Origin of the sequence: Streptomyces sp. NPDC059695, assembly GCF_042733785.1 — a bacterium.
In the GTDB taxonomy this organism is placed as follows: Bacteria; Actinomycetota; Actinomycetes; order Streptomycetales; family Streptomycetaceae; genus Streptomyces.
In genome coordinates this window covers 77681-171500 of record NZ_JBHWFF010000012.1, presented here as the reverse complement: position 1 = coordinate 171500, position 93820 = coordinate 77681, and the positions used below count along the sequence as shown (strand labels likewise).

93 protein-coding genes and 1 riboswitch are annotated in these 93820 nt (G+C 72.8%); of the genes, 53 read left to right on the top strand and 40 right to left on the bottom strand.

The features are described from left to right. Nucleotides 1-442, bottom strand: a 442-nt coding sequence (locus ACFV2S_RS17490; protein WP_385559491.1) for an SWIM zinc finger family protein, incomplete at its 3' end; no start/stop codon positions are given. Between the two features lie 147 nt (nt 443-589). On the opposite strand from ACFV2S_RS17490, the gene ACFV2S_RS17485 reads away from it, so the two are divergent. The 6 genes from ACFV2S_RS17485 (at nt 590) to sucD (ending at nt 8422) form a co-directional block, all read left to right on the top strand. Continuing rightward, entirely contained in the window at nt 590-1003 is a 414-nt protein-coding gene (locus ACFV2S_RS17485) for a hypothetical protein (RefSeq protein WP_385559346.1), read from the top strand. Between the two features lie 107 nt (nt 1004-1110). Then, nucleotides 1111-2268, top strand: a complete 1158-nt coding sequence (locus ACFV2S_RS17480; protein WP_385559343.1) for an AAA family ATPase — start codon at nt 1111-1113, stop codon at nt 2266-2268. Next, a complete protein-coding gene (locus ACFV2S_RS17475) occupies nt 2265-4715 on the top strand; it encodes a DUF5682 family protein (protein WP_385559340.1) in 2451 nt (816 codons plus the stop codon). The genes ACFV2S_RS17480 and ACFV2S_RS17475 overlap by 4 nt, the downstream gene beginning before the upstream one ends. Continuing rightward, nucleotides 4712-5860 (top strand): VWA domain-containing protein, encoded by a 1149-nt coding sequence (locus ACFV2S_RS17470; RefSeq protein ID WP_385559337.1) that lies wholly within the window; start codon nt 4712-4714, stop codon nt 5858-5860. The genes ACFV2S_RS17475 and ACFV2S_RS17470 overlap by 4 nt, the downstream gene beginning before the upstream one ends. 479 nt (nt 5861-6339) lie before the next feature. After that, a complete protein-coding gene (sucC, locus tag ACFV2S_RS17465; protein WP_383799203.1) occupies nt 6340-7518 on the top strand; it encodes an ADP-forming succinate--CoA ligase subunit beta in 1179 nt (392 codons plus the stop codon). A 19-nt stretch (nt 7519-7537) separates the two neighbouring features. Then, complete coding sequence (sucD, locus tag ACFV2S_RS17460) at nt 7538-8422, top strand: succinate--CoA ligase subunit alpha (protein ID WP_148005828.1); 885 nt, start codon at nt 7538-7540, stop codon at nt 8420-8422. A gap of 176 nt (nt 8423-8598) precedes the next feature. Here sucD and ACFV2S_RS17455 read toward each other — a convergent pair whose 3' ends face one another. Continuing rightward, nucleotides 8599-9960 (bottom strand): helix-turn-helix domain-containing protein, encoded by a 1362-nt coding sequence (locus ACFV2S_RS17455; RefSeq protein WP_385559334.1) that lies wholly within the window; start codon nt 9958-9960, stop codon nt 8599-8601. A 119-nt stretch (nt 9961-10079) separates the two neighbouring features. Between ACFV2S_RS17455 and ACFV2S_RS17450 the strand changes: the two genes are divergently transcribed. Beyond that, nucleotides 10080-11636 carry a DUF6350 family protein gene (locus ACFV2S_RS17450; RefSeq protein WP_385559331.1) on the top strand — a complete coding sequence of 519 codons (1557 nt, stop codon included), beginning with the start codon at nt 10080-10082 and terminating at the stop codon, nt 11634-11636. 10 nt (nt 11637-11646) lie between these two features. Here ACFV2S_RS17450 and ACFV2S_RS17445 read toward each other — a convergent pair whose 3' ends face one another. Continuing rightward, on the bottom strand, nt 11647-12399 hold the full coding sequence (locus ACFV2S_RS17445; protein ID WP_385559328.1) for a hypothetical protein: 753 nt from the start codon (nt 12397-12399) through the stop codon (nt 11647-11649). Between the two features lie 312 nt (nt 12400-12711). Here ACFV2S_RS17445 and purN point away from each other — a divergent pair, with 312 nt between their 5' ends. From purN to ACFV2S_RS17430, 3 genes are all read left to right on the top strand, one after another. Continuing rightward, complete coding sequence (gene purN / locus ACFV2S_RS17440) at nt 12712-13341, top strand: phosphoribosylglycinamide formyltransferase (protein ID WP_385559325.1); 630 nt, start codon at nt 12712-12714, stop codon at nt 13339-13341. Beyond that, entirely contained in the window at nt 13316-14881 is a 1566-nt protein-coding gene (gene purH / locus ACFV2S_RS17435; protein WP_385559322.1) for a bifunctional phosphoribosylaminoimidazolecarboxamide formyltransferase/IMP cyclohydrolase, read from the top strand. Before purN ends, purH begins: the two co-directional genes overlap by 26 nt. A gap of 120 nt (nt 14882-15001) precedes the next feature. Continuing rightward, complete coding sequence (locus ACFV2S_RS17430; protein ID WP_385559319.1) at nt 15002-16435, top strand: DUF2079 domain-containing protein; 1434 nt, start codon at nt 15002-15004, stop codon at nt 16433-16435. Between the two features lie 55 nt (nt 16436-16490). Here the strand turns inward: ACFV2S_RS17430 and ACFV2S_RS17425 are convergent, their stop codons facing one another. Further along, a complete protein-coding gene (locus tag ACFV2S_RS17425) occupies nt 16491-17096 on the bottom strand; it encodes a hypothetical protein (RefSeq protein ID WP_385559316.1) in 606 nt (201 codons plus the stop codon). 250 nt (nt 17097-17346) lie between these two features. Between ACFV2S_RS17425 and ACFV2S_RS17420 the strand changes: the two genes are divergently transcribed. The 3 genes from ACFV2S_RS17420 to ACFV2S_RS17410 all read left to right on the top strand — a co-directional run bounded on the left by ACFV2S_RS17420 (nt 17347) and on the right by ACFV2S_RS17410 (nt 20003). Further along, nucleotides 17347-18207, top strand: a complete 861-nt coding sequence (locus ACFV2S_RS17420) for a bifunctional methylenetetrahydrofolate dehydrogenase/methenyltetrahydrofolate cyclohydrolase (protein ID WP_385559314.1) — start codon at nt 17347-17349, stop codon at nt 18205-18207. A 1-nt stretch (nt 18208) separates the two neighbouring features. After that, on the top strand, nt 18209-18679 hold the full coding sequence (locus ACFV2S_RS17415; protein WP_385559312.1) for a DUF3017 domain-containing protein: 471 nt from the start codon (nt 18209-18211) through the stop codon (nt 18677-18679). 334 nt (nt 18680-19013) lie between these two features. Next, nucleotides 19014-20003, top strand: coding sequence for a malate dehydrogenase (locus ACFV2S_RS17410; RefSeq protein WP_385559309.1), 990 nt, complete (start codon nt 19014-19016; stop codon nt 20001-20003). Nucleotides 20004-20079: 76 nt separating this feature from the next. Here ACFV2S_RS17410 and ACFV2S_RS17405 read toward each other — a convergent pair whose 3' ends face one another. Beyond that, nucleotides 20080-20832, bottom strand: coding sequence for an isocitrate lyase/phosphoenolpyruvate mutase family protein (locus ACFV2S_RS17405; protein WP_385559306.1), 753 nt, complete (start codon nt 20830-20832; stop codon nt 20080-20082). Next, the gene (locus tag ACFV2S_RS17400) at nt 20829-21347 is read right to left on the bottom strand and encodes a carboxymuconolactone decarboxylase family protein (protein WP_385559303.1); all 519 of its coding nucleotides are present in this window, start codon (nt 21345-21347) and stop codon (nt 20829-20831) included. The genes ACFV2S_RS17405 and ACFV2S_RS17400 overlap by 4 nt, the downstream gene beginning before the upstream one ends. 46 nt (nt 21348-21393) lie before the next feature. Between ACFV2S_RS17400 and ACFV2S_RS17395 the strand changes: the two genes are divergently transcribed. Then, nucleotides 21394-22815, top strand: coding sequence for a PLP-dependent aminotransferase family protein (locus tag ACFV2S_RS17395; protein WP_385559301.1), 1422 nt, complete (start codon nt 21394-21396; stop codon nt 22813-22815). Between the two features lie 44 nt (nt 22816-22859). Here ACFV2S_RS17395 and ACFV2S_RS17390 read toward each other — a convergent pair whose 3' ends face one another. After that, nucleotides 22860-23705 carry a hypothetical protein gene (locus ACFV2S_RS17390; RefSeq protein ID WP_385559299.1) on the bottom strand — a complete coding sequence of 282 codons (846 nt, stop codon included), beginning with the start codon at nt 23703-23705 and terminating at the stop codon, nt 22860-22862. Nucleotides 23706-23828: 123 nt separating this feature from the next. Between ACFV2S_RS17390 and ACFV2S_RS17385 the strand changes: the two genes are divergently transcribed. Beyond that, nucleotides 23829-24125, top strand: a complete 297-nt coding sequence (locus ACFV2S_RS17385) for a hypothetical protein (RefSeq protein WP_385559296.1) — start codon at nt 23829-23831, stop codon at nt 24123-24125. A 15-nt stretch (nt 24126-24140) separates the two neighbouring features. Continuing rightward, the gene (locus ACFV2S_RS17380) at nt 24141-25325 is read left to right on the top strand and encodes a glutathionylspermidine synthase family protein (RefSeq protein ID WP_385559293.1); all 1185 of its coding nucleotides are present in this window, start codon (nt 24141-24143) and stop codon (nt 25323-25325) included. A 30-nt stretch (nt 25326-25355) separates the two neighbouring features. On the opposite strand, the gene ACFV2S_RS17375 is transcribed toward ACFV2S_RS17380, so the two are convergent. Next, nucleotides 25356-26048, bottom strand: a complete 693-nt coding sequence (locus tag ACFV2S_RS17375) for a polysaccharide deacetylase family protein (protein WP_385559290.1) — start codon at nt 26046-26048, stop codon at nt 25356-25358. A gap of 247 nt (nt 26049-26295) precedes the next feature. Next, on the bottom strand, nt 26296-27501 hold the full coding sequence (rocD, locus tag ACFV2S_RS17370; protein WP_385559287.1) for an ornithine--oxo-acid transaminase: 1206 nt from the start codon (nt 27499-27501) through the stop codon (nt 26296-26298). A gap of 107 nt (nt 27502-27608) precedes the next feature. Further along, nucleotides 27609-27699: riboswitch (ZMP/ZTP riboswitch) on the top strand. 64 nt (nt 27700-27763) lie between these two features. Here rocD and glyA point away from each other — a divergent pair. From glyA to ACFV2S_RS17355, 3 genes are all read left to right on the top strand, one after another. Further along, entirely contained in the window at nt 27764-29032 is a 1269-nt protein-coding gene (glyA, locus tag ACFV2S_RS17365) for a serine hydroxymethyltransferase (protein WP_385559284.1), read from the top strand. A gap of 394 nt (nt 29033-29426) precedes the next feature. After that, nucleotides 29427-30440, top strand: coding sequence for a tryptophan--tRNA ligase (trpS, locus tag ACFV2S_RS17360; protein ID WP_385559280.1), 1014 nt, complete (start codon nt 29427-29429; stop codon nt 30438-30440). A 95-nt stretch (nt 30441-30535) separates the two neighbouring features. Beyond that, complete coding sequence (locus tag ACFV2S_RS17355; RefSeq protein WP_385559277.1) at nt 30536-31126, top strand: 2'-5' RNA ligase family protein; 591 nt, start codon at nt 30536-30538, stop codon at nt 31124-31126. 20 nt (nt 31127-31146) lie between these two features. Here ACFV2S_RS17355 and ACFV2S_RS17350 read toward each other — a convergent pair whose 3' ends face one another. After that, a complete protein-coding gene (locus tag ACFV2S_RS17350; RefSeq protein ID WP_385559274.1) occupies nt 31147-31902 on the bottom strand; it encodes a decaprenylphospho-beta-D-erythro-pentofuranosid-2-ulose 2-reductase in 756 nt (251 codons plus the stop codon). Beyond that, nucleotides 31899-32201 (bottom strand): hypothetical protein, encoded by a 303-nt coding sequence (locus ACFV2S_RS17345; protein ID WP_385559271.1) that lies wholly within the window; start codon nt 32199-32201, stop codon nt 31899-31901. The genes ACFV2S_RS17350 and ACFV2S_RS17345 overlap by 4 nt, the downstream gene beginning before the upstream one ends. A 258-nt stretch (nt 32202-32459) precedes the next feature. Between ACFV2S_RS17345 and ACFV2S_RS17340 the strand changes: the two genes are divergently transcribed. After that, nucleotides 32460-33398, top strand: coding sequence for a YihY/virulence factor BrkB family protein (locus ACFV2S_RS17340; RefSeq protein ID WP_385559268.1), 939 nt, complete (start codon nt 32460-32462; stop codon nt 33396-33398). Here the strand turns inward: ACFV2S_RS17340 and ACFV2S_RS17335 are convergent. Beyond that, a complete protein-coding gene (locus ACFV2S_RS17335; RefSeq protein WP_385559265.1) occupies nt 33292-34593 on the bottom strand; it encodes a D-alanyl-D-alanine carboxypeptidase family protein in 1302 nt (433 codons plus the stop codon). The genes ACFV2S_RS17340 and ACFV2S_RS17335 overlap by 107 nt on opposite strands. Nucleotides 34594-34702: 109 nt before the next feature. On the opposite strand from ACFV2S_RS17335, the gene ACFV2S_RS17330 reads away from it, so the two are divergent. The 3 genes from ACFV2S_RS17330 (at nt 34703) to ACFV2S_RS17320 (ending at nt 37952) form a co-directional block, all read left to right on the top strand. Continuing rightward, nucleotides 34703-34948: an SCO4848 family membrane protein gene (locus ACFV2S_RS17330; protein ID WP_383793101.1), complete on the top strand. Its 246-nt coding sequence runs from the start codon at nt 34703-34705 to the stop codon at nt 34946-34948. Nucleotides 34949-34966: 18 nt separating this feature from the next. Beyond that, nucleotides 34967-36205: a metallophosphoesterase gene (locus ACFV2S_RS17325; RefSeq protein WP_385559262.1), complete on the top strand. Its 1239-nt coding sequence runs from the start codon at nt 34967-34969 to the stop codon at nt 36203-36205. A gap of 193 nt (nt 36206-36398) precedes the next feature. Next, nucleotides 36399-37952, top strand: a complete 1554-nt coding sequence (locus tag ACFV2S_RS17320; RefSeq protein ID WP_385559259.1) for an ABC transporter substrate-binding protein — start codon at nt 36399-36401, stop codon at nt 37950-37952. 13 nt (nt 37953-37965) lie between these two features. On the opposite strand, the gene ACFV2S_RS17315 is transcribed toward ACFV2S_RS17320, so the two are convergent. From ACFV2S_RS17315 to ACFV2S_RS17305, 3 genes are read right to left on the bottom strand one after another with little or no spacing between them, the layout of a single operon-like run. After that, entirely contained in the window at nt 37966-38697 is a 732-nt protein-coding gene (locus tag ACFV2S_RS17315) for a TetR/AcrR family transcriptional regulator (RefSeq protein WP_383793109.1), read from the bottom strand. Between the two features lie 10 nt (nt 38698-38707). Then, complete coding sequence (locus tag ACFV2S_RS17310; protein WP_385559255.1) at nt 38708-39154, bottom strand: thiol-disulfide oxidoreductase DCC family protein; 447 nt, start codon at nt 39152-39154, stop codon at nt 38708-38710. Further along, nucleotides 39151-39585 carry a hypothetical protein gene (locus ACFV2S_RS17305; protein ID WP_385559252.1) on the bottom strand — a complete coding sequence of 145 codons (435 nt, stop codon included), beginning with the start codon at nt 39583-39585 and terminating at the stop codon, nt 39151-39153. The genes ACFV2S_RS17310 and ACFV2S_RS17305 overlap by 4 nt, the downstream gene beginning before the upstream one ends. A gap of 124 nt (nt 39586-39709) precedes the next feature. Here ACFV2S_RS17305 and ACFV2S_RS17300 point away from each other — a divergent pair, with 124 nt between their 5' ends. Next, complete coding sequence (locus ACFV2S_RS17300) at nt 39710-40474, top strand: alpha/beta fold hydrolase (protein ID WP_385559249.1); 765 nt, start codon at nt 39710-39712, stop codon at nt 40472-40474. A gap of 66 nt (nt 40475-40540) precedes the next feature. On the opposite strand, the gene ACFV2S_RS17295 is transcribed toward ACFV2S_RS17300, so the two are convergent. Further along, nucleotides 40541-41764 carry an MFS transporter gene (locus tag ACFV2S_RS17295; protein WP_385559246.1) on the bottom strand — a complete coding sequence of 408 codons (1224 nt, stop codon included), beginning with the start codon at nt 41762-41764 and terminating at the stop codon, nt 40541-40543. A gap of 86 nt (nt 41765-41850) precedes the next feature. On the opposite strand from ACFV2S_RS17295, the gene ACFV2S_RS17290 reads away from it, so the two are divergent. Next, nucleotides 41851-42396 carry a MarR family winged helix-turn-helix transcriptional regulator gene (locus ACFV2S_RS17290; protein WP_383793120.1) on the top strand — a complete coding sequence of 182 codons (546 nt, stop codon included), beginning with the start codon at nt 41851-41853 and terminating at the stop codon, nt 42394-42396. A 15-nt stretch (nt 42397-42411) separates the two neighbouring features. Here ACFV2S_RS17290 and ACFV2S_RS17285 read toward each other — a convergent pair whose 3' ends face one another. The 6 genes from ACFV2S_RS17285 to ACFV2S_RS17260 form a co-directional block, all read right to left on the bottom strand. Beyond that, nucleotides 42412-42954 carry a hypothetical protein gene (locus ACFV2S_RS17285; RefSeq protein WP_385559243.1) on the bottom strand — a complete coding sequence of 181 codons (543 nt, stop codon included), beginning with the start codon at nt 42952-42954 and terminating at the stop codon, nt 42412-42414. A 143-nt stretch (nt 42955-43097) separates the two neighbouring features. After that, nucleotides 43098-43856, bottom strand: a complete 759-nt coding sequence (locus ACFV2S_RS17280) for a succinate dehydrogenase iron-sulfur subunit (protein WP_383793126.1) — start codon at nt 43854-43856, stop codon at nt 43098-43100. Beyond that, nucleotides 43856-45610 (bottom strand): succinate dehydrogenase flavoprotein subunit, encoded by a 1755-nt coding sequence (gene sdhA / locus ACFV2S_RS17275; protein WP_385559239.1) that lies wholly within the window; start codon nt 45608-45610, stop codon nt 43856-43858. Before sdhA ends, ACFV2S_RS17280 begins: the two co-directional genes overlap by 1 nt. A 25-nt stretch (nt 45611-45635) precedes the next feature. Continuing rightward, nucleotides 45636-46115 carry a succinate dehydrogenase hydrophobic membrane anchor subunit gene (locus tag ACFV2S_RS17270; protein ID WP_189800273.1) on the bottom strand — a complete coding sequence of 160 codons (480 nt, stop codon included), beginning with the start codon at nt 46113-46115 and terminating at the stop codon, nt 45636-45638. 8 nt (nt 46116-46123) lie between these two features. Beyond that, entirely contained in the window at nt 46124-46504 is a 381-nt protein-coding gene (gene sdhC, locus ACFV2S_RS17265; protein WP_015035721.1) for a succinate dehydrogenase, cytochrome b556 subunit, read from the bottom strand. A 192-nt stretch (nt 46505-46696) separates the two neighbouring features. Continuing rightward, complete coding sequence (locus tag ACFV2S_RS17260; RefSeq protein WP_385559488.1) at nt 46697-47245, bottom strand: 2-oxo-4-hydroxy-4-carboxy-5-ureidoimidazoline decarboxylase; 549 nt, start codon at nt 47243-47245, stop codon at nt 46697-46699. A gap of 207 nt (nt 47246-47452) precedes the next feature. On the opposite strand from ACFV2S_RS17260, the gene ACFV2S_RS17255 reads away from it, so the two are divergent. The 4 genes from ACFV2S_RS17255 to ACFV2S_RS17240 all read left to right on the top strand — a co-directional run bounded on the left by ACFV2S_RS17255 (nt 47453) and on the right by ACFV2S_RS17240 (nt 50469). After that, nucleotides 47453-49084, top strand: a complete 1632-nt coding sequence (locus ACFV2S_RS17255) for a glycoside hydrolase family 20 protein (RefSeq protein ID WP_385559235.1) — start codon at nt 47453-47455, stop codon at nt 49082-49084. Nucleotides 49085-49129: 45 nt separating this feature from the next. Continuing rightward, on the top strand, nt 49130-49360 hold the full coding sequence (locus tag ACFV2S_RS17250) for an antitoxin (protein ID WP_383793134.1): 231 nt from the start codon (nt 49130-49132) through the stop codon (nt 49358-49360). Next, nucleotides 49357-49779 carry a type II toxin-antitoxin system VapC family toxin gene (locus ACFV2S_RS17245; protein ID WP_385559232.1) on the top strand — a complete coding sequence of 141 codons (423 nt, stop codon included), beginning with the start codon at nt 49357-49359 and terminating at the stop codon, nt 49777-49779. Before ACFV2S_RS17250 ends, ACFV2S_RS17245 begins: the two co-directional genes overlap by 4 nt. 129 nt (nt 49780-49908) lie before the next feature. Next, nucleotides 49909-50469 (top strand): hypothetical protein, encoded by a 561-nt coding sequence (locus ACFV2S_RS17240; protein WP_385559229.1) that lies wholly within the window; start codon nt 49909-49911, stop codon nt 50467-50469. A gap of 67 nt (nt 50470-50536) precedes the next feature. Here the strand turns inward: ACFV2S_RS17240 and ACFV2S_RS17235 are convergent, their stop codons facing one another. Then, entirely contained in the window at nt 50537-51277 is a 741-nt protein-coding gene (locus ACFV2S_RS17235; protein ID WP_385559226.1) for a Clp protease N-terminal domain-containing protein, read from the bottom strand. A 393-nt stretch (nt 51278-51670) separates the two neighbouring features. Between ACFV2S_RS17235 and ACFV2S_RS17230 the strand changes: the two genes are divergently transcribed. Together ACFV2S_RS17230 and ACFV2S_RS17225 are read left to right on the top strand one after the other, a co-directional pair. After that, entirely contained in the window at nt 51671-52360 is a 690-nt protein-coding gene (locus tag ACFV2S_RS17230; RefSeq protein WP_385559223.1) for an RNA polymerase sigma factor, read from the top strand. After that, nucleotides 52360-53466 (top strand): hypothetical protein, encoded by a 1107-nt coding sequence (locus tag ACFV2S_RS17225; protein ID WP_385559220.1) that lies wholly within the window; start codon nt 52360-52362, stop codon nt 53464-53466. The genes ACFV2S_RS17230 and ACFV2S_RS17225 overlap by 1 nt, the downstream gene beginning before the upstream one ends. 153 nt (nt 53467-53619) lie before the next feature. Here the strand turns inward: ACFV2S_RS17225 and ACFV2S_RS17220 are convergent, their stop codons facing one another. Next, on the bottom strand, nt 53620-54495 hold the full coding sequence (locus ACFV2S_RS17220; protein ID WP_385559217.1) for a peptidoglycan-binding protein: 876 nt from the start codon (nt 54493-54495) through the stop codon (nt 53620-53622). A gap of 119 nt (nt 54496-54614) precedes the next feature. Here ACFV2S_RS17220 and ACFV2S_RS17215 point away from each other — a divergent pair, with 119 nt between their 5' ends. The 3 genes from ACFV2S_RS17215 to ACFV2S_RS17205 all read left to right on the top strand — a co-directional run bounded on the left by ACFV2S_RS17215 (nt 54615) and on the right by ACFV2S_RS17205 (nt 57805). Continuing rightward, nucleotides 54615-56195, top strand: coding sequence for a methylmalonyl-CoA mutase (locus ACFV2S_RS17215; RefSeq protein WP_385559214.1), 1581 nt, complete (start codon nt 54615-54617; stop codon nt 56193-56195). Between the two features lie 94 nt (nt 56196-56289). Further along, nucleotides 56290-56946, top strand: coding sequence for a leucine efflux protein LeuE (gene leuE, locus ACFV2S_RS17210; RefSeq protein WP_385559211.1), 657 nt, complete (start codon nt 56290-56292; stop codon nt 56944-56946). 37 nt (nt 56947-56983) lie between these two features. Further along, nucleotides 56984-57805, top strand: a complete 822-nt coding sequence (locus ACFV2S_RS17205; RefSeq protein WP_385559208.1) for a MerR family transcriptional regulator — start codon at nt 56984-56986, stop codon at nt 57803-57805. A gap of 64 nt (nt 57806-57869) precedes the next feature. On the opposite strand, the gene ACFV2S_RS17200 is transcribed toward ACFV2S_RS17205, so the two are convergent. Then, nucleotides 57870-59186, bottom strand: coding sequence for a polysialyltransferase family glycosyltransferase (locus ACFV2S_RS17200; RefSeq protein ID WP_385559205.1), 1317 nt, complete (start codon nt 59184-59186; stop codon nt 57870-57872). After that, complete coding sequence (locus tag ACFV2S_RS17195) at nt 59183-60199, bottom strand: glycosyltransferase family 2 protein (protein ID WP_385559202.1); 1017 nt, start codon at nt 60197-60199, stop codon at nt 59183-59185. The genes ACFV2S_RS17200 and ACFV2S_RS17195 overlap by 4 nt, the downstream gene beginning before the upstream one ends. Before the next feature lie 219 nt (nt 60200-60418). Here ACFV2S_RS17195 and ACFV2S_RS17190 point away from each other — a divergent pair, with 219 nt between their 5' ends. The 13 genes from ACFV2S_RS17190 (at nt 60419) to ACFV2S_RS17130 (ending at nt 74657) form a co-directional block, all read left to right on the top strand. After that, nucleotides 60419-61738: a DUF6716 putative glycosyltransferase gene (locus tag ACFV2S_RS17190; RefSeq protein WP_385559199.1), complete on the top strand. Its 1320-nt coding sequence runs from the start codon at nt 60419-60421 to the stop codon at nt 61736-61738. After that, nucleotides 61738-62922: a cytidylyltransferase domain-containing protein gene (locus tag ACFV2S_RS17185; RefSeq protein WP_385559196.1), complete on the top strand. Its 1185-nt coding sequence runs from the start codon at nt 61738-61740 to the stop codon at nt 62920-62922. The genes ACFV2S_RS17190 and ACFV2S_RS17185 overlap by 1 nt, the downstream gene beginning before the upstream one ends. Before the next feature lie 9 nt (nt 62923-62931). Beyond that, nucleotides 62932-63825: an N-acetylneuraminate synthase family protein gene (locus ACFV2S_RS17180; RefSeq protein ID WP_385559193.1), complete on the top strand. Its 894-nt coding sequence runs from the start codon at nt 62932-62934 to the stop codon at nt 63823-63825. Further along, nucleotides 63822-64991, top strand: a complete 1170-nt coding sequence (locus ACFV2S_RS17175; RefSeq protein ID WP_385559190.1) for a hypothetical protein — start codon at nt 63822-63824, stop codon at nt 64989-64991. The genes ACFV2S_RS17180 and ACFV2S_RS17175 overlap by 4 nt, the downstream gene beginning before the upstream one ends. A gap of 116 nt (nt 64992-65107) precedes the next feature. Beyond that, nucleotides 65108-66328, top strand: coding sequence for an amidohydrolase (locus ACFV2S_RS17170; protein WP_385559187.1), 1221 nt, complete (start codon nt 65108-65110; stop codon nt 66326-66328). Nucleotides 66329-66633: 305 nt separating this feature from the next. Continuing rightward, on the top strand, nt 66634-67698 hold the full coding sequence (locus ACFV2S_RS17165; protein WP_385559184.1) for a BMP family protein: 1065 nt from the start codon (nt 66634-66636) through the stop codon (nt 67696-67698). Between the two features lie 118 nt (nt 67699-67816). Continuing rightward, entirely contained in the window at nt 67817-69529 is a 1713-nt protein-coding gene (locus ACFV2S_RS17160; protein WP_385559181.1) for an ABC transporter ATP-binding protein, read from the top strand. Next, nucleotides 69526-70641 (top strand): ABC transporter permease, encoded by a 1116-nt coding sequence (locus ACFV2S_RS17155; RefSeq protein ID WP_383786512.1) that lies wholly within the window; start codon nt 69526-69528, stop codon nt 70639-70641. Before ACFV2S_RS17160 ends, ACFV2S_RS17155 begins: the two co-directional genes overlap by 4 nt. Then, nucleotides 70638-71900 carry an ABC transporter permease gene (locus ACFV2S_RS17150; RefSeq protein ID WP_385559176.1) on the top strand — a complete coding sequence of 421 codons (1263 nt, stop codon included), beginning with the start codon at nt 70638-70640 and terminating at the stop codon, nt 71898-71900. Before ACFV2S_RS17155 ends, ACFV2S_RS17150 begins: the two co-directional genes overlap by 4 nt. Next, nucleotides 71897-72292, top strand: a complete 396-nt coding sequence (locus tag ACFV2S_RS17145) for a cytidine deaminase (protein WP_383786517.1) — start codon at nt 71897-71899, stop codon at nt 72290-72292. Before ACFV2S_RS17150 ends, ACFV2S_RS17145 begins: the two co-directional genes overlap by 4 nt. Nucleotides 72293-72373: 81 nt before the next feature. Then, complete coding sequence (locus ACFV2S_RS17140) at nt 72374-73651, top strand: thymidine phosphorylase (protein ID WP_385559173.1); 1278 nt, start codon at nt 72374-72376, stop codon at nt 73649-73651. 99 nt (nt 73652-73750) lie between these two features. Beyond that, nucleotides 73751-74329: a Uma2 family endonuclease gene (locus tag ACFV2S_RS17135; RefSeq protein WP_383665827.1), complete on the top strand. Its 579-nt coding sequence runs from the start codon at nt 73751-73753 to the stop codon at nt 74327-74329. A 52-nt stretch (nt 74330-74381) separates the two neighbouring features. Next, a complete protein-coding gene (locus ACFV2S_RS17130; RefSeq protein ID WP_385559169.1) occupies nt 74382-74657 on the top strand; it encodes an STAS domain-containing protein in 276 nt (91 codons plus the stop codon). On the opposite strand, the gene ACFV2S_RS17125 is transcribed toward ACFV2S_RS17130, so the two are convergent. From ACFV2S_RS17125 to ACFV2S_RS17115, 3 genes are all read right to left on the bottom strand, one after another. Then, nucleotides 74654-75625, bottom strand: a complete 972-nt coding sequence (locus ACFV2S_RS17125; protein WP_385559166.1) for a sigma-70 family RNA polymerase sigma factor — start codon at nt 75623-75625, stop codon at nt 74654-74656. The genes ACFV2S_RS17130 and ACFV2S_RS17125 overlap by 4 nt on opposite strands. Before the next feature lie 84 nt (nt 75626-75709). Beyond that, complete coding sequence (locus tag ACFV2S_RS17120; RefSeq protein ID WP_385559163.1) at nt 75710-76417, bottom strand: L,D-transpeptidase family protein; 708 nt, start codon at nt 76415-76417, stop codon at nt 75710-75712. Nucleotides 76418-76513: 96 nt separating this feature from the next. Further along, nucleotides 76514-77773 (bottom strand): MFS transporter, encoded by a 1260-nt coding sequence (locus ACFV2S_RS17115; protein ID WP_383786533.1) that lies wholly within the window; start codon nt 77771-77773, stop codon nt 76514-76516. A 62-nt stretch (nt 77774-77835) separates the two neighbouring features. Between ACFV2S_RS17115 and ACFV2S_RS17110 the strand changes: the two genes are divergently transcribed. Further along, nucleotides 77836-78807 (top strand): LysR family transcriptional regulator, encoded by a 972-nt coding sequence (locus ACFV2S_RS17110; RefSeq protein ID WP_385559160.1) that lies wholly within the window; start codon nt 77836-77838, stop codon nt 78805-78807. Here the strand turns inward: ACFV2S_RS17110 and ACFV2S_RS17105 are convergent. Beyond that, on the bottom strand, nt 78793-79566 hold the full coding sequence (locus tag ACFV2S_RS17105; RefSeq protein WP_385559157.1) for a serine aminopeptidase domain-containing protein: 774 nt from the start codon (nt 79564-79566) through the stop codon (nt 78793-78795). The genes ACFV2S_RS17110 and ACFV2S_RS17105 overlap by 15 nt on opposite strands. 88 nt (nt 79567-79654) lie before the next feature. Then, a complete protein-coding gene (locus tag ACFV2S_RS17100) occupies nt 79655-80422 on the bottom strand; it encodes a GNAT family N-acetyltransferase (RefSeq protein WP_385559154.1) in 768 nt (255 codons plus the stop codon). Between the two features lie 146 nt (nt 80423-80568). Here ACFV2S_RS17100 and ACFV2S_RS17095 point away from each other — a divergent pair, with 146 nt between their 5' ends. Both ACFV2S_RS17095 and ACFV2S_RS17090 read left to right on the top strand, forming a co-directional pair. Beyond that, entirely contained in the window at nt 80569-81723 is a 1155-nt protein-coding gene (locus ACFV2S_RS17095; RefSeq protein WP_385559151.1) for an adenosine deaminase, read from the top strand. A gap of 172 nt (nt 81724-81895) precedes the next feature. Beyond that, nucleotides 81896-82267: a hypothetical protein gene (locus ACFV2S_RS17090; protein ID WP_385559148.1), complete on the top strand. Its 372-nt coding sequence runs from the start codon at nt 81896-81898 to the stop codon at nt 82265-82267. Nucleotides 82268-82344: 77 nt separating this feature from the next. On the opposite strand, the gene ACFV2S_RS17085 is transcribed toward ACFV2S_RS17090, so the two are convergent. From ACFV2S_RS17085 to afsQ1, 5 genes are all read right to left on the bottom strand, one after another. Continuing rightward, the gene (locus ACFV2S_RS17085; RefSeq protein WP_383802582.1) at nt 82345-82545 is read right to left on the bottom strand and encodes a PspC domain-containing protein; all 201 of its coding nucleotides are present in this window, start codon (nt 82543-82545) and stop codon (nt 82345-82347) included. Nucleotides 82546-82636: 91 nt separating this feature from the next. Continuing rightward, nucleotides 82637-83197, bottom strand: coding sequence for a VanZ family protein (locus ACFV2S_RS17080; protein WP_385559144.1), 561 nt, complete (start codon nt 83195-83197; stop codon nt 82637-82639). Nucleotides 83198-83604: 407 nt separating this feature from the next. Further along, nucleotides 83605-84213, bottom strand: a complete 609-nt coding sequence (locus tag ACFV2S_RS17075; RefSeq protein WP_385559141.1) for a hypothetical protein — start codon at nt 84211-84213, stop codon at nt 83605-83607. Next, complete coding sequence (locus ACFV2S_RS17070; RefSeq protein WP_385559138.1) at nt 84210-85742, bottom strand: ATP-binding protein; 1533 nt, start codon at nt 85740-85742, stop codon at nt 84210-84212. Before ACFV2S_RS17070 ends, ACFV2S_RS17075 begins: the two co-directional genes overlap by 4 nt. Beyond that, nucleotides 85739-86416, bottom strand: coding sequence for a two-component system response regulator AfsQ1 (gene afsQ1 / locus ACFV2S_RS17065; protein WP_017239746.1), 678 nt, complete (start codon nt 86414-86416; stop codon nt 85739-85741). Before afsQ1 ends, ACFV2S_RS17070 begins: the two co-directional genes overlap by 4 nt. A gap of 169 nt (nt 86417-86585) precedes the next feature. Here afsQ1 and ACFV2S_RS17060 point away from each other — a divergent pair, with 169 nt between their 5' ends. Continuing rightward, on the top strand, nt 86586-87305 hold the full coding sequence (locus ACFV2S_RS17060; RefSeq protein ID WP_329854227.1) for a SigE family RNA polymerase sigma factor: 720 nt from the start codon (nt 86586-86588) through the stop codon (nt 87303-87305). Between the two features lie 161 nt (nt 87306-87466). Here the strand turns inward: ACFV2S_RS17060 and ACFV2S_RS17055 are convergent, their stop codons facing one another. Next, nucleotides 87467-88162, bottom strand: a complete 696-nt coding sequence (locus ACFV2S_RS17055; protein ID WP_383787176.1) for an ATP-binding protein — start codon at nt 88160-88162, stop codon at nt 87467-87469. A 52-nt stretch (nt 88163-88214) separates the two neighbouring features. Between ACFV2S_RS17055 and ACFV2S_RS17050 the strand changes: the two genes are divergently transcribed. Beyond that, nucleotides 88215-88613 carry a hypothetical protein gene (locus tag ACFV2S_RS17050; protein WP_385559135.1) on the top strand — a complete coding sequence of 133 codons (399 nt, stop codon included), beginning with the start codon at nt 88215-88217 and terminating at the stop codon, nt 88611-88613. Between the two features lie 132 nt (nt 88614-88745). Here ACFV2S_RS17050 and ACFV2S_RS17045 read toward each other — a convergent pair whose 3' ends face one another. From ACFV2S_RS17045 to deoC, 3 genes are read right to left on the bottom strand one after another with little or no spacing between them, the layout of a single operon-like run. Then, entirely contained in the window at nt 88746-89639 is an 894-nt protein-coding gene (locus ACFV2S_RS17045; RefSeq protein WP_385559132.1) for an aldehyde dehydrogenase family protein, read from the bottom strand. After that, nucleotides 89632-91068, bottom strand: coding sequence for an aldehyde dehydrogenase family protein (locus tag ACFV2S_RS17040; protein ID WP_385559127.1), 1437 nt, complete (start codon nt 91066-91068; stop codon nt 89632-89634). The genes ACFV2S_RS17045 and ACFV2S_RS17040 overlap by 8 nt, the downstream gene beginning before the upstream one ends. A 5-nt stretch (nt 91069-91073) precedes the next feature. Then, nucleotides 91074-92033, bottom strand: coding sequence for a deoxyribose-phosphate aldolase (gene deoC, locus ACFV2S_RS17035; RefSeq protein ID WP_383668588.1), 960 nt, complete (start codon nt 92031-92033; stop codon nt 91074-91076). A 251-nt stretch (nt 92034-92284) separates the two neighbouring features. Here deoC and ACFV2S_RS17030 point away from each other — a divergent pair, with 251 nt between their 5' ends. Then, the gene (locus ACFV2S_RS17030) at nt 92285-93625 is read left to right on the top strand and encodes a hypothetical protein (protein WP_385559124.1); all 1341 of its coding nucleotides are present in this window, start codon (nt 92285-92287) and stop codon (nt 93623-93625) included. The last annotated feature ends 195 nt before the right edge of the window (nt 93626-93820 follow it).

The window sequence follows — 93820 nt, the reverse complement described above, 5'->3', positions numbered from 1 at the left end:
GCGGGCGAGGCGTCTGGGTCTCGGGGGGCGGGGGGGGTGGGGGGGCGGCGGGGGGGGGGGGCGCGGGCGGCCGGGGGGGGGGGGGGGGGGCGCGCCCCCCCCCGCGCCGCTCGGTGAGCCATCGCGCGGCCCAGTCGGGCGCGGGGGAGTCCTCGGCGGCGATCCCGTCCGCCGCCCGGAGGAGCAGCAGGCCCAGTGCGTGCTTGCAGGGGAACTTCCGGCTGGGGCAACCGCAGGAGTACGCGGGGCCCGTGGTGTCGACGACCGTCCGGTACGGCGTGCTCCCGCTGCCCTTGCACAGGCCCCAGACCGCGCCGTCCCCGCAGCCCGTCTCCGACCAGGGCCCGGCCGTGCCGAGCTTGCTCCCCGCTCTGCGCGACGCGTCGTCAGGAGCCAGTGCCAGCACCTGTTCCGACGTCCAGCGCACCCCCATGGCATTCATGTCCTCGACGGTAGAGGCCCCCACTGACAACGCCGCCGACCCGGCGGTCCCGCCGGCCGGAACGGCGCGGAGGTGATTTGACTTTACCTTCTCTTTACGATTCTCTGCGGCGACCGACGAATCGCACCACGCCGTCCAGGGGATCCCATGAAGCGCACCGTCCGCACCGCCGTCTCGGCCCTCGCCGTCACCGGCCTCGCCTTGGGCCTCGGGGCCTGCTCCGAGGTCGCCGAGAAGGCCGCCGGCCAGGTCGACAAGTCCGTGAACGAGACCTACGAGGTCACGTACGAGGTCAGCGGCAAGGGCATCGAGTCGATCGACTACCACGCCGGCGGCGGCACCGCGATGGAGCCGAAGGTCGAGTCGGAGAAGAAGCCGGCCGCGCCGTGGAAGAAGACCGTGACGCTGAAGGGCGTCATGCCGCCGGCCGTCATGCCGATCTCGCTCGACCCCTCCGACCTCACCTGCAAGGTCGTCTACCAGGGCAAGGTCATCAAGGAGGCCAAGGCCGAGCAGGCGATGGCCGGCGGCTGCGTCGCCGTCTCGCCGATCGTGGGCTGACGCCCCCTCACCTCTCCAACCGGCCCTGACCTGCGGCGACATCCAATTGTCAGTGGCATGGTGCACGGTGGATCGCACAGCAGGTCGAACGATCTGGAGGGGGATCCATGCCCGTGCCCGAAACCATCGCGAAGCCCGGTTCCGGTGTCGAGACGGACACCGGACCGGGACGGCCGCAGGCCGCCGCCGAGGCCCTGCGGCCGCACGCGGAGCACGCCTTCGCCCATGAGCTCGCGGCCCTCGCCGCCGCCGACGACCGGCCCCGGCCCGCCCGCTGGCGCCTCTCGCCGTGGGCCGTCGCCACCTACCTCCTCGGCGGCACGCTCCCCGACGGGACCGTCGTCACGCCGAAGTACGTCGGACCCCGCCGCATCGTCGAGGTCGCCGTCACCACCCTCGCCACCGACCGCGCGCTGCTCCTGCTCGGCGTCCCCGGCACCGCCAAGACCTGGGTCTCCGAGCACCTCGCCGCCGCCGTCAGCGGCGACTCCACCCTCCTCGTGCAGGGCACCGCCGGCACCCCCGAGGAAGCCATCCGGTACGGCTGGAACTACGCCCGGCTCCTCGCCCACGGCCCCAGCGGGGACGCGCTCGTCCCCAGCCCCGTGATGCGCGCGATGTCCCAGGGCATGACCGCCCGGGTCGAGGAGCTCACCCGCATCCCCGCCGACGTGCAGGACACCCTCATCACGATCCTGTCCGAGAAGACCCTGCCCGTCCCCGAGCTGGGACAGGAGGTCCAGGCCGTCCCCGGCTTCAACCTGATCGCCACCGCCAACGACCGCGACCGCGGCGTCAACGAGCTCTCCAGCGCCCTGCGCCGCCGCTTCAACACCGTCGTGCTCCCGCTGCCCGCGACCCCCGAGGCCGAGGTCGACATCGTCACCCGCCGGGTCGAGCAGCTCGGCCGCTCCCTGGAACTGCCCGCGCTGCCCGACGGCGCGGACGAGATCCGCAGGGTCGTCACCGTCTTCCGCGAGCTGCGCGACGGGGTGACCACCGACGGCCGGACACGGGTCAAGTCCCCCTCGGGGACGCTCTCCACGGCCGAGGCGATCTCCGTGGTCACCGGCGGACTCGCCCTCGCCGCCCACTTCGGCGACGGCGTCCTGCGCCCCGCCGACATCGCCGCCGGCATCCTCGGCGCGGTCGTCCGCGACCCGGCGGCCGACCGGGTCGTCTGGCAGGAGTACCTGGAGACCGTCGTCCGGGAGAGAGACGACTGGAAGGACTTCTACCGCGCCTGCCGCGAGGTGAGCGCATGACACCCACCGCCACGGAGCGGGACGCGCCCGACGACCGCCGCGCGCCGGACCCGGACGCCCGCCCGGCCGCCGGCGGGCGCGCGCACCCCCGGCCGCCGGGCAGCCCCCTGCTGCTCGGGGTGCGGCACCACGGCCCCGGGTCCGCCCGTGGGGTGCGGGCCGCTCTGGACGCGGCACGGCCCGCCGCGGTGCTCGTCGAGGGCCCCGCCGAGGCCGACGCCCTCGTCGCCCTCGCCGCCGACCCGGACATGCGGCCCCCCGTCGCGCTGCTCGCCCACGCCGTGGACGACCCCGGGCGCGCCGCGTTCTGGCCGATGGCCGCCTTCTCGCCCGAGTGGGTCGCGATCCGCTGGGCCCTGGACCACGGCGCCGCCGTCCGCTTCATCGACCTGCCCGCCGCCCACACCCTCGCCGCCGCCGACCCCACGTGGAGCGACGGGGACGACACGGACGACGAGGAGGCGGTCAGCGGGAGCGGCCTGCGGATCGACCCCGTCGCCGAACTCGCCCGGGCCGCCGGGTACGAGGACGCCGAGCGCTGGTGGGAGGACGTCGTCGAGCTCCGCGGCGACGGCGACCCCACGGCCCCCTTCGACGCCCTCGCCGAGGCCATGGGCGCCCTGCGCGAGACGTACGGGCACGGCGGACACCCCCGCGACCTGGTCCGCGAGGCGTACATGCGGCTCCGGCTGCGCGCCGCCCGCAAGGAGTTCGGGGACGCCGTCGCCGTCGTCTGCGGCGCCTGGCACGTGCCCGCGCTCACCCGCAGGACGACCGTCACCGCCGACAGGGCCCTCCTCAAGGGCCTGCCCCGTGCGAAGACCGAGCTGACCTGGGTCCCCTGGACCCACCGCAGGCTCGCCCGCCGCTCGGGCTACGGCGCCGGAATCGACGCGCCCGGCTGGTACGCCCATCTCTTCGCCGCTCCCGACCGGCCCGTCGAGCGCTGGATGACCGCGGTCGCCGGCCTCCTCAGGGCCGAGGACCTCCCCGTCTCCTCCGCCCACGTCATCGAGGCCGTCCGCCTCGCCGAGACCCTCGCCGCCCTGCGCGGCCGGCCGTCCCCCGGGCTCGACGAGACGACCGACGCCGTCCGCGCCGTGCTCTGCGAGGGCTCCGACGTGCCGCTCGACCTCGTCCGCGACCGGCTCGTCGTCGGCGACGTCCTGGGCGAGGTCCCGGCCGCCGCCCCCGCCGTCCCGCTCCAGCGGGACCTGACCCGCCGCCAGCGCACCCTGCGCCTCAAGCCCGAGGCGCAGGAGCGCGAGCTCGGGCTCGACCTCCGCAAGGACACCGACGCCGGACGCAGCCGCCTGCTGCACCGCCTGCGCCTCCTCGGCGTCCACTGGGGCGAGCCCGCCACCGGCCGCGCCGGCACCGGCACCTTCCGGGAGACCTGGCGCCTGCGCTGGCAGCCCGAGCTGCACGTCCAGGTCGCCGAGGCCGGCGTCTGGGGCACCACCGTCGAGGCCGCCGCCACCGCGAAGGCCGAGTCCCGGGCCCTCGCCGCGACCTCGCTGGCCGACATCACCGCCCTCGCCGAGCAGTGCCTCCTCGCCGGGCTGACCGAAGCGCTGCCCGTCGTCATGCGGGCGCTCGCCGACCGGGCCGCGCTCGACACCGACGTCGCCCACCTCGCCGACGCCCTCCCGGCCCTGGCCCGCTCCCTGCGCTACGGCGACGTCCGCGGCACCGGCACGGCCGCGCTCGGCGAGGTCGCCGCGGGGCTCGCCGAGCGCGTCTGCGTCGGCCTGCCGCCCGCCTGCGCCGGACTCGACACGGACGCCGCCGCACAGATGCGGGACCGGCTGGACGCCGTCCACACCGCGATCGGCCTCCTCGACGACCGCCCCGCTCCGGGGCACGACGGCGACGTCCCGGACCGCCCCGACCTCCCCGACCGCCCCAACCTCCCCAACGTCCCCGACCTCTCCGGTCTCGCCGGCCGTTGGGGTGCGGTGCTGCGGCGGCTCGCCGAGCGGGACCGGATACCCGGGGTCCTCCGGGGGCGGGCCGCGCGGCTGCTGCTCGACGAGGGCCGGATCGCAGAGGGGGACGCCGCGACGCTCATGAGCCGCGCCCTGTCGCCCGGCACCCCGCCGGCCGACGCCGCCGCCTGGATCGACGGCTTCGTCGGCGGGGCCTCCGGCGGCGGTCTGCTCCTCGTGCACGACGAGCGGCTCCTCGGCCTCGTCGACGCCTGGCTGACGTCCGTGCCGGACCAGGCCTTCGGCGACGTCCTGCCGCTGCTGCGCCGCACCTTCTCCGCGTACGAGCCGGGCGTGCGCCGCACCCTCGGGGAGCTGGTCGCCCGGGGACCGCGTTCCGGCGGGCCGGGGCCCTCCGATCCCGGCACACCCGGCTTCGCCCCCGGCGCCGACCCCGCGCGCGCCGACGGCGTCCTGCCCCTGCTCCACCTCATCCTCGGAACGGAGGCCCTCGCATGACCACCACGCCCACCGACGACGAGCGGCTGCGGCGCTGGCGGCTGGTCCTGGGAGGCGGCGACGCCGACGGCACCGGCCGGGCCCTCGCCGGCACGGACGCCGCCATGGACGGCGCCCTCACCGCGCTCTACGACCGCAGGGGCCGGGACGGCGGCGAGCGCTCGGCCGGGCTCGGCGCCTCCGCGCCCTCCGTCGCCCGCTGGCTCGGCGACATCCGCACCTACTTCCCCAGCTCCGTCGTCCAGGTGATGCAGCGCGACGCGATCGACCGGCTCGGGCTCGCCACCCTCCTCCTGGAGCCGGAGATGCTGGAGGCCGTCGAGCCCGACGTGCACCTCGTCGGCACCCTCCTCTCCCTCGGCCGGGCCATGCCCGAGACGACCCGGGAGACCGCCCGCGCCGTCGTCCGCAAGGTCGTCGACGACCTGGAGAAGCGCCTCTCCGCCCGCACCCGCGCCACGCTCACCGGCGCGCTCGACCGCTCCGCCCGGATCAGCCGCCCCCGGCACCGCGACATCGACTGGGACCGCACGATCCGCGCCAACCTCAAGCACTACCTGCCCGAGCACCGCACCGTCGTCCCCGAGCGGCTCGTCGGCCACGGGCGCGCCTCCCGGGCGCTCAGGAAGGAGGTGGTGCTGTGCGTCGACCAGTCGGGCTCCATGGCCGCCTCCGTCGTCCACGCCGCCGTCTTCGGCGCGGTGCTCGCCTCCATGCGGTCGCTCGCCACCCGCCTCGTCGTCTTCGACACCTCCGTCGTCGACCTCACCGAGCAGCTCGACGACCCGGTCGACGTCCTCTTCGGCACCCGGCTCGGCGGCGGCACCGACATCAACCGCGCCCTCGCCTACTGCCAGTCCCGGATCACCCGACCCGCCGACACCGTCGTCGTCCTCGTCAGCGATCTGTACGAGGGGGGCATCCGCGACGAGATGCTGAAGCGGGTCGCGGCGATGAAGGCGTCCGGCGTCCAGTTCGTGGCCCTCCTGGCGCTCTCCGACGAGGGCGCCCCCGCCTACGACCGGGACCACGCGGCGGCGCTCGCCGCGCTCGGCGCCCCGGCCTTCGCCTGCACCCCCGACCTGTTCCCGGAGGTCATGGCGGCCGCCCTGGAGCGGCGCCCCCTTCCGATACCCGAGGCCTGAGGCCCGAGGCCCGAAGCTCGAGGCCCGAGGCCCGAGGCCCGAGGCCCGAGGCCTCAGGTCCGAGGGCCGGGCGGGACGGCCCGAGGGGTGCGGAATCCGTCGCCGCCGGACCACCCGCACGGGTGCCCGCGACCCGACTGAGGCTCATATCACACTCGTGCCGGAAGGGCCCCCACCCCGGCGCCCGGCGCGTCGCGAGAGCCCCGGAGGCCAGGCCCCGCCTGCCACGAGGGCCGCCCGGGCCCACCCCGTCACCCCTACGGACAGCCCCCCGGCCCGCACGGTCTGTGACCCGTATCACCGCTCTGCGGGTATCTGCGATTTAGGGTCCCACGGCCCTCGGGGATAACCTGCGAGACGGACATGCCGCGTCCACGGACTCCGTGCACGCCTCCCTTGTGACAGCGCAGTCACGTTGCCCTTCGCGGCACGCCCACGCAGACAACGAACCGCGATCATCAGAAAAGGGACGGACGCGCGTGGACCTGTTCGAGTACCAGGCGAGGGACCTCTTCGCCAAGCACGGTGTACCGGTGCTGGCCGGTGAAGTCATCGACACGCCTGAGGCGGCGCGCGAGGCCACCGAGCGTCTTGGCGGCAAGTCGGTCGTCAAGGCGCAGGTGAAGGTCGGTGGCCGCGGCAAGGCCGGCGGCGTGAAGCTGGCGGCGAACCCGGACGAGGCCGTCGCCCGCGCGACGGACATCCTCGGGATGGACATCAAGGGCCACACGGTCCACAAGGTGATGATCGCCGAGCTGTCCCCGGAGATCGAGGCGGAGTACTACGTCTCGTACCTCCTCGACCGCACCAACCGCACCTTCCTCGCCATGGCGTCGGTGCAGGGCGGCATGGACATCGAGGAGGTCGCGGAGAAGACCCCCGAGGCCCTCGCGAAGGTCCCGGTCAACGCCGTCGACGGCGTGAGCATCGAGAAGGCCCGCGAGATCGTGGCCCTGGCGAAGTTCCCGGCCGACGTGGCCGAGGGTGTCGCCGAGGCCCTGGTCACCCTGTGGAAGACCTTCGTCGCCGAGGACGCGCTCCTCGTCGAGGTCAACCCGCTGGTGAAGACCAAGGACGGCCGCATCCTGGCCCTCGACGGCAAGGTGTCTCTCGACGAGAACGCCGACTTCCGTCAGCCCGACCACGAGGCGCTCGAGGACAAGGCCGCAGCCAACCCGCTCGAGGCTGCTGCCAAGGCCAAGAACCTCAACTACGTCAAGCTCGACGGCGAGGTCGGCATCATCGGCAACGGCGCCGGCCTGGTCATGTCGACCCTGGACGTCGTCGCGTACGCCGGTGAGAACCACGGCGGCGTGAAGCCGGCCAACTTCCTCGACATCGGCGGCGGCGCCTCCGCCGAGGTCATGGCGAACGGCCTGGAGATCATCCTGGGCGACCCGGACGTCAAGTCCGTGTTCGTCAACGTCTTCGGTGGCATCACCGCCTGTGACGAGGTCGCCAACGGCATCGTCCAGGCCCTGGAGCTCCTCGCCTCGAAGGGCGAAGAGGTCTCCAAGCCGCTGGTCGTGCGCCTCGACGGCAACAACGCGGAGCTGGGTCGCAAGATCCTGTCGGACGCGAACCACCCGCTCGTGCAGCGCGTGGACACCATGGACGGCGCGGCCGACAAGGCCGCCGAGCTCGCGGCTGCGAAGTAAGGGACGAGGTCAGAACACCATGGCTATCTTCCTGACCAAGGACAGCAAGGTCATCGTCCAGGGCATGACCGGTGCCACGGGCATGAAGCACACCAAGCTCATGCTCGGTGACGGCACCAACATCGTCGGTGGCGTGAACCCGCGCAAGGCCGGCACGACCGTCGACTTCGACGGCACCGAGGTCCCGGTCTTCGGCTCCGTCGCCGAGGCGATGAAGGAGACCGGCGCCGACGTCTCGGTCCTGTTCGTCCCGCCGGCCTTCGCGAAGGCCGCCGTGGTCGAGGCGATCGACGCCGAGATCCCGCTGGCCGTCGTCATCACCGAGGGCATCGCGGTCCACGACTCCGCCGCCTTCTGGGCGTACGCGCAGGCGAAGGGCAACAAGACCCGCATCATCGGCCCGAACTGCCCCGGTCTCATCACCCCGGGCCAGTCCAACGCCGGCATCATCCCGGGCGACATCACGAAGCCGGGCCGCATCGGCCTGGTCTCGAAGTCCGGCACGCTGACGTACCAGATGATGTACGAGCTCCGTGACATCGGCTTCTCGTCCGCCGTCGGCATCGGTGGCGACCCGGTCATCGGCACCACGCACATCGACGCCCTCGCGGCGTTCGAGGCGGACCCCGAGACCGACCTGATCGTCATGATCGGTGAGATCGGCGGCGACGCCGAGGAGCGCGCGGCCGACTTCATCAAGGCCAACGTCACCAAGCCGGTCGTCGGCTACGTCGCGGGCTTCACCGCGCCCGAGGGCAAGACCATGGGCCACGCCGGCGCCATCGTCTCCGGCTCCTCCGGCACCGCCCAGGCGAAGAAGGAGGCCCTCGAGGCCGCCGGCGTCAAGGTCGGCAAGACGCCGACCGAGACCGCCAAGCTGGCGCGCGCCATCCTCGCGGGCTGAACGGGCTGAAACGCACAGCAGCCTGACAGGCGGTACGACGAGTGGGCCCCGCCCCCTCCCGGGAGACCGGGTGGGGGCGGGGCCCACTCGCGTACGGGGCCGTGCGGCGGAAGCCCTCACGAAGCCCTCATACGGACGGCGGTCGGCGGTCGGCGGACGGCGGACGGTGCGGCGGCCTACCCGACCGCCGGGACCAGGCGTTCCGGGCCCGGGTTGGGTTCGGAGCGGAGCCGGTCGCGGAGCTCCAGGTCCTCCGGGCCGAGTTTCTGCGGGCCACCGCGCACCGGCACCCCGTTGACCGTCTCGCCGGGGGCGTTCACCGGGATGTAGCGGGTCGGCGCGGTCGCCACCGTGAACCCGGTGACCACGATCAGGGCCGCCGTCACCCCGAGCACCGCCCGCGTCCAGGTGCGGGCCCGGTGCTCACTGCCCGCCCGGACCGTACGGGCCGCCGGCAGGGTCGCCGCCGGTGCCTCCGCGACCAGTGTGCTCAGCCGCCGGTGCAGGGCCTCCGGCTCGGCGAGCTCGGGGATCCGCTCCCCGAGGACCGTCCGGGCGTGCAGCAGCCGGTTGGCGGCGGCGGGGGTGCTCGCCTCCGTCTCGGCGGCCGTGTCCGGCAGGTCCAGGCCGAGGCCGTCGTAGAGCAGGACGGTCCTGCGGTACGCCGGCGGCAGGTCGAGGAGCGCGCCGAGCAGCGCCCGCCGGTTCGCCTCGGCCGGCGGGGCGTCGGGGTGCTTGTGGGCGCGGCGCAGCCGGTGCCAGGGGGAGAGGGCGTACTCGTAGGCCACCGCCCGCACCCAGCCCACCGGGTCCGCGTCCTGGGCCACCTCGGGCCAGTGCTCCCAGGCGTGGTGGAAGGCCCGCTCCACGGACTCGTGGGAGAGCCCGCGGCGCGAGGTGAGCAGGTACGTCTGGTGGACGAGGCCCGGCGCGGCGTGCGCGTACAGCGCGTCGAAGGCCTCCTCGGGGGTGAGGGACGGACCGGCCCCGTCGGGGGCCGGTTCCGCGGGGGCCCCGTCCGCCGCCACCGGTTTCAGCCGCTCCGGCGGCTTCGGGGGGACCTTGCGGGCGGGACCCGGCGCGATGGCCGGGGCGGGGGAGGGGGCCCGCGGCGGCTTGGCGGCCCGCTTGACGGCGGCCTTGGGCCGGACGTGGGCGGACGCGGAGGCCTGGGCCTGCGGCTGCGGTGGGGAGGCCTGCGGCTGCGGCGGGGAGGCCTCCGGACGGGCCTGGGCCCGGCCCTGCGGCTCCCGGCCCCGCGGGTCCTGGGCGGGCCGCTCCGGAGCGGGCGGCGCCGGGGCCTCGGCCGGGCGCGGGGCCTCCGGCTCCTGGGCGCCGAGCAGCCTCGCGTAGGCCTCGCGCTTGCGGCCCCGGGGGGCCGAGCGGCCGGTCTCCCACGACCTGACCGTCGCCTTCGTGACGCCCATGGCCTCGGCGACCTGCTCCTCGCTCAGGGCGAGGGCCTCACGCAACCTGCGCCGCTCCTTCGGAGTCGGCAGGGTGTCCGAGCGTGCGGAATCCGCGGTGCTCCGGCTCATCGGCGTCGACCTCCCGCAGAGCTGCTCTGGGCGGAAAAGTACATAAACGTATCTTGAGCGACACAACGGAGGTTTGCCTGTTACGCGGCGAAAGCGCGTGTCGTTGGCAGCATGACCCCGTGACCCATGTGACCGAGCACCCCCTGGTCCAGGGCGGCCGTTCCGCCGCGCTCGCCACCGCCTGCGTCCGGGGCGTGGTCGCCGCCGGACTCGGGCTCGGCGCCCTCGCGGTCCTGGTGATCGCGGCCTGGATCAGCTCCCCGTACCCCGACAGCGGCCCCGTCGGCGCCCTGCACGTCGCCGCCGGGCTCTGGCTGCTCGCGCACGGCTGCGACCTGGTCCGTACGGACACGCTGTCCGGCCTGCCCGCCCCCGTCGGGATCGTCCCGCTGCTCCTCGTCGCCCTGCCGGTCTGGCTCGTCCACCGGGCGGCCCGCGACACCCTCGACCCGGGGGGCGACACCAGCCGGCCGCGCCCCTCCCCGGGTGGCGCCGTCGCCGCCGTGGCCGGGGGATACCTGCTGGTCGCGGCCGCCGTCGTGGTCTACGGCGCGGGCGGCCCGCTCCCCGCCGACCCGGTCACGGCGGGGATCTGGCTTCCGGCCGTCGTCACCGGCGCGGCCGGAGCGGGCGTCTGGACGGCGCTCGGCCGCCCGCTGCCCGGCCGGCGGCTGCCCGGCCGGCGGCAGGCCGCCGTGGCCCTACGCGCCGCGGGGCTCGGGACCCTGACGCTGCTCGGCGGCGGTGCGGTCGCCGCGGCGGTCTCGCTGGCCTGGCACGCGGGCCGGGCACAGGCCTCGTTCGAGGGGCTCGCCGGGGAGTGGTCCGGTCGGGTGACGGTCCTGCTCCTCGTCCTGGCGCTGCTGCCGAACATGGCCGTCTGGGGAGCGGCGTACGGCCTGGGGCCCGGTTTCACCCTCGGTACGGGCGCGCTCGCGACCCCGCTGGGTCTCGTCGGCGACCCGACGGTGCCGCCCTTCCCGCTCCTGGCCGCGCTGCCCTCCGAAGGGCGCGGCACCTGGGTCCACTGGGCGACCGCCGCGGTCCCGCTGACCGCCGCCGCGGTCCAGGGCCTGTGCGTGGGACGTGCGGCGCGGACCTGGACGGCCCGGGACGCGGCCCTGACGGCCCTCGGCGCGGCCTGGGGATGCGGGGCGGCCGTCGCCGTCCTGGCGGGTGCGGCGGGCGGACCGCTGGGCACCGGCCGGCTCTCGGCCCTGGGCCCGGTGTGGTGGCAGGCGGGCGCCGCCGCGGTGCTGTGGGGGGCGTGCGTGGCGCTCCCGGTGGCCCTGGGGGTGCGGGCCTGGGGCCGCCGGATCCCGCGCTCCCTGCGGCCACGGCGCGTGGCGGTGCCCGCGCCGGGCCCCGTGGCGGCGGTGGTGGCGGCCGTCGGGGCGGCGGTCGGCGTGTCCACCGCGGCCCCGTCCGGGGCGGCGGAGGGCCGTCCGGAGGCCACCACGCCCCAGGCCCCGGCGTCCCACGGGCCCGGCGGCGACAGCGGCCCGGACAGCGGCACGGACCCGGCTGCGGGCCCGGGCGTCCCCGGGGCTGCCGGTACCGGCGCAGGCTCCGGCGCCGACCCGCTCGCCGACCCCTTCGACGACCCCGGCTACGAGCCGTACGACTACCTCCCGGCGGCCTGGGAGCCCGCCGCGCCGCCGCCCCCCGCCGAGTGACGCCGGGCGGCTACTCCCGCACCCCGAAGCCCGCGCGCAGCGGCTTCGGCAGGAGGTCGTTGCAGGCCAGCTCGCCGGCGTGGGTCAGGGCGTCGTCGCGGCACTCGTAGAAGTCGCGGTAGACGATCTGCATCGTGAAGCCCACCGCGACGATCATCAGGGCCAGGCTCGCCGCGACGAGACCGCTGATCGCCGCCGTCCGCATCGAGCGGAGCGGAGCGATCGCGGCGGACGCCCCCTGACCCGAGGGCCGGCCCTGCGGCGTGGCCGGCTGCGCGGCCGGCGTGGCCGCGGACTGTGATGTCGGCGACAGTTCCCCGGCCGGCTTCGGCTTGGCGCGCAGCGCGCTGATCCCCCAGTACAGACCGAGGGCGCCGAGCAGCAGCGCCAGCTCCGGGATCTCGAAGATCGCGAAGAAGAAGCCCCACATGCCCGCGAGGATCGCGTACCGGGCGCGTCGCTGCGCGGGGTCCGTCGGGTCCCAGCGGAGCCCCGGGCCGCTCCCGGGACCGCCCTGTCCCGGACCGCCCTCCGGCCCGCCCTGGCCGCCGCCCCGGCGCTCCGGGCCCCGGCCGAAGCCGTCCTGGGACGGGCCCGGCTGGCGCGGGCTCCAGCGGCCGTCGGACGGCCCCGACGGGTCGGGGGTGCCGGACGGGTCGTCGTCCGAGCCCTCCGGGCGCCGCGGCTGCCACGGCTGATCCGGCCGGCCCTCGGGCGGCGGAGCGAACGGGTTGTTGTCGTCCGTGGACTGGCGTTCCGGCATCTGCTGAACGTCTTCCCTCTGTCGTCTCGACCACGGCCGCACCCGTGGTCTCCGCTGCTGTCTCGTGCTGTCACGTCTGCTGCTCGTCCGCCGGGCCGTCCGCCGTCCGGGACCGGGCCTGCTCCCCGCCCGGTCCGGTGCGTGACCGGCGTAGGACCCTGACGCTACCGCCCTGCTCCGCCCCCGTCCCGTGGGGGCCGTCCCGGTGTGCCGGTATCGTTGCTGACGGTCGAGCCATTCGTAGGGTTCCCCGTATCGAGGGGCACGATTCGTTCGTACGACCGCACAAACACCACGGAAAGAGTGACCCCTGTGGCTGCCGCCCGCCTCGTCGTCCTGGTCTCCGGGTCCGGTACCAATCTGCAGGCCCTCCTCGACGTCATCGCCGACGACCCCGAGGGGTACGGCGCGGAGATCGTCGCCGTCGGCGCGGACCGCGACTCCATCGTCGGTCTGGAGCGCGCGGAGCGCGCCGGACTGCCCACCTTCGTGTGCCGGGTCAAGGACCACGCGAGCCGCGAGGAGTGGGACCGCGCGCTGACCGAGGCCACCGCGGCGTACGAACCGGACCTCGTCGTCTCGGCCGGGTTCATGAAGATCGTCGGCAAGGAGTTCCTCGCCCGCTTCGGCGGCCGGGTCGTCAACACCCACCCGGCGCTCCTCCCCAGTTTTCCCGGTGCCCACGGGGTGCGTGACGCCCTCGCCTACGGCGCGAAGGTCACCGGGTGCACCGTCCACTTCGTCGACGACGGTGTCGACACCGGCCCGATCATCGCCCAGGGCGTGGTCGAGGTGCGGGACGAGGACGATGAAGCCGCTCTGCACGAGCGCATCAAGGAAGTCGAGCGCTCGCTGCTCGTCGACGTCGTGGGGCGTCTCGCCCGGCACGGCTACCGCATTGAGGGACGAAAGGTTCATGTCGGTGAACACGGACACCGTTAAGCCCATCCGCCGCGCGCTGGTCAGCGTCTATGACAAGACGGGGCTCGAAGAGCTGGCCCGCGGTCTGCACGAGGCCGGTGTCGAGCTCGTCTCCACCGGTTCCACCGCCGGGAAGATCGCCGCCGCGGGCGTGCCGGTCACCAAGGTCGAGGAGCTGACGGGCTTCCCCGAGTGCCTCGACGGGCGGGTCAAGACCCTCCACCCGCGCGTGCACGCCGGCATCCTCGCCGACCTGCGCCTGGAGTCGCACCGCGCGCAGCTCGCCGAGCTCGGTGTGGAGCCCTTCGACCTGGTCGTCGTGAACCTCTACCCGTTCCGCGAGACGGTCGCCTCCGGCGCCACCCCGGACGAGTGCGTCGAGCAGATCGACATCGGCGGCCCGTCGATGGTCCGCGCCGCGGCCAAGAACCACCCGTCGGTCGCGATCGTCACCAGCCCCGGGCGGTACGCCGACGTGCTCGCCGCCGTCCAGGCCGGCGGGTTCGACCTGACCGCCCGCAAGCGGCTCGCGGCCGAGGCATTCCAGCACACCGCCGCGTACGACGTGGCCGTGGCCTCCTGGTTCGCCGACGACTACGCGGCGGCCGACGACAGCGGCTTCCCCGACTTCCTGGGCGCCACCTACGCGCGCCAGAACGTCCTGCGCTACGGCGAGAACCCGCACCAGGGCGCCGCGCTCTACGTCGACGGCACGGGCGGCCTCGCCGAGGCGGAGCAGCTGCACGGCAAGGAGATGTCGTACAACAACTTCACGGACACCGACGCCGCGCGCCGGGCCGCGTACGACCACACCGAGCCCTGCGTCGCGATCATCAAGCACGCCAACCCGTGCGGCATCGCGGTCGGCGCCGACGTCGCCGAGGCCCACCGCAAGGCGCACGCCTGCGACCCGCTGTCCGCGTTCGGCGGCGTCATCGCCGTCAACCGCCCCGTCTCGGTCGCGATGGCCGAGCAGGTCGCGGAGATCTTCACCGAGGTCATCGTCGCCCCCGGCTACGAGGACGGCGCGGTCGAGATCCTCGCCAAGAAGAAGAACATCCGCGTCCTGAAGGCCGAGGGTGCCCCGGCCAACCCGGTCGAGGTCAAGCCGATCGACGGCGGCGCCCTCCTCCAGGTCACCGACCGGCTCCAGGCCGAGGGCGACGACCCGGCGCACTGGACCCTCGCGACCGGCGAGGCGCTCTCCGCCGAGGAGCTCGCCGAGCTCGCCTTCGCCTGGAAGGCCTGCCGCGCGGTCAAGTCCAACGCGATCCTGCTCGCCAAGGACGGCGCCTCGGTCGGCGTCGGCATGGGCCAGGTCAACCGCGTCGACTCCGCGAAGCTCGCGGTCGAGCGGGCGGGCGAGGAGCGGGCGCGCGGCTCCTACGCGGCCTCCGACGCCTTCTTCCCCTTCCCCGACGGCCTGGAGATCCTCACGGCCGCCGGCGTGAAGGCGGTCGTCCAGCCGGGCGGCTCGGTGCGCGACGAGCTCGTCGTCGAGGCGGCGCAGAAGGCCGGCGTGACGATGTACTTCACGGGCACGCGCCACTTCTTCCACTGATCCGCGCCGTCACCTGACGCGCGAGCCCTGAGCGGGGCGGGTGAGCGGCGGATCCGCCGATCGGGTGGACTCTGGTCTAATGGGTTGCTCTTTTGTCGGCCGCCGGTTGTGGGGGACGTGGTGTTGGACGTACTGAACAGGCCCGCTGCGGAGTCCACCGAAGCGGAGCCGTCCGACGGTCTCTCCCCGGCTCCGATACGCCCGTACCTGATCCTCGCCGGCGTCCTGTGCGCCCTCTACTTCCTGTACTCCTGGGTCCAGTACGCGCACTTCCGCACGCCCTCCTGGGACCTCGGGATCTTCGGGCAGTCGGTCCGGGCGTACGCCGAGTTCCGGGCCCCCGTCGTCGACATCAAGGGCCCCGGCTTCCCCATACTCGGCGACCACTTCAGCCCCGTCACCGCGCTGCTGGCGCCGCTCTACTGGATCTGGCCCTCGCCGGTCTCCCTGCTCTTCGGGCAGGCCGCGCTCTTCGCCGCCTCGGCCGTCGTCGTCGGCCGCACCACCCAGCAGATCCTGGGCAGCCGGGCCGCCGGCATCGGACTGACCGTCGCGTACGGGCTGTCCTGGGGGCTCCAGGAGGCCGTCAAGTCCGACTTCCACGAGATCGCCTTCGCCGTCCCGCTGCTCGCCCTGACCTGCCGGGCCCTGCTCCTGGGGCGCTGGACCGCGGCCGCCGCCTGGTCCGCCCCGCTCGTCCTCGTGAAGGAGGACATGGGCCTCACCGTCGCCATGGTCGGCGCGGTCCTCTTCCTGAAGGGACGGAAGCGGCTGGGCGCGGCCCTCGCGGGCTTCGGCGTGGCGGCCTTCGCGCTGACGGTCCTCGTCCTGATCCCGGCGGCGAGCGCGCTCGGCCAGTACGACTACTGGTCCAAGATCGAGAAGACCGGCCAGGGCGCCGACACCTCCTTCGGCCAGGTCGTCGCCGACGCCCTCGGCTCCGGCGAGCGCTGGGAGATGGTGTTCTACCTGCTCGCGATCACCGGCTTCCTCGCCCTGCGCTCCCCGCTGGTCCTGCTCGTCCTGCCGACCCTGGGCTGGCGCTTCCTCTCCCAGGACCCCAACCACTGGGGCATGCACTGGCACTACAGCGCGATCCTGATGCCGGTCGTCTTCCTGGCCCTCGTGGACGGCGCCCGCTCGGTCCGGACCTCGCCGCGCGCCTGGCTCGTCTCGTACGGGAAGGTCGTGATCCCGGTGGCCACGGCGGTCGGGCTCGTCCTCGCGGCGAACCTGCCGCTGCGGGAGCTGACGAAGGCGGAGACGTACCGGACGGACACCCGGACCCAGGAGGCGCGGGCGGCGGTCGACGCGGTGCCGGAGGGGGCGAGCGTCGAGGCGGACGTCTCGCTCCTGGCCCACCTCACGGCGGACCACCGGGTCTACTGGGTGGGCACGTCGAAGGGCGCCACTCCGGACTATCTCGCCTTCGACCTGCGCGGATGGGGGCAGCAGGTGTCGGATCCGGCACAGCTGGCTTCGCAACTGCACCCGGAGGCGCGGTACGAGATCACGCACCGCTCGGACGGCTTCGCGGTCCTGAAGCGGCGGTGAACACGCGTGAGGGGCGGGATCCGGCCGGATCCCGCCCCTCAGCACGTCACGCGGTTCAGTACTGCTGCTTGTTCCGGTTGAACCAGGCCGAGCCGTCCGACTTCGCCACGAAGACGATGATCAGGACGCCGAGGACGAGGCTCACGATGCCGAGCGGCAGGGAGAAGATGCTGAAGAGCACCGCGAGCGAGGACCAGACGATGGCCCCGATGCGGACGCCGTTGCCGCCGCTGCTGAACTTGACGGCGAGCATGATGCCGAAGGCGGCGAAGATCAGCGAGATGACGCCGGCGGCGATCATGATGCCCTGGCCCAGGTTCGCGAAGGCCTCGGCGTCGGCGGACGAGGTGCCCGACGTGTCGAGGTCGCTGCTGTCGAACGCGAAGGACATGCCGATCGCGGCGAGGCCGCCGATCACGTTGAAGGCGCTCATGATCCACAGCATCACGCGCGCGCCCTTGACGCTGCCGGGCATCACCATGGCGGCGCCGGGGTAGCCGCCGCCGTACGGGGAGACCGGCGGGGCCGCCGGGTAGCCGTAGCCCTGCTGCGGCACGCCCTGCGGGGCCTGCTGCGGGTACCCGTAGCCGGGCTGCTGGCCGGGCTGCTGTCCCTGTCCCTGCGGCTGGCCGTAGGGGTTGTTCGGGTCGCCGAAGCTCATCGCGGGATTCCTCCGTGAATTTCTCTGTGCGGGGACGACGCGGCCCGCGCGGAGGACTTTCACGGCATTTGAGCGGATTTCCCCCCGGCACTTTCCGCGGTACTACGCGGATCATCGTCGTCGCAATGGCGAGTTCTTGTCCAGTCGATAGGTCGTGGAGTTGTGCAGATGCAACCTGTCGTTCCGTAGCGCCGGCCGTGCGACGGGAGCGAATTGGAAGAAGGCGGGGGTCATCCGGGAGGATGTCTCCATGAGCGCCCAGATTCTCGATGGCAAGGCCACCGCAGCCGCGATCAAGTCCGATCTGACCGTCCGTGTGGCGGCCCTCAGGGAGAAGGGCGTCACGCCCGGCCTCGGCACGGTCCTGGTCGGTGACGACCCGGCCAGCCAGAAGTACGTCGCCGGAAAGCACCGCGACTGCGCGCAGGTCGGCATCGCCTCCCTCCAGCGCACCCTGCCGGGCACCGCCACCCAGGAGGAGATCGAGGCGGTCGTACGGGAGCTCAACGAGGACCCGGAGTGCACCGGCTACATCGTCCAGCTGCCGCTGCCCAAGGGGATCGACGAGAACCGCATCCTGGAGCTGATGGACCCGGCCAAGGACGCGGACGGTCTGCACCCGACCAACCTCGGCCGTCTCGTCCTGAACGAGCCCGCCCCGCTGCCCTGCACGCCGAACGGCGTCATCACCCTGCTCCGCGCTCACGGCGTGGAGATCAATGGCGCAGAGGTCGTGGTCGTCGGCCGCGGCGTCACCATCGGGCGCCCGATGCCGCTGCTGCTGACCCGCCGCTCCGAGAACGCCACCGTGACCCAGTGCCACACCGGCACCCGGGACCTCGCGGCCCACCTGCGCAACGCCGACATCATCGTCGCGGCGGCCGGCGTGCCGCACCTCGTCCGGCCCGAGGACGTGAAGCCGGGCGCGGCCGTCCTCGACGTCGGCGTCTCGCGCAACGGCGAGGGCAAGATCGTCGGCGACGTCCACCCCGGCGTCGCCGAGGTGGCCGGCTGGATCTCCCCGAACCCCGGCGGCGTCGGCCCGATGACCCGTGCCCAGCTCCTCGTCAACGTCGTCGAGGCCGCCGAGCGCGCGGCCGCGGCGCTCTGACGTGACCTCCGGGACCCCGGACGGGGCGGTGCCCGCGGACGGCGGGGCCGCCGCGGAGACCGGGCCGAAGGGCGGACCGCGGCGGCGGCCGCCCACCGTCACCACCGCCACCGTGCGCCCCGAGGGCGGCGGCCGGGCGGCCCCCGGCGACGCCCCCGCGCCCGCGCGCCAGTGGCCGCTGCTCACCGTCCTCGTGCTCGCCGGGCTCGGCCTGCTCGTGGTGGGGACGGATCCGTTCCCGCAGGCCTTCCGGGTGGGGGCGATCCTGGTGGGGGCGGCGCTCCTGGCGGGTGCGGCGATGCGCCGGGTGCTGCCGTCCGTCGGCATGCTGGCCGTCCGCTCCCGCTTCACGGACGTGATCACGTACGGGGTGATGGGTGGCCTGATCGTGCTGCTCGCGCTCATGGTCCAGCCGCAACCCTGGCTGCGGATCCCGTTCCTGGAGGACGTACTCCACCTGACGGTGACCTGACCGGTGCGTGAGGCACGGCGCCCGCCCTCTCCCCCGTGGGAGGGCGGGCGCCGTCCTGATCAAGGGTCATGGACGCGCCAAGGCCGATTCAAGCCCCGTCGGCGCGCTGTGGCACGGAAGTGACCATTCCGCTACGTCGCCCCCGCACACCCCCGGGGGGCTCCCCGGACGGGTGGCAGTGAGCCGGACCACAAGGGGGTGGGGATTGGCGGGGGTCCGGGTCGGATAGCCTGACCGCTGGATATCTCTTCATGTCGAGACACCGATCGATCAAGAGAGCTATCCCGCACCAGGGGCAGGGACCCCCACCGCCAGCTGTCTTACGGAGATCGCCATGACCCGCACTCCCGTGAATGTCACCGTGACCGGCGCGGCCGGCCAGATCGGCTACGCGCTGCTCTTCCGCATCGCCTCCGGCCACCTGCTCGGCGCGGACGTGCCGGTCAAGCTGCGCCTCCTCGAGATCCCCCAGGGCGTGAAGGCCGCCGAGGGCACCGCCATGGAGCTCGACGACTGCGCGTTCCCGCTGCTCAAGGGCATCGACATCTTCGACGACCCGAACAAGGGCTTCGAGGGCGCGAACATCGGCCTGCTCGTCGGCGCCCGTCCGCGCGGCCCGGGCATGGAGCGCGGCGACCTGCTCGCCGCCAACGGCGGCATCTTCAAGCCGCAGGGCGAGGCCATCGCCGCGCACGCCGCGGACGACGTCAAGGTCCTGGTCGTCGGCAACCCGGCCAACACCAACGCCCTGATCGCCCAGTCCGCCGCCAAGGGCGTCCCGGCCGAGCGCTTCACCGCGATGACCCGCCTGGACCACAACCGCGCGCTGACGCAGCTGGCCCAGAAGACCGGCTCCTCGGTCACGGACATCAAGCGCCTCACCATCTGGGGCAACCACTCCGCGACCCAGTACCCGGACATCTTCCACGCGGAGATCGCCGGCAAGAACGCCGCCGAGGTCGTGGGCGACGAGGCGTGGCTGGCCGACACCTTCATCCCGACCGTCGCCAAGCGCGGCGCCGCGATCATCGACGCCCGTGGCGCGTCCTCCGCGGCCTCCGCCGCCAACGCCGCCATCGACCACGTGTACACCTGGGTCAACGGCACCGCCGAGGGCGACTGGACCTCCATGGGCGTCCCGTCCGACGGCTCCTACGGCGTCCCGGAGGGCCTGATCTCCTCCTTCCCCGTCACCTGCAAGGACGGCAAGTACGAGATCGTCCAGGGCCTGGAGATCAACGACTTCTCCCGCGCCCGCATCGACGCGTCGGTCAACGAGCTCTCCGAGGAGCGCGACGCGGTCCGCGAGCTCGGCCTCATCTGAAGCTGATCCCGGCTCCACAGACCCCGGCGCCCCCGGACCGTACGACCGACCGTACGGCCCGGGGGCGTCGGCCTTCCTACACCTGGGCGGGGACGCGGAGGGCGGACGCGGCCAGGAGCTCCGCGGCCGTCGCCGACACCCCGGTCAGCGCCCTCCTCAGGAGCCCGTCCCCGAAGGTGATCCTCGTCGCCCCGAGGCCCCCGAGCTCAGGGAACGACGGGCCGCCCGGCAGGGCCAGCGCGTTGAGCGGGAGGTCGCCGAGGGCGCCGCGGAGGGCCGGCAGGTCGGCGGGCGGGGCCATGATCGGGTAGACGCAGTCCGCGCCGGCCTCCGCGTACAGCCGGGCCCGGGCGAGCGCCGCCTCCAGCGGTTCGGGCGTCCCGCGCACGTACACGTCCACGCGCGCGTTCAGGAAGAGATCGGCGCCCGCCGCGGCCCGCACCTCCGCCAGCCACTGCGCCTGCGCCTCCGGGTCCTTGAGCGTCCCGCCGGGACCGCCGTCCTCCAGGTTGACCCCGACCGCCCCGGACTCCCGTACGCGCTCGACCAGTTCGGCCGCCGCGAGGCCGTACCCGTCCTCCAGATCCGCCGTGACCGGTACGGAGACGGACCGGGCGATCCTCGCCACGGCCGCGAACATCTCCGCCGGCGGGGTCGCCCCGTCCTCGTACCCGAGGGAGGCGGCGATCCCCGCGCTCGGCGTGGCGAGCGCCGGATACCCGGCCTCCTCGAACGCGCGGGCGCTCGCCGCGTCCCACGGGCCGGGCAGCACCAGCGGGCCGTCCGCGGGCCGCCCCCGGTGGAGGGCCCGCAGCTCCGCGGCGGTCACGCCGGGCGCGGCGAGTAATGGCCGGGCACCATCCGGGTGGTGACGCCGATCCGGTTCCACGCGTTGATCGTGACGATCGCGGCGATGACCCGGGCGAGCTCGGTCTCGTCGAAGTGCGCGGCGGCCTTCGCGTACACCTCGTCGGGCACGAAGCCGTCGGTGAGGACGGTGACGGCCTCGGTCAGCGCGAGCGCCGCGAGCTCCCGCTCGGTGTAGAAGTGCCGGGACTCCTCCCAGGCGCTGAGCTGCACGATCCGCTCGATGCTCTCGCCCTCGGCCAGCGCGTCCTTGCTGTGCATGTCGACGCAGAACGCACAGCGGTTGATCTGCGAGGCCCGCAGCTTGATCAGGTGGTACAGGGTCGGGTCGATGTCCTTCGCGGCCGCCGTCTCCAGCCGGATCATGGCCCGGTAGAACTCGGGGAGGCGCTCGGCGAGGGGCAGGCGGGGCGCGTGCTCGTGCGCGTACCCGGTCTGCTCGGTCGGTTCCGTCGTCGTCAGGTCCGTGGTCGTCATGCGTCCACCGTACGAAGCCGATGGCGCAGCGGTATGGTCCATTTCCATGGCGAACGACTGGGCCACTTTCGGGGCCGACCTCCATCTGGAACTCCGCGGCACCCGCCTCCGCGCCGGCCTCATGGACGCCCTGCGGGAGGCGGTCCGCAGCGGGCGCCTGGCCCCCGGCACCCGCCTGCCGTCCTCACGCTCCCTCGCCGCCGACCTCGGCATGGCCCGCAACACCGTCGCCGACGCCTACGCCGAGCTGGTCGCCGAGGGCTGGCTCACCGCCCGGCAGGGCTCCGGGACCCGCGTCGCCCGCCGGACCGCGCCCCGCCCCCCGGCACCCACGGCCCCGCCCCACCCGGCGCCGGCCGGCACCGGCAGGCGCCGGCCCGCCGCACCCGTGCACAACCTCAACTCGGGCACCCCCGACCTCGCCTCCTTCCCGCGCGCCGACTGGCTCAAGGCCTACCGCCGGGCGCTCACGGACGCCCCCCACGAGGCCTTCGGCTACGGCGATCCGCACGGCCGCGCCGAACTGCGCACCGCGCTCGCCGAGTACCTCGCCCGCGCCCGGGGCGTGCACGCCCGGCCCGAGCGGATCGTGATCTGCGCGGGCTTCGTGCACGGCCTGATGCTGATCGGCCAGGTGCTGCGGGCCCGGGGCGTGCGGGACGTGGCCGTCGAGTCGTACGGGCTCGACCTCCACGACGGCCTCCTGCGCCGGGCCGGGCTCGGCACGCCGGCCCTCGGCTTCGACGCCAGGGGCACGAGGACCGAGGAGCTGGCCGGCCTCGGAGGCTGCGGGGCCGTCCTCATGACGGCCGCCCACCAGTACCCGCTGGGCGGCGCCCTGCCCCCGGACCGGCGGGCGGCGGTCGTCGACTGGGCGCGCGCCTCCGGCGGCTTCGTCCTGGAGGACGACTACGACGGGGAGTTCCGCTACGACCGGCAGCCGGTGGGGGCCCTCCAGGGCCTCGACCCCGAGCGCGTCGTCTACCTGGGCACCGCGAGCAAGTCCCTCGCCCCCGGGCTGCGCCTCGCCTGGATGGTCCTGCCGCGGGACCTCGCGGTGGAGGTGGCGGAGGCGAAGGGGGCCGTGGACTGGTCGTCGAGCGCGCCGGACCAGCTGGCGTTCGCCGAGTTCCTGCGCTCGGGGGCGTACGACCGGCACGTGCGGGCGATGCGGCTGCGCTACCGCCGCCGCCGCGACCAGCTGGTGGCGGCCGTCGCCGCGCACTCGCCGGAGACCCGGGTCAGCGGCATCGCGGCCGGCCTCCACGCCGTCCTCGCCCTGCCGCCCGGCACCGAACAGGCCACCCTGCGGGCCGCCGCCTGGCGCGGCCTCGCCGTCCAGGGCGTCAACCAGTTCCGCCGTCCCACGGTGCCGCCCACCCTCGACGGCCTCGTCGTCGGCTACGCCACACCCCCGGACAGCGGCTGGCAGGGCGCCCTCGGGGCGCTGTGCGGGGTGCTTCCCTGAGGCCTCGGACCGACGCCCGAGGCCTCAGGCCGACGCCCGAGGCCTCAGGCCGACGTCTCCGCCGCCGCGTCCCGGCGGGGCTCCGGGGCCGGGGCCTCGCCGAAGCGGGCCAGCGTCAGCGAACCCGCCACCGCGACGGCGAAGCCGGTGATCGCCAGCCAGCCGAACCCTTCCCGGGTGGTGTCGCCCAGCCAGGTCACGCCGACGATCGCGGGGCCGACCGTCTCGCCGAGCACCGCGCCCGCCGTCGCCGTGGTCACCGAACCGCGCTGGAGCGCCGAGGTCAGCAGCAGGAACGCGGCCCCGCCGCCGACGAGCAGCGCGTACCAGACGGGGTCGGCGAAGTCGATGCCGTCGATCAGCCGGACCGCCACCTCCACCACCCCGAAACCGATGCCCGCCCCGAGGCCGAGGACCAGTGCCCGGGACTTCGCCGGCAGCCGGCCCGCGGCCGCACCGACCAGCAGGACCCCGAAGGAGATCCCCAGGAGCGCCCAGTCCAGAGCCTCGGAGGGCTCCCGGTGCCCCTCCTTGCCGGAGGCGAGCGCCAGCATCGCCAGTCCCAGGCAGACGACGGCCACGGCGGCCCACTCCACCCGGCTCAGCCGCACCCGCAGCACACGGGACGCGATGACCGCGGTGACCGCCAGACTCGCGGCCAGGGCCGCGCCCACCACGTAGATGGGCAGCGTCCGCAGGGCCACGACCTGCAGGACGAAGCCGAGACCGTCCATCCCGAGACCGGCGAGATAGCGCCACTGCCGCAGCGCCCGCCACATCAGCGCGACGTCGACCCCGCTGCCCGTCCCCGGCTCGGCGGCCCGGGCCGCCATCGCCTGGAGGACCGAGGCCGCGCCGAAGCAGACGGACGAGGCGAGCGCGCAAATCATCCCAAGGAGCACGAAGCGACTCTAGGGCCCCTCCTGGGCGTGAGGCCGGAAATCACCGGCCTACACTGTGCGGTCGCGACGCGGTCGCGAGGTGGTCGTGACGGTGATGGGGAGGCGAGGGGCATGCGCAGACTGAGGTCGAGCACGGTCGTGCTCGGCGGGATGGGTGTGCTCGCGGCGACGATCACCGCGTGCGGTTCCGAGCCGGACAAGCGGTGCGTGGACCCCCTGACCCGCGAGGAGCTCCCGAGCTACGAGTGCCGGAGCGGCGGCGGCAGCGACGACGACAACGGCTCCAGCCACCGCGGCTCGTACTACTACGGCGGTTCCGTCCGCGACAAGCGCGTCAGCGGCGGCAGCTTCGACCGGACCGCCGTCGACACCGGCGGCTTCGGGTGCTCCGGCACCGGCGGCGGCTGAGGCGGGCCCGGCACCGTGGAACGCCACACCATCGAACCCCGCCCCGGCTGGCAGGAGACGGTCGAGGAGCAGGGGCTCGTCTACCCGCTGACCCGCCACCCGGACGGTTCGCTGCGCCCGTACTGGGACGAGAGCGCGTACTACTCCTTCTCGCTGCCCGAGGTCGAGGCCCTGGAGGAGGTCGTCGAGGAGCTGCACGCGCTGTGCCTCGCGGCGGCCGCGCACATCGTCGAGCGGAACCGTTTCGCCGAGCTCGGGATCACCGATCCGAAGCTGGCCGGCCTCGTCGCCGAGTCCTGGCGCCGACGGGACGAACTCCCCTCCCTGTACGGCCGCTTCGACCTCCGCTACGACGGCACCGGCCCGGCGAAGATGCTGGAGTACAACGCCGACACCCCGACCTCGCTCGTGGAGGCCGCGAGCCCGCAGTGGTTCTGGATGGAGGAACGGTTCCCCGGCGCCGACCAGTGGAACTCCCTCCACGAGCGGCTCGTCGAGGCCTGGAGGCGGCAGGCCCCGCTCCTTCCGCCCGGCCCCGTGCACTTCGCCCACTCGGACGGCGACGAGCTCGGCGAGGACCTGATGACGGTCGCGTACCTGCGCGAGACCGCCCAGCAGGCCGGGCTCGACACCGAGGCGCTGTCCGTCGAACGGATCGGCTGGGACCGGCTCTCCCGGCGCTTCGTGGACGACCGGCTCCGTTTCGTCCGCAGCTGCTTCAAGCTCTACCCGTGGGAGTGGCTGACCACCGACCGGTTCGGGCCGCACGTCCTGGACACCCTCGACAACGGCGGCGGCACCGGCACCACCTGCTGGATCGAGCCCGCCTGGAAGATGCTCCTCTCCAACAAGGCGCTCCTCGCCGTCCTGTGGGAGCTGAACCCGGGCCACCCCAACCTGCTCCCCGCCTACCTCGACGGGCCGCGCGAACTCGCCTCCACCACCGGCTGGGTCGCGAAGCCCCTGCTCGGCCGCGAGGGCGCGGGCGTCACCCTGCACGAGGCCGGCACGGAGCCCTTCGTCCGGGACGGGGAGGCCTGCTGCTACCAGGAGCTGGCCCCGCTGCCCGACTTCGACGGCAACCGGGTGGTGCTCGGCGCGTGGGTCGTCGAGGACGAGGCGGCGGGGCTCGGCATCCGGGAGTCGGCGGGTCTCGTCACCGACGAGTACGCCCGCTTCCTCCCGCACGTGATCCTCTGAGGAGCGCCGGTCGGGGCCTCCCCCCCGGGACTACTCCGGCACGTAGTCGCGCAGCGGCGCGGGCGTCAGGCCCGCCGCCGCGGCCGCGTCCAGGGCCCGCTGCAGGTCCTGCGTCACCGTCTCGTTGAAGTGCAGCAGGATGATGTCGCCGGGCTTCAGGGACGGGGTCGGCGGGGACCACTCGCCCCAGGTGGTGAGGTCGTACGTCCAGGTCACCACGGCCTTCGCCCCGCAGGCGCGGGCGGTGGTCCGGGTGGTCGCGTCGTACGTGCCGTACGGCGGGCGCAGCAGCCGGGGCCCGTCGCCGAACTGCGCGAGGTGCCGGTCGCGGGCCCCGCACACCTGCGCCTTCTGGCCCGCCGCGTCCAGCGTGGTCAGGTCGGGGTGGTCGACGGTGTGGTTCTCGACGCGGGAGCGGCCCTGGTCGAGCAGGGTGCGGAAGTAGCCGGAGTCGTACGAGTAGGCCCCGGGGAGCAGGAACAGCGAGGCGGGCACCCGGCGGTCGAGCAGCAGCCTCGCCGCGGCGGGGTCGTGGTTCCAGCCGTCGTCGACGGTGATGAAGACGACCGGGTCGGTGGTCTCCACGCGGGAGACCAGCGGGACGGGCTCGGGCCAGGCCGCCGGGGCGGCGTGCGCGGGTCCGGCGACCGCGCCGAGGAGCGCGAGCGGGACGAGGGCGGCGAGCGCGGCACGCGGGGCGTGACGCAGACGGAGTCTCGGCATGGCGGCATCATTGGCCTAGACCAAGTCGCGTGTCAATGAGCCGAGTTGACCCCGCTCCGGCCTCCCACCGCCCTCCCCGAAACGGATCCCGTCACTCCGACAGGACGCCCGCGCCGGACCCTCACTCCGACAGGAGGCCCCGCGCCGGACCCTCACTCCGGCAGGACGGGCGCGCCGGACCCTCACTCCGACGGGACGCCCCGCGCCGGACCCTCACTCCGGCAGGACGGGCGCGCGACGGATCCCGTCACTCCGACAGGACGCCCCTCAACTGCTCCAGGCCCCAGTCCAGATCCTCCTTCGAGATCACCAGCGGCGGAGCGATCCGGATCGTCGACCCGTGCGTGTCCTTCACCAGGACGCCCCGCTCCATGAGCCGCTCCGAGATCTCCCGGCCCGTCCCCTTCGCGGGCGCGATGTCGACGCCAGCCCAGAGCCCGCGCCCGCGCACCGCCTCCACCGCGCCGCCGCCCACGAGCAGACCCAGCTCCGCGTGGAGGTGCTCGCCCAGCTCCGCCGCCCGCTCCTGGAACTCGCCCGTCCGCAGCATCGCGATCACCTCCAGGGCCACCGCGCACGCCAGCGGGTTCCCGCCGAACGTCGACCCGTGCTCACCCGGCCGGAACACCCCGAGCACGTCACGGTCGGCCACCACCGCCGACACCGGCACCACCCCGCCGCCCAGCGCCTTCCCCAGGACGTACACGTCCGGCACCACCCCCTCGTGCTCGCACGCGAACGTCCGCCCCGTCCGGCCCAGGCCCGACTGGATCTCGTCCGCCATGAACAGCACGTTCCGCCGGCGCGTCAGCTCCCGGACCCCCGCCAGATAGCCGGCCGGCGGCACCAGGACCCCGGCCTCCCCCTGGATCGGCTCCAGCAGCACCGCCACCGTGTTCTCGGTGACCGCCGCCTCCATCGCCGTCAGATCCCCGTACGGCACGATCTCGAACCCCGGCGTGTACGGCCCGAAGTGGTCCCGCGCCTCGTGGTCCGTCGAGAAGCTCACGATCGTCGTCGTCCGGCCGTGGAAGTTGTTCGCCGCGACCACGATCTTCGCGTGCCCGTCCGGCACGCCCTTCACCTCGTACCCCCACTTCCGGGCGGTCTTCACGGCCGTCTCGACCGCCTCCGCCCCCGTGTTCATCGGCAGCACCGCCTCCTTGCCGCACAGCTCCGCGAGCCGCGTACAGAACTCGGCGAACCTGTCGTGGTGGAAGGCGCGCGAGGTCAGCGTCACCCGCTCCAGCTGCGCCTTCGCGGCGTCGATCAGACGCCGGTTGCCGTGCCCGAAGTTGAGCGCCGAGTACCCGGCGAGCATGTCGAGGTAGCGACGGCCCTCGACATCGGTCATCCAGGCGCCGTCCGCCGAGGCGACGACGACCGGAAGGGGGTGGTAGTTGTGCGCGCTGTGCGCGTCCGCGGAAGTGATCGCGTCTTCTGTCCTCGACACGGGATCTCCGTTCGTCCTGCGGCTCGGGGGTGCGTATGGCCCCTTTCTTATCGTCGCTCGGATGCCGGACAGGGAAACCTCGGCGACGGCACGCCCGCTACCCTGGAATCACGCACGGCGACTGGCGTACGGGGAAGCGACCCCGGGGGAGCCGCGCGCGCTCCACCACACGAGGTGCCGCTCGCCTGGGCATCACGGGCCCCAGGTCCCGTGCGCACCTCAGCCCCGGGACCGTTCCGCCGAACGCCCGGAGGACACCAGCATGAACACCCCGCCGCAGCACCCCGCGCTCACCGCGGCCGACCCCGAGCTCGCCGCCCTCGTCGGCGCCGAGGAACGCCTCCAGGCCGAGACCCTGCGCCTCATCCCCAGCGAGAACTACGTCTCCGCCGCCGTGCTCGAAGCCTCCGGCACGGTCCTCCAGAACAAGTACAGCGAGGGCTACCCCGGCCGCCGCTACTACGAGGGCCAGCAGAACATCGACCAGGTCGAGACCCTCGCGGTCGAGCGCGCCAAGGCCCTCTTCGGCGTCGACCACGCCAACGTCCAGCCCTACTCCGGCTCCCCGGCCAACCTCGCCGTCTACCTCGCCTTCGCGCAGCCCGGCGACACCGTCATGGGCATGGCCCTGCCCATGGGCGGCCACCTCACCCACGGCTGGGGCGTCTCCGCCACCGGCAGCTGGTTCCGCGGCGTCCAGTACGGAGTCCGCCAGGACACGGGCCTGATCGACTTCGACCAGGTCCGCGAGCTTGCCCTCAAGGAGCGCCCGAAGGTCATCTTCTGCGGCGGCACCGCGCTGCCCCGCACCATCGACTTCGCCGCCTTCGGCGAGATCGCCCGCGAGTCCGGTGCCGTTCTCGTCGCCGACGTCGCCCACATCGCCGGCCTCGTCGCGGGCGGCGCCCACCCGTCCCCCGTCGGGCACGTCGACGTCGTCTCCACGACCACCCACAAGACCCTCCGCGGCCCGCGCGGCGCCATGCTCATGTCCCGCCAGGAGCACGCCAAGGCCCTCGACAAGGCCGTCTTCCCCGGCCTCCAGGGCGGCCCGCACAACCAGACCACCGCCGCCATCGCCGTCGCCCTCCGCGAGGCCTCCCAGCCGTCCTTCCGCGCCTACGCCCACGCCGTCGTCGCCAACGCCCGGGCCCTCGCCGAGGCGCTCCTCGCCCGCGGCTTCGACCTGGTCTCCGGCGGCACCGACAACCACCTGATCCTGATCGACCTCACCCCGAAGCAGGTCCCCGGCAAGATCGCCGCGAAGGCCCTCGACCGGGCCGGGATCGTCGTCAACTACAACACCGTCCCCTACGACCCCCGGAAGCCCTTCGACCCCTCCGGCATCCGCATCGGCACCCCCTCCCTCACCTCCCGCGGCCTCACCACGGACCACATGGACCAGGTCGCCGCGTGGATCGACCGCGCCGTCACCGCCGCCGGAGCCGGTGACGAGGACGCCCTCCGCACCGTCCGCGCCGAGGTCGCCGAGCTCATGGCCGCCCACCCGGCCCCGGGCCTGCCCGTCTGACGGCCGCCCCGCGCCGGTGCCGCCGCACGCGGGGCGGCACCGGGGGCCCGCCCCCCCCCCCGGGGGCGGGCGGGGGGGGGTGGGGGGGGGGCCGGGGGGGGGGCGCGGCCGCGGCGGGGGCGGCCCCCGGGGCGCCCCGCGCCGGCGGCGCGGGGGCGCCCCCGCCCGCCGCGCCCCCCCCCCCCCGCGCGCGCGCGCGGGGGGCGCCCCCCCCCGGGGGCGCCCCCCCCGCCGGGGGGCCCCCCCCCCCCCCCCGGCACCTCACCGAGGGGCCGGGCGCGGTGTGTTCCTGGTCTCATCGGCGGCGGTCCGCGGCAGCTCCGGGCGCAGCACCGGAGCCGCCCGGCGCACCGGCAGTCGGGGATCGGTTCCCACACCTGAGAGAATGATGTGCATGGCCTCTGACAGTCCCCGTGTGCTCTCCGGAATCCAGCCCACCGCAGGCTCGTTCCACCTCGGCAACTACCTCGGCGCCGTCCGCCAGTGGGTCGCCCTGCAGGAGACCCACGACGCCTTCTACATGGTCGTCGACCTGCACGCGATCACGGTCCCGCAGGACCCCGCCGAGCTGCGCGCCAACACCCGGCTCGCCGCCGCCCAGCTGCTCGCCGCCGGTCTCGACCCGGAGCGCTGCACCCTCTTCATCCAGAGCCACGTCCCCGAGCACGCCCAGCTCGGCTGGGTCATGAACTGCCTCACCGGCTTCGGCGAGGCCTCCCGCATGACCCAGTTCAAGGACAAGTCCGCCAAGCAGGGCGCCGACCGCGCCACCGTCGGCCTCTTCACGTACCCGATCCTCCAGGTCGCGGACATCCTGCTCTACCAGGCCAACGAGGTCCCGGTCGGCGAGGACCAGCGCCAGCACATCGAGCTGACCCGCGACCTCGCGGAGCGCTTCAACGGCCGCTTCGGCGAGACGTTCACGATCCCGAAGCCGTACATCCTCAAGGAGACGGCGAAGATCTTCGACCTCCAGGACCCGACGATCAAGATGAGCAAGTCGGCGTCCTCGCCGAAGGGCCTGATCAACCTCCTGGACGACCCGAAGGCCACCGCGAAGAAGGTCAAGAGCGCGGTCACCGACACCGACACGGTGATCCGCTTCGACCCGGAGAACAAGGCCGGCGTCTCCAACCTCCTCACCATCATGTCCACGCTCACCGCCACGTCCGTCGAGGACCTGGTGAAGAGCTACGAGGGCAAGATGTACGGCGCGCTGAAGACGGATCTCGCCGAGGTCATGGTGGACTTCGTCACGCCGTTCCGGGCTCGCACCCAGGAATACCTGGACGACCCGGAGACGCTGGACTCGGTCCTGGCCAAGGGAGCGGAGAAGGCCCGCGCCGTCGCCGCGGAGACGCTGGCCCAGACGTACGAGCGGATGGGCTTCCTGCCCGCCAAGCACTGAGTCCGGGGACCCTGGCCACGAGGGTGGTGCAGGCCGCACACTGGCGGCTGCACCACCACACACCGACTCGACGAAGGACGACGGAGGAGAACGACGTGGGGACCGTAACGCTCGGCGTTTCGATCGCGGTCCCGGAGCCCTACGGCAGCCTGCTCCAGGAGCGGCGCGCCGGCTTCGGGGACCCGGCCGCGTACGGCATCCCCACGCACGTCACCCTGGTCCCGCCGACCGAGGTCGCCGAGGAGCGGCTGCCGGAGATCCAGGCGCACCTCGCGGATGTCGCCGCCGGCCACCAGCCGTTCCCGGTGCGCCTGAGGGGCACCGGGACCTTCCGCCCGCTCTCCCCGGTCGTCTTCGTGAAGCTCGCGGAGGGCGTGCCCCCCTGCAACCGGCTCCAGCACCTGATCCGGGACGAGGCCGGCCCCCTGGTGCGCGAGCTCCAGTTCCCGTACCACCCGCACGTCACCGTGGCGCACGGCATCTCCGAGGAGGGGATGGACCGGGCGTTCGAGGAGCTCGCCGGGTACGAGGCGGCCTGGACCTGCCGCTCCTTCGCGCTGTACGAGCAGGGCCCGGACGGGGTCTGGCGCAAGCTGTACGACTACGAGTTCGGCAGCGGCCGCCCGATCTCGGCGGTCCCCGCGCAGGGCGGCAGCCCGGTGGACGCGCCGGCGCCGACGGCGTAGCCCGGGTCCGGAGGGCCGCTTCACATCGGCAGGCGCCGGAAGAGCGGCCTCGGCACGTGCCGCACCGCCGCCATCACCATCCGCAGCGCCCCCGGCACCCACACCGTCTCCGAGCGCCGCCGCAGCCCCAGCTCGATCGCGCCCGCGACCGCCTCCGGGGTCGTCGCGAGCGGCTCCCGGGCGAGCCCGGCCGTCATCCTCGACCGCACGGACCCGGGCCGTACGACCATGACGTGCACGCCCGTGCCGTGCAGCGCGTCCCCGAGGCCCTGGGCGAAGGCGTCGAGCCCCGCCTTCGACGAGCCGTAGATGAAGTCCGCGCGACGGGCCCGCTCACCCGCCACCGAGGAGAGCACCACCAGGGAACCGTGCCCCTGCGCCTGGAGCGCGCCCGCGCACACCAGGCCGGCCGAGACGGCTCCCGTGTAGTTGGTCTGCGCGACCCGGACCGCCGCGACCGGGTCGGACTCGTCCCGCGCCTGGTCGCCGGGGACACCGAAGGCGAGCAGCACCATGTCGATGTCGCCCTCGGTGAAGACCTTCCCGAGCCGTTCCTCGTGCGACTCGGGGTCGAGCGCGTCGAACGGCACCGTGCGGACCTCCGCGCCCAGCGCGCGCAGCGAGTCGGCGGCGGCCGTCAGCGCGGGGGAGGGGCGGCCGGCCAGCCAGACCGTGCGGGTGCGGCGTGCGATCAGCCGGCGGGCGGTGGCGAGCCCGATCTCGGAGGTGCCGCCGAGGACGAGCAGGGACTGCGGGGCACCGAAGGCGTCCTTCAACGGGAGCTCCTGGAGGTCTGGAGACGGAGACGGCGGGCTAGGTCCGAGGTGAGGACGGACCGGGGATCGAGCGCGGCAGGCAGCGCCCGGAACTCGTCGAGCCGGGGATGCACCGCGGCCAGGGCCTCCGGCCGGAACCGGGAGTCCTCGGCGCGGCAGACCCGGCCGCAGGCGAGGACGGCCTCGACGGCCTCCGCGTGCCCGCGGGAGCGCCTGACGCGCGCGAGGGTGGGGGCGGTGAGGCCCCAGCCGGTGATCGCCTCGCAGTCGTCGTCCAGGACGTGGGTCTCGACAGCCATGAGGGTGACCGTATCGCCGGGTCTGCGGCTTATGCCGGTATTGGCGGGCGGTTCGTCGAAAGGGGTGATCAAAGGAGTGTCGGTAAAGAGACCTCGCGCCACCGGCGGCGGCTCGCGCGAGCGCCACGCCGAGCGACCGCTCGTCGTCATCGGCCTCGCGGGGGCCGTGATGTGCGGAATGTCGGTCGCGGGCATCCGGGCCCCGACGGGGGATTCTCGTAGGGGGTTGATCCGACGGCGGAGGAGTAGACGTACGACATGGACTGGCTGACCAAGCTCCCCGTCATCGGCCCGTGGGTGACCCGCTTCATGCGGACCCACGCGTGGCGCTCGTACGAGACCCTCGACGAGGCCCACTGGACCCGCCTCGCCGCCGCGATCACCTTCATCTCCTTCCTCGCCCTCTTCCCGCTGATCACGGTCGCCGCCGCGATCGGCGCCGCGCTCCTCAGCCACGACCAGCTCGACAAGATCGAGCAGAAGCTCGCCGACCAGGTGCCCGGCATCTCCGACCAGCTCGACATCGGCGGGCTCGTCGCCAACGCCGGCACCGTCGGACTCGTCGCCGGCGCCCTGCTGCTCCTCACCGGCATCAGCTGGGTCGGATCGATGCGGGAGTGCCTGCGCGCGGTCTGGGGGCTCGAAGCCGTCGAGGGCAACCCGATCCTGTTGAAGGGCAAGGACGCGCTGGTCCTCGTCGGCCTCGGCGGCGTCGCCCTCGCCTCGCTCGCCGCCTCCTGGCTCGGCTCCACCGCCGTCGGCTGGAGCGCCGACCACCTCGGCATCTCCGGCGAGGGCGCGGGCGGCTACCTGCTCCAGGCGGCCGCCGTCCTGGTCGGCGTCGTCGCCGACTTCCTCATCCTGCTGTACGTGCTGACGCTGCTGCCCGGCGTCGAACCGCGCCGCCGGGACCTGGTCGTGGCGGCGCTCATGGGCGCGGTCGGCTTCGAGCTGCTGAAGCTGCTGCTGGGCGGCTACATGAAGGGGGTCGCGGCGAAGTCGATGTACGGGGCGTTCGGCGTGCCCATCGCCCTGCTCCTCTGGATCAACTTCACCGCGAAGCTCCTGCTGTTCTGCGCGGCCTGGACGGCTACGGAGTCTCGTCGGAGGAGGAGTCCCGCTGCTCCGGATTCTCCGGCTCCCGCTCCGGACGGCGGCGACGCGCCGCCGACCCGGCCACCGGCCAGCGCCGGTTGACCAGGAAGACGCCCGCGGCCAGGAGGACGAGGACACCTCCCGCCACGGCCAGCGCGATCCCGACCCCGCCGGACCTCCCGGCGGCGGCCGCGTGGGCCGGCTCCTTCGGGGCGTCCTTGCCGGCCGCCGGGACCGTGCCCCCGTCGCGGGCGGGAGGCGCCGTGCCGACCGAGCGCGGCGCCACCAGCTCGCCGACCGGCGTCACCTTCCCGGACGCGGCGAAGCCCCAGTCGAGCAGCCGGGCGGCCTCCCGGTAGACCGCGTGCTGCTCCTTCGAGGACGGGTTCATGACGGTGACGAGCAGGACCCGGCCGTTGCGCTCGGCGACGCCGGTGAAGGTGGCACCCGCGTGCGTGGTGTTGCCGTTCTTGACCCCGGCGATGCCCGGGTACGGGGCGACGCCGATGTCACCGGTCAGGAGCCGGTTGGTGTTCTGGATCTCGAAGGTCTCGCGCTTCTTGCCCGGCTTGGCCTCGCCGGGGAAGGCGGCGCGGGGGGTGGCGGCGTACTCGCGGAAGTCCTGCTTCTGCATGCCGCTGCGGGCGATGAGCGTCAGGTCGTACGCGGAGGAGACCTGGCGCGGGGCGTCGTAGCCGTCCGGCGAGACCACGAAGGTGTCGAGGGCCTGGAGGTCGGCCGCGTGGTCGTTCATGTCGCCGACCGTCTTGGTGAGACCGCCGTTCATGCTGGTCAGCACGTGCACGGCGTCGTTGCCGGAACGGAGGAAGACGCCGAGCCACAGGTCGCGGACGCTGTAGGTCTGCTTCTCCTTGATGCCGACCAGGCTGGACCCGGCCCCGATCCCGGCCAGGTCCTGGCCGGTGACCAGGTGGTTCTGCGTCCTGGTGGGGAACTTCGGCAGCAGGGTGTCCGCGAAGAGCATCTTCAGCGTGGAGGCCGGGGCGAGCCGCCAGTGCGCGTTGTGCGCGGCGAGGATCTGTCCGCTCTCGGCGTCCGCGACCATCCAGGAACGGCCGGACAGCTCCTTCGGGAGCACCGGGGCGCCGGGCAGGAGCTGCACCTGCGTCCCGGGCCTGCTGAGCAGGGCCCCGCCGACCGTGGACATCACGGCGGGCGGCTTGGGCTGCTTGTCCTTCCCGTCCTTCCCGTCGGCGTGGGCCGCGGGCGCGGCGGCGACGAGCGGCAGGAACACAGCAGCGGCGACCGCCCAAGCGGTCTTCTTCGAAGCAGACACGGTCGAGAACGTACAGGTACGCACAACGGATCCGAACCCCGGCAGGCGCTTCGCCCGCGCCCGTCCACCCGGAAGCGGGGGCCGCGGGACCGACGGTGATACTGGGGTCATGAAGCTCAGCCGCCGTGTCTCCTGGTTCCTGCTCGCGTTCGGGGTGTGGTCCTGGTTCATCTGGGTCACCTTCGTCAAGAACCTCTGGAACGACGGGAGCGGCCTCGCCTTCGACGACGCCGGCGACCCGACGGCCTACTTCTGGGTTCATCTGCTGCTTGCCGTCACGTCCTTTGTCCTGGGGACGGTGATCGGCGTGATCGGGTTGCGTGGGGTGCGTGCCGCGCGTCGCGCGGACGTGTAGACGAGGGGTTCCGGGGGCGTGGTCGTGTTTCTGCTGGTCCTGGTCGTGGTGCTCGCGCTGCTCGGCGCGGTCCACTGGTACGTGTGGCGGCGTCTGGTGCGGGACGTGACCGCGCCCGGAGGCCTGCCGCGGCGTCTGGGCACGGCCGCCGTCGTGGTCCTGCCGCTGCTCTCGCTCGCCGCCCTGGTCTCCTCGCGGGCGGGCGCCCCCTTCCCGGTCCAGCAGGCGGTCGCCTGGCCCGGCTTCCTGTGGCTCGCCGTGCTCCTGTACCTGGTCCTGGCCCTGCTGGTCGGCGAGGCCGTCCGGCCCCTGCTGCTCGCCCGGACGCGCCGCCGTGCGGCGGAGCCCGTGGCCGTGTCCGTACCGGCGGAGGCCGCTCCCGCGGAGGCCGTACCGGCGGAGGCCGTTTCCGCGTCCGGTGCCGGTGACGTCTCCCGGCGGCTGTTCGTCGCCCGGGCCGTCGGGGGGTCCGCCGCCGCCGTCGCCCTCGGGACCGTCGGGTACGGGACGTACGGCGTGCTGCGCGGTCCCCGGGTCAAGCGGGTCACCGTCCCGCTCGCCAAGATCCCGCGCGCCGCGCACGGGTACCGGATCGCCGTCGTGTCCGACATCCACCTCGGTCCGATCCTGGGCCGTGCCCACACCCAGCGGATCGTGGACACGATCAACTCCGCCCAGCCCGACCTGATCGCGGTCGTCGGCGACCTCGTCGACGGGACCGTCGAGAACCTGGGCCCGGCCGCCGAGCCGCTGGCCCGGCTGCGCGCCCGGCACGGCTCGTTCTTCGTGACCGGCAACCACGAGTACTTCTCGGGCGCCGACGCCTGGGTCGACCACGTCCGCGAACTCGGCCTGCACCCGCTGCGCAACGCGCGCGTGGAGGTCCCGGCCGGCTTCGACCTCGCGGGCGTCGACGACGTCGCCGGGGAGAGCGAGGGCCACGGCCCCGACTTCGTACGGGCCCTCGGAGACCGCGACCGGGCCCGTGCCGCCGTGCTCCTCGCGCACCAGCCGATCGTCGTCCACGACGCCGTGCGCCACGGCGTGGACCTCCAGCTCTCCGGCCACACCCACGGCGGTCAGCTCTGGCCCGGCAACCACCTCGCCGAACTGGCCAACCCGACCGTCGCGGGCCTGGAGCGGTACGGGGACACCCAGCTGTACGTCTCGCGGGGCGCCGGCGCCTGGGGACCGCCGGTCCGGGTGGGCGCGCCGTCCGACATCACGATCGTCGAACTCGCCTCGAAACAGGCCTGATCGGGCATTGTCACTCCGAGCGCCGAGAGCGATACGGGCTGCTCATCGACTTAAATTCGCATATCCCGGACATATACATGTGGTGTGAAAGTTTTTCCTTCCGCTTGTGAAATCCGTGTGATGGGATGCAGCCATCGCGACGTTTCCGGGGGCCGTCGCATCAGGGGTGGTACCAAAAAAAGGAAGCACGGCAATGCGGTCGACGGTCCGTCTGCGGATCCTCATCACTTGTGGAGTACTGGTGGCCGCCGGAGTGGGGGGCTGGCAACTCCTGCCCTCCGACGGCGTCCGGACCGATCCGATCACCGTCGGCACGACCGACGAGGTGACTTCACTCGACCCGGCCGGCGCCTATGACGCCGGGTCCTGGGCCATGTACAGCAACGTCTTCCAGTCGTTGCTGACGTTCAAGCCGGGCCTGAGCCAGCCGGTTCCCGACGCCGCCGAGAGCTGCAAGTTCGTGGGCACCAGGCTCACCACGTACCAGTGCACGCTCCGCGACGACCTCACCTTCGCGAACGGGCGCAAGATCACCGGCGAGGACGTCAAGTACTCCTTCGAGCGGATGCTGCGCATCAAGGCGGACGTCGGTCCGCAGCCGCTCTTCCCGACTCTGAAGAGCGTCTCGGCCGAGGGCCGGACCGTCACCTTCCACCTGAGCGGCCGTGACGCCACGTTCCCGCTGAAGGTGGCCACGGGCGCGGGCTCGATCGTGGACAAGGACCTGTACCCGCCGAACCGGCTGCGCGGCGGCTACGCGGTCGACGGGTCGGGGCCGTACGTCCTCAAGGAGTACAAGGAGGGCGAGTCCGCGCTCCTGGAGCCCAACCCGGCGTACAAGGGCGCCGTCACGAAGAGCGGTCACACGGTCCTCGTGAAGTACTACGGCCAGTCCGAGGAGCTCGCGAACGCCTGGAAGGCGAAGGACGTCCAGGTGACGCACCGCCAGCTCCCGCCGGACTTCCTCTCGAAGCTGGACACCAACGACGGCACCCGGGTCACCGAGGCGGAGAGCGCCGAGATCCGCAACCTCAACTTCAACGTCCGGTCCGGCGCGGTCATGGCGGACAAGGCCGTGCGCCAGGCGATCGCCGCGGTCCTGGACCGCCCGGAGATCACCGAGGGCGCCTACAAGGACACGGTGGAGCCGCTCTACTCCCTGATCCCGCAGGGCTTCGTCGGCCACAGCACCGCCTTCTTCGACGTCTACCCGGAGCCGAGCAGGAAGAAGGCCAAGTCCCTTCTGAAGGACGCCGGGATCGCGACGCCGGTGAAGTTCACGTACGGCTACCGCAAGGACGCCACCTACGCCGCCGAGGCCGCCGAGATCAAGCGGCAGCTGGAGGAGACCGGCCTCTTCGAGGTCAAGGTCGTCGAGGCCGACTGGCAGAACTTCCAGAAGGGGTACGCGAAGGGCGCCTACGACGTCTACCCCGTCGGCTGGCTCCCCGACTTCCCCGACTCCGACAGCTTCACCGCTCCGCTCGTCGGCACCGAGAACACCCTGCACAACGGGTTCTCCAGCAAGCGGATCGACAGTCTGATCTCCTCGACGCAGCAGTACAGCGACCGCGGCCGGGCGACGACCGACTTCAGGGAGATCCAGAGCGAGGTCGCCGCCGACGTCCCGCTCCTGCCGCTCTGGCAGAAGAAGGACTACGTCCTGTCCACGGAGGCCGTGGCCGGCTCCCAGTACCTGTCGGACGGCACGGGCATCTGGCGCCTCTGGGAGCTGAGCTGGATCTAGCCCCGCACCCCGGCTAGGGCTTCGGGCCGGCCTTCTTCTTGGGCTTGCCCGAGGCCGCCATCCCGGCCGCCGTCGGCATGAAGTCGGAGAGCAGCTCGTGCGTCTCCTTGACCAGCGGGCGCAGGATCCGGAAGCGGGAGAGGGAGATCGCGCGGGCGGTGACCGGCGCGAGGCGCTCCACCAGGCGGCGGCTGTTCTCCGCGCCCTCCGAGCGGTCGTACACCCAGAACAGCACCAGTCCCATCTGCTGGAGCCACAGCAGCTGCGGGAGGGCCTCCTTCAGTTCCGGGTCGACCTTGACCGAGGCGCCGGAGATGACCCGCCGGTGCACCTCGATCGCCGCCTCGCGCGGTCCCTCGGACTCGGGGGAGAAGGGGCTGAGCGGGCTGTCCGGGTCGGCGGCGTTCTTGAAGAACTGTGCCGCGAACTCGTGGTACGGCTCCGCGATGTCGAGCCAGCCGAGGTAGACCCCGCGGATCCGTGCGGTCAGTTCCTTCTCGGGTCCGGTCAGGATGGGCTCGACGGCGGCCTGGTGCTCCTCGGCGATCCGGTCGTAGAAGCCCTGGACCAGGTGCTCCTTGGACGAGAAGTAGTAGTACGCGTTGCCGACGGAGACCCCGGCCTCCTGGGCGATGGCCCGCATGGTCGTCTTGTCGTAACCGCGCTCCTTGAACAGCCGGAGCGCGGTTTCGAGGATGAGCGTGCGGGTCTGCTCGCTCTTGGGGGCCTTCTTCTCTTCCGTCACGGGGCCGAGCCTAACGGGGCGGACCGGGCGCTTCGCAGCGCCCGCCCCCGCAGGACCGGTCGTCCGGGCCGGGCCCCTTGAGGGCCTCGCGCCACTTCGAGGCCGCGAGGACGGTCATCCGGACGAAGGGCTGTCCGGCGGGGGTGGCCAGCCAGTGGGCCCGGGGCCGGTGCTCGGCCAGGGCCCAGAGGCAGACGATCCAGGCGGAGGTGTCCCGGTAGACCTGGCCCCGGTCCCCGATGACGGTGATCTCCCGCAGGGTGGCGGCGTGGTCGAGGGCCGGGAAGAGGCGTCGTGCCTGATCCGAGCCGGCCGGTACGAGGTGGAGCGGGACGAGCTGCCGCTGGCGCAGCAGCCAGTGCCTGAGGTGCACGCAGAGCGGGCAGTCGGCGTCGTACAGCACGGTCAGGCGTCCCACGGGGGTCGTGGGGTGGGCCGGGGCCGGCACGGTGCTCATCCCTGGGGGGCGGGCGGGGTCCAGGGGCCGGCCTTGGGGGCCGCGGTCCAGCCGTGCGGGCGGACGGGCGGCACCTGTTCGCGTTCCATGACCCCGCGGCGGCGGATCTTGTTGAGCACGTAGACGTTGGCGAGGTGCATCACGCCGAGGACGAGCAGGACCACGCCGAGCTTGACCGAGAGGGCCTCGAAGAGGGCCCGGGTGTCGACGACGGCGGAGTCCTGGCTCAGGTAGAGGGCGACGAAGCCGAAGTTGACGAGGTAGAAGCCGACCACCAGGAGGTGGTTGACGGCGTCCGCGAGCTTCTCGTTCCCGTGCAGGACGTCGGCGAGGAAGATCCTTCCGTTGCGGCTGAGCGTGCGGGCGACCCAGACGGTGAGGGCCACGGCGATCAGCAGGTAGACGATGTACGCGACGACAGTGAGGTTCATGCCCCACCCTCCCTTGAACGCGTTCAAAAGCTGGCAGGCATGACTGTAGACCTGTTCTTGAACGTGTTCAAGTGGGCGGGAAAAGCGCTGGGCGGACCGTGTGCCGGCCCGTAGGGTCGGTCGGGTGACGCTCTCTCATGACCTGGCCGGCACCGGCCCCTCGACCGTCGTCCTGCTGCACTCCGGGGTCTGCGACCGCCGGATGTGGGACGGGCAGTTCCACGCGCTGGCCCGGGCGGGACACCGTGTCGTCCGCTGCGACCTCCGCGGCTTCGGGGACACCCCCGTCGACGCCCCGCACACCCACGCCGAGGACGTGCGTGAGCTCCTCGACCACCTCGGCGCCGACCGGGCCGCCGTCGTCGGCTCCTCCTTCGGCGGCCGCGTCGCCCTCGAACTCGCCGCCCTGCACCCCGGACGCGTCTCCGCGCTCGCCCTGCTGGGCACCGCGAAACCCGGCATGGACCCGAGCGAGGACCTGCGCGCCTGGGGCGCCCGCGAGGACGCGCTCATCGAGGCGGGCGACCTCGACGCCGCCGTCGAGCTCAACGTCGACACCTGGCTCGGGCCCGGGGCCTCGGACGCCGCCCGCGCCCTCGTGCGGGACGGGCAGCGGCGCGCCTTCGACCTCCAGCTCGCCGCCGCCGAGGAGCACCACCCCGTCACGCCCGAGGTCACCCGCGACGACCTCGCCCGGATCCGGGTCCCCGCCCTCGTGGCCGTCGGCGCCCACGACCTGCCCGACTTCCGGGCGATCGCCGACGAGCTCGGCGGCCTGCTGCCCGCCGCCCGCCGTGTGGACCTCGACTGGGCCGGCCACCTCCCCGCCCTGGAGCGCCCGGACGAGACCGCCCGGCTGCTCCTCGCCTTCCTCGCCGGGCTCTCCTAGGCGGGTGTCCTGCCGATCGGGCCGGGCTCGCGGCCTGATCGGCGAGGCGCCCCCTGGGGAGCGGCCCTACCGGAACCGCCTCACCCCCGGTACCAGCGCCGTGCCCAGGCAGCAGCCGCCGACCACCACCGCGGCCGCGAGCAGCGGCACTTCGGGTCCCCATGCCGCGGCGGCGACGGGCGCGAGGACGTACCCCAGGGGCATGGCCGCCAGCGAGAGCAGCCAGTCGTACGAGGTGACCCGGGCGAGCGCGTGGGCGGGCACCGCGCGCTGGACGGCGGTCTGCCACACGGGGGAGAGGAAGCCGAGCCCCGCCTGCGCGATCCCGTAGGACGCGATCGTCACCGGCGCGGGTGCGGCGAGGGCGAGCAGCACCAGCGGCAGCGCGTACGTGGCGAGGCCGAGGTTCGCGGTCAGGACCGGGCGCCGGGGGCTGACGCGGTCGGCGAGCAGCGCCCCGAGGAGGAATCCGACGGCGCCGACCTGGAGGAGGACGACCCAGGTGGTGCCGCCGCCGAGCTGCCCCACGGCGATCGCCGGGCCGAGGGTCATCAGGACGGCGGCGGCGCCGTTCCAGGCGCTGTGGCCGATGAGGCTGGTCCAGTACCAGTCCCGGGAGCGGACCTCCTGCCAGCCCTCGGCGAGGTCGGCGCGCAGGGAGCGGCGCGGGATCGGGATCCGCCGCACCCGGACGGCGGTCAGGAGCAGGGCGCTGACGGCGAAGGTGGCCGCGTCGAGGACGAACGCCCAGCCGGCGCCCACGGTCAGGACCAGGGTGCCCGCGAGCGCGGGTCCGGCGAGGCGGGTGGCGCTCTGGGCGACGCCCATCGCCGCGTTGGCCCGGTGCAGCGCGTCCGCCTCCACCGTGCCCTTCACCAGCGGTGAGACGGTCGGCATGGCGAAGGCCCCGGCCGCGCCGCCGACGGCCTCGGAGACCGCGAGGACGGCGAGGCTGGGGGAGCCGCCGAGCAGCTGGACGCCGACGAGGAGCTGGGTGGCGCAGCGGACGAGGTCCGTGGTGAGCGCGACCGTACGGGCGTCGAAGCGGTCGCCGACCACTCCGCCCACCGGCAGCAGGAGCAGCTTGGGGACCATCGCGCAGCCGAGGACGAGGGCGAGCGCCGAGGTGGAGCCGGTGGTTTCGAGGACGGCGAGGGCGAGGGCGGCGGGGATGGCGGCGTCGCCTAGGAGGGAGAGGGCGCGGCCGGTGAACAGGAGGCGGAAGGAGCGGCTGCGCAGGGGGTGGCGGACGGGCGTGGTCGTGACGGGGTGCACGGGGGCCGTAGGCATGACAAGCAGAGTATTTCGGCGTCGAATAATTCGTCAACGAAATACTTCGGGAGGGAAGAGTGCCCGTACCCACGTACGATCAGCCCATGGCGTCCCCCGAGGAACCGCGTGCCCCGCGCGAACCGCGCGACTGGACCGATGACCACGTCGCCCGCTGGCAGCCCGTCCTGCCCGGCCTCGACCCCGTCGTCGAGGGCGCGGTCACCCGCATGAAGAAACTCTCGGTCCACCTGCGCCGGGTCCGGGAGCAGTCGCTCGTCGACTTCGACCTGGAACGCCACGAGTTCGACACGCTCCACAAGCTCGCGGGGCGCGGCGGCAGCGCCGCCCCCTCCGAACTCGCCCAGGACCTCGACCTGGCCCCCGCCTCGGTCTCCGGGCGCCTCGACGTCCTGGAGAAGCGCGGCTTCGTCCGACGCACCCAGTCCACGACCGACCGGCGCCGGGTCGTCGTGGAGCTGACCGCCTCCGGCCGCGAGACCTGGCTGGGCGCGATGGACGTCCTCGGCCACGAGGAGTACCGGCTGCTCGGTGTCCTCGGCCCCGAGGAGCGCGCGCAGCTCAACGACATGCTGCGCCGGATCATGGTCGAGGCCGAGTCGGGCGGCCCCACCGCGTCCTGGCACGCCTGACGCGCGCGCCGTCCGTCACATGCTCAGCGAGCGCGCGTAGTTGAGCTGTCCCATGACCCAGTGGATGGTGTCCGGGCCGGTCGCCGGGATCATCGTCGAGTGGTGCCGGCCGCCGCTGGTCACCGTGACCTGGATGAAGCCGGTCGTGGACTTCTCCTTCATCAGCAGGAACAGCAGGCCGAGCAGGCAGAAGATGAAGAAGACGACGGCGAGGACGATCGCGACCGTCGGCATCTTCTCCTCGGTCCGCGACATGTCCATCGCGTTCCACACCGCGCCCTTGAGGGGCATGGCCCCGGCCGGTGTGATGATCTGGTCGCCGACCACGGTGATGTCACCGAGGCTCAGCACCGGCGCCCCGCCACCCGCCGGCCCGTGCTGCGGCGGCAGCTGCACGCCACCCGGCAGGGTCGGCTGGTAGGGCGGCGGCGACTGCGGGTACCCGTACCCGGGCGTCGCGTCCTGCGGGTATCCGTACGCCGGCTGCCCGGGAGTCCCGCCCTGCTGCCCCGGCCCCCACTTGTACTCACCGTCCGCGTAAGGGTTCGGCTCGCTCATCAGTCCCCGTCCTTCCTTGCCCGTCAACGCTGCCCCAGATCCTGGCACATGCGCGCACCGCCCGGAGCCCCGGTGGCCCGGCGGACATGCGAAGGGCCCCGCTCCCCAGGGGGGAGACGGGGCCCGGTCACGCGCGGGGAAGGCTAGAAACGGCGCGTGATGAGCGCGCGCTTGACTTCCTGGATGGCCTTCGTGACCTCGATGCCACGCGGGCACGCGTCCGTGCAGTTGAACGTCGTGCGGCAGCGCCACACGCCGTCCTTGTCGTTCAGGATCTCCAGGCGCTGCTCGCCCGCCTCGTCACGCGAGTCGAAGATGAAGCGGTGCGCGTTGACGATCGCGGCCGGACCGAAGTACTGGCCGTCGTTCCAGAAGACCGGGCAGGACGACGTGCACGCGGCGCACAGGATGCACTTGGTGGTGTCGTCGAAGCGCTCGCGGTCCTCGGCGGACTGCAGGCGCTCGCGCGTCGGCTCGTTGCCCTTGGTGACCAGGAACGGCATGACGTCCCGGTACGCCTGGAAGAACGGCTCCATGTCGACCACGAGGTCCTTGAGGACCGTGAGGCCCTTGATGGCCTCGACCGTGATCGGCTTCTCGGGGTTGATGTCCTTGATCAGCGTCTTGCAGGCGAGCCTGTTCTTGCCGTTGATCCGCATCGCGTCCGAGCCGCAGATGCCGTGCGCGCAGGACCGGCGGAAGGTCAGCGTGCCGTCGATGTCCCACTTGATCTTGTGAAGGGCGTCGAGCACGCGCTCCTTCGGGTCGATCTCGATCTGGAAGTCCTCCCAGACCGCGGCGTCCGACACCTCGGGGTTGAAGCGGCGGACACGCATCGTGACCGTGATGTACGGGGAGGCGGCGGACTCCGCCTCGACCTTGTCCAGTACGGGGGTAGCCATCAGTACTTACGCTCCATCGGCTGGTAGCGGGTCGTCACGACCGGCTTGTAGTCGAGACGGACGGTCTCGGAGCCGTCCTCGCCGACCTCGCGGTACGCCATGGTGTGGCGCATGAAGTTGACGTCGTCGCGGTTCGGGTAGTCCTCGCGGTAGTGACCGCCGCGGGACTCCTTGCGCGCCAGGGCCGAGACGGCCATGACCTCGGCCAGTTCGAGCAGGTTGCCCAGCTCGATGGCCTCCAGGAGGTCCGTGTTGAAGCGCTTGCCCTTGTCCTGGATGGACACGTTCTCGTAGCGCTCGCGCAGCTCGGCGATCTTCTCGACGGCCGTCTTGATGGTCTGCTCCGTACGGAACACCATCACGTTGGCGTCCATCGTCTCCTGGAGCTCGCGGCGCAGGTCGGCGACCCGCTCGCTGCCCGTGGAGTTGCGCAGCTTCTCGATCGTCGCGACGACGAGCGCCTCCGGGTTCTCCGGCAGCTCGACGTAGTCGTGCTTGGCGGAGTACTCGGCCGCGGCGATGCCGGAGCGCTTGCCGAAGACGTTGATGTCGAGCAGCGAGTTCGTGCCGAGGCGGTTGGCGCCGTGCACGGAGACACAGGCGACCTCGCCGGCCGCGTACAGGCCCGGGACGACGGTGGTGTTGTCCGAGAGGACCTCACCCTCGACGTTCGTCGGGATGCCGCCCATGGCGTAGTGCGCGGTGGGCTGGATCGGGATCGGGTCCGTGTAGGGCTCGATGCCGAGGTAGGTGCGCGCGAACTCGGTGATGTCGGGCAGCTTGGCGTCCAGCTGCTCCGGCGGGAGGTGCGTCAGGTCCAGGTAGACGTGGTCGCCCTCGGGACCGCAGCCGCGGCCCTCGCGGATCTCCGTGTAGATGGAGCGGGAGACGACGTCACGGGACGCGAGGTCCTTCATGACCGGCGCGTACTTCTCCATGAAGCGCTCGCCGTCCTTGTTGCGGAGGATGCCGCCCTCACCGCGGGCGCCCTCCGTCAGCAGGATGCCCATGCGCCAGATGCCCGTCGGGTGGAACTGGAAGAACTCCATGTCCTCCAGGGGCAGACCGCGGCGGTAGCACGCGGCCTGGCCGTCACCGGTCAGGGTGTGGGCGTTGGAGGTCACCTTGAAGAACTTGCCCGTGCCGCCGGAGGCGTAGATGACGGCCTTGGCCTGGAAGATGTGGATCTCGCCGGTGGCCAGCTCGTAGGCGACGACGCCCGCGGAGTGCTTCACACCGTCGATCTCGGTGATCAGCTGGTCCAGGACGTAGAACTCGTTGAAGAACTCCACGCCCTCCTTGACGCAGTTCTGGTACAGCGTCTGGAGGATCATGTGGCCGGTGCGGTCCGCGGCGTAGCAGGACCGGCGGACCGGGGCCTCGCCGTGGTTGCGGGAGTGACCGCCGAAGCGGCGCTGGTCGATGGTGCCGTTCGGGGTGCGGTTGAACGGCAGGCCCATCTTCTCCAGGTCGAGGACGGCGTCGATGGCCTCCTTCGCCAGGATCTCGGCGGCGTCCTGGTCGACCAGGTAGTCACCGCCCTTGACCGTGTCGAAGGTGTGCCACTCCCAGTTGTCCTCCTCCACGTTCGCCAGCGCGGCGGCCATGCCGCCCTGCGCGGCGCCCGTGTGGGAGCGGGTGGGGTAGAGCTTCGTCAGCACGGCGGTGCGGCTGCGCTTCGTCGACTCGATCGCGGCGCGCATGCCCGCGCCACCGGCGCCGACGATGACGGTGTCGTACTTGTGGATCTTCATGACGTGGATTACCTCAGCCCCGTGCCTAGCGGATGTTCGGGTCGAAGGTGAAGATCACCAGCGTGCCCAGAAGGATGGTGAACACCGTGGCGGTGTACAGCAGGCCCTTGAGCCACAGGCGCGTGTTGGCCCGCTCCGCGTAGTCGTTGATGACCGTACGGAGACCGTTGGCGCCGTGCAACATGGCGAGCCAGAGCATCAGCAGGTCCCAGACCTGCCAGAACGGGGACGCCCAGCGGCCGGCCACGAAGGCGAAGCCGATCTTGGAGACGCCGCCGTCCAGGAAGAGCTGGATCAGCAGGTGGCCGAGGACCAGGACGACGAGGACCACGCCGGAGAGGCGCATGAAGAGCCACGCGGCCATCTCGAAGTTGCCGCGGGTCGCGCGCGGGGTCTTGCCCGTGCGCTTGCGGGGGGCCTCGATGTACGGCGCGGGGTTGTCCACGTCGTAGTGCGCGCCGCCCTCGACGGGGCCGATCGCTGCGGAGGTCGTGTCAGCAGACATGAGTGGCGTCAGCTCCCGAACAGTTCACGTGCGGCGTGGCCGAGGACGGGGTACAGCGAGCCCGCCATCAGCACGACCCAGATGCCCACGACGGTCCAGAGCATCTGCTTCTGGTAGCGCGGGCCCTTGGACCAGAAGTCCACGGCGATGACCCGGAGGCCGTTCAGCGCGTGGAAGAGGATGGCGGCGACCAGGCCGTACTCCAGCAGAGCGACGATCGGCGTCTTGTAGGTCGCGACGACCTCGTCGTACGCCTCGGGGGAGACGCGGACGAGAGCGGTGTCCAGCACGTGTACGAACAGGAAGAAGAAGATGAGGACGCCGGTGACTCGATGAGCCACCCAGCTCCACATTCCTTCCCGGCCGCGGTACAGCGTTCCAGCCGGCACGGAAAAACCCTCCGGGAGCGGGGATCAGGGTCGGCCGGCTTCTCTGTCGGTCTGACCCGGCCGGGTACGGTCCACCGGCCCCGGTCATCGTAGCGACGACTCGTCGGTTCGCTCGCGCGGGGTCCGTCAGTGTGATCAAACAGGCACGGACGGGCTATCGCACAGCTCCGAATCGCCGCATTACGGATGAATTCAGGGTCCGGTGACGCCGAACGCGAGGCGCGACCGGGCCAGCCGGCGCAGCTCGTCGGCGGCCACCACGCGCTCCTCCTCCGGTTCGTTGCCGAGACGTGACCGGATACCGGCCAGTACGCGGTCGAGGCGCTCCCCGGGCCGGACGCCGTCCAGGCTGATCACGAACGCGTGCCCGAAGCGGCTCTCGTACGCGGCGTGGGCCGCGCCGAGCGCCATGAGGGCCGCCGGCGGGGCGTCGGGGTGCGGGGCGACGGCGGACTCGGCGGCGAGCGCCTCGTCCAGCTCGGCCCGGGACAGGTCGTAGCAGGCCTCGTCCGCCGCGGCGAGCAGCGCGTCGAGCGTCGGGTACGGGCGGTGGGCACTCACCCGTTCGGCCCAGCGGCGGCTGGCGCAGCAGTCGAACAGGAGCGTCTCCGCCGCCCCGGCCGGTGCGGCGTTGAAGCGGACGAGCCCGGAGAGGTGCCGGGCGGTGCCCTGCTGGGCAGGTATGGCAGGCGTGTCCGTGGAGCCCGGCTTCCGGCAGGGGGCATGGGTGTCGCTGGTCAGCGTGGGCTCCGGTGCTCCGGGACGGGTGGGGTGCAGTGGGGTGGGTGTGACGCAACGTTATCGACGGGATGAGGGAAGTGTCCGACGGATGCGCGAATTTCACCCGGAAGGGAGAGTTTCGGAACAGGTGATGGACGATCGGGTTCCGGTCCTCCCGGGATTCCCCCGATTGGCCGGACCGCCGCCCGTGCGGGAGGATTCCGGGTGATGCGGTACTCCATCCGGGGGCCCCGCCGGGGCCCCGCACTTCTGGCGACCGCGGTGACACTGGCCACCGTGGCGGCCTGCTCGAACGGTTCTCCGTCAGGTCCGTCGGGTCCGTCCGCGCCGACCACCACGGGCGCGTCCGCGCCCGCGACCGCCACGAGCGCCCCGCCGCCGAGCCCGACGCCGACGCCGACGCCGTCCAAGGAGTACCCGCTCTCCAGCGCGCCGCGCACGATCCCCTCCGTCCGCGCCCACGAGGCCGCCCGCGGCCCCGGCTGGAAGCCGGCGCCCACCGGCGGGGTCGTCCTCGCCGCGCACAGCGAGGGACTGGCCGACGAGGGCCGGCTGATCGCCGGGGAGCTCGGCATCCCGTACCGCGGCGCCGCCGCGGCCGGACCCGGGGACGTCGAACTGGCCCTGGGCGGGACGGGCGCCCCCGAGTCGTACACCCTGACGGTCCGCGATGGCCGCGTCCGGATCGCCGGCCCCGACGAGGCCGGGGTCTTCTACGGCACCCGCACGCTGAAGCAGTCCGTGAAGGCCGCCGGGGCGATGCCCGAGGGCACCGTCCGCGACCGGCCGGCGAAGCCGCAGCGCGGGCTCAACGTCGACATCGCCCGCAAGCCGTTCACCGCCGCGTGGCTGGAGGACCGGATACGCGAGATGGGCGACCTCAAGCTCAACCAGCTCGGACTGCACTTCTCCGACGACCAGGGCTTCCGGATCGAGTCCTCGAGCCACCCCGAGGTGGTGTCGGCGGAGCACCTCACCAAGGCCGAGGTCCGCCGGATCCTCGCCCTCGCGGCGAGCCGCCACGTCACCGTCGTCCCCGAGATCGACTCGCCCGGACACCTCGGCGCGGTCATCGCCGCCCACCCGGACCTCCAGCTCGTGAGCGGGAGCGGGCGGACCCCGCGCGGGGCCGTGGACATCTCCGACCCCGACGCGGCGCGGATCGTCGACGATCTGCTGCGCGAGTACACCCAGCTCTTCCCCGGCGCGTACTGGCACCTCGGCGCCGACGAGTACGTCGCCCTCATGGCGAAGAACCCCGAGGCGAGCTACCCGCGCCTCGCGGCGGCCGCGCGCGCGAAGTACGGGCCCTCCGGCCGCGTCCAGGACCTCGCCACCGGCTGGCTCAACGACCGCGCGGCCGTCGTCCGGCCCACCGGCAAGACCCTCAAGGCGTGGAACGACGGCTTCTTCACGGGCGGGGTGGTGAACGCGGCCCCGGACCTCGAGGTGGAGTACTGGACGGGCAAGGAGATCGGCGCCCGGCAGCCCGTCTCGTACCTGAGCGCGGGCCGGAAGCTGGTGAACCTCAACGACGAGTACCTGTACTACGTCCTCGGCCAGCCCAACGACTTCACCTACCCCACCGGCCGACGGATCTACGAGCAGTGGACGCCGCTCGTCGTCCGCGGCACCACCCCCGTGCCCGCGCGGTACGACTCCCAGATCCTCGGCGCCCGCTTCGCGGTCTGGGGCGACCTGCCGCGGGCCCAGACGCAGGCGCAGGTGGCGAACGGCATCCGGCTGCCGCTCACGGCCCTCGCGCAGAAGCTCTGGGACCCGGCGAAACCGTCGCTGACCTGGGCGCAGTTCACGGCCCTCGCGGCCAAGGTGCGCTGAGTCCCACTGCTAGCAGAATGCTGGCTGTGCGACTAAAGTTGTCGCATGGCCACTCTCTACGTGCGAGACCTGTCCGAGGAAGCGCTGACCGAGCTGAAGATAAGGGCCGCCCGGAACCGGCAGTCCCTGCAGGCGTACGCGCGCACCCTGCTGGAGCAGGAGGCCGCGACGCCGTCCCTCGAGACCGTGATCGCCCGCATCGGGGAGCGGGCGACGGCGCGGCTCCTCGCCGAAGACGTGGTCGCGGAGATCGACCGCGGAAGGCGGCGCGAGTGATCGTCGTGGATGCCGGAGCGCTCGTCATGCTCCTCGCCGACGCGGGGCCCGTCGGCGCGGCGCTGCGGGCGCGGGTGGAGGGGGAGCGCCTGCTGGCCCCGTACCTGGTGGACGTCGAGGTGACGTCCGCGCTCCTGGGCCGGCACCGTGGCGGAAAGCTGACCGACCGGGAGCTGGACGACGCCTGCGCGGCGTTCGCGGAACTCCCGCTCCGCAGGTCGGAACACGTGTTCCTGCTGTCACGGGTGCGCGAGCTGTATGCGAACCTCTCCGCGTACGACGCCGTGTACGTGGCACTCGCCGAGGGGTATGACGTGCCGCTGGTGACGAGCGACGGCCGGATCAAGGGCGGCGCGCGGGCCACCCGCGCGAAATGCGCGGTCGAGGTGTTCAACGACAGGACCCACGGTGCGTCGTGAGGGTGTCGTCCGACCTCTATGCAGCACGCCAAGGCCACTGGCATGATTCCGGCCGCGCAGTGACGAAAAAGCGCCCCTCGGCGCAGTAGGGGACGTACTGCGTCCGCATCGGGTGGCGAGGAGGCGTCCATGACGTCGGGGAACGGCCGGAGCCTGCTGGAACTGATCGACGGGGCCGACGAGCGAGGGCTGGCCGCGGCCGGACTCGCCTGCCTCGACCGCTGTCTGCCGCTGCTCGCCCCCGACGGGGCCGACGCCCTGCGCCCCGTGTGGGCGGCCGTCGCGCGCGGCGACGGGAACGCCTGGGGCGAGGCCGTCGCCAAGGCCCGCGTCGCACTCGACGCCGACGGCACCGAGGACGCCGAGGCCGTCCGCGTCATGCTCACCCGGGCCCCGGCGGACTGGACCGCCGAGGCCCTGCGGGCCTGGGCCGGCGACTGCTCCGTCGCCGCCCTCGCCCTGCACGGGCGGTACGACGCGGCCGGGGCGCCCGACGGCCTCGTCGAGCGCTGCCGGGCCGGGGACGCGGACGGCGCGGGCCCGCTGCTCGCCGGGGAGCTCCGCCGCCAGCAGGCCGTCCTCGAATCGGCCGCACACGGCCCGACCGGACTGCGCCGGGCGCGCGAGCTCTCCGTCGAGGGCGGCCGGGTGCTGCGCGCGGTCGTCTCCCGCCGGGCCCGCACCGCGTAGGGGTGCCGCCGGCCGGGCCGGGCCCGCGACTCCGGCCCGATCGACGGGACACCCCGCGGGAACCGCGCTACTCGGACTCGGGCGCCTCGATCACGACGGAGGCGACCGCCTCCGCGATCTCCCGCTCCGCCGTGGCCTTGTCCAGGCCGAGCCCGCTCAGCACGCCCCGCCCGTCCTCCTGCTCCAGCAGGGCCAGCAGGATGTGCTCGGTGCCGACGTAGTCGTGGCCGAGGCGCAGGGCCTCGCGGAACGTCAGCTCCAGGACCTTCTTCGAGTCCGCGTCGAACGGGATCAGCGCCGGGACCGTCTCGGCCCGCGGCGGCAGCGTCGCGGTCACCGCCTCGCGCACCGCCTCCTCCGTCACGTCGTGCCCGGCCAGCCACCGCATGGCGAGCGACTCGGGGTCGGCGAGCAGGCCGAGGACGAGGTGACCGGGCACGATCTCGGCGTGGTCGCCCTTCCGGGCCTCCTCCTGCGAGACCACGACGACCGATCGGGCGCGCGGGGTGAAGCGGCCGAACCCGGCGCTCGGGTCCATCTGGGCGCCGTCGGGGCCCTTCGGCACGAAGCGCTTCTGGGCCGCCTGGCGGGTGACGCCCATGCTGCGTCCGATTTCGGTCCAGGAGGCGCCGGAGCGCCGCGCCTGGTCCACGAAGTGGCCGATGAGGTGGTCGGCGACGTCGCCGAGGTGGTCCGCGGCGATGACCGCGCCGGAGAGCTGCTCCAGGGCGTCCGGATGGACCTTCTTGATGGCTTCGATGAGTTCGTCGAGACGGACGGGGATCTTCGGGCCGACTGGATTCGTCATGAGGCAACCCTAGGTTGACACCCCTTCACTGTCAACGGCCGGTTGACACTCGAAGGGTGGAATCCGCCCCGGGAGACGCGGGATCGCGCGAACGGGTGAGAAACGGAGGGGGAAAGGGGAGACGACCGGGGCCGCCACCCCCCACAGGAGAGGCCCCGGTCGTCATCCACGGAGCCGCAGCACGGCTCCGTACTCCTATCAGCGCCAGGGGTGCGGTTTCTGTCACACTCACGCGGGCCGCCCGAAGGTTGCAAGTTGTACAAAGACCCCGGACCGCGTGGACGTGACGCCGCGACACGACGTAGCGTGCAGGTGCGCGAGGCCGCAGGGCGGTGATGACCAGCCGCGATGACGCGGGGCGCGACCACGTCGCCGACGAACAGGGTTTGGGGAGTGCTGGGGGACGACGCGGAGCTGACGGCCGCGGTGCTCGCTGCGCAGGACGGGGACGAGGACGCCTTCCGTACTGTGTATCGCGCCGTGCAACCCCGGCTGCTCGGCTACATACGCACGCTGGTCGGCGAAGCGGACGCCGAGGACGTCGCCTCCGAGTCCTGGCTCCAGATAGCCCGCGACCTCGACCGCTTCGACGGCGACGCGGACCGGTTCCGTGGCTGGGCGGCCCGGATCGCCCGCAACCGCGCCCTCGACCACATCCGGATGCGCGGCCGCAGACCCGCCGTGGGCGCCGACGAGACCGAACTGACCGACAAGCCCGCCGACTCCGACACGGCCGGCGAAGCCCTGGAGGCCCTCGCCACCGGCGACACCATGCACCTGATCGCCCAGCTCCCGCAGGACCAGGCCGAGGCCGTCGTCCTGCGCGTCGTCGTCGGCCTCGACGCCAAGAGCGCCGCCGACACCCTGGGCAAGCGCCCCGGCGCCGTGCGCACCGCCGCCCACCGGGGGCTCAAGAAGCTCGCCGAACTCCTCGGGGCCGACGGCGGGCCGGACGGGCCGGACGGCCCCGGCGAGGCCCTCGTCCCCCTGGACGGTGTCCCTCCGCAACGCGGCCGCGCGCCGGGGGCCGTGTCCCCCGGCGGTGTGACGCAATCGCGTCCGCGTACGCAGAAGGACATGTGATGGCCGACGAGCGCTACCAGTGGCTCGACCAGGAGGCCGCGGAGCGGCTGCTCCGGGGCGAGCCGGTCGAGGCCGTCGGCGACGGGGCGCGCCACCAGGCCGAGCGCCTCGCCCGGGCCCTCGGCACGGCCCGTGTCCCCGCGACCCCGCCGGCCCCGGACACCGAGCTCCCGGGCGAGGCGGCGGCGCTCGCCGCCTTCCGCGAGGCCACCGCCGGGCGGGCCGCGGCCCGGGCGCCCTCCGCCGTGCCCGTCCCCGCGGGCCGCGGCCGCGACCTCGGCCAGGTGCGGCTCGCGCCCGCCGCCCCGGCGCGCCGCTGGGGACGCTCCGTGCGGTACGGCCTCGCCGCCGCGTTCGCCGCCGTCACGGTCGGCGGCGTCGCCGTCGCCGCCGGTACGGGCGTGCTGCCGCTGGTCGGCCCGGCGCCCGCCAGCTCCGTCACGGCGGGGGAGACGGCGGACCCGCTCGTCTCGAAGGAGCCCGGCATACGCCAGGACCCCGAGGCACCCCCGACGGACCCGGGCGGCGACCCCACGCCCGGCTCGTCCCCCTCGGCCGACGGGTCCACCGCACCGACCCCCCGCGCCCCGGACGGGCGCGGTTCGACCACCCCCGCACCGCGCACGCCGGAAGCGGGCAGCACGACCGGGAGCACCGGCACGGGCGACTCCGGCTCCGCGGACCTCCGGGAGAAGGCCCTCAAGGCCTGCCGGCAGTACCGCACGGGCACGCTCGACGCCACCGGCCGCCGGCAGCTCACGAGGACCCTGCGCGGCGGCGAGACCCTGCGCCTCTACTGCGACCGGATCCTCTCGGGCGACACCGGTACGCCGAAGGACGACGGCCAGGACGGGTCCAAGGACTCCAAGGACGGGTCCAAGGACGACTCCAAGGACGACGGCAAGGGCGACCAGGACGGCGACGGCGGCCGCAGGGGCGGCTCCAAGGGCGGCGCCCCCGGCGGGAACACCGGGAACACCGGCACGGTCGGCGGCATCCGGGACCGGGCCGGAAGCACCCTTCCCGACGCCCGGCTCCAGGCCGGAGTCACCGCCGCGCCGCCCGCCGGAATCACCGCCGAGGTACGCGTCCCGCTCGGGGTGTAACACTTCTCGGCCCGTCGGCGCAGTAAGAAATGCCGACTGGTCATCGGCCGCGCAGCGAGCCGGGGTTCCCCCCGTACCTACGGCTCCGCGCACCCGGCGCGGGTGGGACACGTTCCCCCGGTCCCACCCGCGCCCCTTCTTCCTCCCGCGCCGCTACCAGTGGACGACGACCTTGTCGCCGGGCTTCACCTGGTCGAAGAGGGCCGAGAGCTTGGCCCGGTCCCGGACGTTGACGCAGCCGTGCGAGGCACCGGCGTAGCCGCGCGCCGCGAAGTCCGCCGAGTAGTGCACCGCCTGGCCGCGGCTGAAGAACATCGCGTACGGCATGGGGGTGTGGTAGATCGTCGACGTCCAGTCGCGCGCCTTCCACTCGACCTTGAAGAGACCCTCACGGGTCGGCGTGTTCTCCGAGCCGAAGCGGACGTCCATCGACGAGACGACGCGGCCGTCGATCATCCAGGCGAGCGTCCGGCTCTCCTTGCTGATGCAGAGCACCCGGCCGGTCATGCACCGCGGGTCCGGGGTGTCCAGCTGGTTCGTGGTCGCGGGCTTCAGCTCGTCGGCGGTCGGCTTCCGGCTCGCCGACAGCAGCTGCCGCCAGGTCGTCTCGTCGACCGTGCCGGTCTCCGGCAGCCCCCGGCGCGCCTGGAACTTCTTGACCGCGCCCGCCGTCATCGTCCCGTAGAAACCGGTGGGGGCCCGGTCGAAGAAGTCGAGCTGCCGCAGCCGCGCCTGGAGCTCGCGCACCTGCTCGTTCTCGTCCCCGTCGCCCAGGAGCGGCTTCGGCGCCGTCGCCCCGGTGGACGGGCTGCCGGAGGGCGACCCGGTGGGGAAGGTGGCGGACGGGGACGGCGGCTTGCCGTCCGACGTCGGGGCGTCGGTCGGCGTGGCGCCGGGCGTCCCCGCCGAGGCCGAGGGCGGCGCGGCGGGCGTACCCGTACCCGTCCCGTCCGGCGTACAGCCGGCGGCCAGCGCCAGCGCCGCCGCTGCCAGAACCACTCTGCGTATGACGGCCGAAGACCGCTTCATCGTTGCCCCCCGTGGTGCGTCGTGTGTACGTAGGGATGCTTCCCGCGCGCGTGCGGTTGCGCACGCGGGGCACGGACCGCGCATCCTGTGAGGAAGCAGGTCTATCGGGAGGCACACGCATGGCGCGCGAGTCGGAGTCGGGGCTGCCCGTCGAGCCGGTGTACGGGCCGGACACCCTGGACGGCTGGGATCCCGCGGAGAAGCTGGGCGAGCCGGGCTCGTACCCCTTCACGCGAGGGGTGTACCCCTCGATGTACACCGGACGGCCCTGGACCATGCGGCAGTACGCCGGCTTCGGCACCGCCGTCGAGTCCAACGCCCGCTACCAGCAGCTCATCGCCAACGGCACCACGGGCCTGTCGGTCGCCTTCGACCTGCCGACCCAGATGGGCCACGACTCCGACGCCCCGATCGCGCACGGCGAGGTCGGCAAGGTCGGCGTCGCCGTCGACTCGCTCGACGACATGCGCGTCCTGTTCGACGGGATCCCGCTGGACCGGGTCTCCACGTCGATGACCATCAACGCCCCCGCCGCGCTGCTCCTCCTCCTCTACCAGCTCGTCGCCGAGGAGCAGGGCGTCCCGGCGGACCGGCTGACCGGCACGATCCAGAACGACGTGCTCAAGGAGTACATCGCGCGGGGCACGTACATCTTCCCGCCGAAGCCCTCGCTGCGGCTGACCGCCGACATCTTCAAGTACTGCCGGGCCGAGATCCCGAAGTGGAACACCATCTCGATCTCCGGCTACCACATGGCCGAGGCCGGCGCCTCGCCCGCGCAGGAGATCGCGTTCACCCTCGCCGACGGGATCGAGTACGTCCGGACGGCCGTCGCCGCCGGCATGGACGTCGACGACTTCGCGCCCCGCCTCTCGTTCTTCTTCGTGGCCCGTACGACGCTCCTGGAGGAGGTCGCCAAGTTCCGGGCGGCCCGCCGGATCTGGGCCCGGGTGATGAAGGAGGAGTTCGGCGCCGAGAACCCCAGGTCGCAGATGCTCCGCTTCCACACCCAGACCGCCGGCGTGCAGCTCACCGCGCAGCAGCCCGAGGTCAACCTCGTCCGGGTCGCCGTCCAGGGCCTGGCCGCCGTCCTCGGCGGCACCCAGTCCCTCCACACCAACTCCTTCGACGAGGCCATCGCCCTGCCGACGGACAAGTCCGCCCGCCTCGCCCTGCGCACCCAGCAGGTCCTCGCCTACGAGACGGACGTCACCGCGACCGTCGACCCGTTCGCCGGCTCGTACGTCGTCGAGCGCATGACGGACGACGTCGAGGCGGCCGCCCTGGAGCTGATGGGCCGCGTCGAGGAGATGGGCGGCGCCGTCAGCGCGATCGAGCGGGGCTTCCAGAAGGGCGAGATCGAACGCTCCGCCTACCGGATCGCGCAGGAGACGGACTCCGGCGAGCGGGTCGTCGTCGGGGTCAACCGCTACGCGATCGACGTCGAGGAGCCCTACGAGCCGCTCCGCGTCGACCCCGCCATCGAGGCCCGGCAGGCCGAGCGCCTCGCGCGGCTGCGCGCCGAGCGCGACCGGCCGGCCGTGGACGCGGCGCTCGCCGCGCTCCGGAGGGCCGCGGAGGGCACGGACAACGTCCTCTACCCGATGAAGGAGGCGCTCAGGGCCCGGGCCACCGTCGGCGAGGTCTGCGACGCCCTGCGCGCCGTCTGGGGCACGTACGTCCCGACCGACGCGTTCTGACCGGCCGCTCCGACGGCCCGGCTTCACCTTCTGGTCGATTTCGCCTGTTGAAACTTAAAGCGGAAGGTCGTACCGGTGTGCGACACTCCGCTTCATGCTGGGTGTCACCGATCTTCCGACCTATCTCGCCGGGCTCGTCCTCATCATCCTCCTCCCGGGGCCGAACTCGCTGTACGTGCTGTCCGTCGCCGCCCGCAAGGGCACCCGCACCGGATACAAGGCCGCCGCCGGGGTCTTCACCGGCGACGCCGTCCTGATGACGCTCGCCGCGCTCGGCGCCGCGTCCCTGCTCCAGACCACCCCGCTCCTCTTCACGATCGTGAAGTACGCGGGCGCGGGCTATCTGACCTGGATGGCGATCGGCATGCTGCGGGCCGCCCTGGCCATGTGGCGCACCCGGCACGAGGCCGCCGCCGAGGCCGTGACCGAGGAGGACGCCGGACCGTCCGAGCACCCGTACCGCCGGGCGCTGATCATCAGCCTCTTCAACCCGAAGGCGATCCTCTTCCTGATCTCCTTCTTCGTGCAGTTCGTGGACCCGTCCTACGCCTACCCGGCGCTCTCCTTCCTGGTCCTCGGCACCCTGCTCCAGCTCGGCAGCTTCCTCTACCTGACGACCCTGATCTTCGGCGGCACCCGGCTCGCCGCCGCCTTCCGCCGCCGCAAGCGCCTCTCCGCCGGAGCGACCTCCGCCGCCGGCGCCCTCTTCCTCGGCTTCGCCGCGAAGCTCTCCCTCAGCAGCGCCGCTTGACCCTCACACCGTGTGAGGCCGTTCCGTAGGGGGCGTCATGTTCACCATCGGAGACTTCGCCCGGCACGGGCGGGTGTCGGTCCGGATGCTGCGCCATTACGACGCCATCGGACTGCTGCGCCCGGCCCACGTCGACCCGTACAGCGGCTACCGCTTCTACTCGGCGGACCAGCTCGCCCTGCTCAACCGCGTCATCGCGCTCAAGGACCTCGGCTTCACCCTCGAACAGGTGGGGGCGATCCTCAGGGACGAGATCGGTGCGGAGGAGCTGCGGGGGATGCTGCGTCTGCGCCAGGCCGAGCTGGAGGCGGCCCTGGAGGCGGCGCGGGCCCGGCTCGCCCAGGTCGGTGCGAGGCTCCACGCCATCGAGAGTGAGGGACGCATGTCCACCCAGGACGTCGTCGTCAAGAAGGTCCCCGCCGTCCGCGTCGCCGAGCTGAGCGGGATCGCCGCGAGCTTCGGGCCCGAGGACATCACCCCGGTCATCGGACCGCTGTACGAGGAGCTGTGCGGCCGCCTGGAGGCCGCGGGCGTCACCGGCTTCGGTCCGGCCGTCGCGTACTACGAGGACGCCGGCGAGGGCGACGGTTCGGTCCGCGTGCACGCGGCGACGACCGTGCCCGAGGGGGCCGTCGCCGAGGGCGTCGAGGTGCACGTCCTGCCCGGCATCGAGGAGGCGGCCACCATCGTCCACCGCGGTTCCATGGACGAGATCCTGCCGACCGTGCAGACGCTGGCCGCCTGGATCGACACCAACGGCTACCGGTCCGCCGGCTACGCCCGTGAGCTGTACCTGGAGTGCCCGGAGGACCCGGCCGGCTGGGTCGCCGAGATCCAGGAGCCGATCGTCCGCGCCTGAGCGCACCCCTGCGGGCCCGGGACCCCCGCACGGGTTCCCGGGCCCGCCGTCCGTGGCGGGTCCGCTACCTCTTCAGCGCCCTGCGCAGCCGCAGCGCGCGGCGCGCGAGCCGGCGGACCTTCGGGTGGCGGGGGATCGGCAGTCCGCCCGGCAGGTTCAGGACGGTGAGCCGGCGCCGGGTGAAGTGGTGCCGGGTGCGCTCGGCGAGCGGGCCCGACAGGTGCCGTACGGCGGGCTCCCGCAGCTCCGGGCGGATCTTCGGCTGCATCGCGAAGCCGACCGCCGCGACCAGGTCGTTCAGCTCCTCCGTACCGATCCCGGTGCCGGCGCCCTCGTCCTCCAGGGGCGGGACGACCGCGTCGACGACCGTGAGCGGGATCCGGTTGCTGTTCTGGAAGGGCGTGAGCCGCTCCAGGAGGGCGCGCGTGCCGACCCGGGCGACCGGCAGCCCGTAGAAGGTCGCCGCCGTGAGCAGCGCCGTCGAGAAGCAGCCGACGACGAGCGCCGGCCGCAGCTCGCGGTAGAGCACCTCCGCGAGGACCGGCCGGTCCTCGACGGTCAGTTCGGCGCCGAGCTCCGCCGCCGCGTCCACGAGCGTCCGCGTCCAGGCGTCCGGGGCCGTCGGGTGCGGCTTGAAGACGAGCCGCCGGTGGCCGCGGGCGACCGCGCCCCGGACCATCCGCAGGTGCAGCTCCTCCTCCTCGGCGGCGGTCAGCAGGTTCAGCGCCGCCAGGTACTGGCCGAGGAGCAGCACGGGGCCCTCCCCGGCGGTTCCGGCGGCCGGTCCGGCCAGCTCCTCGACGACCTTCGTGAAGGCCTCCGTCGGTACCGCCTCGGGCACCGCGCCGAATTCGGCGAGCAGCAGCGGCGCGAGCCCGGGGACGAGGTCCAGGTGGAGCAGCCGGTCCACGCGCCCGCCGATCAGGGGGTCGATCTTGTTGCGGGTCGGCCCGTAGCTCATGAGGCCGTCCGCGTACACGGTGACCGGCGCGTCGGGCAGGAGCTGGGCGATGGCGAGCGCGGGCGTCACCTGGAGGGACTCCAGGGCGATCTCGACGCGGTCGTCGCCCAGGTCCCAGAGCTTGCGCAGATGCCGCTGGAGGAGCGGCAGGTCGCTCGGGCGCGGGCTCCAGCCGGCCGGGTGGAGCGGGGAGATCGTCTCGTTCCAGGACAGGACGGCGTCGAAGCGGCCGCGCAGCCGCTCGAAGCCCTCGGCCTCGTCGAGGGCGGGGGTCGTCTCCGGCACGGCCGCGTTGTTGGTGACCAGCAGGATGCGGCGGCCGGCGGGTGCGAAGGCGCCGCTGTCGAGCGCGGCGGCGAGCGTCACGGCGCCGTAGAGGGTGGAGGCGCAGAAGATCTGGGTGGTCCGGCGGGCGCTCACGCGGCCACCTCCGGGGAGCCGGCGCGGTCCCGGACCGGTGCCGCCGGCGGGGGTGCGGGGCGGCGCCTGCGCAGGCGCCGCAGCACCGATGCGCGGTCCCCGCCCATCGCCGTCAGGACCTCGTCGAGGACCCCCTGCGGCATCCGCCGCAGCGCGCCCGCGCTCATCGCCTTCAGCCGGCGCGCCACCTCGGGTTCGAACTTCTCGATCGAACCGACATGGTGGGAAATCACGGCGCAATATGTTCGGACGGCTTTGGGGAGAAGGAGATCGGCGTCCTTGTCCTGCGCCGTTTCCTCGATCACCTGGTCGAAGGCGCGGATGAAATCCAATTGCCGGACATCGCCGATCTGGGTGAGCGAGGTGGCCACCCCGCGCCGGTAGAACACGCCGAGTTCCCCGATGGCGGCGAACGATTCCGCCTCGCGGTGGAGTTTCCAGATCCACGGCCGGTCCTCCGCGGTCCGCAGGCCGTGCGGGAAGTGCAGCAGGCCGCGGTCGAGGAGCCGCCGGTGGTAGATCCCGGCCCAGGCGTACGGGTAGTCGACCGAGGTCGTCCGGTGCGACGGCAGGATCGCGTCCCGCGGCCGCAGCACCTCGCCGCGCCGGGGGACCGGCACGCGGCGCACCGCGCGGTTGCGGCCGGTCACCGTGACGTGGTCGGTGCGCAGGAAGTCGCTGCGCAGCTCCTCGGCGGCGGTGACGAGCCGGTCGTAGTAGCCGGGGGCGAGCCAGTCGTCCCCGTCGAGGAAGGCGAGGTACTCGCCGCGGGCGGCGTCGAGGCCGGTGTTCCGGGCCGTGGCGAGGCCCTCGTTGTGCTCGTGCCTGATCAGGACGGCACCCGGGATCTCGCGCGCGGCCCGTTCGAGGAGCTCGGGAGTCCCGTCGGACGAGCAGTCGTCGACGAGGAGGAACTCGAAGTCCTCGCGGGCGTTGGCCCGCAGGCTCGTGAGGGTGTCGGGGGCGTATGTCTGCACGTTGAAGAACGGCACGACGACGGAGAGCTTGACCACGCGGCCGACGCTAGGCGCCGCCCCGGCATTACCGCCGACCGCCGGGCAGCCTTTCGGTGAACACCAAGCGGCGGGCCGATTAACCGCCTTTACCCGCGGGGGAAATCAGCCGCCGCGCGTCCGGATAGCGACCCACTTCAGCGGGCGGAGAGGCTCTGTTCACCGTTTGTTGTGGCTCAGTTGGGCCGAAAAGCGGAATGCCCTTCTAGCGTCCTCGACGTGCCAGCAAGTACCAGAGAAGCGGTACGGGTCGCCGTACTCGCCGACTCCGACACCCGGTGGAAATGGGGCGCCCTCACCGCGCGCCGCATCACCACGGCGACCGCCGAACCCACCGGTTTCGTCCTGCGGGGACGGGCCACGCCCACCGCGCGCCAGCTCGCCGAGACCGGGGTGTCCACGACCACCCCGCGCGAGGTGACGGGCGCGGAGTTCCTGCGCGCGATACGGGACGCGGAGGCGCGCGGCGAGGGATACGACGTGCTCGTGCTCGCCCTGGTCGGCGGTACCGTCCGGGCCGTCCTCCAGGGGCTGGCCGACCTCGCCCCGGAGCGGCGCCCGGTGGTCGTCACCGGCTACGTCGGCGTCGTCTACGAGAAGCTCACCGACGGTCTCCTGCTGCGCCACGGAGCCGACGTGGTCCTCGCCAACTCGCGCCACGACGCCGAGCGTTTCCGCGCCGTGTACGAGGGCGTGGGCGCCGGCGCCGGCTCGGTCGTCGAGGCCGCGCTGCCCTTCCTCGGCGGCGCCCCGTACGCTCCCGTGGCCGGCCGCGACACCCTGGTCTTCGCCGCCCAGCCCTCCGTGCCCGCCACCCGCGCCGAACGCGCCTACGTGCTGCGGCGGCTGATCGGACACGCCCGCCTCCACCCGGGCCGCGAGGTGCTCCTCAAGCTCCGCTCCAAGCCGGGCGAACACACCACGCACCTGGAGGAGTTCCCCTTCCAGAAGCTGGTCCGCGAGCTCGATCCGCCGGACAACTTCCGTCTCGTGTACGGGCACATGGGCGAGGTCCTCGACCGCACCGACCTCCTGGTCACGGTCTCCTCGACGGCCGCCCTCGAAGCGCTGCACCGCCGGATCCCCACCGCGATCCTCACCGACCTCGGCGTCCGCGAGGCGCTCGGCAACCACCACTTCGTCGGCTCGGGCCTGCTGACCTCCTTCGACCGCCTCGACAAGGGGGACGTGCCGGCGGCCGACGAGACCTGGCTCGCCCGGCAGGGCGTCGCGGCTGGGGGTCCCCCCACGTCGCAGGGCGTAGGGGGAGGCTCGTACGAGGGGGCCTTCGACGCCGCCCGCGACCGGGTCGCCGAGCTCCTCGCGCTCCCGGCGCTGCCCCCGATCAGCCCCTACTACACCGCGGAGACGGCCCCCGGCTACCTGCCCGGGATCCTCGCCCGCCACCGCCTGGACGTCACCGCGCCCGAGCCCCGCGAGAGCGGGCTGCGCCGGGTCGTCCGGGAGGCCGCGCGGGGCGCGTACCGCCACGGCGTGCAGCGCGTCGCCCCCGTCATCCGCCGCCTGGGAGAACTGTGATGTCGTCCCCGATCGTGCTCGCCGTCGTCCCCGCCCGGGGCGGCTCGAAGGGCGTGCCCGCCAAGAACCTCGCCCCGGTGGCCGGGATCCCCCTGGTCGCCCGCGCCGTCCACGCCTGCCTCGGCGCCCGCACCGTCACCCACGTCGTGGTCTCCACCGACGACGCGGCCATCGCCGCGGCCGCCCGCACCGCCGGGGCCGAGGCCGTCCGGCGGCCCGCCGCGCTCGCGGGCGACACGGCGACCAGCGAGGCCGCCGTCCTGCACGCGATGGACGCCTTCGAGGCCACCCACGGGCGCCCGGCCGACGTGGTCCTCCTCGTGCAGTGCACCAGCCCCTTCCTGACCTCCGACGAGGTCGCCGAGACCGCCGGGCGGATCGTCTCGGGCGCCGCCGACACCGCGTTCACGGCCGCCCCGGCCCACGGCTTCCTCTGGCGCGAGGGCCCCGAAGGGGCCACCGGCGTCAACCACGACAAGGCCTTCCGCCCGCGCCGCCAGGACCGGGAGCCCGAGTACCTGGAGACCGGCGCCGTCTACGCGATGGACGCGGCCGGCTTCCGTACCCACAAGCACCGCTTCTTCGGCCGCACCGCGCTCGTCGTCACCGACCCCGCCCGGGTCCTGGAGATCGACGACCCGCACGACCTCGCCCGCGCCAAGGCCCTCGCGCCGCTCCTCGACGAGCCCGTCACACCCGGCTTCGCCGACGTCGACGCCGTCGTCCTCGACTTCGACGGCACCCAGACCGACGACCGGGTCCACCTCGACGCCGAGGGCCGCGAGTTCGTCTCCGCGCACCGCGGCGACGGCCTCGGCATCGCGGCCCTGCGCCGCGCCGGGCTGCCCGTCCTCATCCTCTCCACCGAGCAGAACGCCGTGGTCGCCGCCCGCGCCCGCAAGCTCAAGATCCCCGTCCTGCACGGCATCGACCGCAAGGACCGCGCCCTCAAGGAATGGTGCGAGGCCGAGGGCATCGACCCGCAGCGCGTCCTCTACGCCGGCAACGACGTCAACGACCTGCCCTGCTTCCACCTCGTCGGCTGGCCCGTCGCGGTGAGCAGCGCCCACGACTCCGTACGGGCCGCCGCCCGCGCGGTCACCGTCACCCCGGGCGGCTCCGGAGCGATCCGCGAGATCGCCGCCTGGCTCCTCGGACCCGAGCTGAACACCCCCAACCCGTAAGGAACCACCATGAGCACCCGTCTGCGCACCCTCGGCACCAAGACCGCCGGCCCGGGCCACTCCGTCTACGTCTGCGGCGAGATCGGCATCAACCACAACGGCGACCTCGACAACGCCTTCAAGCTGATCGACGTGGCCGCCGAGGCCGGCTGTGACGCCGTCAAGTTCCAGAAGCGCACCCCGGAGATCTGCACCCCGCGCGACCAGTGGGACATCGAGCGCGACACCCCCTGGGGCCGGATGACGTACATCGAATACCGCCACCGCGTGGAGTTCGGCGAGGACGAGTACCGCGCCATCGACGAGCACTGCAAGGAGCGCGGCATCGACTGGTTCGCCTCCCCGTGGGACACCGAGGCCGTCGCCTTCCTGGAGAAGTTCGACGTCCCCGCCCACAAGGTGGCCTCCGCCTCGCTCACCGACGACGAGCTGCTGCGCGAGCTGCGCGCCACCGGCCGCACGGTGATCCTCTCCACGGGCATGTCGACGCCGAAGCAGATCCGCCACGCGGTCGAGGTCCTGGGCAGCGACAACATCCTGCTCTGCCACGCCACCTCCACCTACCCGGCGAAGGCCGAGGAGCTCAACCTCCGCGTCATCCAGACGCTCCAGGAGGAGTACCCGAACGTCCCGATCGGCTACTCCGGCCACGAGACCGGCCTCCAGACCACGCTGGCCGCCGTCGCCCTCGGCGCCACCTTCGTCGAGCGCCACATCACCCTCGACCGCGCCATGTGGGGCTCCGACCAGGCCGCCTCGGTCGAGCCGCAGGGCCTCCAGCGCCTCGTCCGCGACATCCGCACCATCGAGACGGCGCTCGGCGACGGCGTCAAGAAGGTGTACGAGTCGGAGCTCGGCCCGATGAAGAAGCTCCGCCGGGTCCAGGGCGCCGTCGCCGCATGACCGGGCAGCTGGCGTTCGTCGAGAGCCCGGTCCAGCTGCTCAACGTCCTGGAATGGGCACACACGCAGAACCCCGTCGCGGGCACACGCTCCGCGGGGGTCCCCACGGCGCCCTCGACCGGTGACCCGGCCGACGCCGCTCGTGCCGACGCCGGGCCCGTGGACGCCGCTCCCGTGGACGCCACCCCGCCCCTCACCGTCGTCGTCCTCTCGCCGACCGACCCCATGTCGCGGGGCCAGCTGCGCCGGATGGCCCAGCTGGCCCGCGACCAGGGGCTCACCGTGCGCTGGCAGGAGGCCCGCGGCGGCCGGGGTGCGCTCGTCCGCACCCTGCGCGAGCTCTCCCGGCCGCTGCGCTCGGCGGAGCGGGTGATCATCGGGGACCCGTTCTCCCGGTACGTCCAGCTCCTCCTGACGCTCTTCGCCCCCCGGCACCTGACGGTCGTCGACGACGGCACCGCGACGATGGAGTTCGCCGCCCAGCTCGGCCGCGGCGAGCGCCTGGTGCGCTGGCACCGCAAGGGCAGCCTCGGCCCCCGTGAGCTGGTCCTCGCGCCGGTCACGAGCCTCGCCCGGCGCAAGCTGGCCCCCACCCGGGGCCGTACCGTCGAGATCTTCACCTCGCTGCCCGTCGAGGCCCCGCCGGGCGTCACGGTCACCGAGAACGCGTACGCCTGGACCCGGGACACCTTCGGTCCGCCGAAGCTCACCGGCGGCGCCGACCTGGTCGGCACCTCGCTCGTCGAGACCGGTGTCGTCGACGCCGACCACTACGCGCGCGTGGTGAGCGAGCTCGCCCGCGCCCACGGCGCCACCCGCTACTTCGCGCACCGCCGGGAGAGCGCCGAGAAACTGCACCGGATCGCGGTCGAGACGGGCCTCCAGGTGGTCCGGCCCGATCTGCCCCTGGAGCTGATCGCCCGGCGCGGCCCCATCGGGCGCACCGTCGTCAGCTTCCCGTCCACGGTCGTGCACACCCTGCCACTGGCCCTCGCCGGCACCGGGGTGAAGGTCGCCGTCATCGAGATAGCGCCCGAGTGGCTGCGGGCGACCGCCTCGCCCCGTGCGCAGGGCTTCCTGTCCGGGGTGGCGGGCACCGCGGCCCACGAGGTCGACCGTCTCACCGCCCGGGCGTCCTCTCCGGCCGACCGGCTCGAATTCGGCTGAGGGTACCCACAAGGAGTGAGCTTCATGCCTGTGAAACCGAGATTCTTTCCCCTAAGGGGCTGAAATTCTCGTGATCAACGGGCAGTTGACCTCTCGACGGGCCTACCCTTCAAAGGGTGAACCAGTTGAAGTCCCGTGAGCCAGGCTCCGTCACCCTGCCCGGAACGCTGTCCGACTCCCTGCGCGACGAACTCGTCGCCTTCCGCAGGGACTTGCACATGCACCCCGAGCTCGGGAACCAGGAGTTCCGTACGACCGCCGCGCTCAAGGCCCGCCTGGAGGCGGCCGGCCTCGCGCCGGAGGTCCTCCCGGCCGGCACCGGGCTCATCTGTGACATCGGCACCCGGGACCCGGGCCGGGGCATGCTGGCGATCCGCGCCGACCTCGACGCGCTCCCCATCCCCGACGTGAAGACCGTCGCGTACCGCTCCACCGTGGCCAACCGCGCCCACGCCTGCGGACACGACGTCCACACCACGACCGTCCTCGGTGCCGGGCTCGTCCTCGCCGAGCTCGACCGCCGGGGCCTGCTGCCGAACGCCGTGCGGCTGATCTTCCAGCCCGCCGAGGAGGTCCTGCCCGGCGGCGCCGCCGACGCCGTGGAGGCCGGGGTCCTGGACGGCGTCGGCCGGATCATCGCCGTCCACTGTGACCCCCGCGTCGACGCGGGGAGGATCGGGCTCCGGGTCGGCCCCATCACCTCCGCCTGCGACCGCCTGGAGATCACCCTCGACGGCCCCGGCGGCCACACCGCGCGCCCGCACCTCACCACCGACCTCGTGACCGCCGCCGCCCGGGTCGCCACCGACGTCCCGGCCGTCCTCGCCCGCCGCGTCGACGCCCGCTCGGGCCTCTCGGTGACCTGGGGCCGCATCGAGGCCGGCCACGCCCCCAACGTCATCCCGCAGCACGCCGAGCTCTCCGGCACCGTCCGCTGCCTCGACCTGCCCTCCTGGCGGGACGCTCCCGACCTGGTCCACGCGGCGATCGACGAGGTCGCCACCCTGCACCGGGCCAAGTCGACCGTCACCTACGTCCGCGGCGTCCCCCCGGTGGTCAACGACCCGGTCGTCACCGAACTGCTCCGCGACGCCATGACGGCCCGCCGCGGACCGCAGTCGATCGAGGACACCGAGCAGAGCCTCGGCGGCGAGGACTTCTCCTGGTACCTGGAGCACGTCCCCGGCGCCATGGCCCGCCTCGGCGTCCGTGCCCCCGGCGACACCCGGGTCAGGGACCTCCACGCCGGCGACTTCGACGTGGACGAGCGGTGCATCGAGGCCGGCGTGGAGCTCTTCACGGCCGCGGCCCTGCTCGACGCCACGCCCCAGCGCTGATTTCCGGCCGGACGGACGGCCGGAAGGACCCCTCGGGGCCCGGTCGCCCGTCCGGCCCAGCACCGCCTCCCCCGACCGGCCCAGCGCCCGGCGCGTCGGCTCCCGGGCCCCGTCGGGCCGCCCCTCCCGGGCGATATAACCGGCGGTACCGGGCCGAACGCCCCCGGTCGCCTCGGCTGGCCGGTTCGCGACGATCCGATAACGACTCATGAACGGGTCTTTAACTGACATCTACGCGCGTTACGATCGCCGCGAAACCAGCGCCGGAAGAGGCGCTTTCGGTCAGTCTTGAAGGGACCCTCCTCTTGCGCCGGATCACCAGGATCACGACCGTGGGCATCGCCACCGCGGCGCTCGCGCTCTCCGCCACCGCCTGCGGCAAGTCGTCCACCGACTCGGGTGCGAGCTCCAGCTCGACCTCGGGCTCGAAGGCGACCAAGGTCGCCATCGCGTACGACATCGGCGGCCGCGGCGACCAGTCCTTCAACGACGCCGCCTACGCGGGTCTGAAGAAGGCCGAGGACGAGCTCGGCGTCAAGGGCTCCGAGGCCGAGCCGTCGCAGGGCGAGAGCGACGCCGACAAGGTCGCGCGCCTCACCTCGCTGGCCCGCGCCGGCAACAACCCGGTCATCGGCGTCGGCTTCTCCTACGCCCCGGCCATCGCGAAGGTCGCCAAGGCCTTCCCGAAGACCACGTTCGGCCTCATCGACGACACCTCGGTGACCGCCCCGAACATCGCCAACCTGGTCTTCAACGAGGAGCAGGGCTCCTACCTGGCCGGCGTCGCCGCCGCCAAGGCCTCCAAGTCCGGCACGGTCGGCTTCATCGGCGGTGTCGAGGTCCCGCTGATCAAGAAGTTCGAGGCGGGCTTCACCCAGGGCGTCAAGGACACCAACCCCAAGGCGAAGGTGCTCACCCAGTACCTGACCCAGCCGCCGAACTTCGACGGCTTCTCGAAGCCCGACCTCGGCAAGGCCGCCGCCCAGGGCCAGCTCGACAAGGGCGCCGACGTGATCTACGCCGCCGCCGGTCTCGCCGGCTCCGGTGCCATCGAGGCCGCCTCGGCCGCGGGCAAGTGGGCCATCGGCGTCGACTCCGACCAGTACAAGCAGGCGGGTCTGGCCTCGTACAAGGACCAGATCCTGACCTCGGTCACCAAGGACGTCCAGGGCTCGGTCTTCAACGTGATCAAGTCGGTCAAGGACGGCAAGCCGCAGACCGGTGAGATCCGCTACGGCCTCGCCGCCAACGGCGTCGGCCTGGCCGACTCCAACCCGGCGTACGTCAAGATGACCGACGTCACCGCCGCCGTGGAGAAGGCCAAGCAGGCCATCGTCGACGGCAAGATCACGGTCAAGACCGCTCCGTAAGGACACCCAGGTCACGACCTGCAGCCCGGGCCCGGCGTCCGGTGGCACCCCCACCGGACCCGGGCCTCGGCCCCATTCCCGTACGGGTTTTCAGTTTTCGGCAGCGCTACGCGTGTAGATGTCTCCCTGGCACGATAACTTCGCCCCGCCCTGCCCTCCCGCTCCCACTCCTTCCGGCCAAGGAGAGTGCGTCATCAACGCGTCCAGCCCCCCTGCCGTAGAACTGCACGGCATCACCAAGCGATTCCCCGGCGTCGTCGCCAACAAGGACATCGCCATCACGGTCCGCAAGGGCACCGTGCACGCCCTCATCGGCGAGAACGGTGCCGGCAAGTCGACCCTCATGAAGATCCTCTACGGCATGCAGAAGCCGGACGAGGGCACCATCGCGGTCGACGGCGAGCAGGTCACCTTCTCCAGCCCCGGTGACGCCATCGCGCGCGGCATCGGCATGGTGCACCAGCACTTCATGCTCGCCGACAACCTCACCGTCCTGGAGAACGTCGTCCTCGGCGGCGAGAAGCTCTACGGCATCGGCGCCAAGGCGCGGAAGAAGATCAAGGAGATCTCCGACGCGTACGGCCTCGGGGTCCGTCCCGACGTCCTCCTGGAGGACCTCGGCGTCGCCGACCGGCAGCGCGTGGAGATCCTCAAGGTCCTCTACCGCGGCGCCAAGATCCTCATCCTCGACGAGCCGACCGCCGTCCTCGTCCCGCAGGAGGTCGACGCGCTCTTCGACAACCTGCGCGAGCTCAAGGCCGAGGGCCTCACGGTCATCTTCATCTCGCACAAGCTGGGCGAGGTCCTGAAGGTCGCCGACGACATCACCGTCATCCGCCGGGGCACCACGGTCGGCACCGCCGACCCGAAGACCGCCACCACCAAGCAGCTCGCCGAGCTGATGGTGGGCAGCGAGCTGCCCTCGCCGGAGACCCGCGAGTCGACGGTCACCGACGTCGCCATGCTCAAGGTCGAGGGCCTGACGCTGCTGGAGAGCGGCGCCTCCGGCGCCCCGCTGACCACCGCCGCCCCGGCCGACCCGTCCGCGACGGTCACCGTGCACGAGGAGGTCGCCTCCGGCCGCAAGCTCCTCGACGACGTCTCGCTCACCATCCACAAGGGCGAGATCCTCGGCATCGCCGGTGTCGAGGGCAACGGCCAGACCGAGCTCATCGAGGCCCTGATGGGCATCGCCACCCCCGACGCGGGTGCGGTGATCCTCGACGGCGAGGACATCTCCAAGGTCTCGGTGCGCAAGCGCCGCGAGGGCGGCATCGGCTACATCCCCGAGGACCGCCACCGCCACGGCCTGCTCCTGGAGGCGCCCCTCTGGGAGAACCGGATCCTCGGCCACGTCACCGAGGCCCCCAACTCCAGGCGCGGCATCCTCGACCCGAAGGCCGCCCGCAAGGACACCGAGCGGATCGTGCGCGAGTACGACGTCCGCACGCCCGGCATCGACGTCACCGCGTCGTCCCTCTCCGGCGGCAACCAGCAGAAGCTGATCGTCGGCCGCGAGATGAGCCACAACCCCAAGTTCCTGATCGCCGCCCACCCCACCCGCGGTGTGGACGTCGGCGCGCAGGCGCAGATCTGGGACGCGATCCGGGACGCCCGCCGCGAGGGCCTCGCGGTGCTGCTGATCTCGGCCGACCTCGACGAGCTGATCGGCCTCTCCGACACCCTCCGTGTCATGTACCGCGGCAAGCTGGTCGCCGACGCCGACCCCGCCACCATCACGCCCGAGCAGCTGGGATCCGCCATGACCGGCGCAGCCACCGGCCGCCTCGAAGGCACCGAAGAGCAGCCCGAAGACGGTGACGCCCGATGATGAAGATCGACAAGGACAAGCTGATCATCGGGGCCGCCGGCCCCGTGCTCGCTCTGGTCACGTCCTTCGTGCTCACCGTCCTGGTGCTGCTCGCGACGGGCCTCGACCCGATCGAGCCGATCCGGCTGATGATCGAGAACGCCGGGTACTCCGACGTCCAGGTCCTCATCGTCAACCAGACGGGGATCTACTACCTGGCGGCCCTGGCCGTGGCCATCGGCTTCCGGATGAACCTCTTCAACATCGGTGTCGAGGGCCAGTACCGCCTCGCCGCGATGGTCTCGGCGCTGGTCGGCGCCGCCGTCGAGCTGCCCGGTCCGCTGCACATCCTGCTCATCGTGATCGTCGCCATCGCGACCGGTGCGATCTGGGCCGGCATCGCGGGCATCCTGAAGACCACCCGGGGCGTCTCCGAGGTCGTCTCCACGATCATGCTGAACGCCATCACCACCTCCCTGGTGGCCTGGCTCATCCTGCCGAAGAACTTCGGCGTCCAGCCCGCCGGCTCCAACGACCTCACCACCGGTCAGATCGCCGAGTCCGGCTGGTTCCCCGGCATCGACATGGGCGACGGCGGCCAGATCTACGGCTTCACCTTCGTCGCGCTCGCGCTCGGCGTCGTCTACTGGTTCGTCATCAACCGCACCCGGTTCGGCTTCGACCTGCGCGCCACCGGTGAGAGCGAGTCCGCGGCCCAGGCCAGCGGCGTCGACGCCAAGAAGATGATCCTCACCGCGATGCTGATCTCGGGCGGCCTCGCCGGTCTGGCCGGCATGCCGATCCTGCTCGGCGAGTCGCACACGTACAGCCTGGCCTTCCCGGTCAACGTCGGCTTCACCGCCATCACCGTCGCCCTGCTCGGCCGCAACCACCCGGTCGGCATCCTCTTCTCGGCTCTCCTCTTCGCGTTCCTCGACAAGGCGTCCTCGAACCTCGACGTCTCGGGTTACCCGAAGGAGATCACCCAGATCATGCAGGGCATCATCGTGATCGCCGTGGTCGTCTCCTACGAGCTCGTCCGCCGTTACGGCACCCGTCGCCAGCAGCAGAAGGTCGGCGAGGAGCTCGCCGCCGGCGGCGCCATCAAGACCGACAAGGAGGTCTCGGCATGAGCACCGGCACTGTCGCCAAGCCGAGCGCCGCGCCCAAGAAGGCCGGACGCCGCAAGCTGACCTGGCCCTGGATCCTGCTGATCGTCGCGGCCGGTCTCGTCCTCTTCTCGCTCGTCCGCGTCGTCTCCGGCGCCGACGACCTCACCTCCGTCGGCCAGATCTCGGGCGCGCTCCAGCTCGCCGTGCCGATCGCCATGGCCGGTCTCGGCGGCCTGTGGGCCGAGCGCGCGGGCGTCGTCAACATCGGCCTCGAAGGCATGATGGTGCTCGGCACCTGGTTCGGCGCCTGGGCCGGCTACCAGTGGGGCCCGTGGACCGGCGTCGTCGTCGGCATCCTCGGCGGCGCGCTCGGCGGCCTCCTGCACGCGATCATCACCGTCACGTTCAACGTGAACCACATCGTCTCCGGTGTGGCGATCAACATCCTGGCGGTCGGCTTCACCCAGTACCTGTCGAACTTCACCTTCGACAAGGCCGAGGGCGGCTCCTCCAAGCAGTCCCCGCGCATCGATCCGATCACCGACATCACCATCCCAGGGCTCTCGGACTGGCTGATGGACCTCCAGCAGAAGCACTGGTTCCTGATCTCGGACATCGCCGGCATCCTCGGCGGCCTGGTCACCAACCTGTCGCTGCTGACGATCGTGGCCGCCCTGCTCATCCCGGCCACCTGGTGGATCCTCTGGCGCACGGCCTTCGGCCTGCGGCTGCGCTCCTGCGGTGAGAACCCGGTCGCGGCCGAGTCCCTGGGCGTCAACGTCTACAAGTACAAGTACATCGCCGTCGTCGTCTCCGGCGGCCTCGCCGGCCTCGGCGGCGCGTTCCTCGCGATCGTCTCCACCGGCATCTACCAGGAGGGCCAGACCGGCGGCCGCGGCTACATCGGTCTCGCCGCGATGATCTTCGGCAACTGGATGCCCGGCGGCATGGCACTCGGCGCGGGCCTCTTCGGCTTCACCGACAGCCTCAAGCTGCGCGGCGGCGCCGAGAACGTCCACGCGCTGCTGCTGCTCGTCGCGCTGCTCCTCGTGATCGCCGCGCTCTGGCAGCTGTACCGGAAGAAGTACGTGGTCGCGGCCGTCTCCGGCGGCTTCTCCGCCGCCTTCTTCCTCTGGTACTTCCTGACCGACGAGGTCCCGAGCCAGTTCGTCGACGCCGCCCCGTACATCACCACCCTGCTCGTGCTCGCCCTCTCGGCACAGCGCCTGCGGATGCCGAAGGCGGACGGCCTGCCGTACCGCAAGGGCGAGGGCAAGTGACGACGGCGCCCGACTGGGACCTGCTCCGGGAGACCGCCCGCGAGGCGATGTCCCGCGCGTACGCCCCGTACTCGGGCTACCCGGTCGGCGCGGCGGCCCTCGTGGACGACGGGCGGGTGGTCTCCGGCTGCAACGTGGAGAACGCCTCCTTCGGCCTCGGCCTGTGCGCGGAGTGCGGGCTCGTCTCGCAGCTCCAGGCCACCGGCGGCGGCCGGCTCACGCACTTCGTGTGCGTGGACGGCCGGGGCGAGTCCCTGGTCCCGTGCGGGCGCTGCCGTCAGCTGCTCTACGAGTTCGGGGGCCCCGAGCTCGTCCTGGAGACCCCGGCCGGTCTCCTGACCCTGGCCGAGATGCTCCCGCAGGCCTTCGGCCCGGACCACCTCGCCAAGTAGTTCCTCGGAGCGGCCCTTCCGGCACGATGGGAAGGGTCGCTCCCCCTTTCCCCCTCTATGCGCGTAGAAAGAGGCACCACCATGGACGTCATCTCCGTCATCCGCACGAAGCGGGACAAGGGCGAGCTGAGCCCCGAGCAGATCGACTGGGTCATCGACGCGTACACCCGCGGTGTGGTCGCCGACGAGCAGATGTCCGCCCTGGCCATGGCCATCCTGCTGAACGGCATGAACCGCGCGGAGATCGCCCGCTGGACCGCCGCGATGATCGCGTCCGGCGAGCGCATGAACTTCGACGCCCTCTCCCGTCCGACCGCCGACAAGCACTCGACCGGCGGCGTCGGCGACAAGATCACCCTCCCGCTCGCCCCGCTCGTCGCCGCCTGCGGCGCGGCCGTCCCGCAGCTCTCCGGCCGGGGCCTCGGCCACACCGGAGGCACGCTCGACAAGCTGGAGTCCATCCCGGGCTGGCGGGCGCTGCTCTCCAACGAGGAGATGCTGCACGTCCTCGACACCACCGGCGCGGTCATCTGCGCGGCGGGCGACGGCCTGGCCCCCGCCGACAAGAAGCTGTACGCGCTCCGCGACGTGACCGGCACGGTCGAGGCGATCCCGCTCATCGCCAGCTCGATCATGTCCAAGAAGATCGCCGAGGGCACCGGCTCCCTGGTCCTGGACGTCAAGGTCGGCACCGGCGCCTTCATGAAGAACATCGAGGACGCGCGCGAGCTGGCGCGGACGATGGTGGGCCTCGGCACCGACAGCGGCGTGAAGACGGTCGCGCTGCTCACCGACATGTCGACCCCGCTGGGCCTGACCGCCGGCAACGCCCTGGAGGTCCGCGAGTCGGTCGAGGTCCTCGCGGGCGGCGGCCCGAAGGACGTCGTCGACCTGACGATCGCCCTCGCGGCCGAGATGCTCGCCGCGGCCGGCATCAAGGACGCCGACCCGGCGAAGGCCCTCGCGGACGGCTCGGCGATGGACGTCTGGCGCCGGATGATCGCGGCCCAGGGCGGCGACCCGGACGCGGCCCTGCCGGTCGCCCGCGAGCAGCACGTCGTGACGGCGCCGTCGACCGGTGTCCTCACCCGCCTCGACGCGTACGACATCGGCATCGCCGCCTGGCGCCTGGGCGCGGGCCGCGCCCGCAAGGAGGACCCGGTGCAGGCGGGCGCGGGCGTCGAGCTCCACGCGAAGCCGGGCGACACGGTGACGGCGGGCCAGCCGCTGCTGACGCTGCACACCGACACCCCGGAGAAGTTCGACTACGCCCTGGAGTCCCTGACGGGCAGCTGGGACATCGCGGCCCCGGGCACGGCGTTCACGGCGAACCCGATCGTGCTGGACCGCATCGCCTAGGCATATGCCTGTGACGCCTTCGGGTGAACGGGGCCGGTGGACCACCACCGGCCCCGTTCGGCATGCTGGGATCGGTGACGACCGAACGAGGAGCACACCATGAGCGCACTCGCCACCGAGGCCGGGCAGGGTTGGGACGATGTCGTCCACCTCTGGCACGAGATGGACTGGCCCGAGGGCTGCAAGGTGGAGATCATCGAGGGGATCATCACCGTTGCACCGTCACCCGCCAACCAGCACAACAGCATCGCGGAGGAGATCCAGCGCAGGCTGTACCGGGTGATTCCGGATGAGTGGGGCATCTACCAGACGCAGGCCGTCGCGATCCCGGCGCGGTCGGGCATGTACATCCCCGACCTGCTGGTCGCTCCCAGGGCGGCGCTCATGGGGTCCGGTCACTTCATCCCGGCCGCGGAAGCGGAGCTGGTGGTGGAGATCACCTCGCAGTCGAACGCGAACCACGATCGCATCGCCAAGGCTGCGGGATACGCGACGGCCGGCGTACCCCTGTACCTCCTGGTCGACCGCTGGGTGCCGGGCGGGCCGACGGCCACGCTCTACGGAGAGCCCTCCGACGGCGTCTACCGCGTCCTGAGGGCGATCCCCTTCGGCGGCGGGCTCCACCTCCCCGCCCCCTTCGACCTGACCCTCGACACGGCGGAGTTCCCCCTCGGCTGAGCGCCGCCCCCCTCAGCGATGAGTTCCGCGCACCCGGACGGTCGTACGGAACGTGGACACCAGTCAGCCCCTCGTCGTGACCCTGCCCGCCCGGCCCGGCCGGGAGGACGTCGCCCGGCTCTGCGCCGAGCTCGCCGCCGCCCCGCCCGGCGAGGTCGTCTGCGAGGCCGGCGCGCTCGCGGGCGCCGACCTCACCGCCGTCGACGCCCTCGCCCGGCTGAGCCTCGCCGCCGGCCGGCGCGGCCACCGGATCCGCTTCGAAGGAGTGGGGCCCGAGCTCCGGGCCCTGCTCCACCTCACCGGCCTGGCCGAAACCCTCGGCCTCTAGCCGTCCAGCCGCGCCGGCAGGTCGAACAGCGGGAACCACCGCTCGGTGTCCAGGAAGAAGTCCATCCCGCCGACCTTGCCGTCCCGCAGCTCCAGGACGATCAGCGCCCACGGGCTGAAGCCGCCCGCCGGGTCCGGGTGGTAGTGCGCGAAGGCTGGCGAACCGTTCGCCACGGTGGCGACCAGCTTCGAGCCCCGGCACACGTCCCCGACGCCCAGCATCCAGCCCACGATGTCGTCGTGGCCCTGGAGCCACAGGTCGTACGGCGGCATGGACATCGTCGCGTCCTCGTGGAGGAGCGCCGTCAGCGCCTTCATGTCGTAGCCCTCGAAGGCGGCGACATAGCGCTCCAGGAGCGCCCGCTGCTCCTCGTCCAGCGGGTCCGCCTGGTCGGAGGCGGCCGGTGCCTGCTCGGCCAGGGTCGCGCGGGCCCGCTGGAGGGCGCTGTTGACCGAGGCGACGGAGGTGTCCAGGAGCTCGGCGACCTCGCTCGCCCGCCAGGCGAGCACCTCCCGCAGGATGAGCACGGCCCGCTGCTTGGGCGGCAGGTGCTGGAGCGCGGCCACGAAGGCGAGCCGCACGGTCTCGCGGGAGACGGCCGTCTCCGCCGGGTCGCCGGCCGAGGGCAGCACCCGCCCGTCGGGAACCGGCTCCAGCCAGGTGATCTCCGGCTGCTTGACGAGCTGCGCCTGCGCGACGGGCGTCGGGCCGGTCAGGTCCATGGGCCGCGCCCTCCGGTTGCCGGCGTTCAGCGCGTCCAGGCAGACGTTGGTGGCGATCCGGTACAGCCAGGACCGCAGCGAGGAGCGGCCCTCGAACGAGTCGATGGCCTTCCAGGCGCGGACCATCGTGTCCTGCACCGCGTCCTCCGCCTCGAAGGAGGATCCGAGCATCCGGTAGCAGTAACCGGTCAGCTCCCTGCGGTACTTGTCGAGTTCCTCGGTCGTCGCGGTCGCGGCGTCGCTCATCGGGTCCACACCCCACTCACCCCTCACCGGCACCCGTTCGGTGCCGGTGAGAGGGAAGCTACCGCAGCGCACTGACAGCCGGGGTCAGGTTCCCGGCTTGCGGCCGTAGACGAACACGTCGTCGCCGTTCCTGAGCAGGCTCCAGTAGGCCTTCGCGTCCTTGGACGTCATGTTGACGCAGCCGGCGGAACCGGGCGGGTTCCACATGGACTTGGTCGTCGAGTGGAAGGCCTGTCCGCCGTCGAAGAACTGCGCGTACGGCATGGACACGTTGTACAGCGTCGACCAGTGGTTGATGTTGCGCCAGTAGACCTTCTTGGCGCCGGTGCGGGTCTCGGCGCCGTCCCTGCCCGTGCGGACCGGCACCGGACCGTACGTCAGGCGCGAGCCGTCCTGGATCCAGCTCAGCTGGCGGGTCAGGTCGACGCAGGCGATCCGGCCCTTGTTCGTCGGACACCTGCGGTCCTTGTTCGGGTTCGACCCGGCCGCCTTCTGCTGGATCATCGTGTTCATCGTGCGCCAGGTCAGCGGCCCGGCGTACCCCACGGTCGGGGTGATGCCGTGCTTGCGCTGGAAGGCCTGGATCGCCTGGCAGTCGGCGAGCGACTGGCGCCCGTCGACCGTCCGTCCGAGGAACTTCTCCACCTGCTTCTGGTACGGCCCCGTCGTCACGTTGCAGGACGCCGCCTGCGCCGGGGCCGTACCGAGCGCGATCGTCATCGGCACCACGAGCCCCGTGATCCCGGCGGCGATGCCCGCCCTTCTGCCTATCTGTCGCGTCACTCTGTTCATGATCGTCAACTCCCCCTTGAGTCCCTGTTCTTGAGGACGTACGGGGGAGTGTGACGGTTGCGGCCCCGAAGGGGAACCACGCGCTCCTGGCCGTTGCTAGACCGTGGCCGGATGCGGCCGCCGCGCCGCGGCCCGCGCGCTGTGCGAGCCGTACAGCGTGACCGAGACGACCCCGAGGACCGCGACCAGGCCGATCAGGACCGTGCCCGCCCAGCCGCCCGCGTGGAAGGCCATCGCGCCGAGCGTGCCGCCCGCGCTGCTGCCCAGGTAGTACGCCGACTGGTACAGCGCCGAGGCCTGCGCCCGGCCCGTCTTCGCCGTGCGGCTCACCGAGGAGGAGGCGACCGCGTGGCCCGCGAAGAACCCGGCCGTGATCAGGACCAGGCCCACCAGGACCAGGGCCAGGGAGTCCGAGAGCGAGAACAGCAGGCCCGCCGCCGTCGTCGACACCGCCAGGTACAGCGCCCCGCGCCGGCCGAGCCGCCCGACGAGCTTCCCGGCCGCCGCCGAGGAGACCGTGCCCACCAGGTAGACCAGGAAGATCGAGCCGATCACGCCCTGCGGCAGCGAGAACGGCGCCTCCACCAGGCGGTAGCCGATCACCGTGTACACGGCGCCGAAGACCGTCATGAACAGCGCGCCGATCACGTACAGCCGCATGAGCAGCGGGTCGGCCAGGTGCCCCCGCACGGTCCGCGCGAGCGCCTTCGGGTTCAGGGTGCCGGGCGTGAAGTGCCGGGCCTTCGGGAGCAGCGCCCGGAAGGCGAGCGCGCACGCCAGGGAGGTCAGGCCGACGGCGGCCAGACCCGCGCGCCAGCCCCACATCTGGGCCACCCAGCCCGTCACGAGCCGGCCGCTCATGCCGCCGATCGAGTTGCCCGCGACGAAGAGGCCGATCGCGGCGACCAGCGCCCGGGGCCGCACCTCCTCCGCGAGGTACGCCATCGCCGAGGCCGGGAGGCCGGCGAGCGCGGCACCCTGCACCGCGCGGAGCACGATCAGGGACGCCAGGTTCGGGGCGAGCGGCACCAGGAGCGCCACGGCGACCGCGACCGAGAGGGAGGCCGTCATCATCGTGCGCCGCCCGAGGCGCTCCGAGAGGGCGCTGAGCGGCAGGACGCAGAGGGCGAGGGCGCCGGTCGCGGCGGAGACCGTCCAGGAGGCGGCGGAGGCGGTGGCGCCGAACTCGGCCGAGATGGCCGGGAGGAGGGCCTGCGTGGAGTAGAGGAGGGCGAAGGTGGCCAGTCCGGCGGCGAAGAGCGCGAGGCTCATCCGGCGGTAGCCGGGGGCACCGGGGGAGAGGCGGGTGTCGGCGGACGCGAGGGTGGCGGCCGCCTTGGTACTGGCGGAAGGCATGTCACGAACGTAGGACGGTCCGTTTCATGCGTCCAATGCACGGAACTGCTGTAATCGTTCCCATGGCGCATGAGTACAGGTCACAGCCTCGCCTGTCACCGAACAGTAACGAAGAAGACATGGGACCGCTGCTCGCGCCGCGGCTCGCGTACTTCGCGGCCGTCGCCCGGCACGAGCACGTGACCCGCGCCGCGGCCGAGATGGGCGTGCCGCAGTCGACGCTCTCCCGGGCCATGGTCCGGCTCGAACAGGACCTCGGCGTCTCCCTCTTCGCCCGGCGCGGCCGCACGGTCTCCCTCACCCCGGCGGGCCGCCGCTTCCTCACGGCCGCCGAGCGGGCCCTCGCCGAGGTGGAGCGGGCCGCCGGCACCGTACGGGCCGACGCCGACCCGACGGCGGGCCGGGTCGCCTTCGGCTTCCTCCACACGATGGGCTCCGAGACCGTCCCGGGCCTCATCCGCGCCTTCCGCGTGGACCACCCGGGGATCCGCTTCACCCTCGTCCAGAACTACGGCGAGGCCATGATCGAGCGGCTGCGGGCCGGAGACCTCGACCTCTGCCTGACCTCCCCGGTGCCGGACGCCCCCGACCTGGTCGCCCGGCGCCTCGACGAACAGCGGCTGCGGCTCGTCGTCCCCGACGACCACCGGCTCGCCGGCCGGAAGCGGGTGCGGCTCGCCGAGGCCGCGGAGGAGACCTTCGTGACCCTGGAGCCGGGGTACGGGCTCCGCCGCATCACCGACGACCTGTGCGCCGAGGCCGGGTTCAGGCCCCGGGTGGCGTTCGAGGGCGAGGAGGCCGAGACCCTGCGCGGGCTCGTCGCCGCCGGGCTCGGCGTCGCCCTGCTGCCCCCGCCCGCCGTGCCCCGCCCCGGCGTCGTCGAGCTCACCGTCACCGCGCCGCGCGCGGTCCGCGAGATCGGCGTCGCCTGGCTCGACGGCCACCCGGACACGGCCCCGGTGGCCGCCTTCAAGAAGTTCCTGCTCGGCAGGCGCGGCCATCTGCTCCCGAAGGAACCGTCACCTCCGTCGTGACCCTCCGAAACCGGCCGCCAGCGGCATCCGCAGGCCGAGCGGCGGGGGAGCCGCCATCGCGTCGGTCAGCGGACGGGCGACCGGCCGGGAGAAGAGGGCACCGAGCACGAAGTCCGCGGCGAGGGCCCGGACCTCGGCCGCGTACTGGCGCAGCGCGTGGCCGTCCGAGTGGACCTCGAAGCGGCAGGTGTCGCGGTTCGCCTTCTTCGCCCGCTCGGCGAACCGGAACGACAGCTCCGGGTCCCTCCGCGCGTCGTTCGTCCCGTGCACGAGGAGCACCCTGCGCCCGACCAGCTGCCGGACGGGCTCCGGCTCGGCAGCCACGTCGTCCTCCGGCAGCCAGGGCGCGAGCGCGAGCACCGCGGCGACCGCCGGATGCCCGGCCGCCCGCAGCGCCGCCCGCGCGCCCATCCCGTGCCCCAGCAGGCAGACGGGGACGTCGCCGTAGCGCCGTACGGCCTCCTCGACCGCCCAGGAGGCGTCCGTGACGAGGTCCGCGTCCGCGCCGTTCCAGCCGCGGGCCCGGTAGCGCACCACGTGCGCGGCGAGCCCCTCGGACCGGCCCGCCCGGACCAGACCGCGCCCCAGCGGCAGCATCGCCGCGTGGGCCCGCGCGGAAGCCCGCCGCGTCGACACCGGCTCACCGTCGGGCAGCAGCAGCACCACGCCGCCCGTCGCGACGGCCGACCGGGAACTGACGGGCCGTCCCAACCGGGGTCTCCGGGATTCGGGCGGCCCCACGAGTGCGATGTGCGCCATGGCAGAACAGTCTCAGAAGCGGAGGTGTACGCCAGCCGTACGCGCGGTCTCTGTTACGTATCGTCCGGTGAGCGAACGCCTTTTGTTCCTATACCCGTTCGAACCGGGCCACCGAGCCGATCAGCCGGAAGCCCTTGCGGGCGTACCAGCGGTGGGGCCAGTCGCCCGCGAAGGCAGTGAGGAAGCGGGTCGCGCAGCCCGCGGCGGCGGCCTCGTGCAGGGCCGTGTCCAGGACCCGGCCCGCGTATCCCCGCCCGAGGTGGGCCTCGACGGTGACCAGGTCCTCGATCTGCGCGATCCCCGCCGCCGGGTCCATGTACAGGTCGGCCCAGGCCGCGACCTCGCCCTCCGGGGTGTGCACGGCGAGGAACCGTACGTCCTCGGCCCCGCGCCGCCGTGCCGTGCGCCGCTCCACCAGGTCGTGGATGTGCTCCGGCGTCGCCGCCGGGGCGAAGCGCGGCCAGGACGCGGTGACCGGGCCGCGCAGCTCGTCGAAGTCGACCTCCCGCGCCCCGCCGTGCGCCGGCACCGGGCCGCGGTGCGCCATGACCAGCGTGGTGGCGTGCCGGTACCCGGCCCGCTCCATCGGCGCCACGCACGCGGCGGCGACGGTCTCGTCCAGGACGTACGCGCAGCGGTACGGGAGGTGGCCGAGGGCCTCCTCCGCGTACCCGGCCAGCGCCTCGGGGGCCACGGCCCCGTCGGCGAGCAGGTGGTTGTTCCCCCGGGAGTTGCGGTAGGCGTCGTCGAGCACCGCGAAGGCGCCGGGAAACTCGACGGTACGGGCCGCCTGCCGGCGGTGGAAGTCGGCCAGGAAGCGGTGGACGCGCGGGAGTTCGGGTGCGGTGGAGGTCATGCGGGCAGGCTAGGGGGTGTCTTGGCGATCAGGCCGGGCTCGCGGCGTGATCGCCAGGACACCCCCAGGGGTGGGGGTCGTCGCCCGCCACGAGAAAAGCGGCGCCGCGCGGGGTGTTCTACGCGCGTAGGGGCTAGAGTGCGGAAATGACGAGCCAGACCCCCAACGTCCCCACCGCGGACCAGATCCGCCGTGCCCCGAAGGTGCTGCTCCACGACCACCTCGACGGCGGACTGCGCCCCGGCACGATCATCGAACTCGCCCGGGAGCAGGGCTACGAGCAGCTCCCCGAGACGGAGCCCGACGAGCTCGGCATCTGGTTCCGCGAAGCCGCCGACTCCGGGTCCCTGGAGCGGTACCTGGAGACCTTCGCGCACACCTGCGCCGTCATGCAGACCCGGGACGCCCTCTTCCGCGTCGCCGCCGAGTGCGCCTTCGACCTCGCCGAGGACGGCGTCGTCTACGCCGAGGTGCGCTACGCCCCCGAGCAGCACCTGGAGGGCGGCCTCACCCTCGAAGAGGTCGTGGAGGCCGTCAACGAGGGCTTCCGCGAGGGCGAGCGGCAGGCCAGGGCCAACGGCCACCGGATCCGGGTCGGCGCCCTCCTCACCGCCATGCGGCACGCCGCCCGCGCCCTGGAGATCGCCGAACTCGCCAACCGCTACCGCGACTCCGGCGTCGCCGGCTTCGACATCGCCGGCGCCGAGGCGGGCTACCCGCCCACCCGCCACCTCGACGCCTTCGAGTACCTCAAGCGCGAGAACAACCACTTCACCATCCACGCGGGCGAGGCCTTCGGACTGCCGTCGATCTGGCAGGCGCTCCAGTGGTGCGGCGCCGACCGGCTCGGCCACGGCGTCCGGATCATCGACGACATCGAGGTCGCCGACGACGGCTCCGTCCGCCTCGGCCGCCTCGCGGCGTACGTCCGCGACAAGCGGATCCCGCTGGAGATGTGCCCCTCCTCCAACCTCCAGACCGGCGCCGCCGCCTCGTTCGCCGAGCACCCCATCGGACTGCTCCGCCGACTCCACTTCCGGGCCACGGTCAACACCGACAACCGGCTCATGAGCGGGACGAGCATGAGCCGTGAATTCGAGCTGCTGACCGAGGCATTCGATTACACGCTCGACGACATGCAGTGGTTCACGGTCAATGCGATGAAATCAGCGTTCATTCCTTTCGATGAACGCCTGGCCATGATCAATGAGGTCATCAAGCCCGGATACGCCGAGCTCAAGTCCGAATGGCTGTTCCAGCAGACCGCCACGACCAGCGAGTCTTCCCGCACGGAGGGCTGAGAGGCGCCCCTCGGAGGGGTCGGAAGCGGCCGGGTCGGCACGACACCCGGCCGCTTTCCGGTGTTTGCGGAGGCGACGTTCGCTGGTTAGGTTGCAGAGCCGCTCTCAATTCCCAGGATTTCCCCTCCCGGCTTTCCCCGAAGCCCCCGGATTCCCCAAGGAAGATTTTCTGATGAAGCAGTCTGCCGCCAAGAAGCTCGGTGTCGCCGCTCTCGGTGCCGCTTTCGTCGCCGCCGGTGCCGGCGCGGCCACCGCCGCGCCCGCCCTGCCGCTCGACGCCGACGCCCTGGGCACGGTGACCTCGGCCGTTCCGCTGGGGGACGGCCTCACCACGCTCCCTGACGGCGCCACCGAGTCCCTCGGTGCCGGACAGGGCGCCGTCGGCCAGGGCCTGGAGCAGGGCGTGAAGACCCTTCCCGCCGCCGCCGGCCAGGCCACCCAGAACCTCCCGCTCGACGCCGCCGCCGGCGGCCTCGGCGCCACCCCGCTCGGCGGCCTCCTCGGCGGCCTGCCGCTGGGCGCCGGCGGTCTCCCGATCGGCTGACCCCCGCCGTACACGCCGAAGGGGCGCGCACCCGGAACCCCGGGTACGCGCCCCTTCGGCGTACGGACGAGCGGCGGCTACCAGGCCGTGCTCGCGGTCTTCTCGGCCGGCAGCAGGAACCACAGCGCCAGGTAGAGCAGGAACTGCGGGCCGGGCAGCAGGCACGAGACCAGGAAGATCACGCGCATCGTCGTCGCGGAGGTGCCGAAGCGCCGGGCCAGCGCCGCGCACACTCCGCCGAGCACGCGTCCGTCACGGGGGCGGGTCAGTGCGGCCATGGTGGGCTCCTTCGGAGTTCGCTCCGGGAGCCGCTCCTTCGGGCTCCCGATGACTCCATACTGCCGCCGGGGAGGGGGACGAAGCGTCGGTCTACGGGGCGATCGGGACCCTGGTAATCGTCGGGGTCGCACCCTGAGAACCCTCGTTCCGCGGTGGGGCGGAACCCTGGTCCGGCAGGTGGAGCGCCTCCCACCTGCGGCGCAGCCGGGTCCGGCCGGCCGGGACCAGCAGGAGGTGCGCGAGTGCGACGCCCGTCGTGTTCAGGAGTACGGAGTCCACGTCGACGACCTGGCCCGGTACCGCGGTCTGCAGCAGCTCCAGCGCCAGCGACACCAGCGCGCCCGCGGCGGTCGTACGGGCCAGGGAGGCCCACCCGGACACGTGGAGCCGTCCGTCGGCCATCGGCAGCAGTACCCCGAGCGGGGCCAGGAGCAGCAGGCCCTCGCCGATCAGACGGGCGGCCTCGGCGCCGCCGAGCGCGAGATCGGCGCGCAGGCCGTGCAGCGGGATCGTGTTCGGCGCGGTCACCCACGCGACGTCGCGTGGGCGGAGCCCGGTCCAGGCGACGAGCACCAGATGCGCGACGAGGAGGACGAACCCCGCCACGCGGACGACCGTGGCGGCCTGGCCGCCCGAACCTTGACGCTGCACGCCCCCCAAGACGCCCCCACCACCGGAATCGGTTCCGCCGCGCCTTGTCCTGGGCCCGCGCCCCGCCCGTTGTGGGCCCGCGCCCGCCCCGTTGTGGGCAATCGTTCCGCAGGGGCGATGGGGGTCCCCCCTGCTCGAGCGAAGCCGAGAGCTTGGGGGAGGGTGGGCACAACGGAACGGCGCCCCGTGCCGGGCCTAGGCTGCCGAGCCTTGCCCCGCACCACCTGGTGCGGCGGACGTGGTGCGGGTCCGGGCCCGGAACGCGGAGGCGCCGCTGAGGGCGCCGTCCCGTGTGCCCACCCGTCCCGCCCCAGCGGGACGATTGCCCACACGGGCGTGGGCGAAGGCCCACAGGGGCGCGGGCCCACACGGGCGTGGGCGCGGGCCCACGTGGGCAGCGACCGGGGTCAGCTCGGGGTCGGGGTCGGGGTCGGGGCTGTGGGTGGGGCGGAGTCCGGGCGCTCGCGGAGTTCCGCCGTGCACCGGTACCGCTTCGGCGCGTACGCCCCCGGCCCGCCCAGCAGCACCGTGTGCCCGCCCGCGCCCGCGGAGCTCTCCGCGAAGGTGCAGACGAGCTGCGACAGCGACGTCGGCGCCAGGTCCTCCGGCTGGCGACTCAGCCGCAGCGTGCCCGCCGGGTCGCCCCGGTGCCCGCCGCCCACCGTCAGCGGACCGCGCACCGCCGTCGAGAAGCCGGCCTCCCGCTCGCTCTCCGAGGGCTCGGCGAGCAGCTGCGCGAGCAGCCTGCCGGCGGTCCGCACGGGATCGCCGCCCGCCTTCTCCTCGGGCAGCGGCGACCGGCGGTCCACCGACTCCAGCTGCGAGCCGCACACCAGGAACACCCGGACCGGCACGCCCTGCGCCGCCGTCTCCGTCGTGCCGTCGTCGGTCACCTGGCACGGGACCCGGGACGGGGCCGCGCCCGCGTCGACCGGGACCGACGTGGTCCGGATCCCGCAGCCGCCGACCAGCGCGGCGAGCGCCGCCACCGCCAGGACCTGGACGTGACGCCTCACGCTTCCTCCACCTCGCCCTGGCTGCTGCGGGTCTGCACCTCGCGCGTGATGCCCGAGGCGTCCAGCGGCAGCCGCAGCACGAACACCGCGCCGTCGACCTTCCCGTCCTCGCCGACCGAGTTGGACGCCGTGATCGAACCGCCGTGGATCAGCGCGTTCTCCATGGCGATCGACAGACCGAGCCCGCTGCCGTCGGACCGCGGCCGGGACGCGCTCGCCTTGTAGAAGCGGTCGAAGACGTGCGGCAGTACGTCTTCCGGGATGCCGGGGCCGTGGTCCCGTACCGCGATGACCAGCTCTTCCTCGTCCGTGCGGACCGAGACCCGGACCGGCGAGCCGCCGTGCTTGAGCGCGTTCCCGATCAGGTTCGCCAGGATCACGTCGAGGCGGCGCGGGTCGAGCGGCGCCACGATCCCGCGCTCCGCGTCGAGGTCGACCGCGTCCAGCCAGGCGCGCGCGTCGATGCACGCGGTGATCTGGTCCGCGATGTCCACCTCGTCGAGGACGAGCCGCGCGGTGCCCGCGTCGAAGCGGGTCACCTCCATCAGGTTCTCCACCAGGTTGTTGAGGCGGCGCGTCTCGCTGACCACGAGCGCCACCGCCGGGGCGATCATCGGGTCCAGGGAGTCCTGCTCGTCCTCCAGGACCTCGGTGACGGCCGTCAGCGCGGTCAGCGGGGTCCGCAGCTCGTGCGACATGTCGGCCACGAACCGCCGGGAGGACTCCTCCCGCGCGCTCATGTCCGCGACCTTCTTCTGCAGCGACTCGGCCGCGCTGTTGAACGTACGGGTGAGGTCGGCCAGTTCGTCCGCGCCGGTGACCCGCAGCCGGGTGTCGAGCTTCCCCTCGCCGAGCTGCCGGGCCGCCTCGCCGAGCCGGTGCACGGGGCGCAGCACGGTCGTCGCCGCGACCTGCGCGAGCAGCACCGAGCCGGCCACGGCGAGCGCCGTGGCGATCCCCAGCGACCAGGCGAGCGAGTTCAGGTCGGCCTTCTCCGCGGCGAGCGACTTGAACATGTAACCGGCGGGGCCCCCGCCGTCGATCCGTGTCCCGCCGACCAGGTACGGCGTGCCGTTGCGCTCCGTACGCTGCCAGAACAGGTGGTAGGCGTACGGATTGGCCTCCGTCACCGACCGCTTGGTGTCCACCGCGTCCTGGAGCGAGCGCGGCACGTCGGCCAGCGTGAAGTCGTCCGGGTCGGAGGCGCCCACGATCGGCTTGCCCGCGGCCCGCTCCCCGAGCAGCAGCACCTGGTACTGGGCGGCGCTGCCGGCCGCCATCTGTTCGGCGGTCCGTCGCAGGTCGTCCTGGGTGGGCCGGAGCGGCAGCGTCGCCGCCCGGTTCTGCATCTCCTGCCGGAAGTCGTTGAGCGCCCCGTCCTGGGTGCGGGTCAGCACCGCCTCCCGGTTGAGCCAGTACGCGATGCCGGAGGCGGCGACGGCCGCGGTGAGCGCGACGAGGGCGAAGACGACGACGAGCCGGAGCCGCAGGCTGGAGAGCCGCAGACGGGTGTAGATCCCCTTGCTCACGCAGGGACGTCCAGCCGGTAACCGACCCCGCGGACGGTGCGGATCAGCGTCGGCGAGGACGGCACGTCCTCCACCTTGGCGCGCAGCCGCTGCACGCAGGCGTCGACGAGCCGCGAGTCGCCCAGGTAGTCGTGCTCCCACACGAGCCGCAGCAACTGCTGCCGGGACAGCGCCTGTCCGGGGCGCCGGCTCAGCTCCAGCAGCAGCCGCAGCTCGGTCGGGGTGAGCTGGAGGTCCTCGCCGTTCTTGGTGACGGTCATCGCCGAACGGTCGATCACCAGGGAGCCGTACGTCGCCGAGTCCGTGGACTCGCGCTCCCCGCGCCGCAGCACGGCCCGGATGCGGGCGTCCAGGACCCGCCCCTGCACCGGTTTCACGACGTAGTCGTCGGCGCCGGACTCCAGCCCGACGACCACGTCGATGTCGTCGCTTCGCGCGGTCAGCAGGATGATCGGCAGCTGGTCGGTCCGGCGGATGCGCCGGCAGACCTCGAAGCCGTCGATGCCGGGCAGCATGACGTCGAGCACGACCAGGTCCGGCCGCTGCTCACGCAGCAGCTGGAGTCCGTCCTCGCCCGTCGCGGCGGTGGCCACCCGGTGGCCCTGCCGGGACAGGGAGAGTTCGAGGGCCGTGCGGATGGCGTCGTCGTCCTCGATCAGCAGCAGAAAAGGCACGTCGTCATTCTGACCCATTCGGCCGTCCGAGATCGACCGCTCGTCGACCCGCTTCTGTTCCGTTCCCTGTGACACGGCTGTGACAGTCGGCGGACACCGCCATGAAGTCCGCCGGGCAAGCTTCTTGGCACACGGACCGAAACACACTCCAACCGACGGGGGGCGCGAGATGAACGCACTGCACAGCACCACCTCAAGCGCAGTTGTCACGCGTCTCCACGACGTCGTGCGGAGCACGGAGAAGTCCGGCGGTGTGAACGGGCGGGGGTGCGTTCGCAACGTCGGGCGTCAGCGCAAGGCGCCGTACATGGTGGCCGTTGCTGACGGGGGAGCGGCGTACGGGGAGGTCACGGGGGAGCGCACCTGCTCGGAGGCCGAGTTCACGGCCTACGTCCAGGAGCGTCGTGCCTCCCTGTACGCCACCGCCTACCACCTCACCGGTGACCGTTTCGAGGCCGAGGACCTGCTCCAGAGCGCGCTGTTCTCCACGTACCGCGCCTGGGACCGGATCAGTGACAAGGCCGCGGTCGGCGGGTACCTCCGCCGCACCATGACCAATCTGCACATCAGCGCCTGGCGCCGGCGCAAGCTCAACGAGTACCCGACCGAGGAGCTGCCGGAGACGGTCGGCGAGACGGACGCGATGCGGGGTACGGAGCTGCGCGCGGTCCTGTGGCAGGCCCTGGCCCGCCTGCCCGAGCTCCAGCGGACGATGCTGGTGCTGCGCTACTACGAGGGCCGTACCGATCCGGAGATCGCGGAGATCCTGGACATCAGTGTCGGCACGGTGAAGTCGAGCATCTGGCGCTCGCTGCGGCGACTGCGCGAGGACGAGGTGCTGAGCTTCGGCCGTGACGAGGAGGAGTCCTTCGGCGAGCTGGTGGCCTGAAGGTCGGGGGGAACGACCCTACGGGGGCCACGGGGGAAACGGGGCTCTTGGGGGACGGGGGAAACACGGGGGACCGTACGGGGGTACGGGTAAGCGAAGCGGGTCGTACGAGTCCGGGGGGTCTCGTACGGCCCGCTTCGTGTTGCGCGGCGTGCGGAGCGTCAGCTCGCGGCAGGGGTGCGGTGGCGCCCCGCCGCCGCGGCGGCCAGGCGGCCCAGGGCCTCCGGCTTCGCGCACGGGTGGGCGCCCAGGGCTGCCTGGCGGGCGACGATCGCGCGTTCGGCGCGCATCAGACGCCAGCCGCGGCGCAGCAGGAACGGCACGGACTTGCGGCCCTCGCGCAGGTCCCGCAGGAGCCGGCGGCGGAAGGTCGTCGAGGGACGGCCGCGCAGGCAGAGCGCGTCCGCGAGGACGTCGAGGTCGCGGCAGCGGGTCACGATCTCCGCCGCGAAGATGCCCTCCGCCACGAAGAGCGGGGTCCGCGCGATGTCGAGCCGCTCACCGCCCGTCCGGGAGCTGGTGGCGATGTCGTACACGGGGACGTCGGTCCGTCCCGTACGGCACAGTTCGACGATCGCGGCGACGGCGGCGTCCGCGTCCCAGGAACGCGGGGAGTCCCAGTCGACGTCCGTGGAGCCGTCGACGAGCGGGAGCGTCGGGTCGCCTGCCTCCTTGTAGAAATCGTCGAGGCGCAGGACCGGAAGGCCGGCGACGGCGGCGAGGGACGACTTGCCGGAGCCGGAGGGGCCCGCGAGCAGGACGACCCGGGTCGGGATCGGTAGGGAACTCACGGAACACCAGTGTGAGGCATTCCCCCGTCCAGGGGACCACCGAGGAAGGCCGTTGGTATCGAGCATCACACCTCGACTACTGTCGGTGCCCGTCCGCTCACCCCCTGGAAGGATCTCCATGGCGCGTCACGCAGAGCCCCGGACCCCCCGCCGCAGTGCCCTGCTCAAGGCCGGTCTCACCGTCACGGCGGCGGGTGCCGCGGTGTTCGGCGCGGGTGCCGCGGCGCAGGCCGCCGCCCCGGTGCCGCTGCCGGTCGACTCGCTGAGCAGGACGGACGCCGGCGCGGCCGGTGCGGGCGCGCTGGCCGGCGTCACGCAGGGCCTGGGCCCGCTGACCCGCCTCCAGCTCGACCCGCTGGCCAACACCGGCGTCGACCCGCTCGACAACGGCCTCGGCACCCAGATCGCCGACTTCAAGCCGGTCGGCACGAACCTGGTCACCGACCACATCACGAAGGGCGGCGCCGTGGCCGACCTGCCGGTGGTGGGCGGCGTCGCGCGGGGGCTGCTGCCGTAGCGGTCAGCGCCTGGTCCGTCGGATCCGGCCCGTCACCGCGGTCGGCTGCGTGGAGCGATCCTGCGATCGATCACGGGCATGCGCAAGGCCCCCGGGCAGTGCTGCTGCCCGGGGGCCTTCGCGGTGGGGGGACTAGTACGAGGAGCCGCTCGCGCCCAGCGAACCCGTGGGGTGCCAGACCGTCTTCGTCTCCAGGAACGCGGTCATGCGGTCCGTGCCCGGGGACTCGGCGAAGTCCTCGGAGCGGGGGCGCAGGACGCGCTTCAGGTTGTCCGCCGCCGCGATCTCCAGGTCGCGGGCGAGGTCGCCCTCGGTCGCGCCCGTGAGGTCGATCGCGTTGACGTCCTGGTGGGCCGCGAGGTGCGGGCCCATCTCGGAGGCCTTGCCGGAGAGGATGTTCACGACGCCGCCCGGGAGGTCCGAGGTCGCCAGGACCTCGCCCAGGGACAGGGCGGGGAGCGGGGACTTCTCGCTCGCGATGACGACGGCCGTGTTGCCCGTCGCGATCACCGGGGCGATCACCGACACCAGGCCCAGGAAGGACGAGTCCTGCGGGGCCACGACCGTGACGACACCCGTCGGCTCCGGGGTCGACAGGTTGAAGTACGGGCCCGCGACCGGGTTGGCGCCGCCCACGATCTGGGCGATCTTGTCGGTCCAGCCCGCGTACCAGACCCAGCGGTCGATCGCCGCGTCGACGACCGCGGCGGCCTTCGACTTCGACAGGCCCTCCGCGTCCGCGACCTCGCGGACGAACTGGTCCCGCCGGCCCTCCAGCATCTCGGCGACGCGGTAGAGGATCTGGCCGCGGTTGTACGCGGTCGCGCCCGCCCAGCCGCCGAAGGCCTTGCGGGCCGCCACGACCGCGTCACGCGCGTCCTTGCGGGAGGAGAGCGGAGCGTTCGCCAGCCACTTGCCCTTGGAGTCGCTCACCTCGTACACCCGGCCGCTCTCGGAGCGGGGGAACTTGCCCCCGACGTACAGCTTGTAGGTCTTGAAGACGCCAAGGCGAGTCGTGTCAGACATCGAGGTAGGCCTCCAGACCGTGGCGGCCGCCCTCGCGGCCGAAGCCCGACTCCTTGTATCCGCCGAAGGGCGAGGTCGGGTCGAACTTGTTGAACGTGTTGGCCCAGACGACTCCGGCCCGGAGCTTGTTGGCGACCGCGAGGATGCGGGAGCCCTTCTCCGTCCAGATGCCCGCCGACAGGCCGTACTGGCTGTTGTTGGCCTTCGCGACCGCCTCGTCGGGGGTACGGAAGGACAGCACCGACAGGACCGGGCCGAAGATCTCGTCGCGGGCGATGCGGTGCGCCTGCGTCACGCCCGTGAAGAGCGTCGGGGCGAACCAGTAGCCGGCCGTCGGGATGTCGCACGCGGCGGTCCAGCGCTCGGCGCCCTCCGCCTCGCCCTGCTCGACCAGGGACGTGATGCGGGCCAGCTGCTCCGAGGAGTTGATGGCGCCGATGTCGGTGTTCTTGTCGAGCGGGTCGCCCAGGCGCAGCGTCGAGAGGCGGCGCTTCAGGCTGTCGAGCAGCTCGTCCTGGATCGACTCCTGGACGAGGAGGCGCGAGCCCGCGCAGCAGACCTGGCCCTGGTTGAAGAAGATGCCGTTGACGATGCCCTCGACGGCCTGGTCGATGGGGGCGTCGTCGAAGACGATGTTGGCGCCCTTGCCGCCCAGCTCCAGGGTGACCTTCTTGTCGGTGCCGGCGATCGAACGCGCGATGGCCTTGCCGACGGCGGTCGAACCGGTGAAGGCGACCTTGTTCACGTCGGGGTGCGCGACCAGCGCGGCGCCCGTCTCCCCGTACCCGGGAAGGATGTTGACGACGCCCTTCGGCAGCCCGGCCTGGCGGCAGATGTCCGCGAAGAACAGGGCGGTCAGCGGGGTCGTCTCGGCCGGCTTCAGGACGACCGTGTTGCCGGTCGCGAGCGCCGGGGCGATCTTCCACGCCAGCATGAGCAGCGGGAAGTTCCACGGGATGACCTGGCCGGCCACGCCCAGCGGGCGCGGGTTCGCGCCGTAGCCCGCGTGGTCGAGCTTGTCGGCCCAGCCCGCGTAGTAGAAGAAGTGGGCGGCGACCAGGGGGAGGTCCGCGTCGCGGGTCTCCTTGATCGGCTTGCCGTTGTCCAGGGTCTCCAGGACGGCCAGCTCGCGGCTGCGCTCCTGGATGATCCGGGCGATGCGGAAGAGGTACTTGGCGCGCTCGGAGCCGGGCAGCGCCGACCACTTCTCGAAGGCCTTCCGTGCCGCCTTCACCGCGCGGTCGACGTCCTCGGTGCCCGCCTGGGCGACCTCGGCGAGGACCTCCTCGGAGGAGGGGGAGACGGTCTTGAAGACCTTGCCGTCGGCGGCGTCGGTGAACTCGCCGTCGATGAACAGGCCGTAGCTCGGCGCGATGTCGACGACCGAGCGCGACTCCGGCGCCGGCGCGTACTCGAATGCAGATGCCATGTTGATCAGTCCACCGTCACGTAATCGGGGCCGGAGTAACGGCCGGTCGCCAGCTTCTGGCGCTGCATCAGCAGGTCGTTGAGCAGGCTGGAAGCGCCGAAGCGGAACCAGTGGTTGTCCAGCCAGTCCTCACCCACGGTCTCGTTGACGAGAACCAGGAACTTGATCGCTTCCTTGGTGTTGCGGATGCCGCCGGCCGGCTTCACGCCGATCTGGACGCCGGTCTGCGCGCGGTAGTCGCGCACGGCCTCCAGCATGAGGAGGGTGTTCGCCGGGGTGGCGTTGACCGCGACCTTGCCGGTCGAGGTCTTGATGAAGTCCGCGCCGGCCATCATGCCGAGCCAGGAGGCGCGGCGGATGTTGTCGTACGTGGACAGCTCGCCCGTCTCGAAGATCACCTTGAGGCGGGCGCGGTCGCCGCACTCCGCCTTGATCGCGGCGATCTGCTCGAAGACCTCCAGGTACCGGCCGGCGAGGAACGCGCCACGGTCGATGACCATGTCGATCTCGTCGGCGCCGGCGGCGATCGCGTCGGCGGTGTCGGCCAGCTTCACGGGGAGCGCGGCACGTCCGGCCGGGAAGGCGGTGGCGACCGAGGCGACCTTGACGCCCGAGCCCGCGACGGCGGCCTTGGCGGTGGCCACCATGTCGGGGTAGACGCAGACGGCGGCGGTCTTCGGGGTCGTGCGGTCGGTCGGATCGGGGTTGACGGCCTTGGCGGCGAGCGCCCGGACCTTGCCCGGGGTGTCCGCGCCTTCGAGCGTCGTCAGGTCGATCATGGAAATGGCCAGGTCGATGGCGTACGCCTTGGCCGTGGTCTTGATCGAGCGGGTGCCGAGGGACGCGGCGCGCGCCTCCAGGCCGACGGCGTCGACGCCGGGCAGCCCGTGGAGGAAGCGGCGCAGCGCACTGTCGGACGCGGTCACGTCGGCGAATGCGGATGCTGCGGATGCAGTGGTGGGCATGGTCACCAGTCGAGCATATCTACGCGCGTAGCGACCTGTACAGGGCCGCCCCTTCATGGAGCCCGAGGTCACAGGGGGTCCGGCGGCGTGGTGACTCCTGTCACATGGCCGTGACAGGGAGCGGACAGCTCCCTCATACAAGATCAATAGATTTTCTTCAGCAGCCAGCCAGACCTCACCGGACACAGTCGGACCGAGAAAAAGCGGCATGCGACTCATCCAGCCACCTACCTGAATCAACAGGAGTCGTTATGCGCACCGCCCTTCGCACCGCCGTCGCCACCGCCCTCGTGGCGGGCGTCGCGATCACCGCTCCTGCCCTCGTCGCCGGCGCCGCGTTCGCCGTGGACGGCCCGGTGGCGGCGAAGCCGGTCCTGCCCGGGACGGTGAACGGGACGGTGAAGGTGACGGACCACCGGACCGGGTCTCCGGAGGCCGGGACGGTGGAGGTGGCGGGCCCCGGGACCGAGGCTCCGAAGACCGAGGCCCCCAAGACCGAGGCTCCGAAGACCGAGGCTCCGAAGACCGAGGCTCCCGAGACCGGCGCCGCGGCGGGCGAGGAGGGCGGCACCTACGTCCGGACCCAGATCCTGCCCAACGGCGCCGAGGCCAGGATCTTCGAGGTCGGCGAGGGGCACTACCGCGCCGAGCTCATGAAGGAGGGCCAGCGCGTCGGCACGCTGGAGGCCGACGGGCACCCGGTCGCCGGCAACGACGACGGCACGTTCCTCGTGCTCTTCGAGACCGGCCTGACCTCCACCTGGCAGGGCAACTACGTCCCCGCCGCCCGCCCGGGCACGTACGAGCTCGCGAACGGCACCCGCGTGGAGCTCGCGGTGAAGTACGGCCGCCACACCCTCCAGGCGGTGGAGAACGGCGGGACCCGCGTCCTCACCACGCTGAACGGCACCCGCAAGGTCGTGCGGTACGGCAAGGCCGTCATCGTCGTGGAGCCCGGCGGCGGCTTCGCCGCCTACATCCAGGGCGGCGGGACGCAGGCCGCCCCGCGCCTCGTCGAGAGCCCGGACACCACGCCCGCGCCCGGCCCCACCCCCGGTCCCGTCGTCACCGTCGGCGAGTGCACCGTCCGGCAGGACATCCCCTCGGTCTTCGCGCTGCTGACCGTGACCCTCACCCACGACCTGGAGAAGGGGCCGAAGGCCGTCCTCAAGGACGAGGCCGGCAAGCCCCTCGTCACCGTCGACCGGGCGCACCCGGGCGACACCGGTGCCGGCCTCACCATCAAGGGGGCTGACACCGCCACCCCGCAGGTCGGCCAGCGCACCCAGGGCGGCGACACCCCGTACCGCTGGATCGCCTTCCCGAAGCTCCCCAAGGGCTGCGAGAAGGACGCCGGGCCCACCCCGGCGCCCTCGGTCACCACCCCGGCCCCCGCGGGCAACACCGGCATCACCGTGCACAACGGCCGCCAGACCTCCGTCGTCCCGAAGGGCGGTGTCGCGGCCGGTGCCGAGTTCGCCGCCGAGGACGAGTCCGCCGCGCTGATCGCCGCCGGTGCCGGAGCGGCCTCGCTCGCCGCCGCGGGCCTCGGCTTCGTCGTCCTGCGCCGCCGGGCCGGCTCCCGCGCCTGACCCACGGCTCCTCCTCCCGAGCTCCTCCTCCTGCCCCGACCCGAGCAGGTGTCACACCCCACCCCCGGCCGGTCGCGGACGCCCACCGGATCGGCGGGTACGACCAGGGCGGCACGCCGGGGGAGACCGGCCCCCCCCGCCGCAAAGGCCCCCACGACCCCCTCCGCGCCCCCGCCGACCACAGGGACCGGGCGC

Coding starts and splice junctions, on each gene's coding strand:
- ACFV2S_RS17485 (WP_385559346.1), top strand. CDS start 590: ATGAAGCGCACCGTCCGCACCGCCGTCTCGGCCCTCGCCGTCACCGGC.
- ACFV2S_RS17480 (WP_385559343.1), top strand. CDS start 1,111: ATGCCCGTGCCCGAAACCATCGCGAAGCCCGGTTCCGGTGTCGAGACG.
- ACFV2S_RS17475 (WP_385559340.1), top strand. CDS start 2,265: ATGACACCCACCGCCACGGAGCGGGACGCGCCCGACGACCGCCGCGCG.
- ACFV2S_RS17470 (WP_385559337.1), top strand. CDS start 4,712: ATGACCACCACGCCCACCGACGACGAGCGGCTGCGGCGCTGGCGGCTG.
- sucD (WP_148005828.1), top strand. CDS start 7,538: ATGGCTATCTTCCTGACCAAGGACAGCAAGGTCATCGTCCAGGGCATG.
- ACFV2S_RS17455 (WP_385559334.1), bottom strand. CDS start 9,960: ATGAGCCGGAGCACCGCGGATTCCGCACGCTCGGACACCCTGCCGACT.
- ACFV2S_RS17445 (WP_385559328.1), bottom strand. CDS start 12,399: ATGCCGGAACGCCAGTCCACGGACGACAACAACCCGTTCGCTCCGCCG.
- purH (WP_385559322.1), top strand. CDS start 13,316: ATGTCGGTGAACACGGACACCGTTAAGCCCATCCGCCGCGCGCTGGTC.
- ACFV2S_RS17425 (WP_385559316.1), bottom strand. CDS start 17,096: ATGAGCTTCGGCGACCCGAACAACCCCTACGGCCAGCCGCAGGGACAG.
- ACFV2S_RS17420 (WP_385559314.1), top strand. CDS start 17,347: ATGAGCGCCCAGATTCTCGATGGCAAGGCCACCGCAGCCGCGATCAAG.
- ACFV2S_RS17410 (WP_385559309.1), top strand. CDS start 19,014: ATGACCCGCACTCCCGTGAATGTCACCGTGACCGGCGCGGCCGGCCAG.
- ACFV2S_RS17400 (WP_385559303.1), bottom strand. CDS start 21,347: ATGACGACCACGGACCTGACGACGACGGAACCGACCGAGCAGACCGGG.
- ACFV2S_RS17395 (WP_385559301.1), top strand. CDS start 21,394: ATGGCGAACGACTGGGCCACTTTCGGGGCCGACCTCCATCTGGAACTC.
- ACFV2S_RS17390 (WP_385559299.1), bottom strand. CDS start 23,705: ATGATTTGCGCGCTCGCCTCGTCCGTCTGCTTCGGCGCGGCCTCGGTC.
- ACFV2S_RS17385 (WP_385559296.1), top strand. CDS start 23,829: ATGCGCAGACTGAGGTCGAGCACGGTCGTGCTCGGCGGGATGGGTGTG.
- ACFV2S_RS17375 (WP_385559290.1), bottom strand. CDS start 26,048: ATGCCGAGACTCCGTCTGCGTCACGCCCCGCGTGCCGCGCTCGCCGCC.
- glyA (WP_385559284.1), top strand. CDS start 27,764: ATGAACACCCCGCCGCAGCACCCCGCGCTCACCGCGGCCGACCCCGAG.
- trpS (WP_385559280.1), top strand. CDS start 29,427: ATGGCCTCTGACAGTCCCCGTGTGCTCTCCGGAATCCAGCCCACCGCA.
- ACFV2S_RS17345 (WP_385559271.1), bottom strand. CDS start 32,201: ATGGCTGTCGAGACCCACGTCCTGGACGACGACTGCGAGGCGATCACC.
- ACFV2S_RS17340 (WP_385559268.1), top strand. CDS start 32,460: ATGGACTGGCTGACCAAGCTCCCCGTCATCGGCCCGTGGGTGACCCGC.
- ACFV2S_RS17330 (WP_383793101.1), top strand. CDS start 34,703: ATGAAGCTCAGCCGCCGTGTCTCCTGGTTCCTGCTCGCGTTCGGGGTG.
- ACFV2S_RS17320 (WP_385559259.1), top strand. CDS start 36,399: ATGCGGTCGACGGTCCGTCTGCGGATCCTCATCACTTGTGGAGTACTG.
- ACFV2S_RS17310 (WP_385559255.1), bottom strand. CDS start 39,154: ATGAGCACCGTGCCGGCCCCGGCCCACCCCACGACCCCCGTGGGACGC.
- ACFV2S_RS17305 (WP_385559252.1), bottom strand. CDS start 39,585: ATGAACCTCACTGTCGTCGCGTACATCGTCTACCTGCTGATCGCCGTG.
- ACFV2S_RS17295 (WP_385559246.1), bottom strand. CDS start 41,764: ATGCCTACGGCCCCCGTGCACCCCGTCACGACCACGCCCGTCCGCCAC.
- ACFV2S_RS17290 (WP_383793120.1), top strand. CDS start 41,851: ATGGCGTCCCCCGAGGAACCGCGTGCCCCGCGCGAACCGCGCGACTGG.
- ACFV2S_RS17285 (WP_385559243.1), bottom strand. CDS start 42,954: ATGAGCGAGCCGAACCCTTACGCGGACGGTGAGTACAAGTGGGGGCCG.
- ACFV2S_RS17280 (WP_383793126.1), bottom strand. CDS start 43,856: ATGGCTACCCCCGTACTGGACAAGGTCGAGGCGGAGTCCGCCGCCTCC.
- sdhA (WP_385559239.1), bottom strand. CDS start 45,610: ATGAAGATCCACAAGTACGACACCGTCATCGTCGGCGCCGGTGGCGCG.
- ACFV2S_RS17270 (WP_189800273.1), bottom strand. CDS start 46,115: ATGTCTGCTGACACGACCTCCGCAGCGATCGGCCCCGTCGAGGGCGGC.
- ACFV2S_RS17255 (WP_385559235.1), top strand. CDS start 47,453: ATGCGGTACTCCATCCGGGGGCCCCGCCGGGGCCCCGCACTTCTGGCG.
- ACFV2S_RS17250 (WP_383793134.1), top strand. CDS start 49,130: ATGGCCACTCTCTACGTGCGAGACCTGTCCGAGGAAGCGCTGACCGAG.
- ACFV2S_RS17240 (WP_385559229.1), top strand. CDS start 49,909: ATGACGTCGGGGAACGGCCGGAGCCTGCTGGAACTGATCGACGGGGCC.
- ACFV2S_RS17235 (WP_385559226.1), bottom strand. CDS start 51,277: ATGACGAATCCAGTCGGCCCGAAGATCCCCGTCCGTCTCGACGAACTC.
- ACFV2S_RS17225 (WP_385559220.1), top strand. CDS start 52,360: ATGGCCGACGAGCGCTACCAGTGGCTCGACCAGGAGGCCGCGGAGCGG.
- ACFV2S_RS17220 (WP_385559217.1), bottom strand. CDS start 54,495: ATGAAGCGGTCTTCGGCCGTCATACGCAGAGTGGTTCTGGCAGCGGCG.
- ACFV2S_RS17215 (WP_385559214.1), top strand. CDS start 54,615: ATGGCGCGCGAGTCGGAGTCGGGGCTGCCCGTCGAGCCGGTGTACGGG.
- leuE (WP_385559211.1), top strand. CDS start 56,290: ATGCTGGGTGTCACCGATCTTCCGACCTATCTCGCCGGGCTCGTCCTC.
- ACFV2S_RS17205 (WP_385559208.1), top strand. CDS start 56,984: ATGTTCACCATCGGAGACTTCGCCCGGCACGGGCGGGTGTCGGTCCGG.
- ACFV2S_RS17185 (WP_385559196.1), top strand. CDS start 61,738: ATGTCGTCCCCGATCGTGCTCGCCGTCGTCCCCGCCCGGGGCGGCTCG.
- ACFV2S_RS17180 (WP_385559193.1), top strand. CDS start 62,932: ATGAGCACCCGTCTGCGCACCCTCGGCACCAAGACCGCCGGCCCGGGC.
- ACFV2S_RS17175 (WP_385559190.1), top strand. CDS start 63,822: ATGACCGGGCAGCTGGCGTTCGTCGAGAGCCCGGTCCAGCTGCTCAAC.
- ACFV2S_RS17160 (WP_385559181.1), top strand. CDS start 67,817: ATGTCTCCCTGGCACGATAACTTCGCCCCGCCCTGCCCTCCCGCTCCC.
- ACFV2S_RS17155 (WP_383786512.1), top strand. CDS start 69,526: ATGATGAAGATCGACAAGGACAAGCTGATCATCGGGGCCGCCGGCCCC.
- ACFV2S_RS17150 (WP_385559176.1), top strand. CDS start 70,638: ATGAGCACCGGCACTGTCGCCAAGCCGAGCGCCGCGCCCAAGAAGGCC.
- ACFV2S_RS17140 (WP_385559173.1), top strand. CDS start 72,374: ATGGACGTCATCTCCGTCATCCGCACGAAGCGGGACAAGGGCGAGCTG.
- ACFV2S_RS17135 (WP_383665827.1), top strand. CDS start 73,751: ATGAGCGCACTCGCCACCGAGGCCGGGCAGGGTTGGGACGATGTCGTC.
- ACFV2S_RS17125 (WP_385559166.1), bottom strand. CDS start 75,625: ATGAGCGACGCCGCGACCGCGACGACCGAGGAACTCGACAAGTACCGC.
- ACFV2S_RS17120 (WP_385559163.1), bottom strand. CDS start 76,417: ATGAACAGAGTGACGCGACAGATAGGCAGAAGGGCGGGCATCGCCGCC.
- ACFV2S_RS17115 (WP_383786533.1), bottom strand. CDS start 77,773: ATGCCTTCCGCCAGTACCAAGGCGGCCGCCACCCTCGCGTCCGCCGAC.
- ACFV2S_RS17110 (WP_385559160.1), top strand. CDS start 77,836: ATGGCGCATGAGTACAGGTCACAGCCTCGCCTGTCACCGAACAGTAAC.
- ACFV2S_RS17105 (WP_385559157.1), bottom strand. CDS start 79,566: ATGGCGCACATCGCACTCGTGGGGCCGCCCGAATCCCGGAGACCCCGG.
- ACFV2S_RS17100 (WP_385559154.1), bottom strand. CDS start 80,422: ATGACCTCCACCGCACCCGAACTCCCGCGCGTCCACCGCTTCCTGGCC.
- ACFV2S_RS17095 (WP_385559151.1), top strand. CDS start 80,569: ATGACGAGCCAGACCCCCAACGTCCCCACCGCGGACCAGATCCGCCGT.
- ACFV2S_RS17090 (WP_385559148.1), top strand. CDS start 81,896: ATGAAGCAGTCTGCCGCCAAGAAGCTCGGTGTCGCCGCTCTCGGTGCC.
- ACFV2S_RS17085 (WP_383802582.1), bottom strand. CDS start 82,545: ATGGCCGCACTGACCCGCCCCCGTGACGGACGCGTGCTCGGCGGAGTG.
- ACFV2S_RS17060 (WP_329854227.1), top strand. CDS start 86,586: ATGAACGCACTGCACAGCACCACCTCAAGCGCAGTTGTCACGCGTCTC.
- ACFV2S_RS17055 (WP_383787176.1), bottom strand. CDS start 88,162: ATGCTCGATACCAACGGCCTTCCTCGGTGGTCCCCTGGACGGGGGAAT.
- ACFV2S_RS17050 (WP_385559135.1), top strand. CDS start 88,215: ATGGCGCGTCACGCAGAGCCCCGGACCCCCCGCCGCAGTGCCCTGCTC.
- ACFV2S_RS17045 (WP_385559132.1), bottom strand. CDS start 89,639: ATGTCTGACACGACTCGCCTTGGCGTCTTCAAGACCTACAAGCTGTAC.
- ACFV2S_RS17040 (WP_385559127.1), bottom strand. CDS start 91,068: ATGGCATCTGCATTCGAGTACGCGCCGGCGCCGGAGTCGCGCTCGGTC.
- deoC (WP_383668588.1), bottom strand. CDS start 92,033: ATGCCCACCACTGCATCCGCAGCATCCGCATTCGCCGACGTGACCGCG.
- ACFV2S_RS17030 (WP_385559124.1), top strand. CDS start 92,285: ATGCGCACCGCCCTTCGCACCGCCGTCGCCACCGCCCTCGTGGCGGGC.